102 protein-coding genes and 14 pseudogenes (1 of these 116 cut by a window edge) are annotated in these 112,525 nt (G+C 69.3%); 54 read left to right on the forward strand and 62 right to left on the reverse strand.

The features are described from left to right. The first annotated feature begins 181 nt into the window (after positions 1-181). The 5 genes and pseudogenes from ACWDR4_RS05170 to ACWDR4_RS05190 form a co-directional block, all read left to right on the forward strand. A protein-coding gene (locus ACWDR4_RS05170) for an IS5 family transposase (protein ID WP_450404633.1) occupies positions 182-992 on the forward strand; the annotation gives its coding sequence in 2 pieces (ribosomal slippage) (positions 182-528 and positions 527-992; 813 coding nt in all). Between the two features lie 118 nt (positions 993-1,110). Further along, a pseudogene (locus ACWDR4_RS05175) lies at positions 1,111-1,979 on the forward strand (IS5 family transposase). Next, on the forward strand, positions 1,976-2,392 hold the full coding sequence (locus ACWDR4_RS05180) for a hypothetical protein (RefSeq protein ID WP_450404065.1): 417 nt from the start codon (positions 1,976-1,978) through the stop codon (positions 2,390-2,392). Before ACWDR4_RS05175 ends, ACWDR4_RS05180 begins: the two are co-directional and overlap by 4 nt. A 615-nt stretch (positions 2,393-3,007) precedes the next feature. After that, positions 3,008-3,262, forward strand: coding sequence for a hypothetical protein (locus tag ACWDR4_RS05185; RefSeq protein ID WP_450404067.1), 255 nt, complete (start codon positions 3,008-3,010; stop codon positions 3,260-3,262). 124 nt (positions 3,263-3,386) lie between these two features. Beyond that, positions 3,387-3,854, forward strand: a pseudogene (locus ACWDR4_RS05190) (IS5 family transposase); the annotation flags it as partial. Positions 3,855-3,919: 65 nt separating this feature from the next. Here the strand turns inward: ACWDR4_RS05190 and ACWDR4_RS05195 are convergent. Beyond that, the gene (locus tag ACWDR4_RS05195; RefSeq protein ID WP_450404070.1) at positions 3,920-4,435 is read right to left on the reverse strand and encodes a nuclear transport factor 2 family protein; all 516 of its coding nucleotides are present in this window, start codon (positions 4,433-4,435) and stop codon (positions 3,920-3,922) included. Between the two features lie 235 nt (positions 4,436-4,670). On the opposite strand from ACWDR4_RS05195, the gene ACWDR4_RS05200 reads away from it, so the two are divergent. After that, positions 4,671-5,255 (forward strand): LLM class flavin-dependent oxidoreductase, encoded by a 585-nt coding sequence (locus ACWDR4_RS05200; RefSeq protein WP_450404634.1) that lies wholly within the window; start codon positions 4,671-4,673, stop codon positions 5,253-5,255. Positions 5,256-5,489: 234 nt separating this feature from the next. Here ACWDR4_RS05200 and ACWDR4_RS05205 read toward each other — a convergent pair whose 3' ends face one another. After that, the gene (locus tag ACWDR4_RS05205) at positions 5,490-6,383 is read right to left on the reverse strand and encodes a helix-turn-helix transcriptional regulator (protein WP_450404073.1); all 894 of its coding nucleotides are present in this window, start codon (positions 6,381-6,383) and stop codon (positions 5,490-5,492) included. 223 nt (positions 6,384-6,606) lie between these two features. Here ACWDR4_RS05205 and ACWDR4_RS05210 point away from each other — a divergent pair, with 223 nt between their 5' ends. The 3 genes from ACWDR4_RS05210 (at position 6,607) to ACWDR4_RS05220 (ending at position 8,530) form a co-directional block, all read left to right on the forward strand. Further along, positions 6,607-6,927: a carboxymuconolactone decarboxylase family protein gene (locus ACWDR4_RS05210; RefSeq protein ID WP_450404074.1), complete on the forward strand. Its 321-nt coding sequence runs from the start codon at positions 6,607-6,609 to the stop codon at positions 6,925-6,927. Between the two features lie 61 nt (positions 6,928-6,988). After that, positions 6,989-7,402 carry a (R)-mandelonitrile lyase gene (locus ACWDR4_RS05215; protein WP_450404077.1) on the forward strand — a complete coding sequence of 138 codons (414 nt, stop codon included), beginning with the start codon at positions 6,989-6,991 and terminating at the stop codon, positions 7,400-7,402. A gap of 90 nt (positions 7,403-7,492) precedes the next feature. Next, positions 7,493-8,530 (forward strand): alcohol dehydrogenase catalytic domain-containing protein, encoded by a 1,038-nt coding sequence (locus tag ACWDR4_RS05220; RefSeq protein WP_450404078.1) that lies wholly within the window; start codon positions 7,493-7,495, stop codon positions 8,528-8,530. Between the two features lie 132 nt (positions 8,531-8,662). Here ACWDR4_RS05220 and ACWDR4_RS05225 read toward each other — a convergent pair whose 3' ends face one another. From ACWDR4_RS05225 to ACWDR4_RS05240, 4 genes are all read right to left on the reverse strand, one after another. Further along, on the reverse strand, positions 8,663-10,024 hold the full coding sequence (locus ACWDR4_RS05225) for a glycine cleavage T C-terminal barrel domain-containing protein (RefSeq protein WP_450404081.1): 1,362 nt from the start codon (positions 10,022-10,024) through the stop codon (positions 8,663-8,665). Between the two features lie 630 nt (positions 10,025-10,654). Beyond that, on the reverse strand, positions 10,655-11,566 hold the full coding sequence (locus ACWDR4_RS05230; RefSeq protein WP_450404084.1) for a LysR family transcriptional regulator: 912 nt from the start codon (positions 11,564-11,566) through the stop codon (positions 10,655-10,657). Between the two features lie 271 nt (positions 11,567-11,837). Beyond that, positions 11,838-12,302 (reverse strand): hypothetical protein, encoded by a 465-nt coding sequence (locus tag ACWDR4_RS05235; protein ID WP_450404086.1) that lies wholly within the window; start codon positions 12,300-12,302, stop codon positions 11,838-11,840. Between the two features lie 209 nt (positions 12,303-12,511). Beyond that, positions 12,512-13,855, reverse strand: coding sequence for an aminomethyl transferase family protein (locus ACWDR4_RS05240; RefSeq protein WP_450404088.1), 1,344 nt, complete (start codon positions 13,853-13,855; stop codon positions 12,512-12,514). Positions 13,856-13,992: 137 nt separating this feature from the next. Here ACWDR4_RS05240 and ACWDR4_RS05245 point away from each other — a divergent pair, with 137 nt between their 5' ends. Then, positions 13,993-14,490, forward strand: a complete 498-nt coding sequence (locus tag ACWDR4_RS05245) for a MarR family winged helix-turn-helix transcriptional regulator (RefSeq protein ID WP_450404091.1) — start codon at positions 13,993-13,995, stop codon at positions 14,488-14,490. Positions 14,491-14,833: 343 nt separating this feature from the next. Here ACWDR4_RS05245 and ACWDR4_RS05250 read toward each other — a convergent pair whose 3' ends face one another. The 8 genes from ACWDR4_RS05250 to ACWDR4_RS05285 form a co-directional block, all read right to left on the reverse strand. Beyond that, positions 14,834-15,760 (reverse strand): LacI family DNA-binding transcriptional regulator, encoded by a 927-nt coding sequence (locus ACWDR4_RS05250; protein ID WP_450404094.1) that lies wholly within the window; start codon positions 15,758-15,760, stop codon positions 14,834-14,836. Positions 15,761-16,007: 247 nt separating this feature from the next. Next, positions 16,008-17,036, reverse strand: a complete 1,029-nt coding sequence (locus ACWDR4_RS05255) for a chorismate-binding protein (protein ID WP_450404097.1) — start codon at positions 17,034-17,036, stop codon at positions 16,008-16,010. A 44-nt stretch (positions 17,037-17,080) separates the two neighbouring features. Continuing rightward, positions 17,081-17,944: a bifunctional 5,10-methylenetetrahydrofolate dehydrogenase/5,10-methenyltetrahydrofolate cyclohydrolase gene (locus ACWDR4_RS05260; RefSeq protein WP_450404099.1), complete on the reverse strand. Its 864-nt coding sequence runs from the start codon at positions 17,942-17,944 to the stop codon at positions 17,081-17,083. A 159-nt stretch (positions 17,945-18,103) separates the two neighbouring features. After that, positions 18,104-19,009, reverse strand: coding sequence for a formyltetrahydrofolate deformylase (gene purU / locus ACWDR4_RS05265; protein ID WP_450404102.1), 906 nt, complete (start codon positions 19,007-19,009; stop codon positions 18,104-18,106). Further along, on the reverse strand, positions 19,006-19,878 hold the full coding sequence (locus tag ACWDR4_RS05270; RefSeq protein WP_450404104.1) for a methylenetetrahydrofolate reductase: 873 nt from the start codon (positions 19,876-19,878) through the stop codon (positions 19,006-19,008). Before ACWDR4_RS05270 ends, purU begins: the two co-directional genes overlap by 4 nt. A 136-nt stretch (positions 19,879-20,014) precedes the next feature. Beyond that, positions 20,015-21,358: an aminomethyl transferase family protein gene (locus ACWDR4_RS05275; protein ID WP_450404107.1), complete on the reverse strand. Its 1,344-nt coding sequence runs from the start codon at positions 21,356-21,358 to the stop codon at positions 20,015-20,017. Between the two features lie 120 nt (positions 21,359-21,478). Beyond that, positions 21,479-22,420: a dihydropteroate synthase gene (gene folP / locus ACWDR4_RS05280; RefSeq protein ID WP_450404110.1), complete on the reverse strand. Its 942-nt coding sequence runs from the start codon at positions 22,418-22,420 to the stop codon at positions 21,479-21,481. Positions 22,421-22,646: 226 nt separating this feature from the next. Further along, positions 22,647-23,237, reverse strand: coding sequence for a rhodanese-like domain-containing protein (locus ACWDR4_RS05285; RefSeq protein WP_450404112.1), 591 nt, complete (start codon positions 23,235-23,237; stop codon positions 22,647-22,649). Positions 23,238-23,318: 81 nt separating this feature from the next. Between ACWDR4_RS05285 and ACWDR4_RS05290 the strand changes: the two genes are divergently transcribed. Then, positions 23,319-23,606 carry a metal-sensitive transcriptional regulator gene (locus ACWDR4_RS05290; RefSeq protein WP_450404115.1) on the forward strand — a complete coding sequence of 96 codons (288 nt, stop codon included), beginning with the start codon at positions 23,319-23,321 and terminating at the stop codon, positions 23,604-23,606. 54 nt (positions 23,607-23,660) lie between these two features. Here ACWDR4_RS05290 and ACWDR4_RS05295 read toward each other — a convergent pair whose 3' ends face one another. From ACWDR4_RS05295 to ACWDR4_RS05335, 9 genes and pseudogenes are all read right to left on the reverse strand, one after another. Further along, the gene (locus ACWDR4_RS05295) at positions 23,661-24,404 is read right to left on the reverse strand and encodes a sulfite exporter TauE/SafE family protein (protein WP_450404117.1); all 744 of its coding nucleotides are present in this window, start codon (positions 24,402-24,404) and stop codon (positions 23,661-23,663) included. Continuing rightward, positions 24,401-24,778, reverse strand: coding sequence for a rhodanese-like domain-containing protein (locus tag ACWDR4_RS05300; protein WP_450404119.1), 378 nt, complete (start codon positions 24,776-24,778; stop codon positions 24,401-24,403). Before ACWDR4_RS05300 ends, ACWDR4_RS05295 begins: the two co-directional genes overlap by 4 nt. A gap of 56 nt (positions 24,779-24,834) precedes the next feature. After that, the gene (locus tag ACWDR4_RS05305; RefSeq protein WP_450404122.1) at positions 24,835-26,202 is read right to left on the reverse strand and encodes a rhodanese-like domain-containing protein; all 1,368 of its coding nucleotides are present in this window, start codon (positions 26,200-26,202) and stop codon (positions 24,835-24,837) included. 295 nt (positions 26,203-26,497) lie between these two features. Continuing rightward, on the reverse strand, positions 26,498-27,730 hold the full coding sequence (locus ACWDR4_RS05310) for an FAD-dependent oxidoreductase (protein WP_450404123.1): 1,233 nt from the start codon (positions 27,728-27,730) through the stop codon (positions 26,498-26,500). Between the two features lie 475 nt (positions 27,731-28,205). After that, a pseudogene (locus ACWDR4_RS05315) lies at positions 28,206-29,044 on the reverse strand (SDR family NAD(P)-dependent oxidoreductase). Between the two features lie 285 nt (positions 29,045-29,329). Then, positions 29,330-30,525: pseudogene (locus ACWDR4_RS05320) on the reverse strand (cytochrome P450). Positions 30,526-30,704: 179 nt separating this feature from the next. Next, complete coding sequence (locus tag ACWDR4_RS05325) at positions 30,705-30,902, reverse strand: ferredoxin (protein WP_450404126.1); 198 nt, start codon at positions 30,900-30,902, stop codon at positions 30,705-30,707. A gap of 77 nt (positions 30,903-30,979) precedes the next feature. Next, positions 30,980-31,693: an alpha/beta fold hydrolase gene (locus ACWDR4_RS05330; protein WP_450404128.1), complete on the reverse strand. Its 714-nt coding sequence runs from the start codon at positions 31,691-31,693 to the stop codon at positions 30,980-30,982. 134 nt (positions 31,694-31,827) lie between these two features. Continuing rightward, positions 31,828-32,460 (reverse strand): annotated as a pseudogene (locus ACWDR4_RS05335) (MFS transporter); the annotation flags it as partial. Between ACWDR4_RS05335 and ACWDR4_RS05340 the strand changes: the two are divergent. Together ACWDR4_RS05340 and ACWDR4_RS05345 are read left to right on the forward strand one after the other, a co-directional pair. Then, the gene (locus tag ACWDR4_RS05340; protein WP_450404131.1) at positions 32,417-32,671 is read left to right on the forward strand and encodes a pentapeptide repeat-containing protein; all 255 of its coding nucleotides are present in this window, start codon (positions 32,417-32,419) and stop codon (positions 32,669-32,671) included. The pseudogene ACWDR4_RS05335 and the gene ACWDR4_RS05340 overlap by 44 nt on opposite strands. Positions 32,672-32,761: 90 nt before the next feature. Then, the gene (locus ACWDR4_RS05345) at positions 32,762-33,082 is read left to right on the forward strand and encodes a GNAT family N-acetyltransferase (protein ID WP_450404133.1); all 321 of its coding nucleotides are present in this window, start codon (positions 32,762-32,764) and stop codon (positions 33,080-33,082) included. 952 nt (positions 33,083-34,034) lie between these two features. Here ACWDR4_RS05345 and ACWDR4_RS05350 read toward each other — a convergent pair. From ACWDR4_RS05350 to ACWDR4_RS05360, 3 genes are all read right to left on the reverse strand, one after another. Next, positions 34,035-35,018 carry a hypothetical protein gene (locus ACWDR4_RS05350; protein WP_450404135.1) on the reverse strand — a complete coding sequence of 328 codons (984 nt, stop codon included), beginning with the start codon at positions 35,016-35,018 and terminating at the stop codon, positions 34,035-34,037. 117 nt (positions 35,019-35,135) lie between these two features. Further along, complete coding sequence (locus ACWDR4_RS05355; RefSeq protein ID WP_450404665.1) at positions 35,136-35,342, reverse strand: hypothetical protein; 207 nt, start codon at positions 35,340-35,342, stop codon at positions 35,136-35,138. 408 nt (positions 35,343-35,750) lie between these two features. Next, on the reverse strand, positions 35,751-38,147 hold the full coding sequence (locus ACWDR4_RS05360; RefSeq protein WP_450404637.1) for a lamin tail domain-containing protein: 2,397 nt from the start codon (positions 38,145-38,147) through the stop codon (positions 35,751-35,753). Positions 38,148-38,576: 429 nt separating this feature from the next. Here ACWDR4_RS05360 and ACWDR4_RS05365 point away from each other — a divergent pair, with 429 nt between their 5' ends. The 3 genes and pseudogenes from ACWDR4_RS05365 to ACWDR4_RS05375 all read left to right on the forward strand — a co-directional run. Further along, complete coding sequence (locus ACWDR4_RS05365; protein ID WP_450404137.1) at positions 38,577-39,212, forward strand: hypothetical protein; 636 nt, start codon at positions 38,577-38,579, stop codon at positions 39,210-39,212. A 277-nt stretch (positions 39,213-39,489) separates the two neighbouring features. Then, positions 39,490-40,005 carry a DUF4232 domain-containing protein gene (locus ACWDR4_RS05370; RefSeq protein WP_450404139.1) on the forward strand — a complete coding sequence of 172 codons (516 nt, stop codon included), beginning with the start codon at positions 39,490-39,492 and terminating at the stop codon, positions 40,003-40,005. Between the two features lie 149 nt (positions 40,006-40,154). Then, a pseudogene (locus ACWDR4_RS05375) lies at positions 40,155-40,265 on the forward strand (hypothetical protein); the annotation flags it as partial. Between the two features lie 149 nt (positions 40,266-40,414). Here ACWDR4_RS05375 and ACWDR4_RS05380 read toward each other — a convergent pair. From ACWDR4_RS05380 to ACWDR4_RS05390, 3 genes and pseudogenes are all read right to left on the reverse strand, one after another. Continuing rightward, positions 40,415-41,419: pseudogene (locus ACWDR4_RS05380) on the reverse strand (transposase); the annotation flags it as partial. 136 nt (positions 41,420-41,555) lie between these two features. Further along, positions 41,556-41,963, reverse strand: a complete 408-nt coding sequence (locus tag ACWDR4_RS05385; protein WP_450404142.1) for a hypothetical protein — start codon at positions 41,961-41,963, stop codon at positions 41,556-41,558. A 209-nt stretch (positions 41,964-42,172) separates the two neighbouring features. Beyond that, entirely contained in the window at positions 42,173-42,829 is a 657-nt protein-coding gene (locus ACWDR4_RS05390) for a TetR/AcrR family transcriptional regulator (protein ID WP_450404145.1), read from the reverse strand. Between the two features lie 123 nt (positions 42,830-42,952). Between ACWDR4_RS05390 and ACWDR4_RS05395 the strand changes: the two genes are divergently transcribed. From ACWDR4_RS05395 to ACWDR4_RS05435, 9 genes and pseudogenes are all read left to right on the forward strand, one after another. Continuing rightward, positions 42,953-44,155: an FAD-dependent oxidoreductase gene (locus ACWDR4_RS05395; RefSeq protein ID WP_450404148.1), complete on the forward strand. Its 1,203-nt coding sequence runs from the start codon at positions 42,953-42,955 to the stop codon at positions 44,153-44,155. Positions 44,156-44,487: 332 nt separating this feature from the next. Beyond that, positions 44,488-44,781, forward strand: a complete 294-nt coding sequence (locus ACWDR4_RS05400; protein ID WP_450404150.1) for a transposase — start codon at positions 44,488-44,490, stop codon at positions 44,779-44,781. Then, positions 44,781-45,845: pseudogene (locus tag ACWDR4_RS05405) on the forward strand (LLM class flavin-dependent oxidoreductase). Before ACWDR4_RS05400 ends, ACWDR4_RS05405 begins: the two are co-directional and overlap by 1 nt. Before the next feature lie 410 nt (positions 45,846-46,255). Next, a complete protein-coding gene (locus ACWDR4_RS05410) occupies positions 46,256-46,840 on the forward strand; it encodes an RNA polymerase sigma factor (RefSeq protein WP_450404151.1) in 585 nt (194 codons plus the stop codon). Further along, positions 46,837-47,469 carry a DUF6227 family protein gene (locus tag ACWDR4_RS05415; RefSeq protein WP_450404153.1) on the forward strand — a complete coding sequence of 211 codons (633 nt, stop codon included), beginning with the start codon at positions 46,837-46,839 and terminating at the stop codon, positions 47,467-47,469. Before ACWDR4_RS05410 ends, ACWDR4_RS05415 begins: the two co-directional genes overlap by 4 nt. Positions 47,470-47,672: 203 nt before the next feature. After that, positions 47,673-48,047, forward strand: a pseudogene (locus ACWDR4_RS05420) (transposase); the annotation flags it as partial. Positions 48,048-48,089: 42 nt separating this feature from the next. Further along, on the forward strand, positions 48,090-49,073 hold the full coding sequence (locus ACWDR4_RS05425; RefSeq protein WP_450404156.1) for a GNAT family N-acetyltransferase: 984 nt from the start codon (positions 48,090-48,092) through the stop codon (positions 49,071-49,073). A 53-nt stretch (positions 49,074-49,126) separates the two neighbouring features. Beyond that, positions 49,127-49,366 (forward strand): annotated as a pseudogene (locus tag ACWDR4_RS05430) (IS5/IS1182 family transposase); the annotation flags it as partial. Positions 49,367-49,397: 31 nt separating this feature from the next. Further along, positions 49,398-49,676, forward strand: a complete 279-nt coding sequence (locus ACWDR4_RS05435; RefSeq protein WP_450404159.1) for a hypothetical protein — start codon at positions 49,398-49,400, stop codon at positions 49,674-49,676. Positions 49,677-49,919: 243 nt separating this feature from the next. On the opposite strand, the gene ACWDR4_RS05440 is transcribed toward ACWDR4_RS05435, so the two are convergent. Then, positions 49,920-50,423: a hypothetical protein gene (locus ACWDR4_RS05440; RefSeq protein WP_450404161.1), complete on the reverse strand. Its 504-nt coding sequence runs from the start codon at positions 50,421-50,423 to the stop codon at positions 49,920-49,922. Between the two features lie 329 nt (positions 50,424-50,752). Between ACWDR4_RS05440 and ACWDR4_RS05445 the strand changes: the two are divergent. Continuing rightward, a pseudogene (locus ACWDR4_RS05445) lies at positions 50,753-51,274 on the forward strand (IS5 family transposase); the annotation flags it as partial. A 316-nt stretch (positions 51,275-51,590) separates the two neighbouring features. On the opposite strand, the gene ACWDR4_RS05450 reads toward ACWDR4_RS05445, so the two are convergent. Further along, positions 51,591-52,250, reverse strand: a complete 660-nt coding sequence (locus ACWDR4_RS05450) for a response regulator (RefSeq protein WP_450404164.1) — start codon at positions 52,248-52,250, stop codon at positions 51,591-51,593. Between the two features lie 199 nt (positions 52,251-52,449). On the opposite strand from ACWDR4_RS05450, the gene ACWDR4_RS05455 reads away from it, so the two are divergent. Then, positions 52,450-54,126, forward strand: a complete 1,677-nt coding sequence (locus ACWDR4_RS05455) for a RecQ family ATP-dependent DNA helicase (protein WP_450404639.1) — start codon at positions 52,450-52,452, stop codon at positions 54,124-54,126. 1,785 nt (positions 54,127-55,911) lie between these two features. On the opposite strand, the gene ACWDR4_RS05460 is transcribed toward ACWDR4_RS05455, so the two are convergent. Beyond that, on the reverse strand, positions 55,912-56,601 hold the full coding sequence (locus ACWDR4_RS05460) for a hemerythrin domain-containing protein (protein WP_450404167.1): 690 nt from the start codon (positions 56,599-56,601) through the stop codon (positions 55,912-55,914). A gap of 51 nt (positions 56,602-56,652) precedes the next feature. Here ACWDR4_RS05460 and ACWDR4_RS05465 point away from each other — a divergent pair, with 51 nt between their 5' ends. After that, complete coding sequence (locus ACWDR4_RS05465; protein ID WP_450404170.1) at positions 56,653-57,279, forward strand: TetR/AcrR family transcriptional regulator; 627 nt, start codon at positions 56,653-56,655, stop codon at positions 57,277-57,279. A 495-nt stretch (positions 57,280-57,774) separates the two neighbouring features. Here the strand turns inward: ACWDR4_RS05465 and ACWDR4_RS05470 are convergent, their stop codons facing one another. The 3 genes from ACWDR4_RS05470 to ACWDR4_RS05480 are packed head-to-tail and all read right to left on the reverse strand — an operon-like array spanning position 57,775 to position 60,976. Next, complete coding sequence (locus tag ACWDR4_RS05470) at positions 57,775-59,460, reverse strand: CotH kinase family protein (protein ID WP_450404172.1); 1,686 nt, start codon at positions 59,458-59,460, stop codon at positions 57,775-57,777. Beyond that, a complete protein-coding gene (locus ACWDR4_RS05475) occupies positions 59,460-60,137 on the reverse strand; it encodes a DUF4956 domain-containing protein (RefSeq protein ID WP_450404176.1) in 678 nt (225 codons plus the stop codon). The genes ACWDR4_RS05470 and ACWDR4_RS05475 overlap by 1 nt, the downstream gene beginning before the upstream one ends. After that, complete coding sequence (locus ACWDR4_RS05480) at positions 60,134-60,976, reverse strand: VTC domain-containing protein (protein WP_450404642.1); 843 nt, start codon at positions 60,974-60,976, stop codon at positions 60,134-60,136. The genes ACWDR4_RS05475 and ACWDR4_RS05480 overlap by 4 nt, the downstream gene beginning before the upstream one ends. Positions 60,977-61,524: 548 nt before the next feature. On the opposite strand from ACWDR4_RS05480, the pseudogene ACWDR4_RS05485 reads away from it, so the two are divergent. The 4 genes and pseudogenes from ACWDR4_RS05485 to ACWDR4_RS05500 form a co-directional block, all read left to right on the forward strand. Then, positions 61,525-61,848 (forward strand): annotated as a pseudogene (locus ACWDR4_RS05485) (TetR/AcrR family transcriptional regulator); the annotation flags it as partial. A gap of 52 nt (positions 61,849-61,900) precedes the next feature. Further along, positions 61,901-62,254 carry a hypothetical protein gene (locus ACWDR4_RS05490; RefSeq protein WP_450404177.1) on the forward strand — a complete coding sequence of 118 codons (354 nt, stop codon included), beginning with the start codon at positions 61,901-61,903 and terminating at the stop codon, positions 62,252-62,254. A gap of 342 nt (positions 62,255-62,596) precedes the next feature. Continuing rightward, complete coding sequence (locus ACWDR4_RS05495) at positions 62,597-63,430, forward strand: PIG-L family deacetylase (RefSeq protein ID WP_450404178.1); 834 nt, start codon at positions 62,597-62,599, stop codon at positions 63,428-63,430. Between the two features lie 637 nt (positions 63,431-64,067). Continuing rightward, positions 64,068-64,731, forward strand: a pseudogene (locus ACWDR4_RS05500) (IS5 family transposase). 182 nt (positions 64,732-64,913) lie between these two features. On the opposite strand, the gene ACWDR4_RS05505 reads toward ACWDR4_RS05500, so the two are convergent. Then, on the reverse strand, positions 64,914-65,522 hold the full coding sequence (locus tag ACWDR4_RS05505) for a TetR/AcrR family transcriptional regulator (RefSeq protein WP_450404181.1): 609 nt from the start codon (positions 65,520-65,522) through the stop codon (positions 64,914-64,916). Between the two features lie 57 nt (positions 65,523-65,579). On the opposite strand from ACWDR4_RS05505, the gene ACWDR4_RS05510 reads away from it, so the two are divergent. Then, positions 65,580-66,524: an alpha/beta fold hydrolase gene (locus ACWDR4_RS05510; RefSeq protein WP_450404184.1), complete on the forward strand. Its 945-nt coding sequence runs from the start codon at positions 65,580-65,582 to the stop codon at positions 66,522-66,524. 300 nt (positions 66,525-66,824) lie between these two features. Here the strand turns inward: ACWDR4_RS05510 and ACWDR4_RS05515 are convergent, their stop codons facing one another. Both ACWDR4_RS05515 and ACWDR4_RS05520 read right to left on the reverse strand, forming a co-directional pair. Further along, entirely contained in the window at positions 66,825-67,763 is a 939-nt protein-coding gene (locus ACWDR4_RS05515) for an alpha/beta hydrolase (protein ID WP_450404185.1), read from the reverse strand. 50 nt (positions 67,764-67,813) lie between these two features. Further along, entirely contained in the window at positions 67,814-68,656 is an 843-nt protein-coding gene (locus ACWDR4_RS05520) for an SDR family oxidoreductase (protein WP_450404188.1), read from the reverse strand. A gap of 84 nt (positions 68,657-68,740) precedes the next feature. On the opposite strand from ACWDR4_RS05520, the gene ACWDR4_RS05525 reads away from it, so the two are divergent. After that, a complete protein-coding gene (locus ACWDR4_RS05525) occupies positions 68,741-69,673 on the forward strand; it encodes an AraC family transcriptional regulator (protein WP_450404190.1) in 933 nt (310 codons plus the stop codon). A gap of 263 nt (positions 69,674-69,936) precedes the next feature. Here ACWDR4_RS05525 and ACWDR4_RS05530 read toward each other — a convergent pair whose 3' ends face one another. Next, positions 69,937-70,869, reverse strand: a complete 933-nt coding sequence (locus ACWDR4_RS05530; protein ID WP_450404192.1) for an NADP-dependent oxidoreductase — start codon at positions 70,867-70,869, stop codon at positions 69,937-69,939. Between the two features lie 84 nt (positions 70,870-70,953). On the opposite strand from ACWDR4_RS05530, the gene ACWDR4_RS05535 reads away from it, so the two are divergent. The 5 genes from ACWDR4_RS05535 (at position 70,954) to ACWDR4_RS05555 (ending at position 75,503) form a co-directional block, all read left to right on the forward strand. Continuing rightward, complete coding sequence (locus ACWDR4_RS05535; RefSeq protein ID WP_450404195.1) at positions 70,954-71,334, forward strand: winged helix-turn-helix transcriptional regulator; 381 nt, start codon at positions 70,954-70,956, stop codon at positions 71,332-71,334. Between the two features lie 77 nt (positions 71,335-71,411). Beyond that, positions 71,412-71,882: an SDR family oxidoreductase gene (locus tag ACWDR4_RS05540; RefSeq protein ID WP_450404197.1), complete on the forward strand. Its 471-nt coding sequence runs from the start codon at positions 71,412-71,414 to the stop codon at positions 71,880-71,882. A gap of 109 nt (positions 71,883-71,991) precedes the next feature. After that, positions 71,992-72,921, forward strand: a complete 930-nt coding sequence (locus tag ACWDR4_RS05545) for an MBL fold metallo-hydrolase (protein ID WP_450404199.1) — start codon at positions 71,992-71,994, stop codon at positions 72,919-72,921. Between the two features lie 42 nt (positions 72,922-72,963). Continuing rightward, on the forward strand, positions 72,964-74,565 hold the full coding sequence (locus ACWDR4_RS05550; RefSeq protein WP_450404201.1) for an MFS transporter: 1,602 nt from the start codon (positions 72,964-72,966) through the stop codon (positions 74,563-74,565). Further along, positions 74,562-75,503: a fumarylacetoacetate hydrolase family protein gene (locus tag ACWDR4_RS05555; RefSeq protein ID WP_450404202.1), complete on the forward strand. Its 942-nt coding sequence runs from the start codon at positions 74,562-74,564 to the stop codon at positions 75,501-75,503. Before ACWDR4_RS05550 ends, ACWDR4_RS05555 begins: the two co-directional genes overlap by 4 nt. 337 nt (positions 75,504-75,840) lie before the next feature. Here ACWDR4_RS05555 and ACWDR4_RS05560 read toward each other — a convergent pair whose 3' ends face one another. After that, complete coding sequence (locus ACWDR4_RS05560; RefSeq protein WP_450404205.1) at positions 75,841-76,791, reverse strand: NAD(P)-dependent alcohol dehydrogenase; 951 nt, start codon at positions 76,789-76,791, stop codon at positions 75,841-75,843. 130 nt (positions 76,792-76,921) lie between these two features. Here ACWDR4_RS05560 and ACWDR4_RS05565 point away from each other — a divergent pair, with 130 nt between their 5' ends. Then, a complete protein-coding gene (locus ACWDR4_RS05565) occupies positions 76,922-77,794 on the forward strand; it encodes a helix-turn-helix transcriptional regulator (protein WP_450404207.1) in 873 nt (290 codons plus the stop codon). A gap of 191 nt (positions 77,795-77,985) precedes the next feature. Here ACWDR4_RS05565 and ACWDR4_RS05570 read toward each other — a convergent pair whose 3' ends face one another. After that, positions 77,986-78,429, reverse strand: coding sequence for an acyl-CoA-like ligand-binding transcription factor (locus ACWDR4_RS05570; protein ID WP_450404210.1), 444 nt, complete (start codon positions 78,427-78,429; stop codon positions 77,986-77,988). A 440-nt stretch (positions 78,430-78,869) separates the two neighbouring features. On the opposite strand from ACWDR4_RS05570, the gene ACWDR4_RS05575 reads away from it, so the two are divergent. Continuing rightward, positions 78,870-79,496, forward strand: coding sequence for an NAD(P)-dependent oxidoreductase (locus ACWDR4_RS05575; RefSeq protein ID WP_450404213.1), 627 nt, complete (start codon positions 78,870-78,872; stop codon positions 79,494-79,496). A gap of 212 nt (positions 79,497-79,708) precedes the next feature. Here the strand turns inward: ACWDR4_RS05575 and ACWDR4_RS05580 are convergent, their stop codons facing one another. Together ACWDR4_RS05580 and ACWDR4_RS05585 are read right to left on the reverse strand one after the other, a co-directional pair. Then, positions 79,709-79,942, reverse strand: coding sequence for a hypothetical protein (locus tag ACWDR4_RS05580; protein WP_450404214.1), 234 nt, complete (start codon positions 79,940-79,942; stop codon positions 79,709-79,711). Positions 79,943-80,077: 135 nt separating this feature from the next. After that, positions 80,078-80,923, reverse strand: a complete 846-nt coding sequence (locus tag ACWDR4_RS05585; RefSeq protein ID WP_450404216.1) for an SDR family NAD(P)-dependent oxidoreductase — start codon at positions 80,921-80,923, stop codon at positions 80,078-80,080. A gap of 134 nt (positions 80,924-81,057) precedes the next feature. Between ACWDR4_RS05585 and ACWDR4_RS05590 the strand changes: the two genes are divergently transcribed. Continuing rightward, positions 81,058-81,615 carry a TetR family transcriptional regulator gene (locus ACWDR4_RS05590; protein ID WP_450404219.1) on the forward strand — a complete coding sequence of 186 codons (558 nt, stop codon included), beginning with the start codon at positions 81,058-81,060 and terminating at the stop codon, positions 81,613-81,615. A 508-nt stretch (positions 81,616-82,123) separates the two neighbouring features. On the opposite strand, the gene ACWDR4_RS05595 is transcribed toward ACWDR4_RS05590, so the two are convergent. After that, on the reverse strand, positions 82,124-82,519 hold the full coding sequence (locus tag ACWDR4_RS05595) for a MerR family transcriptional regulator (protein WP_450404221.1): 396 nt from the start codon (positions 82,517-82,519) through the stop codon (positions 82,124-82,126). A gap of 55 nt (positions 82,520-82,574) precedes the next feature. Between ACWDR4_RS05595 and ACWDR4_RS05600 the strand changes: the two genes are divergently transcribed. Then, complete coding sequence (locus ACWDR4_RS05600) at positions 82,575-83,726, forward strand: serine hydrolase domain-containing protein (protein WP_450404223.1); 1,152 nt, start codon at positions 82,575-82,577, stop codon at positions 83,724-83,726. Positions 83,727-83,795: 69 nt separating this feature from the next. On the opposite strand, the pseudogene ACWDR4_RS05605 reads toward ACWDR4_RS05600, so the two are convergent. Both ACWDR4_RS05605 and ACWDR4_RS05610 read right to left on the reverse strand, forming a co-directional pair. Continuing rightward, a pseudogene (locus ACWDR4_RS05605) lies at positions 83,796-83,954 on the reverse strand (PQQ-dependent sugar dehydrogenase); the annotation flags it as partial. A 169-nt stretch (positions 83,955-84,123) separates the two neighbouring features. Beyond that, positions 84,124-84,615 carry a CGNR zinc finger domain-containing protein gene (locus tag ACWDR4_RS05610; RefSeq protein WP_450404226.1) on the reverse strand — a complete coding sequence of 164 codons (492 nt, stop codon included), beginning with the start codon at positions 84,613-84,615 and terminating at the stop codon, positions 84,124-84,126. A gap of 64 nt (positions 84,616-84,679) precedes the next feature. Here ACWDR4_RS05610 and ACWDR4_RS05615 point away from each other — a divergent pair, with 64 nt between their 5' ends. Beyond that, positions 84,680-85,261: a hypothetical protein gene (locus ACWDR4_RS05615; protein ID WP_450404229.1), complete on the forward strand. Its 582-nt coding sequence runs from the start codon at positions 84,680-84,682 to the stop codon at positions 85,259-85,261. A 207-nt stretch (positions 85,262-85,468) separates the two neighbouring features. Here ACWDR4_RS05615 and ACWDR4_RS05620 read toward each other — a convergent pair whose 3' ends face one another. The 4 genes from ACWDR4_RS05620 to ACWDR4_RS05635 form a co-directional block, all read right to left on the reverse strand. After that, on the reverse strand, positions 85,469-86,317 hold the full coding sequence (locus tag ACWDR4_RS05620) for an SDR family oxidoreductase (protein ID WP_450404232.1): 849 nt from the start codon (positions 86,315-86,317) through the stop codon (positions 85,469-85,471). 101 nt (positions 86,318-86,418) lie between these two features. Then, complete coding sequence (locus ACWDR4_RS05625) at positions 86,419-87,429, reverse strand: hypothetical protein (protein ID WP_450404234.1); 1,011 nt, start codon at positions 87,427-87,429, stop codon at positions 86,419-86,421. A gap of 422 nt (positions 87,430-87,851) precedes the next feature. Further along, the gene (locus tag ACWDR4_RS05630; protein ID WP_450404237.1) at positions 87,852-88,538 is read right to left on the reverse strand and encodes a response regulator; all 687 of its coding nucleotides are present in this window, start codon (positions 88,536-88,538) and stop codon (positions 87,852-87,854) included. Continuing rightward, complete coding sequence (locus ACWDR4_RS05635) at positions 88,535-89,710, reverse strand: sensor histidine kinase (protein WP_450404240.1); 1,176 nt, start codon at positions 89,708-89,710, stop codon at positions 88,535-88,537. Before ACWDR4_RS05635 ends, ACWDR4_RS05630 begins: the two co-directional genes overlap by 4 nt. Before the next feature lie 181 nt (positions 89,711-89,891). Between ACWDR4_RS05635 and ACWDR4_RS05640 the strand changes: the two genes are divergently transcribed. From ACWDR4_RS05640 to ACWDR4_RS05660, 5 genes are all read left to right on the forward strand, one after another. Then, entirely contained in the window at positions 89,892-90,467 is a 576-nt protein-coding gene (locus ACWDR4_RS05640; protein ID WP_450404243.1) for a class I SAM-dependent methyltransferase, read from the forward strand. A 100-nt stretch (positions 90,468-90,567) separates the two neighbouring features. Beyond that, positions 90,568-92,793, forward strand: a complete 2,226-nt coding sequence (locus ACWDR4_RS05645) for an MMPL family transporter (RefSeq protein WP_450404246.1) — start codon at positions 90,568-90,570, stop codon at positions 92,791-92,793. Positions 92,794-92,983: 190 nt separating this feature from the next. Then, the gene (locus tag ACWDR4_RS05650; RefSeq protein ID WP_450404249.1) at positions 92,984-94,036 is read left to right on the forward strand and encodes an NAD-dependent epimerase/dehydratase family protein; all 1,053 of its coding nucleotides are present in this window, start codon (positions 92,984-92,986) and stop codon (positions 94,034-94,036) included. Positions 94,037-94,271: 235 nt separating this feature from the next. After that, on the forward strand, positions 94,272-95,414 hold the full coding sequence (locus ACWDR4_RS05655; protein ID WP_450404252.1) for a DMT family transporter: 1,143 nt from the start codon (positions 94,272-94,274) through the stop codon (positions 95,412-95,414). A 228-nt stretch (positions 95,415-95,642) separates the two neighbouring features. Further along, positions 95,643-96,437, forward strand: a complete 795-nt coding sequence (locus ACWDR4_RS05660) for an LppX_LprAFG lipoprotein (protein ID WP_450404255.1) — start codon at positions 95,643-95,645, stop codon at positions 96,435-96,437. A gap of 86 nt (positions 96,438-96,523) precedes the next feature. On the opposite strand, the gene ACWDR4_RS05665 is transcribed toward ACWDR4_RS05660, so the two are convergent. Together ACWDR4_RS05665 and ACWDR4_RS05670 are read right to left on the reverse strand one after the other, a co-directional pair. Further along, positions 96,524-97,663, reverse strand: coding sequence for a hypothetical protein (locus tag ACWDR4_RS05665; protein ID WP_450404258.1), 1,140 nt, complete (start codon positions 97,661-97,663; stop codon positions 96,524-96,526). A 169-nt stretch (positions 97,664-97,832) separates the two neighbouring features. Beyond that, positions 97,833-98,750 (reverse strand): LysR family transcriptional regulator, encoded by a 918-nt coding sequence (locus tag ACWDR4_RS05670; protein ID WP_450404261.1) that lies wholly within the window; start codon positions 98,748-98,750, stop codon positions 97,833-97,835. Positions 98,751-98,834: 84 nt separating this feature from the next. On the opposite strand from ACWDR4_RS05670, the gene ACWDR4_RS05675 reads away from it, so the two are divergent. Together ACWDR4_RS05675 and ACWDR4_RS05680 are read left to right on the forward strand one after the other, a co-directional pair. Then, positions 98,835-99,584, forward strand: coding sequence for a CTP synthase C-terminal region-related (seleno)protein (locus ACWDR4_RS05675; RefSeq protein WP_450404644.1), 750 nt, complete (start codon positions 98,835-98,837; stop codon positions 99,582-99,584). A 4-nt stretch (positions 99,585-99,588) separates the two neighbouring features. Next, positions 99,589-100,521 carry a PLP-dependent cysteine synthase family protein gene (locus ACWDR4_RS05680; protein WP_450404263.1) on the forward strand — a complete coding sequence of 311 codons (933 nt, stop codon included), beginning with the start codon at positions 99,589-99,591 and terminating at the stop codon, positions 100,519-100,521. An 85-nt stretch (positions 100,522-100,606) separates the two neighbouring features. Here ACWDR4_RS05680 and ACWDR4_RS05685 read toward each other — a convergent pair whose 3' ends face one another. Further along, positions 100,607-100,954: a hypothetical protein gene (locus tag ACWDR4_RS05685; protein ID WP_450404266.1), complete on the reverse strand. Its 348-nt coding sequence runs from the start codon at positions 100,952-100,954 to the stop codon at positions 100,607-100,609. On the opposite strand from ACWDR4_RS05685, the gene ACWDR4_RS05690 reads away from it, so the two are divergent. The 3 genes from ACWDR4_RS05690 to ACWDR4_RS05700 all read left to right on the forward strand — a co-directional run bounded on the left by ACWDR4_RS05690 (position 100,932) and on the right by ACWDR4_RS05700 (position 102,921). Further along, entirely contained in the window at positions 100,932-101,534 is a 603-nt protein-coding gene (locus ACWDR4_RS05690; RefSeq protein WP_450404269.1) for an isochorismatase family protein, read from the forward strand. The genes ACWDR4_RS05685 and ACWDR4_RS05690 overlap by 23 nt on opposite strands. Positions 101,535-101,544: 10 nt before the next feature. Further along, positions 101,545-102,459 carry a GlxA family transcriptional regulator gene (locus tag ACWDR4_RS05695; RefSeq protein ID WP_450404272.1) on the forward strand — a complete coding sequence of 305 codons (915 nt, stop codon included), beginning with the start codon at positions 101,545-101,547 and terminating at the stop codon, positions 102,457-102,459. A gap of 153 nt (positions 102,460-102,612) precedes the next feature. Continuing rightward, positions 102,613-102,921: a hypothetical protein gene (locus tag ACWDR4_RS05700; RefSeq protein ID WP_450404275.1), complete on the forward strand. Its 309-nt coding sequence runs from the start codon at positions 102,613-102,615 to the stop codon at positions 102,919-102,921. 355 nt (positions 102,922-103,276) lie between these two features. Here the strand turns inward: ACWDR4_RS05700 and ACWDR4_RS05705 are convergent, their stop codons facing one another. From ACWDR4_RS05705 to ACWDR4_RS05745, 9 genes are all read right to left on the reverse strand, one after another. Then, positions 103,277-103,621 carry a DUF2267 domain-containing protein gene (locus tag ACWDR4_RS05705; RefSeq protein WP_450404278.1) on the reverse strand — a complete coding sequence of 115 codons (345 nt, stop codon included), beginning with the start codon at positions 103,619-103,621 and terminating at the stop codon, positions 103,277-103,279. Between the two features lie 117 nt (positions 103,622-103,738). Beyond that, a complete protein-coding gene (locus ACWDR4_RS05710) occupies positions 103,739-104,131 on the reverse strand; it encodes a DUF2267 domain-containing protein (RefSeq protein WP_450404281.1) in 393 nt (130 codons plus the stop codon). Between the two features lie 21 nt (positions 104,132-104,152). Further along, complete coding sequence (locus tag ACWDR4_RS05715; RefSeq protein ID WP_450404284.1) at positions 104,153-106,084, reverse strand: MFS transporter; 1,932 nt, start codon at positions 106,082-106,084, stop codon at positions 104,153-104,155. A 474-nt stretch (positions 106,085-106,558) separates the two neighbouring features. After that, the gene (locus ACWDR4_RS05720) at positions 106,559-107,053 is read right to left on the reverse strand and encodes an Hsp20/alpha crystallin family protein (RefSeq protein WP_450404287.1); all 495 of its coding nucleotides are present in this window, start codon (positions 107,051-107,053) and stop codon (positions 106,559-106,561) included. 47 nt (positions 107,054-107,100) lie between these two features. Next, on the reverse strand, positions 107,101-108,882 hold the full coding sequence (locus ACWDR4_RS05725; RefSeq protein ID WP_450404289.1) for an FAD-dependent oxidoreductase: 1,782 nt from the start codon (positions 108,880-108,882) through the stop codon (positions 107,101-107,103). Beyond that, entirely contained in the window at positions 108,882-109,142 is a 261-nt protein-coding gene (locus ACWDR4_RS05730; RefSeq protein ID WP_450404292.1) for a UBP-type zinc finger domain-containing protein, read from the reverse strand. The genes ACWDR4_RS05725 and ACWDR4_RS05730 overlap by 1 nt, the downstream gene beginning before the upstream one ends. Positions 109,143-109,148: 6 nt before the next feature. Continuing rightward, complete coding sequence (trxA, locus tag ACWDR4_RS05735; RefSeq protein ID WP_389615994.1) at positions 109,149-109,607, reverse strand: thioredoxin; 459 nt, start codon at positions 109,605-109,607, stop codon at positions 109,149-109,151. Then, positions 109,604-112,243, reverse strand: a complete 2,640-nt coding sequence (clpB, locus tag ACWDR4_RS05740; protein ID WP_450404295.1) for an ATP-dependent chaperone ClpB — start codon at positions 112,241-112,243, stop codon at positions 109,604-109,606. The genes trxA and clpB overlap by 4 nt, the downstream gene beginning before the upstream one ends. Next, positions 112,234-112,525, reverse strand: the 3' portion of a protein-coding gene (locus ACWDR4_RS05745; protein ID WP_389616000.1) for a chaperone modulator CbpM. Its footprint extends 77 nt past the window's final position; the window shows 292 of its 369 coding nt (coding positions 78-369); its start codon lies beyond the right edge, outside the window; it ends in the stop codon at positions 112,234-112,236. The genes clpB and ACWDR4_RS05745 overlap by 10 nt, the downstream gene beginning before the upstream one ends.

Consider the following 112,525-nt stretch of genomic DNA (forward strand, 5'->3'; position numbering starts at 1 on the left):
TGGAGTCATTTCTCACCTACAAAATCAGGTCCCCCAGGCGCCGGGTGGAGTCAGAACTGACCTACAAGTGGAGTCCACCGTCACCTACGAAGCCAGTGGCAGGCCTTACAACGGCTGACACAATGAGGTGGGTTGGCGCTGATGGCCGTGTCCGGGGCGGGAGTTGAGCGTTCGGCTGGACGTGGGGACATCGCCGTGGATCGTGTCGGATGAGCTGTGGGACCGTCTGGAGCCGTTGCTGCCGCAGCGTGAGCGCAGGTTCCGGTATCCGGGGCGCAAGGCGTTGCCCGACCGGGAGGTGCTGTGCGGGATCTTGTACGTGCTGCACACCGGAATCCAGTGGGAGTACCTGCCCCAGGAGTTGGGGTTCGGGTCGGGCATGACGTGCTGGCGCCGTCCGCGGGACTGGAACGAGGCAGGGGTCTGGCAGCGGCTGCACGAGGTCCTGCTTGCTGAGTTGAACGCGGCCTCGCGGCTGGACTGGTCCCGCTGCGTGGTCGACTCCTCCCACGTCAGGGCGTTAAAAGGGGCAGCACACGGGCCCGTCGCCGGTCGACCGGGGCCGGGCCGGCTCGAAACACCACCTGATCACCGACGGCCACGGGACCCCGCTCGCCGTCCTGCTGACCGGCGGCAACCGCAACGACGTCACCCAGCTGATCCCGCTGCTCGACGCGATCCCGCCCGTCCGCGGCCGAGTTGGCCGGCCCCGCCGCAAGCCTGACTCGCTCTTCGCCGACCGGGGCTACGACCACGACATCTACCGCGGCCAGGTCCGCGATCGCGGCATCGTGCCCGCCATCGCCAGACGCGGCACCCGGCACAGCACTGGGCTGGGTACTTACCGGTGGGTGGTCGAGCGCACCTTCGCCTGGCTGCACGGCTTCCGCCGCTTGCGCATCCGCTGGGAACGAAGAGCCGACATCCACGAAGCGTTCCTCAAACTCGCCTGCTGCCTCATCACCCACCGACAACTCAGCTCATTGTGTTAGCCGTTGTTACTCTCAGTGGGCGGTTCGTGATTATATGCGCCGTTCTGGTGTCGCCTGATGGTGTGGACGGAGGCGGAACGTGCCTGTCCGATGCTGGTGGCCTGCTGGGATCGGTGGGGTGAGTGAACGCAAGCCGTACCAGAGCGACTTGACGGACGAGCAATGGGCGTTGATCGAGCCGGTGCTCACGGCCTGGAAGAACCAGCACCGTTCCGTCAGCGGCCACCGGGGCCGCTACTCGATGCGGGAGATCGTGAACTCGATCCTCTACCAGTCCCGGACCGGCTGTCAGTGGGCTCTCCTGCCGAACGACCTGCCGCCGAAGAGTGCGACGTACTACTACTTCGCCGCCTGGCGGGACGACGGCACCGACCAGCAGATCCATGAACTTCTGCGCTGCCAGGTGCGGGAGAGGAACCGGCGATTAGAGGACCCGACCCTGGTGATCCTGGACACCCAGAGTGTCCGGGCGGCCACCGGGGTCCCCGCGGTCACGACGGGCAAAGACGCCGCGAAACGAGTGCCGGGCCGCAAGCGGGGCCTGGCCGTGGACGTCCTCGGCCTGGTCATCGCCGTCACCGTGCTGGCCGCGAGTGTCCACGACAACGCCGCCGGCATCGCGCTGCTCGACCAGGTCGCCGTCGCGGCCGGCGGCTCGGTCAGCAAGGCCCTGGTCGACCAGGGCTTCAAAAACCAGGTCGTCACGCACGGGGCCGCCCTCGGCATCACGGGGCCGCCCTCGGCATCGACGTCGAGATCGTCCAGCGGAACCCTGAGGAGCGGGGATTCGTTCCGCAGCCCAAACGGTGGCGGGTGGAGCAGACGTTCGGGATCTTGATACTGCACCGGCGCCTGGTCCGCGACTACGAACACCGCCCGGCCTCCTCCACCTCACGCGCCTACTGGGCCATGACCCACGTAATAGCCCGTCGGCTCACCGACACGAACACGCTCACCTGGCGCGATCCGCGGGTGATCAGCGCGTGAACCTGAACCCTCTCCTCCAGGCACTCGACCTTCAGGAAGACGCCGCCCGGGCCCTGGCCGACGATCTCCGCACCCAGATCGACGCCCTGCAGACCCAACTCCGTGAGGCCGAACTACGTCTGGAACACCTCGCCATCACCCGCACGACCATCACCGGCCTCGCCGACCGAATCCCGGCCCAGACGGTCGCCCCAGCAGGAAGTCTGGAGCTGCCCGAGCACCCGGACTACCCGCGCATCCTCGCCGTCTTCAACGACACCACCGGTCCGCTGAGGGCCCGAGACATCTGCCAGGCCCTCGACTTCGAGCTGCTGCCGAAACACGTCGAACGCACCCGCGCCAAGATGAAACGCCTGGTCACACTAGGAATCCTCACCGAGGCCGAGCCCGGCACCTTCAGCAAGAAGCAGTAACCAAGTCCGGAACGGACATCAACTCACGAACCGCCCACTGACAACACCCCCGGAACAGGCAACTTGTACGGTGGAGCCATGACCACGCGCTATCCTGCGGCCAATTTGGCAATGACTACGCAAAGCCGCCGCTAAGCAGCAGGTCAGGAAGTGTCCGTCCCGCCAACGCGGGGGTGTTCCGCAGAGGCAGCACATGACGCGGCCGTCGGTGAGGTCCGTCCCGCCAACGCGGAGGTGTTCCGTGGCCCGAGGCTCTCGCCATGCTCGTTGCGCAGTCCGCCCCGCCGACGCGGGGGTGATCTGTCCTCTACCACCAACCGCCGACGCGGGGGTGTTCCGGCGCCGACCTCGGTCTGCGCGGCCATCAACTCGTCCGTCCCGCCAACGCGGGAGTGATCCGGGGGTGTCGCGCTGCTGGTACCACTCCTGTTGGTCCGTCCCGCCAAGGCGCGGGTGATCCGGCTCGTAGCTCAGTTGGCTGGAGCGCTCTCCTGTCCGTCCCGCCGACGCGGGGTGTTTCGCCGTCGGCATCCGGAGAGCTGAATGCCGACAGGTCCGTCCTGCCAACGCGGGGGTGTTCCGTGGCCCGCCTCCGTCGGCCGAAAGGGCCGCTGGGTGACGTATGACCCGGCCGACATCGACCAGTGGCTCGCCGACCACATCGAGCGCCAGGCCGTCACCCTCAAACCCGCCCGTCTGTACACCGCCCACGAGCTGGAGGAGGCGGGCATCGGCATCACGGCCGGGACCATCCGCGCCGACCGCCGCTGGCCCGCCCCCGACAACACCGCCGATGGCATGAACCGTTGGTTCGGCTCCACTGAGCGCTCACTGCCTTCCCCGGTCCGGGTTCGGCGCTCGAGCCTTTAATCAGCGGTCTGCCAATGCCTTCGATCCCGGTGACACCACTTTTTCGATCATCGTCGACGAGGGGGCGAAGTCATGCCGGGGCCGAAGGCCGGGAGCCTCATCGCGAGGCCACGAAGAAGGTAACGGGGGCGAACACACAGGTCCGAGTCCCGTGGACAGAGGTAAGCCAGGTTCCAAGATGCACGTCTTGTCGGACGCGAACGGACTGCCCCTACGCGTCGGCCTCTCCGCCGCCAACACCCACGACAGTCACGGGCTGAAGCCGATGGTGGCCCATCTCCACGTAGGACACGAATCCCACAGCGCCGATTCCAAGCCTCAGCGGTTGCACGCAGACAAAGCCTACGACCTTCCTGACCTGCGGCGATGACTGCACGACAAGCGGATCGGCGTGCGTATTGCCCGCAAAGGCATCGAGTCGAGCGAACGGTTGGGCCGTCGCAGGTGGGTGATCGAGCGCACGATGTCGTGGCTGTCCGGCTACCGCAGACTCAGCCCCCGCTACGAGCGCCATCCCCGCAACTACCTGGCCTTTCTCGGACTCGCCGCAGCCCTCTGCCGCCACAAGCGACTCCTCAAACTGACCATGTAGGACACGGTCTTAGCGCGGCGACCCTGTCCGGCGCCTTCCGCAGCCAGCCCCTGATCCCCGTCGTTTCAGCTCCGGAACGGCTGCTTGACCCACCCCTGGTCCCAGTTCGAGACCTGGTGGGTGCTGCCGCGCAGCTCCTGGAAGTACCACTGTCCGTCGTGCTTCACGAACAAGTCCCGGTAGTCGACATTGAGGATCACCGCGTCCTTCTCCCTGGAGCCGTCGCCCTGCACGATGGTGCAGAGGCACAGCAGGCGGAAGTGTCCCGTGGCTGTCTGCCCGTCCTCGGCGAGCTCGACCTGCGGGTTGATGACGTAGTGGAGCGCCCAGGGGATGTGCTCGGAGAGCTTGGCGAAGTGGGCCTCGATCTGCTCCCGGCCGTCGTTGCTGCCGCCCTCGCCGTCGACGATCCAGCGGCCGTCCGGCCGGAAAAGGCCAGCGATGCCCTTCGCGTCGTAGCCGTCGTCGCAGTACTGCGCGTACCGGAACTTGAGCTGCTCGATGGCGCGCACGTCCTCGATCCGCTCCAGGCGGCGGGCCAGCCCCTCCAGGCTGCGGGGGGATTCGGCATCGTGCGGCATGTGGCTCTCCGTTTCTCGCTTCACATTCGTGCTTCGGAATCCGGGAAGGCGTCGCGTCCTCGGCTTCGGTCGCCAACATAGACCTTCACGTCAACGTGAAGGTCAATCACCGCCCCGGGCTACTGGAGCTTGACATTAACGCCAATGCCAAGGTTTACCTTCGAGGCATCCGGCGCGGGGCCCCCATCAGGGCCCGCCGGTCGAACCCGTTCCCCTCCCATACCGGAAACAGCGAATCAGCGCACATGGCCACCACTCGCACCTCCAGCCCACCCCCGCGGCTCTCGCTCCTCGACCTCGCCCCCGTCCGCCGGGGCCACACCGTAGGCGACGCCCTGCGGCGCACCGTCGCGCTCGCCGCCCACGCCGAACGCCTGGGCTTTCACCGCTACCGGCTCGCCGAGCACCACAACATGACGCCGTCGCCGAGCAGATCGGCACCCTCGATGCGATGCACCCCGGCCGCTTCGACCTCGGCCTGGGCCGCGCCCCCGGCGGCGACGCCTGGACCACCAGCGCGATCCGCCGCCGCTCTGACGGCCGGGACTTCGCCGCGCAACTGGCCGAACTCCTCTCCTACCGGCATGGCACCGACCGGCAGGTGCGCGCCGGACCGGGTGAGGGTGCCCGCGTCCCGATCCACCTGCTGGGCTCCGGCGTCCGCAGTGCCGCGCTCGCCGCGCACCTGGGCCTGCCCTGCACCTTTGCCGCGCACTTCGCGCCGGCCCGCCTCGATGAGGCGATGGACCTGAAATCTGGGGCGGGGCCCATCTTTTACAGGCGCGACATCTCAGGCCGGCGCCTGACAGGTGTGCGTTGATGAGGGCGGCTGCGAGCAAGGGGCCAGCCTCGGCCCACCAGAACGCAGTGCCGACGGTGCCGCCGACCTGTCGGGCAACGTCAACCGTGGCGGAGGCCACGTCCATATTGGCTGGCCGGACAGCGTGGTACCCATCTTGTGGCTGCGCCGATGACAAGCGGGAGCAGGTCGGGCAGGACGTGAGTGACCTATCCGCTACCGGTGTCGGACAGGGCCAAGAACGTGAGCCACTGGTCAGCCCTGCTGATGGGTGGCAGCAGGGTCGCTGATGGACTGCGCGTCTTCTGTGGCGGCCCAGGCGGCGAGGAGCTGGAGGGCGTCGTGATCGGGTGTGCCGGGGGCGGCGGTGTATGCGGTCAAGGTCAGACCGGGCTGCGCGGGCAAGTCCATGGCGTCGAAGTCCAGGGTGACGACGCCGACGGAGGGGTGGCGGAAGGACTTGCGACCGGTGTGGTGCAGGCGCACGTTGTGCTTGGCCCAGGCGGTGCGGAATTCCTCGCTGCGGGTGACGAGTTCGCCGATGAGTCCGGTCAGATCGGTGTCGTGCGGGGCGCGGCCGGCTTCGGTGCGCAGCAGGGAGACGGTGGTGTTCAGGGACTCGTCCCAGTCGGGGAAGAAGTCGCGGCCGCGTGGGTCGAGGAACTGGAACCGGGCGATGTTGGCCGTCTCGGTCGCGCGGTCGGGAAACAGGGGTGCGTAGAGGGCGCGGCCGAGACGGTTGGTGGCGAGGATGTCCAGACGGCCGTTGCGGATGAACGCCGGGGAGTCGCTCATGGATTCCAGAACACGCCGGACGCTGTCCGGTAGCGGTCCGCTGGTGCGTTTGGCGCGGCGGACGGGGCGCTTGGCGGAGGCGCGGGCCAGGTCATAGAGGTGGGTACGTTCGGCGTCATCGAGCTGGAGGGCGTTCGCCACGGCGGTGAGGACCTCCTCCGAGGCGCCGGCGAGGCGACCGCGCTCGAGGCGGACGTAGTAGTCGATGCTGACGCCGGCAAGCAGGGCGACTTCTTCACGGCGCAGGCCCGGCACCCGCCGGTTGCCGCCGTAGGCGGGCAGTCCGGCCTGCTGGGGGGTGATCTTGGCGCGGCGGGAGGCCAGAAACTCGCGGATGTCGCTCTCGGTACTCACGCATTCCAGGCTAGGTCGGACGGCGCGCATGTGAGGGGTCCTGTCAGTACCTGTATTGGCAGGCCCTTCCCGACTCCTTTGACCTGCGGTTTCCTCGATATCGGCGGCGGTTGAACCCCCCGCAACAGGCCGGGACACGGGGCTGTGACGGCTGTCGGAAGACGGCCCCCGCTCCACAGTGGTATCGGCCGGTCCACCCCGTTTTGATCAAGGAGTCACCCTCATGCCGAAGCAGTCCGCACCCCAGGAGCTGGCCGGAATCGCGCCCAAGCTCGTCGAGGTCACCAACGAGGTCCTGTTCGGTGACGTCTGGGAGCGCCCCGGGCTGTCCCCACGGGACCGAAGCCTGGTCACCGTAAGCGTGCTGGCCGCGCTGTACCGCGGCGAGCAGCTCGGCTACCACCTGAGCGTGGCCCTGGACAACGGCCTGAGCGTCGAGGAGCTGTCCGAGGCGATCACGCACCTGGCCTTCTACGCGGGCTGGCCCAACGCCATGACCGCGATCACCAGGCTCAAGAAGATCGCCGACGAGCGCGGCGTCTGAGAAGCACTGCTGCCGCCCCGACACCGCTTCCGCCCACCAAATTCGACCAAGGACTCCAGCCGTGGAACACGTCACTGACACCCCCACCCTCAGGGCCCCCGCCGAGCGCTTCACCGGCGACGTCCACCTCAACATGATCGAGGTTCCCGCCGAGCCGACCCGTCTGGCCGCCGCACTGGTGCGCTTCACCCCCGGCGCCCGCACCAACTGGCACTCCCACGCCCTGGGCCAGGTCCTGCACATCACCGACGGCGTGGGCCTGGTCGGCACCCGCGACGGCAAAGTCGTCCGCATCAGCGCAGGCGAAACCGTCAAGTGCCCGGCCGGCGAGGAGCACTGGCACGGCGCCACCGACACCAACCTCATGGCCCACATCGCCATGGTCGTCGGCGACGGCAACGGCGACGGCACCACCTGGCTGGAGCCGGTCACCGACGAGCAGTACGCCGCCGCCCACGCCGCCACCGGCCGCTGACGGCGGGAACTCGCCAGAGCAACACCCCCTCCCGCCGTCCCGTGCCGCCGGGACGCTAGACCCCACGATGATCAGAAAGAGCGATGTCCCATGCGGGCAGCATTCATGTACGAGGCCGGCGACGTCCGTGTCCAGGACGCCCCCGAGGCCACCATCCAGCAGCCCACGGACGCCATCGTGCGGATCGTCCGCTCCTGCGTGTGCGGCAGCGACCTGCACCCCTACCACTCACTGACCTCCGCCGACGGGCCCGTCCCCATGGGGCACGAGTTCCTCGGCATCGTCGAGGAAACGGGATCCGAGGTCAGCGGGCTGCGCCGCGGCGATCTGGTCGTCTCCCCCTTCGCCTACGCCGACAACACCTGCGAGTTCTGCCGCCAGGGCCTGCACACCTCCTGCCCCCACGGCGGGTTCTACGCCGTCGGCGGCATCGGCGGCGCCCAGGCCGAGGCCATCCGCGTCCCACAGGCCGAAGGCACCCTGTTCAAGCTGCCGAAGGACGTCGACGAAAAGCTGCTCCCCTCCCTGCTCACCCTGGCCGACGTGTACGGCACCGGCTACCACGCGGCCAAGCAGGCCCGCGTGCGGCCCGGCGACTCCGTCACCGTCATCGGCGACGGAGCCGTCGGCCTGCTCGCCGTGCTGTCCGCCAAGCGGCTGGGCGCCGAACGCGTCATCCTCATGGGCCGGCACAAGACGCGCACCGACCTCGGCCTCGCGTTCGGCGCCACCGACGTCATCGCCGAACGTGGCGACGAAGGCATCGCCAAGGTCCGCGAGCTGACCGGCGGCCACGGCACCCGCGCCGTCCTGGAGGCAGTCGGCCACCGGCCCGCCTACGACATGGCCATCGGCGCCGTGCGCCCCGGCGGCGTGATCAGCCGTGTCGGTGTGCCCCAGTACGAGGACGCGCCCGTCGGCTTCACCAGCCTCTTCGGCCCCAACGTCACGCTCACTGGTGGCCCCGCCCCCGTGCGTGCCTACATCGACGAACTCCTGCCTGCCGTCCTGGCCGGCAGCGTCGATCCCGGCCGTGTCCTCGACCGCACCCTGTCGCTGGAGCAGGTGCCGGACGCCTGCCGGGCTATGGACCAGCGCGAAGCCCTCAAGGTCCTCATCACCCCCTGACCAGGGGAATGGCAAGTGGCGGCGCTGGACGCTCACAGGCATGTCCGGCGCCTTCATCCGGCGAGGAGGGCCGCGGACTCCCGTCAACCGGTGGTCACTTGGCCGGTCGGCGAGGAGTCGTGAGGGGGACCGTCACAGCTTGGCGACGTCGGTTCGCCGGTTGTCCGGCTTGAACGGCATCGCGGTGACCGTCGCCCGGATCTCCCGCTGTGGGGTGCCCGGACGACCCCAGAGGACGACGACCTCCGTGCCGGGTGTCGCGTGCTCAGGGGCGATCACGCAGAGCGAGATCATCGCCCGCAGGGTCGGGCTCACAGTTCGGCCCGTGGCCACGCCCACCGGGTTGCCCGACACCAGCACCTGGTCGAAGTGGGGACCGCGCGAGCGAGGGATCTCCATCTGGTCGGGCAGTTCGGCGTCGTTCAGGAGCGAGGTGACGACGCCGGTGACATCCTGTTCGTTCCACCGCAGGCCGACCAACTGGCGTGGGGGGACACCGCTTTCGGCGTCCTTGGCGAGGGCGTCCCGGCCGATGAAGTCTCGGTCGGGGACGCCCTTGCGGAACCCCCAGCCCAGTTCGCCCGGCTTGCGGAAGTAGTCGGTCACCCCGCCCACCGGGACGAAACTGCCCATGGGCGCGCCCTTGCGGAACTGCCTCGGCGCACCCGGCGTGAGGATCGACGCCGGCAGATAGTCGAGCCCGTTGGTCGCGATACCCGCCTCTATGTGCTGAACGGGCTGGGCCCGGAAGCCGAGTTGACGGATGCCGACGTCCTGCCCGCTCGCCACGGCTGCCGCCCAGATCTCGTTGGCGTGTTCGGTCGGCCCGTGCAGCTCGTAGCCGAGCTCACCCGAGATGCCGGTGCGCAGGACCCGTACCGGGACCCCACCGACCGTCGACATCCTGCTGCGGCTGAAGCCGATGTCGCGCAGATCGTCCCCGGTCAGCTTCTCCAGCGCGGCCAGGGACGCCGGCCCCTGAACACCGAAGATGAACACCTCGGGGCTGATGTCGGTCGCTGCCGCGTCCCATCCGCCCTGACCCAGTTGCCACAGCAGCCAGTCGCAGCTGCCCGCGGTGTAGACGAACTCCTCAGGGCCGAGCCGGCACAGCACGCCCTCGGACGCGATCCAGCCGCTCTCGTCGAGCTGCACATGGTGCTTGATCTGCCCGGTCTCGAAACGCGAGAGATCCCGCATCCCGAGCCTGCCGAGAAACTCGAGCGCCTGCGGGCCGTGCACCTTCACCTTGTGCAGCGAGGTCCAGTCGCCGATGTAGCACGACCCGACGTGGGCGGCGCTCTCCTCCACCCAGTCCGAGTACTCCTCGGGGAGCAGGATCTGCGCGAAGCGGCCGAACGTGCCCCGCGTGTTGCCCTCGTCCTGGGCAGCTGCGGCCGGGCTGAACATCGCCGGCCGCTCGGTGATGAACGGCGCCTCGTTCTGTCGGAGGACCGCTTCGTAGGTACTGCGCTGCTGTGCGACCAAATCCATTTCGTACTCCCACTCTGCGACGCGAGCAACTCGTAGCCATCCCGTTGACCACGGACACGCTTCGCGGGCGCCGCAACACCGATGACACGAAGCGTCGACGACACTGTCGGTACGAGCCTGTTCCCGTCAGTACCGCGGAGGCATGGCGACGGATTCTCGTGTCGCCCTTCTACTGTTCGTCGGCGAAGCGAACTAGATCGATTCAGTGGACGTTAACAGATGGTACCGACCGCAGCGAGAGGCGTGCTGCACCGCTGTTGGTGCGCACTACGCAAGCAAAGAAGAACTTCCCGTGCGGCTCCGCTGCCGGACCAGAACGTAGACGATCAGACGTGACTACGGATCGTCTGAGCAGCGCAGCGAGACCGTCGAATGTGGCCTGGAGCCGATGGGTTGGCTGTCGGAGAACCAGCCAGAACCTCTTGGCCTTCTGGCCGACAGACGTGGCACCAATCCCTCTTCGGGCGATTCAGTACGACTGTCCATCGTGCGGGTATGGGAACGCTCCGCACCCCGAGCCGAGTTAGCAGTGACAGGCCCGGTCCCAATGACGCGGTGTTCGCCGCCGCGGCCGGCTCGGCGCCGAGCAGCCGTACGGCGACGGTTTCGCCGAGCAAGTGTCAGCGGATGTCAACAGCCGATCGTGGGAATCGGGTTCTCCGCGAACCACTGGGCGAGGAAGTCCAGGAAGACGCTGATCTTGCGCTGGGTGCCCGGACCGGGGCCGTGGATCGCGTAGAGGGGCCGGTCGGGCGCCGCCAGTTCGGGTAGCTGGACCTGCAGCGCCCCGGAGACGAGATCGTCGTAGGCGGACCGCTGCGGCAGCAGGGCGATGCCGCGACCGTGCACGGCCGCTTTCTGCAGGGCGATGTACGAGTTGGACGAGAAGGCCACGTTGCGGATCTTGTGCAGCGTGGAGGTGTGACCGTGCCCGATGCGCCAGACGGGGTCGTTGACGTGCACCAGGCAGTCGTGGGTGGCCAGGTCGTCGGGGCGCGTCAGGGGGCCGCGTTCGTCGATGTACGTCTTCGACGCGCACAGGACGAAGGGGAGCGAGGCGATCTTCTTCAGCCGAACGTTGGAGTCCCTAAGGTCCCGGGTGTGGAACGCCAGGTCGAAACCACCGTCCAGGAAGTCGTACGTCCGGTCGGACACGCCTCCCAGCTCGAACCGGATCTGGATCTTCGGATACGCGGCGGAGAACGCGGCGATGGCGTCCCCGAGGTCCAGGCTCCCGATCCACTTGGGACAGATGATGCTGAGCATGCCCTCCGCCCTGTCGTGCAGATGCGCGATGTTGGAATCCTCCGCTTCGATCTCCTTGAGCACGCGCGAGGAGAACTCGGCATACCGCAGGCCCGGTTCCGTGAGGCTCACCGAGCGGGCCGTGCGGTTGACAAGACGCACGCCGATTCGCCGCTCCAATTCCTGGACATGACGTGAGACGAGTGATCCCGACGACCCCAGCACCTTGGCCGCGCCGCTGAAACTGCCGATGTCGGCGACGATGACGAAACTGCGCATGAGCAGCAGACGGTCCATGGGGTTCCTCCGGTCGTCCACGGCTCCGGTGTCCCTCCGGGCCGCGTCGAACATAGGGCGGTGCAACTGGGCAGAGCCACCTTTCAGTGACGAACCTGGAAGGCGGGCGGTGGCGAAGCGGAAGATCATCCGGGTCAAGTCGATCGACACACTTAGCGTTACTAGATCGATCTAGTAACGCTAACAGAAACCACCCACGACCGCGAGACCTGGGAACAGATAACTCGATTCGGCACAGTGCGGGCCTGCAGACCTCGGCTGAACGTCCGCCTCACGGGGCGGGGTGCGGGTTACCGCACCGCACCAGAGTTTGAGGGCAAGGCCAGAGGCTGTTCGTCGACCACGAGGCGAATGGCGCCCGCGTTGCACCCGCACGCACCCGCCAGAACTCGTTGCCCCAGCAGTAGCGGGCGAGGATATCCAGGTGGACCAGCTTTCGCCTCTGAGCATCGGCGTTCAGCAGCGGGTGGGCGGCCGAGTCGGCGAAGCCCCGCGAGGGCGAGATGGCCATGTCCTCCAGGTCCTTGACCTCGGCGGCGGCGTCCATGCGGGCCATCACCGTGTCGATGTCCTCAAGGTCTCGCAGGGCCGGGTCGAGGACGCCCAGACACACGTCCCGGTCCTCGGGCAGGGCCTTGATCAGCTCGAGCTCGGCGCCGGTGCCCTTGTCGTACGGCAGGATCCACCGGTCCGCCGGGATCTCGCCGTACAGGCGCTCGGCCCTGGCTCGGTCCACCGCCGCGGGGACCTCCCAACCGGGGCAGATGCCCACCCGCAGGCCCTCAGGGCGTGAGCCTGGCCGTACGGCCAGGGCCTCCACAGCCAGCGCGTCCTCGAAGGACAGTGCGCCGGGGGCGGCCGGGTCGGCTCGACCGGTGAACCCGCCTGGATGATCCCGTCCTGCAGGGTCAGAGCGTCCATTGTGTTGCTCCGTCCGCAGGCTCGTCAGTGCTTCTTCGTCGCGAACGGACGCGCCATGACCGTTCCGCGCACGCGCGTCTGGGCGTGGCGCTCGACGGCCGGGTTCGGCGAGCCGCCGTTCGGCTCGCCCCAGACGATCTCCACCTGGTCGCCGGCAGCGGCCGCCGGGTCGATCGTGCCGATCGAGATCCAGCCGCGTACGTTCGCGGAGTACGAGGTGAGCATCGCCGCTCCGACGAGCTCGCCGTCCTTCTCCACCCGGTCGAACTGGCAGGCGGTGTAGAACGCCGCCGGCATCTCCATGTACTTGAAGCGCTGGTCGCCCTTCTCGTACATGCTCGCGAAGATCTTCGCGACGTCGTCGCGGTCCCAGAGCACCCAGGCCTTGCGGCGGTGCGGCTGGTCCTTGATCGCCTCAAGTCCCGTGCGTCCGACGAAGTCGTGGTCGAACTTGATGACGTGGCCGTAGCCGAGGTCCCACGGGGTCGTGTAGTAGTCCTCGATCCGGTCTGCGACGTAACTGCCGCCGAGCGCGAGGTTGCCCTCGAACGAGCGCGCCGAGTGCCACTGGCGGAACGCCTTCATGTCCTCGCCGGAGTAGGTCGCCGGCAGGGTGTTGGCGATCCAGCCCGACTCGGTGGCGACCGACGCGTAGGCGCGGGCACCGACCTGGCGCAGTCCGTACTCGGCACCGGCCTCCACGATGATGTCGCGCACCGACTCGATGTCCGCGTACGGCCCGGTGAACTCGTAGCCCGGGAAGCCGGACATGCGGTGGTTGAGCGCGGTGACCTCGTGCGGGCCGACGTTGAAGCGGCCCATGGTGAAGAACGGGATGTCGGGCATCGGGCCGCCGTTGACCTTCTCGAAGATCGCCGCGGCGTGCGGGCCCTGCAACTGGAGCCGGAACAGGTCCCGGCCCTTCGGGTTGTTCACGGTGCGCTCGTCCCGGCGGACGGTGACATCCCAGTCACCGGTGTCCGCGTTGAACTGGACCCAGTTGAGGGCCGGGGGACGGCCGACGATGCGGACGTGGTGGTCACCGACGCAGAACAGGATGCAGTCGCCGATCATGTAGCCGTCGGGACGGACCGTGATGAGCTGCTTGGCGCTGCCGGGGCCGAAGCCCTTGAAACTGTTCGCCCCGAGGTGCTCCAGCAGCTTGTACGTGTCGGGCCCCTGCACGACGAGGTCCGTCATGTGGTGCGACAGATCCATCAGTGCCGCGCTGTTGCGCCACGCCTCCTGCTCGTCACGCCAGTTGGTGAACTCGGCCTTGATCGGGAACGGGTACGCCCCGGAGCGCCCCTGCCGAAGCAGGGCGAGCGCCCCTCCAGCCTTGTTGATCTCTTCTTCGAGACTCGGCATGGGATTCCTCTCGGTCACCGGCGCACAGCCTCGTCGCCGCGCCCCGGGAGCGCATAACAGACACCTTCAAAGTTTTAAGATGTCTGAAACAATCTTCTCGGGCAGATACTGGTGTCCCGCACGAACGGAGGGTGCCGATGTCTTCGGCGAAGGACACGACGGGTCCCGCATGGCAGGACGGGCTGCCCCACGTGCTGTGGCGGACGCAGCAGGCCGTGCACGGCCGGCTTCAGGGCGCGCTCGACGGACTCGACGTCACGGTGACCCAGCTCGGTCTCGCCGTTCACCTCGACGAACTCGGCCTGATGTCGGCCTCGGACCTGTCACGGCTCTTTCACATCACGCCGCAGAGCGTGACGACGGCGCTCTCGCAGCTCGAACGCCTCGGGTGGGTCCGCCGGTTGCCGCATCCCGTGCACAAGCGCGTCGTCCTCCACGAACTCACCGAATCAGGCCTCGCCGGCGTCGCGGACGGCCGGGCACGCATCGCCGCCATCGACGCCACCCTCGCCGAGATCCTGGGTGACGGGGGGAAGGACGAGATGATCGGACAGCTCCGGAAGCTGCTCGTCGCGCTGGACGGGGAGGACCCCGCGTACGCGGGGATGTGGCCGGTTATCCGCACCACAACGTGAGCGACGGCCACGGACCGCGCTTCGGCGCGGGTCCCGGCCGTGCCGCCGAGACGAGGCGATGCCGATCCATCGGCGGTCCGTCGACGTCATCAAGTGCACCCATGCCAAACCGGAACGGCTCGTCAGCCGTGGCATCCTCCCCGAACCCGACCCCGGGCTCTTCATACGCGAACGTCGTGTGCGGCGCGGCTGTCCTCCGCAAAGGCGGCGCCGGCTCCCACTCACGGCAGAATCCCGGCGACACAGGCAGCGACAGACCTGTCGACGACGCACAGGCGTGCGACTACATGCCCCTGACAGCGCCGCCCTGTCGGTCCGCCCACTTTTCACGGGCTTGTGGCGATCACGCCGACGCGCGCACCACGATCCGGCCGGACGCCGGCGCCAGCGCCCCGGTGTCGATGCCCAGGGCGTTGCGGGCGGCGATGCGGCCGAGGACTTCGGCGTCGATGTGGACGGTGGTGAGCGCGGGGGTGGACAGGGAGCCGTACTCGGTCTCGTCAAAGCCGATCACGGCCACGTCCTCGGGGACCCGGCGCCCGAGGTCGCGCAGGGCCGTGAGGCTGCGCAGCGCGATGTCGTCGTCGAAGGCGGCCAGGGCGGTGATGTCGGCGTGGGCTGCCAGGAACGTCTCGACGGCGGCCGCGCCGGCCTCCCTGGGCCCCGGCACGACGAAGCGCTCCAGGGGCGGAAGGTCCAGGCGCCGGGCGGCCTCCTGGGCGAAGCCGAGCCGGGCCTCGGTGAGCGGGAAGTCGTGGTCGGGCATGGCCATCGCGATCCGGGTGTGTCCCTGTTCGGCGAGGTAGCCGATCTGCATCGCGGCGTTGGCGGCGAAGCCGTTCTCCCAGTCCTGCTCGAGTGGTTCGTGGCCCTGCATGTAGACCTCGCCGAGCCGCAGCACCGCCCGCGGCGCGATGGTGTCCAGGACCTTCTGGGTGGCCTCCGGGATCGAGTGGCCGTGCCGGACCAGAAGGATGTGGTCGTGTTCGGCCAACTCCTCGTCCAGACCCCGGACATAGCTCCGGGAGAAGTTGCCCTCCATGCCCCAGTCGACGTTGAGGACGACGATGCGCGAAGACCCCTCGCGCAGCGCGCGGGCGATGCCGTGCACGACGTATCCCAGTTCATGGGCGGCCTCCTGGACCCGCTCCCGGGTGGCCGCGGAGATCGTCTGCCGTGGGTCGTCGTTCAGCACGAAGCTCACCGTCGCCCGCGACACACCGGACGCCTTGGCCACGTCGCTCAACGTCACCCGGCCCGAACGGCCCATGCCGGCACACTCCCATCCGTCAGCCCTGCACGCTCCACGCCCGCGAGCCGGCATCGCCGAAAGTGGCTGCCAGCTTGTAGAACGTCCAAGCGCGTGGAGTTCACTCTACGCGCTAGATCGTTTCAGCACTCCAGACGAGGATGCGCCTCAAACGGCCCGCGGAATCCCGTACGGCCTGCGAGCCTTCGCGGCACTCACATGGCGTGCGTTTCGCACGCTCCGACGCGACGACAGGACGTTCCTCTCTCTACCAGCATGCCGAGCCTCCGCTCGCGATGGCCAGCAGTCGGCCTGCCTTCAGTTCGGTCTCCTCCCATTCCCGCTCGGGATCCGAGCCCCAGGTGATGCCCGCGCCCGTGCCGAACCTCAGGAGCCCTGCGGCACGGTCGATCCAGAAGGTGCGGATGCCGACCGCCAGTTCACCGCGTCCGCGGTCGGCGTCGACCCAGCCGATTCCGCCGCAGTAGGGGCCGCGGGGTGAGGTCTCCAACGCCTCGATGATCCGTAGGGCGCTCTCCTTGGGCGCCCCGGTGACCGATCCCGGCGGGAACGTCGCCGCCAGCAGCTCGGGCCAGCCCAGGCCGGCGCGCAGCCGCCCCGACACCGTGGAGACGAGGTGGACGAGCCCCGGATGCTTCTCCACGGCGCACAGGTCGGGCACGGTCACGGAACCGGGAACGCAGACGCGGCCGAGGTCGTTGCGGACCAGGTCGACGATCATCACGTTCTCCGCGTGGTCCTTCTCCAGCAGGTCCGCCTCGGTGCGGCCGGTTCCCTTGATGGGGCCCGATGTCACGTCCCTGCCGTCGCGCCGCAGGAAGAGTTCCGGCGAGGCGGTGGCCACCTCCACCCCGTGCCGTGGGAGGCGGATAACGCCTGCGTACGGCGCCGGGTTGTGCCGTGCCAGCAGCCCGCCGAGCGCCATGACGTCGGCTTCCGGCGCGACGGGAGCGGACAGTACCCGGCAGAGGTTGGCCTGGTAGACCTCGCCGGCGGCGATGTGCTCGCGGATGCGTGTCACTCCGTTCGTGTAAGCGGTGCGGTCGAGCGAGGTCGTCCACTCGTCGGTTCGCGGGCCGCGCCATGGCGTCGTAGGGACGCGGCGGTCCTCGATCCGTCGTACGTCGCGGAAGCGGGCGCATGTCAGGTGTCCCTCGAAGTCGGCTGCCACGGCCCAGAAGCCCTCGGAGTCCAGCGCCGAGGGGGCGCTGGTGACGTCGGCGAGGCCGGTGGCGAGGTGTCCGCCGAGCAGCGCCGTGGGCGGGAACTGGTCCATTTCCTACCTCCGTTGGCGCGAGCGGCTCCCCGTCCGTCGGGTCCTCAGGCCGCGACGACCTCGAGTTCGGCACTCCACTGGGCGGCGCGCAGGGTGTTGACCAGCAGCATCGCGATGGTCATGGGGCCCACCCCGCCGGGCACGGGGGTGATACGAGCGGCGATGCCGTCGAGTTCGTCGGAACGGACGTCGCCGGCCAGGCCCGAGGGCGTGCGGTGGATGCCGACGTCGATGACGACGGCCCCCGGCCGGACGTGTTCGGGGCCGATGAGCCCGCAGACTCCGGTGGCGACCACGACGATGTCGGCGGGACGGGTGACCGCCCCGAGGTCGGTGGTGAACTCGTGGGCCACGGACACGGTCGCCCCGCGCCGCAGCAGCAGCTGGGTCAGGGGTTTGCCAACGAGTTCGCCCCAGCCGACCACCGCGACGTTCGCTCCCTTGAGTGGAACGCCCTCGGCGTCGAGCAGTTCGATGACGCCGCTGGGCGTGCAGGGGCGCAGGCCCCGCCCCCCACGGGCGAGGAGGCCGAGGCTGGCGGTGGTGAGGCCGTCGACGTCCTTGGTGACCGGGATGCGGTCGATCAGCGTGGCCGCGTCGAGCTGCCCGGGCAGCGGGAGTTGGAGCAGGATGCCGGACACCCTCGGATCGGCGACCAGTTCGTCGATGACGGCGGCCACGTCGTCCTGGGTCGCATGCTCGGGCAGATGGCGGTGGAAGTCGCACATGCCGGCTTCCTTGATGGCGCGCCGTTTCGCCGCGACGTACACGGCGCCGGCCGGGTCGTCGCCGACGAGGACGGTTGCCAGCCCGGGAGTGCTCCCCGAGCCCGCGGCCGCGGCGACCTCCTCGGCGACCTGTGAGCGGATCCGCCGGGCGATCCCGGTACCGTCGATCCTGGTTGTCATGGTGGCGAACCGCTTTCTTGTGCCTGTCGGTGGGAGTCGAAGAGCCGTCCATGTCTGTCCGGCGGATCCTGTCGGAGACGCGGGGCTCGGCACGCACCTCTGCGCCGATCGGGCTCCACGGATGTCCTCCGGCCTGATCCGCCGGACAGGCCCTGGCCGTCAGGCGAAGACGATGGTGTGGTTGCCGTCGCGGATGACGCGGTCCTCGGCGTGCCACAGCACGGCGCGGGAGAGCACCGCGCGCTCCACGTCGGCACCCCGGCGGGTGAGGTCGGTGGCGGTGTGGGCGTGGGTGACGCGGACGACGTCCTGCTCGATGATCGGGCCCTCGTCGAGGTCCTCGGTGACGTAGTGGGCGGTTGCGCCGACCAGTTTCACGCCGCGCTCCTTGGCCTTGGCGTAGGGGCCGGCGCCGATGAAGGCGGGCAGGAAGGAGTGGTGGATGTTGATGATCGGGACGCCGACGTCCGCGATGAAGTCGCCCGAGATGATCTGCATGTAGCGGGCCAGGACGACGAAGTCGACGTTGCCCTTCAGCAGTCGCAGGTGTTCCGCCTCCGCGGCGGACTTGTCCGCGCCCTGGCACGGGACGTGGAAGAAGGGGATGCCGAAGCCGCGTACCTCCTCCGCCACATCGGGATGGTTGGAGATCACCATGGCGACGGTGACGGGGAGTTGGCCCTGCCGGTGGCGCCAGAGCAGGTCGAGCAGGCAGTGGTCGGACTTCGAGGCGAAGATCGCGACCCGCTTGGGTACAGAGAGGTCGCGGAGTGTGTAGCGCAGCCCGAACCCGTCCACCAGGTGCTTGTCCAGGTCGGCCCGCAGGGCGGGCAGCGCGGCCTGGAGGCTGTCCAGTCCGAAGACGGTGCGCTGGAAGAAGGCGCCGCCCTGCGGGTTGTCGGAGTACTGGTCGAGGGAGACGATGTTCGCTCCGTGGCCGCCGAGGACCGACGTCACGGCGGCGACGATGCCCGTGGCGTCGGCGCCCTGCACGATGAGCGAGGCCTGTGGGGCGGGCGGCCCGCTCCTGGCGGTGTGCGCCGGGGCGTCTTGCGTGAGGGTCATGCCAGGCTCTCCTTGCGGAAGCGGGCGGCCCACTCGGAGGTGGCCTTGAGCCCGCCGAACGTATAGAAGTGGATCTTCAAGTCGCCGTGCCGGGCCGGGTCATGGGCCGCGGCGAGGTCACGCAGGAAGCGGTCAGGGCCTGCGGTGCCCATGAGACTGGTCAGCGAGAACCCGTATTTCTTGACGACGGAGGCGCTGGTACCGACGCCGAACCGGGCGGCGTACGACATGAGCCGGCGCACCCCGGCAGGCCCGGGCACCCCGATCCTGATCGGGAGCCCGATGCCCCGGCGCCGTACCTCTTCCACCCAGGCGAGCACCGGGTCGACGTCGAACCCGAACTGCGTGATGATGCCGCCCTCCAGGGGCTGGGCGGCGAGGGATGTGTGCTTGTCCTGGAGTGCTGACCACAGAGTGGTGCCGTCGATCGTGGGGTGGCCCTCCGGGTAGCCGCTGATGCCGACGTGCCGGACGCCGTACTCCTGCAGCAGTCCCGTGTCGATCAGGGACAGGGAGTCGGCATAGGGACCTTCGGGATGTACTGGATCCCCGCCGACGACGAACACGTCGCCGGAGGTGCCGTCGGCGTGCAGGCCGGCCAGGAACCGTTCGAAGTCGTCGCGCGACCCGAGGCGGCGGGCGGATATGTGCGGTACGGGCACGAAGCCGAGCCGCTTGACCGCACGGGCCGCATCCAGCCGCATCCGCAGGTCCTCGTTGCCGAGGAAGGTGACGTTGATGCGGGTGCCCTGCGGAATGCTGTCGCGGGCCTCCTCGAGCCTGGGGACGTCCTTCCCGGTCATCTCCAGGGAGAAGTCCTCAAGCAGCGAGGTACCGACCGCTGTTCGTACCGTGCTCGCGGGGTTCATCGTCTTGCGTCTCGCTTTCTCGTCTGCGGGGACCGAGTGCTGGGGCGCGCCCGCGGCACCGCCGAGGGAGCGACGGCCCGGCGGCATGACGTCGCGTCAAGAGATCGGCCGGGAGGCGGCGTGCAGGGCACCTGCGTCAGCGGTCGCGGCGGTACAGGGTGCGCGCGTGCTGGTTGAACGGCGCGGGCTGGACGGTGGCGCGGATGCGCGGGAGCCCGAGGTCGGCCTCGGGGCCGGTGCCGGCACCGGGGTGCTCGCCCCACACCACCCAGACCTCGGTGCCGGGCTCCGCGCACTCCTTGTCGATCAATGTCAGCGACAGGAGCGCACCGACGGGGTCGATGGACGCCGTCTGCATGGTCATGCCGACCAGGCCGGTCACGTTCTCCACCCGGTGACGGGCGTAGGAGAGGACGAAGCCGGGGTCCTCGCCCCGCCCGATGGCGGTGCGGACGTCGTCCGGGTCGAGGACCAGGGTGACCTTGGTCCGCAGCGGCCCGTCCTTGGCCTTCGCCAGGGCGTCCCGGCCCACGAAGTCATGACCGAAGTGGATCAGCTTCCCGTAGCCCAGCTCGTACGGGGAGACGTAGTAGTCCTCGATGTCCTCCGAGAAGTAGCTGCCGTTCAGGGGGCGCTTGCCCTCGACGCCGAAGACGGGCAGGTACCTGCGGTATTCCAGGAGGTCCGGGTCGGTGTAGATGCCGGGCACCGGCGAGGGGATCCAGCCGCTCTCCACGCTGGGCGTGGCGTACGCGAGGGCGCCGACCTGGACGAGGCCGAGCGGCTCGCCCGCCTTCAGGAACGCCTCGTGGACGTACCCGGCGTGCTCCCACGGGCCGATGAACTCGAAGCCCGCCTGGCCGGCCATGCCGTGGCGCAGGGCACGGAAGGCGCGGCCGTCGAGGGACACGGCGCTGGAGTGGAAGAACTTCGTCTCCGGCAGCGGCCCGCCGAAGGCCCGCTCGACGAGCTCCACCGCCAGCGGGCCCTGGATCTGGTACCGGAACAGCTTCGGATCGCCGCCGCCAGGGCGGAACGCGGACGACGGGTCGGTGGCGAAACCGACGTCGTACCCGCCCTTCTCCGCGTGGTACTGCACCCAGTGCTGGGCGGCCGGGATCCCGCTGAGCAGGTACTTGTTCTCACCCTCGCGGGCGAGGATCCCGTCGGTGACGATGTGACCGTGGCGGGTGACCGGCACGTACTGCTTGGCCTGCCCGATCGCGAACTTCTCGAAGTTGTTGACGCCGTGGTCGGCCAACACCCGGGTGGCGTCCGGGCCTTCGATCCACATGTCGTACATGTGGTGCGAGAGGTTGAGGAGGGCCACGCCCTCGTGCCACGCGGCCTGTTCCCGGCTCCAGCCGGCGTACTCGCGCTCCACGACCTCGGGGGTCCACGGCTCGGCACCCGGCCGCCACAGCAGCTCGATCGGCGACCCGGCCTTGTCGATGCCGTCCTGGAGGGAGGGGGTTGCCATTGCGGCTCCTTACTCGTAGCGATCTGTCCCGTGAAAGCTAGATCGATCTAGTTACTAGAACGATCTAGCGCAAGCTGGCAGAGTGGTCTCATCCCGGGCGAGTCCCGGGTTGCGGATTCCTTACCGGTGCGACCCACGCCCCGCGCCGACCGGGGTCTCGCGGACCGGGTCGACGTCACGGTCGTAGAAATCGAGATACGCGGACGCCATGCGCACCGCGTCGAGCGAGGCGGGGACGTCGTGGACGCGCACACAGTACGCGCCGCTCACAGCGGCGAGCGCGGAGACGGCGGCCGTGGCCACGTCCCGCTCCCCGGGCGGCACTTCACCGGCGCCCCCGGCCGCGAGGGCCGCACCGATGAACCGCTTCCTCGACGCACCGACGAGCAGAGGCCCGAGTTGCCGCAGAGACCCCAGACCGGCCAGGAGCATCCAGTCGTGCTCGGGACGCTTGGAGAAGCCCAGCCCCGGATCGAGGATGATGCGGGCCGGGTCGACTCCCCGTTCCGTCAACTCCCACAGACGTCTGCCGAGTTCGTCCCTCACCTCGGCGACGACGTCACGGTAGTCCACATGACGGTCCATCTCCAGGCTCGGCGCACGCCAGTGCATGGCAACGTACGGAACACCGGCCGCGGCGACGGTCGACACCATCGCCGGGTCGGCCAGGCCGCCGCTGACGTCGTTGACCAGAGACGCTCCCGCCTCGACGGCGGCTCGGGCCACGGGCGCGCGCATGGTGTCGATGCTCGTGCACACACCGGCCCGGGCCAGTTCACGCACCACCGGCACGGTCCGGGCCAGCTCCTCCGCCAGGCCCACGGGCCGCGCCCCCGGTCTGGTGGACTCGCCGCCCACGTCCACGATGTCCGCGCCCTGAGCGGCGAGTTCCAGTCCCCGGTCGATCGCGGCCCGGTTGTCCACGTACAGGCCGCCGTCGGAGAAGGAGTCGGGCGTGACGTTGAGGATCCCCATGACCAGACATCGGCCCGGCCGTGGCAATCCCTCCAGCCCCGCGGGTGTTCTCGACCGCCTTACGGCGGCGTCCTGCATGGTCGACATCTGCGGCAACCTCCTTGATCCCGCGTCCCATCGCGGAAAAGGAATGCTAAATCGATTAGGCCGTGATGTTACAGGAGGAGTACTAAATCGTTCTAGTCATCCCGCGTGATTATCTTCGACATCGTCGGCACCGCCGCCGACGGGTTCGCCGACAGGCGCTCGCAGCGGGCCTGAGAACACCGACGCCCCTGCTTCGCCGTCCGAGGTTGGCCGACGTCCGGGCGTCTCAGCGGTCGCGCAGGGCCGTCAGGGTGGCGTCCAGGTCAGTCGCGCGGGGCCGGTTGTGGGGCAGCTTGGCAAGCATGGCCGCCATGCCGCAGGTGTTGGTGAGGGCGGAGAAGACCAGGCCGCCCGCGATGCCCGCGGAGACGAGCTGGAAGGCCGGGTGCACGAGCAGGCCGAAGGCGAGTCCGAGAAGTACCACGGCGCCGGCGGTGAAGCGGACCTGGCGTTCCATGCTCCAGGTGGCGCGGGGTATGTCGCAGACCGCGGGCTGGTGCAGGTCGTGGCCGGCGGCAGCCCAGGCGGTGGTGCCGCCGGTCAGGGTGGCGGTGGGGATGCCGTGCTCGGCCAGGAGCTTGCAGGCGTTCTCGGAGCGGGCACCGGAGGCGCATACGACGAGGACGTCGCCACGCTCGGTGGCCTTCCGGATCTCGGGCAGTGCGCGCCGCAGGTGGTCCACGGGGATGTTGAGGGCGCCGGGCAGGTGCCCCGAGGCGTACTCGCCCGGTGTCCGTACGTCGATGACGGTCAGCTCGTGCAGTCGGTCGCCGGCCTGGCCGGTGTCGAGGGCAACGGGTGTGCGGGGAGCGGTCATGGCTGGTGTGATCCTTGTCTTCGATGATTCCCCGAAACCGGGGCGTACAGTACCCCTAGGGGTATTGATGGAGGAGTGGTCGTGGAACTGGATCTCGCGGGTGCGGAGCTCAAGTCCGTACTGAACCGGCTGCGTCGGGCACAGGGTCAGATCGCCGGTGTGATCCGGATGATCGAGGAGGGGCGTGACTGCGAGGACGTCGTCACCCAGCTCGCCGCCGCCTCCAAGGCCTTGGACCGGGCGGGCTTCGCGATCATCGCCACCGGTCTGCAGCAGTGCCTGACCGACACCGAGAAGGCGCAGCACAACGGCGAGTCGGCGGAGCAGATGCGCGCCCGGCTGGAGAAGCTCTTCCTGTCGCTGGCGTGAGACGCGGGGGCGTGGGCCGCCTGCCGTGTGCCGCCGCCGTATGGCCGGTGCGCATCACACCACCGCGTCGATCAGCATGAAAGCGGCCACCGCCAGCAGTACCACCGCGAAGATCCGCTGAAGCATGCCCCCGGAGACCTTGGCGGCGAGGCGTTTGCCGTCCCATGCGCCGAGGACCGCGGCCCCGACGAACGGGCCGATGACAGCCCAGTCCAGCCCGTCGGCCGTGCCGGCGCGCATCGCGAGAGCTGCCACCGAGTTGACGGAGATGACGAGCAGGCTGGTGCCCACCGCCTCCCGCATCCGCAGCCCCAGCACCCCGACCAGGGCCGGTACGGCCAGGAAGCCGCCGCCGACGCCCAGCACGCCGGTGACCGCGCCCAGACCCCCTCCGGCGCCGGCCGCGCGGACCGGCCGCACGTGACCAGAACCGGCCGTATGCCCCGGGCGGAGCATCCGCACCGCGGCCACCGCCGCGACGGCAGCGAACGCGCAGGTCAGGACGGACTGGGAAAGGCGCCCGGCGACAGCGCCGCCGAGGACGGCCGGGCCGACGCCGGCTGCCGCGAACAGCAGCCCGGTACGCCAGCGCACGTTGCCGTCGCGGGCGTGTGCGGGCAGGGCGGTGGCCGAGGTGACGGCGACGATGACGAGGCTGGCCGTGGTGGCCGCGACCGGGGTGAAGTCGAGCAGGTAGATCAGGGCGGGGACGGCCAGGACACTGCCACCGCCCCCGAGTGCCCCGAGCGCCAGGCCTATGACGGCCCCGGCGACCAGGGCGAGTATCAGAGCACTCACGCGATCGTGCCGTCCTCGCCCAGCGCGGTCACCACAGGCAGTCCGATGTGAGCCCAGTCCTGCATCCCGCCGATCACGTCGACGGCGTCCGCGCCCCGCGCCGTCAGCAGCTCGGCGGCCCGCCGGGAACGGTTGCCGGAGCGGCAGATGACGACCAGCGGTCGCCCCTGGACCGCGGCGGGGAGACCGGCTCCGTCCGCCAGCGCCGACAGGGGCAGGTGGACGGCGCGGGGAGCGTGCCCCGCCTGCCACTCGTCCGGTTCACGCACATCCAGCAGTACGGCGTCACCGTCATCCGCGGCATCACCGCCGCCGGTGCGGGCGACCGCCTGCTGAACGGTGACCCGGCCCGGGCCACGTAGGAACACACTCATCGGAACCTTCCGCTTCTCATCACGTCCGACACCCACTGGTCGGGCATCCGTCGCCGTCAGGCGGTCCGGACGGCCAGCCCCGCCGCCTGGGCGTTGTCGTAGGCGTCGTCCACGGCGACGACGGTGCGGCCCGCCGCGTCCAGCAGGGAGGCGGCGATGGCCGCGCGCATTCCGCCGGCGCAGTGCACCCACACCTCGCCCGGAGGAATCTCGGCGAGCCGGCGGTGCAGCAGGTGAAGGGGGAGGTGGACCGAGCTCTCGACGAAGCCGCCGACGCGTTCGGACGCACGCCGGACGTCCAGGACGACGACGTCCTCGCTCCCGCGCCGCTCGGCGAGGCCGGCGAAGGTGGCGCGCGGGAACGACCCCAGGGTCTCGCCCGCCCGCACCCAGCCCGACGGCTCACCCGCGGCCGCGGCGGCCGGCCGGTCGATGCCGACCCGGACGAGTTCCCGCTGGGCGGCGGCCAGCTGTTCGGCCGACTCCGCAAGCAGGGTCACGGGCTTGCCCCACGGGATCAGCCAGGCCAGATAGGTGCCGAGTTGCCCCTCGGCCTCGAAGTTGAACGAACCCGAGACATGCCCCGCCGCGAACGCGACACGGTTGCGCAGGTCCACCACCCACTCCCCCGCGGCCAGCCGGGCGGCGATCTCCTCGGCGTCGGCCGGGGCGGGCGGGGTGAGGTCGACCGGCGCGGGCCCGGCGGCGTTGGCGGGGCCCATGTGCGTGTAGTACGCGGGGACCTCGTCCAGTCCGTCGAGCAGGTCGGCGACGAAGGTGTCGACATCCCGGGTGAGCGCCTCGTTGGCCGCCTTCTCCTTGCCGATGGTCGTGTCGCTTCCGTCGGCCTGGCCGGCAGAGCAGAAGCTGCCGAAACCGTGGGTGGGCAACACGGCCGTCTCGTCCGGCAGTTCGGCCGCTAGCCGGTGCGCCGAGGCATGCTGGGCGCGGGCCAGACGTTCGGTCAGGCGCGGCTCGACAAGGTCGGGGCGGCCGACCGTGCCTATGAGCAGCGAACCGCCGGTGAACACCGCGACCGCCACCCCGTCCTCCTCCAGGACGTACGAGGTGTGGTGCGGAGTGTGACCGGGGGTGGCCATGGCCCGCAGGGTCAAGCCGGCCTCGCTGTCCACATCCGTGACCTCCCCGTCCCGCACGGGTGTCCGCGCGAACGAGACCCGGGCAGCGGCGGGGACCAGATAGGCGGCACCGGTGATCCGTGCCAGCTCCAGGCCGCCGGTGACGTAGTCGTTGTGGATGTGCGTCTCGACGACGTGGGATATCCGCACCCCGCGCCGGGCCGCCGCGGCCAGGACCTGGTCGAAGTCGCGCGGCGGGTCCACCGCCACCGCTGTGCGCTCACCGCCTGCGAGGTAACTGCGGTTGCCGAGGCCTGCCAGCTCAATGGTGTCGACGAAGAACACGCGGATGATCCCTTCCAGTGGAGATTTACCCCCGGGGGTATACAGACGACAGTAGCACGGGTACCCCAGGGGGTATTTTTCGGCAGAGGCGAGACCCTTCCCGGACACAACCCGGGACGACACGAGTACCGACCACACGCCGAGACGCCCCGCCCCGGCCCGCCGGGCCAGAAGACCCACCGCCATGCGCGACGACCGCACCACGCTTCTCGGCACCAAATTCGCCACCACAGTGAGCCGCGTCCACGACGCGCTCGCCGAGCAGGGGTTCGGCGCCCCGCACTCGGATCTGCGGTCAGGCACGACCTTTGAGCATGCCGTGCCAGTACAGGGCGGGCAGGCCGTAGCGCTTGAGCAGCCACATGTCATGGCGCTCCTTGGTGGTGTCGAGCAGGGGGATGCTGGGGGCGGGGTTCTGGTCGTAGTCGAATTCGGCGAGCAGCATCCTGTTGCGCGCGGTGACCAGCGGGCACGAGGTGTAGCCGTCGTAGCGGCGCTGCCCGTCGCGGCGCTCACCCTTCATCTCGGCGAGCAGGTTGGCGGCCACGACGGGAGCCTGCTTTCGGACGGCGGCGCCGGTCTTGGAGGTGGGCAGGTTGGCGACGTCGCCAAGGGCGAACACATTGCGGTGGCTCGGGTGTTGAAGGGTGTACTTGTCGGCTTCGACGTAGCCGTAGGGGCTCGCAGGGTCGGCCAGCGGGCTGCGCTTGACCCAGTCGGGGGCGCTCTGTGGCGGTACAGCGTGGAGCAGGTCGAAGGTCAGGTCCTCTTCGATGCCGGCGGCGTGGTCGGCAATGGTCAGTTCACGGGCCGCGCCGTCGACGGCGGTCATCTCGGAGTTCAGCCGGACCTCGATGCCGTAGCGGTCGGCGACCTGCTCCAGGGCCCGGCGCCAGACCGGTACCCCGAACATGGAGTCGGCGGGCAGGACGAGGATCACCCTGATACGGTCCAGGACTCCTTGCCTGCGCCAGTGGTCGGCAGCCAGGTAGGCGATTTTCTGCGGGGCGCCGCCGCACTTGACCGGGCCGGTGGGCTGGGTGAAGACCGCGGTGCCCGAGCGCAGGCCGCGGATCAACTCCCAGGTGTAGGGAGCGTGCTCGAAGGAGTAGTTGCTGGAGACTCCGCCGTGTCCGACCGCGGTGTCCAGGCCGGGGACCTTGCCCCAGTCCAGCTGTAGGCCAGGAGCCATCACCAGGTAGTCATAACCGACCCTGCGGTCCGCGGTGGTGGTGACGGTCCCCGCCTCAGGGTCGACGGCGGTGGCGGCCTCGCGGATCCAGCGCACCTGCCGGGGCATGACGGAGGCTTCGGGGCGGCGGGTGATGCCGAGCGGGGCCCGGCCGCCGCCGACCAGGGTCCACAGCGGCTGATACCAGTGGACGTCGGCCGGTTCGAGCACCGCGATGTCGGTGACACCCGCGCGGCGCAGCCGGGCCGCGGCCGTGATCCCGGCGGTGCCACCTCCCACGATCAGCACCCGGTGGTGGTCACGGGCGGAACTGGAGGCGGAGGACATGGATGACATGAAGGGCGCTCCTCACTGTCTGCGCTTTATACCCCCTGGGGTATCTGCGCAGATGGTAGGTCGCATTCCACGCGGGGGCCAATGACGGCGCGGACAATTGCCCGACAGACAAGGAGAGTTGACAGGTTCGACGTGGGCATGCGCGGGGTGTTCCGGAGTGCGGCAGGCCCCCTGCGCGCCTGCCGCGCCGACCGCACACGAGAGCATGACGAGTGAGCATCGGCTCGGCGCCGAGCTGGGCCCCGTCCTGCCTGCCGGACCCCGGGCCCCCGAGGAGGCCGGCCTCAGGGGGCGCCGACCAGCGCCGCGCCCGGGCTGCACCCCCAGGAGCACGCCATTCCGGCCGGCATCAGCATCGACTGCTACGTCCGTCTGGAACAAGGGCAGCGAGCCCGAGCGGCTGCGCAACCTGGCCACGCTCGCACCGACCAGCTGACTACGATGCCGCTCGGCCTCCACCACGGTCTGCCACAAGTCACACTGCGGACCAGCCGTCGTCGACGGGCAGGACAGCGCCGTTGATGTTGCTTGCCGCGTCGGAGGCGAGGAAGACGATGGCGGCGGCCTGCTCCTCAGGAGTGGACCGCTTGCCGGGGTTGGTGCGGAGAAGTTCACGTAGGACCGCTGCCCCGTGGGGGCCTTCCCCCGTGTCGGCCTGGGTCGGACCGGCGCCCAAGGCCTGTGCGAGGGCGGCGAGTTTGGCGGGGTCGGCAGCCATGGAGTTGGCCAGGATGTTGGTCTGCGTCCCTCCGGGGGCGATGGCGTTGGCGCGGATGCCCTGCCCGCGGTACATGACGGCGAGGTTCTTCACCAGGCCGACGATGCCGTGCTTGGAGGCGGTGTAGGCAGCACCGGCCGCGCTGCCGCGCAGGGCTGCCTCGGACGCGGTGAAGACGATCGCGCCACGGCCCGCGATCAGCATGTACGGAAGGACAGCACGGGTCAGCAGGAAGGGCGCAGTGAGGTTGATCCGTATGACCCGCTCCCATTCCGCGTCGTCGGTGTCGAGAACGGCTGACATGCTGTCCGTGATGCCGGCATTGTTCACCAGCACGTCCAGGCTCCCGAAGGTCTGCACAGCCGTGGCAACCACGTCGTTCACCACCTGAGGATCGCTGAGGTCGCCGGCGACCGCGCGGGCGGTTCCTCCCGCTCTCCCGATCTCCTCCACGGTCTGCTCGGCGCCGTCCTTGTTCAGATCCGCGACGAGGACCTTTGCGCCCCCTCGGCGAAACTCACAGCCGTGGCCCGGCCGATGCCCGCCGCCGCTCCGGTGACGATGACGCTGCGGCCTTCAAAACCCGTGTTGCCCATGGGGTGTTCCTCGTTTCTGTATGCGTTCTCCGTGCTGGTCGTGTCTGAGTGCGAGACGGGGGCGTTGCCCTGTCCGAGGTCCAACCCTTCGATGGCTTGCAGTCGTACTGCGGCCCGGCGGCCCGGTGTGGTGAGCCACAGCCCGCCGGTGTCCGCAGGCCCGGCGGCGGATCCCGAGGGGGGTCCCACCGCCGGGCCCGGGGGTGCGCCGTACCCCCGTCCCACGGGGTCGACGCGACGGGGCCGCTTCCGCTCAGAGCGACCCCGGCCGAAGGGCCCCGGTCGTCACCAGGCGACGGGCAGTTCGTGGACGCCGTAGGTGGCCATGTCGTACCGGAACCTCACCTGCTCCAGCGGCACCGCCAGGCGGAGATCCGGCAGCCTGCGCAGCAGGGTGGGCAGGGCGACCTGTAACTCCACGCGGGCCAGTGACTGGCCGAGGCACTGGTGGACGCCATAGCCGAAGGCGACGTGACCGCGGGCGTTGCGGTCGATGTCGAAGGTGTCGGGCCGGTCGAGGAAGGCCGCGTCACGATTGGCCGCGGACAGGTTCATGACGAGGGCCTCCCCCGCCCGCACGAGTTGCCCGCCGATGGTGAGGTCCTCGGTGGCCACGCGCAGAATGTTGTTCTGAACAATCGTCAGGTAGCGCAGCAGTTCCTCTACCGCGCTCGCAAGGACGGCGGGGTCGTCGGTGTCTCGGATCCGGGCCAGTTGGTCCGGGTTCTGCAGGAGGGTCAGGGTGCCCAGGGCGATCATGTTGGACGTGGTCTCGTGTCCGGCGATCAGGAGGATGATGCCGTTCATCGCCAGTGCCTCGCGGCTGATTTCACCTGCGGCGACCCGCTCGCCGAGGAGTCGGCTGATGAGGTCGTCCTTCGGTTCGCGTTCCTTGCGTCCCACGAGTTCGAGCAGGTAGCCGTAGAGGGCGCGCCACGGGCCACGTTCTTCTCCTCGTCCGTGGCGCTCGCCTCGTGCAGGGTGGCGCTGTGCTCCTGGAAGAAGGCGTGGTCGGAGTAGGGCACCCCCAGCATCAAGGAGATCACCAGGGACGGGATGGGCAACGCGTAGTCGTGAACGAGGTCCGCGGGCTGTCCCTTTCCGATCATCCGCTCGAGGAAGTCGTCTGCCAGCTGCTGGATGTGCGGGCGCATCTGCTCGACGCGTTTGACCATGAAATCCTTGGTGAGCATGCGGCGCAGACGCCCGTGCTCGGGGTCGTCCATCCGCGGGAACATCGGGGGCTCGCCCTCGGCGATCATGTCCGAACCCGGGAATTCCGGACGCGTGATGTCCGCGCTGACGCGCTGATCGCTCATGGCCGCCCGGATGTCCTCGTACCGGCTGACCACCCACACGGGGTGGCCGTACCAGTGCGCCCGCTGCAGCCCTTCCTCCCGGCGCCAGTCGGAGTACTGCGGGGGCGGGTCGAAGGGACAGCGCTCGGCGCGAGTGGCGGGGAAGGCGGGGACGCCGTTCATGTCGGGCGTGGTACTTGTGCTCATGGATTGCTCCTGTGGGGGGATGCGGAGGATGCGACACCGCTCACGAGACGCGGTGTCCGTCGAGTCGAAGGCGTGTGACGATCAGGCGGCAGATGCGCCGGGAGGGCGATGGTCATGCCGTGTGCCGTCCTGTGCACCGGTAATCACGATCCGGTTCATGACTCCGCCATGTGGATGGCTGCCGCCGGGCAGACCACGGCCGATTCGCGGACCGCGTCGTGCAGGTCCGGCGCCGGCGTCTCGTCGAGGAGCACCACTAGGCCGTCTTCTTCGCGCTGGTCGAATACCTCGGGCGCGAGCATCACGCACTGCCCGGAGGCGACGCACTTGGGGACGTCGACTTGTACTTTCATCGGGACCTCCGTGTTGAACTGTGTGGGGGCAATGGGGTGTTGGAGGGTGGTGGGGAACGTCAAGCACTCTGTGAACGTCAGGCACTCGGCACCCGCAGGAGGAGATCGGCAACGGCCTCGGGTTCGCTGATCATCAGGTCGTGGCCGGTGTCGACGTCCCACAGGCGGCCGGCCGCACGCGCCGGCTCCATCCGGGCCGGATCGCGATGGGGCAGCGTCGATGTGCACACGATCTGGGTCTGCGGGATCGCCCACAGCGCGGACTCATTGTTCAGCCGCAACGGCTGCTCGAAGCACCTGTAGGGGTGAGGGGTGAGTTTCGGCGTCATCCAGGCGATGGCGTCGGGGTCGGTCACGCCGTAGTGCGGGATCGGCTCGGTGCCGGGGAACATCACCAGCTCGACGCCCTCGACCACCTTGCCCTTGCTGCGGACGGTCGCCTTCGGAGACAGGTCGCTGAGGGACTGACCGTCGACGGGGGTGGCGGCGTCCAGGTAGACGAGGTGGCCGATCCGGTCGGCGGCGCGGTCGGCGACGCCGGTGACGACCATCCCGCCGTAGCTGTGGCCCACCAGGATCACGTCGCGCAGATCCTCGTACTCCAACACCTGGACGACGTCCTTGATGTGGAAGTCGAGATCGATGTCCGGGCGGAGCAGATGCGACCGCTCGCCGACGCCGGTCAGGGTCGGGGCGTACACCTCGCGTCCGGCCTCCCGCAGGAGCCGCGCGGCGGGCTGATAACACCATCCGCCGTGGGCGCCGCCGTGTACAAGGACGTATGTGGCCATGGCAGTTCTCCTCGTGGTCCGGGTTCCCGGGAGTTCCGGGTCCCTTGTGGGGGGACCAGAGCGTTGGTCCGAGCGGTGGGGACGGAGACGTGCCGCGTACGTAGGGGGTGTGGGAGAGGGACGAAACGCGGGCGCTACGCCTTGGTGGCGGCGTTCGCGGGGGTGGACGGTTCGGCGGCCGTGGTCGCTGTCGCCTGTGTGCCGGCGAGCGGACGTTGACGCGGGAGGAGAGCAGCGAGGGCGAGGAGGGCCGCGCCGGAGCCGATGGCCATGATCGCCTTGAAGGCGTTTTCGGAAGGCAGGGCTGTGGTGCCGAAGGTGGTGGTCATCTGGGCGAGGATCACACCCGCCAGGGCGCTGGAGACGGAAGTGCCAACGGCCCGCATCAAGGTGTTGAGGCTGTTGGCGGCAGCGGTCTCGGACACCGGCACCGCGCTCATGATGAGCGAGGGCAGGGCCCCGTAGGCGAAGCCGACGCCGGCGCCGATGATGCAGGAGATCAGCACCAGGTGCCAGACCTCGGACATCAGCACGGTGTTCAGGGCGTAGCCGCCTGCGACGATGACGGCACCGATCATCAGTGTCACCTTCGGGCCCCTGGCCTTGGAGACGCCCGCCCACACGCCTGCCGCAGCCATCATCACCAGACCCTGGGGTGCCATGACCAGGCCGACGGCCAGCAGCGACTTGCCCAGCCCGTAGCCGGTGGCCGTCGGCAGCTGCATGAGCTGCGGAACGATCAGGGACATCGCGAACATCGAGAAGCCTCACCGCTCCTGGCAGGGCTGCGACCTCGACCTCACCGGCGTCACCATCGATGGCAACATGGACTTCACCGGCGCGACGTTCTCCGGCGGCGCGGTGAACTTCGGTGGTGCGGTGTTCTCCGACGGCATGGTCGCCTTCGGCGACGCGACGTTCTCCGGCGGCGCGGTGTCCTTCGACCGCGCGACGGGTTCGATACCTCAGCTCCGATGATTCGGGGGGCGCAATCGGTCCTTTATGCCCCCTGATCTGATCGGCGACCAACAACACTCGTTCTCGACCCGAATTCGAAGGGAGAGGCCGGTGACACCGCCTGTCCCCGAGTGCCTCTCGCCGCTGCGGTGGCGGTGGATTCTGCTGATCACTCAGCGCAGGGAGGTGCGGTTCCTGTACTGGCCGCCGCGACGTCCGACCGGGCACCGGGACCTTCGGATGTTCGACCGGGACGGGTACGACGTCGGGCGGCTGGTGTGGGTGGTGTGCGATGCCTGCCGCGTCGGCAGTATCAACAAGATCTCCATCGACCCCGACTATCAGCGCCAGGGCCTCGGGCGGCGCCTGGTCCTCCGGGCGCTTACCGACGGCCCCGGCTACACCTGGCAGACCACGGGGCAGTCCCCGTAGGCCAAGCAGTTCTTCCCCGCTCTGGAGAGAGAGCTGGGGGTCGCGTTTCCCCAGTACGGCGAAGTATGCGAGCATCTCGCCTCGCCGCCCGGCTACAGGCCGCCCCCGACCGGCCGTCACCCGCGGCGCGTCCTGATACGCAACATCTCACGAAGAGGCACCCGGCTGTGCCCGCAGAACGCGAACGGCCCGCCGCTTCGGGGGAAAACGGCGGGCCGCACTGACCCTCACGGTGCCACACCCCCGGGTACGGCGCACGCCGGAACAGCGAACACCGCAGCCGCCCAGGTACTGACTCCGGGCAACGAACGGGGCCCGTCCGGCGTACGGACGGGCCCCGTGTATCGAGCGCCGGGCAGGCCTTGCACCTGCATTTCCCCGCAGGAAGCGGGGTGTCTTTCCTTGGACCACCAACGCACCACCAGCTGCCCCGAATTGCGGCGACCAGCTCAAGATCAAGTTTAGCGCATGTGGCTGGCCCTTGTGGTCTAACTTCTCTCCGTCCTCGAGAGGCGCGCTCGTGGCCTGGCCGGTGCTTGCCCGAGGGAGGAGGCGCAGGCCATCGGTCATCACGGGCTCGAAGAGGAGACGGAAGACCTAGGCGTAGTCGAGTCCGGCGCCGCTGGGTCGGCCGCTGCGGGATCGGTGGGGAGTGCCAGCACTGTGGCGAGCAGAGCGCCGACGGCACCCGCGACGCCGCCCTCCTGCCACCCGACCACTACCAGGACCACGCGCTACACCGCCGTGACGACGGCCACCATCCACCGGAACCCGGGGGATGATGCTGCTTCCTCATACCTGACAGCCTCACAGGGCGACGCGTCTACCTGAGAAGACGGGGTGTGAGGCTCACAATCGGGCCTGCCCGACTTCGTCGATGTGAAGTGAGCTCGGACCGGTGAAGTGACCGTCCCCTGCCCGCGACACCGGCGGGCAGGGGACCTCCTCGTACCTACGGTTCCGTGAGCACGTTGGTGGACTCCGCGTCCAGGGAGACTCCCGAGGGCCGGTCCGGGTCGGAGGGCCACCAAGGGGCCGTGACCGCTGCGGCGAGCATGGCGCCGACCTGGTCGGAACCCTTCGCAGTGGTGCCGGCCGGCAGGGCGAGCCGGATCCGGACGGTCCGTGACGCACCGGGCTTGAGCGTGAACACCTCTGTCTCGATGTGCGTCCGGCCCATCAGATCGGTCCACCAGCCCCGGCGGTCGATCGACCAGTGCAGCTGCCGCACGGACTCGTCGGCCGACCCTGGGAGCAGGGAGATCGCGACGCGCAGGCCGGAGCGGGTCAGACCGCCCGCCGCGTTGCGCACTCTCACCTCCCACTCCACCGCAGGGCCGCCCGCGGTCGCCCTGAGCAACTGCGGGACCTCGATGGTGAGGTGGGTGGCATCGACGGACAGATCCATCCGCACCGCGGACGCCGCCGCATGGGCAGCCGGAATCCGGCCTTCCTGGTCCGTCTGCGCGGCGATGGTGTTGCGTACGGCGGGAACCTGGCCGTCTACGTAGTCGATCTGCTGGTCGGCGGTGAACAGCCGGAACTCGATCTCCGTGCGTGCCTCGCCGCGGTGGGAGAGCGGCACCACGGCGACGAACTCCCCGTTGTCGTCCTGCTCGTTGCTCCACTGGAGCGCCACATCGTGCCACGACCCGGCTTCGCGGATCTGGAGTCGATCGGGGACGGTATCGATGTAGAGCGTCAGTTGCCGCCGGCCGGCCTGTCCGGCGGTGAGGCCCGCGACGGCGACACGGAAGGCGAGCGGCGGGCCACCGGGGACCAGCACGCGACTGTCCGCGCTGAGGCTGACGACCGGGTGAGGCGCGGACCCGCCGGCGGACGGGCTCCTGGCCGGCGCCGGCCCGCCGCATCCGGCGACGGCCGTCATGACGGCAACCAGGACGAGCGCAATGGCGAGGCCGGATGTTCGGGTCACAGGGATCCCTCCGCGAGGGACCCTACCGGCGGCGGCAACCGATGGGCGAGCCATACGTCGGGCCCGCCCCGCGCGGCCGGTGTCCTGGTGCCGGCCTCGGGGTACGGCCGTACGAGCTCAGGCCGCGACCGTCGCCAGACGGTGGAACGCCTCGGCGGTGCGGGGATGCGCGATCTCATCCAGGAGGTGCCGCCACCCGGGGTCGGCGACGGTGGGGTGTGCCTGGTCCCAGGCCGTGAACAGCGGGGCGAGGTCGCTCTCGCCGGGGATCAGGGTCAGGTCGTCCATCGTGGTGATCGTCTTGGAGGACTGCGTCGACTTCACGGGATCGTCCTTCCGGGCGGGGCCTGTGAACCTCTGGGATCGGCTGGGTTCAACGATGCCGTCGCCTGCCTTCCGGGACCATGGGTCGCCGGTGTCACGGCAAGGGCCGACGGTTCGGCGGTGATCTCGCGGATCGCGACCGAGACGAGGAAGTCGATCGCGCAGGTCGCGGAGGATCTCGGGATCAAAGAGACCACCCTGGGCAGGTGGGTGGCGCGGGCCTGGAGGGCCGCCGGGGACGGGACGTTGGGCGAGCCCGCAGGCTTCCCAGGCGGCACGCCTGATCCGGCACAACGGCTGACCGGTCAGAGGTCTGCGCAGATCTTCCATGACTCAGGGAAGCGAGGAACCCCCAGGTCACAGACGGACCTGGGGGTTCCTTGTCGGGGTCGGGCCGGGCCGGCGGGGTCAGTTCCGGCGGCACCTGCCGACGTCGATCCGGACGATCTGCGGGTCGTGGTCGCTCGCCTGGTCGGCGAACTCGGCGTTGATGTGCACGACGTCGTAGTCGAAGTGCGTGACGGCCGGGCTGGTCAGGATGTGGTCCAGAGTCTGCGAGTTGCCGTCGTAGACGTACGTGTAGCGCTCGGCGGCCGGGAGGGTCTTGATCAGCGGGTTCAGGACCTTGCCGTCGGTGAGGGCGGTCATGGTCTGCGAGAACTCGAAGTCGTTGAGGTCGCCGAGGACGACGGCCTTGGCGTTCTTGTCCGCCTTGAGCAGGGACTTGACGAAGGTGTTGACCTCGGCGGCCTGCTGCTGACGCTTGGTCTCCGAGCTGCGGGTCGGCTCCTGGTTGCGGCCGTGCAGGGGCTGGTCGCCGCCCTTGGACCCGAAGTGGTTGGCGATCACGAAGACCTGCTCGCCGTGGAAGACGAACTCGCCGACCAGCGGCTTGCGGCTGCTGCCCCAGGCGTCGCTGGTGGGGTTGATCCGGCCCGGGGAGTACGTGAGCTGGGCGCCCTTGCGCGTCTTCACGACGCCCGTGGCCGTGGTGGGCGTGGCGGCGTCGGCGCCGGCCCGGTCGGTGAAGGAGACCCGCTTGGCGTTGAACAGGAAGACCTGGCGGATGTTGCCGCCGGGCTCGCCGCCGTCCTGGTTGTTCTCGGGGGCGACGTAACGCCACTGGTAGCGGGGGCCGCCTGCCGCGCGGATGGCGTTGGTGAACCGGGTCAGGGTGGCCTCGGAGGTCACCGTCCCGTCGTTCGTCGCGCCGTTGTCGTCCTGGATCTCCTCCAGCGCGACGATGTCGGGCGAGCTGAGGCTGACCGCGACCCCCTCGGCGAGCCGGTCGAACTTCTCCTGGCTGTCGAGCGCGTCCAGGTTCTCCACGTTGTAGGTGGCGACCGCCAGCTCGTCGCCCTTCTGGCGCCGGGTCTTCTCGGCCTTCAGCCCGTTGTCGACGTACGTCCCCAGCTGGGTGGCCTGGAGCGTGTAGCCGCCGAAGGACGCGTAGTCGAGCGGCCCACTCGTCGTGCCGGACAGTTCGTCGCCGACGTTCGCCTTCGGGAGGGCGTTCGCCGTGTCGAGCGACATCACCTTCATCCGGCCGGTGTTGGGCTGGTCGTAGGCGGAGTAGAGCGTGCCGCCGCGCACGGTCGGGCTCTCCTCCGGCTTCACCGTCACCCACACCTCGTCGTACTCCGTGGTCGCGCCGACCACCCGGACGTCGGCGGCCCGCACCCGCGAGCCCTCCAGCGCCTCGTAGAAGTCCAGGGCGTAGACCGCCGGTTCGAGCGGCAGCGCGTCGATGCTGCCACCGCCGGCGGTCGGCACGTACGCGTCCGGGACACTCGACGCGTCCAGCGTGACGGCCTCGGGCAGCGCGTTACCGCCGGACAGCACGGTCGCGGTCGGCCCGGTGATCTCCGTGACCGACTGGCTGGTGCTGCTCGGGTAGTACTCGGTGACCTTGCCCGTGACGAGGACGGAGTCCCCGACCGCCACGGTGGGGTTCGCCGACCCGGTGTACACGAAGACGCCCTCGCCGGTGCGGGGGTCGCTGTCGGCCTGCGGGTCCTGGATCCAGTACCCCTTCGAGCCGGAGGTCCGTACACCGGTGACGATGCCGGGAACCCGTGTGACCGTCTGCCCGGTGAGCGGGGAGAGACGGGTGGTGCCCTGGATGTCGTGGACGCGGAGGGCGCCGGGCTCGGTCGGTTCCTCACCGCCGCCGTCGTCGTCCCCGCCGTCGCCCGAATCGGGGCTCTCGCCCGCCGAGTTGACCGGGGACGGCGTACCGGAGGAGAGGTCGGTCGCGTTGTCGTCGGTGTCCGCGAGTGGCGCGGCGCGGGCGACGGAGGCGGTGTTGGAGGCGCCGGTGGCCGGGCCGCTGCCCTCCCGGACGAGGGCGCTGCCGTAGCCCACCAGATCGACGACGTTCGGGTCCGCCGCGCAGTCGGCGGCCGTCTTGCAGGCCAGCGCGGTGGTGCCGGCGACCAGGGCGAGGGTGCCGCTGGTCGCGCTCATCGCGATGGAGCCGGTCGCGTCGGCGGTCGGCAGCGCCGTCGTACCGCCGCTGCCCGCCCCCTCGGCGACCAGATAACGGCCGCCGGGCGCGACCGAACCGCTCAGCGCGGTCACCTGCCACTGCGAGGACGCCGACGGCGAACCGGGCAGATACTGCACGCTGTAGCCCGACAGGTCGTAGGCGGCCGAACCGGCGTTCCCGAGTTCGACGAAGTCCCGGACCAGGGTCGCCCCCGAGTTGCCCCCACCGCCGTACACCTCGGCGATCACCGCGGTCGCGGACGGCGCGGCGAACGCGGCGGGTATCGCGGTGAGGGCCAGCGCGCCGGCCGCCCCCACGGATATGAGCGGGTAGGCGGCACGCCGCGCGCGGGGTCTGCTTCCTGCGGATCTGTCGGATCTGTCGGATCTGGCCACGCTGGCGTCTCCTCGTGCTTCGGGCATGTCGAAGTGAAGGTGTGGGGGAGACGGCTCAAGTTACGCGCGTAGAAGAGGAGTCGCCAAGAGGCCGCGGGTTAATTTCCGGGAACGAAGGGGTGGGGAGCCGACCGCTCGGAATCCCTTCGGCAGACCGGGCGGTGGGTACGGCGGCCCTCTGACGCGCAACGACTTCCACGGCGACTGGAATTGCACCCGGCCCCGGCGCCGCGCCGGCCGCATGACATCATCGCCCCGCCCGGCGGCCGCGCCACGGGCCGCATCCCGAGAAAGGGGCCAAAAGCCCGCGCGAAGTGGCTCACCGCTTCCGTCGAACACGACGCGGACCAGGTGATTGCCGCCGCGTTCGACGAGGCAGAAGCCCGTGACCCGCAGCACCAGCGATGCTGGGTGGTGCTGGTCGACGGCGCCGCCCACCAGCTGGAGTTGATCCAGAAGGAAGCCGACCGCCGAGCGGTCACGATCCATATCGTCCTCGACATCGTGCACGTCATCGAGAAGCTGTGGGCGAGCGCACGGTGTTTCCACACCGCCACCGATCCCGCCGCCGAGACCTGGGTCGGCTTCAAAGCCGCCAGGATCCTGGCCGGCGACGCCTCGGGCGCCGTCCGTGACCTGCGCAGCGAAGCCGCACGCGGCCACCTCACCGACGAACAACGCGCCACGATCGACAAGACCTGCCACTACCTGGAGAACAACGCCGCCTTCGTGCACTACGACCAGGCCCTCGAAGCCGGCTGGCCCATCGCCAGCGGCATCGTCGAAGGAGCCGCACGCCACCTGGTGGCCGACCGCCTCGACATCACCGGCAGCAGATGGAGCGTTCCCGGCGCCGAAGCCGTTCTCACCCTCCGTGCCCTCATCAGCAACGGCGACTTCCCGCAATATTGGATCTTCCACACCCAGCAGGAACGCGAACGCCTCCATCCCCACCCCGACCAGCACCACTACGAACTCAGAGCCTGACCCTCAAGCTCACTTCAGAAGAGCCGCACCCGAACAGGATTGTCCCGTGGCTGGAGGAGAACGCCCCGGACATCGGTGGGGCCAGGTGATGATCCACCCTGCCCGTCCCGGCCACCCGTTCCAGGCCGCCAGCGTTTCTGCTGGTCAGCGCCCGTTCCAGCGTTCCAGCGTCCCAACATGATCGCTTTTTGTGGCGGGCGGAACAGATCACGGAACAAGCTGTGGCCGTCCAAGCAGTCCGCTGGACGACCCATCTTCCGCACCATGGAGATCTTCGATGCGTTCGCGACTTGCCGCCCGCTCCACCCGCCTCGCCCTGGCCGTGGCCGCCGCGGCTGCCCTCGCTGCCACCGCAACCCCGGCCGCCACCGCCGACAGCGGAAGCACCGCCGCGCGGGCCTGTGCCACCAACGACCTGACCTTCAAGATCACCTCGAAGACGCAGGCAGGTGGCTACCTCCTCGTCACCGCCAAGGCCAAGTCCGGCATCACCTGCTACCTGGAGGGCGTCTTCCCCTCCGCGTCCTTCGGCTCCGCCGCCGACACCGAGGTGCAGCCCGTCCAGCACAGCGTCAGCGACGACGTCGTCCTCTCCGGCGCCGCCGCCTACGCCGGCATCAACCCCAAGTCCACCAACAACGAGAACGGCAGGCTGTTCGAGAAGCTCCACCTCTCCGTCACAGGCGACGAGGACAACTTCGTCACCCTCGACCTCCCCCACACCGTCCAGGTCGACCGCCCCCTCGCCACCAACTGGCACGCCGACCCCGCCGACGCCGTCCCCTACAGCTGACCCCCGCGACGGACGCCTCCACAGCGCCCGTCGACAACAGCGTCGCCCGCCTCCTGTCCTGGTGGCGGGCGACAGACGGCTGACCAAGGAGTTTCCGTCCGGCGGAAGTCCTCTTGCCGGGGTGGAGGATCCTCTTCGTCTTGAACGGTGTGCGTCTCGGCTGGGCAGCCGCGTATGAGGTCCTGATCGGTATTACCTCACCAGCCAAGGTCGACCCACAATGGATGGCGTGGCGGTTGTCCCTGACAGGTTGGGCCGCAATCCCCGCCTTCATCGGCGGCACCGTCGGCTACCTCATCACCGTTCAGATCCAAACGCACCAAGCCCGCGACTTCCTCCGCCACGACCGGGCGCTCGCCCGGGGCTGGCCGATCGGCAGCGGCGTGATCGAGGGCGCGGCCAGGCATCTGGTCGCCGACCGCCACAGCCAGAGGGGGACTGGATCGTGGCCGCCGGGCAGGCCGTCGACCTCCAGACGGATCAACGTGCCCTCGATGACGGGGAGTTCGCTGGTGTGGTCGATCCACGCGGAGCGGGTGGTCAGACGAGGATGGATGCGGTCCCAGGCGGTCGCGCGAACCGTGCCATAGCGGTCGGTGACCTGCACCGTCGCGGCATCGGGCTCGCCCCAGGTGCCAGGCTTGGCGAAGCGGAACTCCTTGCCGTGCTTCGGCGGGCGCCCGCCCTGTGGCGGTGAGATCCACGGCACCGGGACGGGCTTGCGCATCACGCGGTCCGCGCGCATCCGCCCGAGGACCTCCACCGGCAGTCCTTCCAGCAGATAGGCCATGCGCGGAGCGTCGTAGCCTGCGTCGAAGACGATCAGGATGTCGTGGTCGCCCTGCTGCCACTGCCCCATGTCGATGAGGTTCTCGACCACGCGTCGGACCTGGGCCGCGGTGACCTCGGCGACATCATCGGTCGGCCCCATCCTCAGCGCGTCCAGGATCTGGCACCACGAGGTCCGGCCAGACTCCAGCGCGGCGACGAACGAGTAGGGCCAGCCGGGCACGAACTGGTCCGACGAGCGTCCGCTGCGGCCATAGACGTGGCAGAAGAGGCGGTCCGCACTGGTCGGTGCGTCCGGCCGGAGCCAGTGGGTGACGTCCACTGCCAGGACCAGGCGCCGGTCGGCGGCCTCGGGCTGCGGCAGCCCGGCCAGGACCTGCCGCAGCCGTGGCACATCGACGTTCCCGCTGTTCAGCGCGTCGTACATCGCGCCGTGCCCGCGACGGTGCTCCGCCGTCAACGTGAGGTCCACCGGTGTGGTCACCGGTCCGTCCGCGCACAGCAACACGTCGGTCAGCTCCAACAGCGTGTCCCCGCGTACGGGCAGGCAGTCGAAGAAGTCGTCCCGGAAGTGTGACGCCACCGCGAACGCTTCCCGCCGGACGCCAGGTTGCAGCAGACTCATTCCCCCACGGCCTTCGTACTGGTCAAGTGCCTCTTTGGTCGGAGCACAGGATCAGACGGAGGCCGTGTTCACGTCCCCGGAATCCTCGTACGAGCGAGCGCGTTCGGGACATCGTTCGAGCCGATAGGCGGCTCCGTCACACCATCTCGGCGCTGATGACTATGTCAACAGCGCGGGCCCATCCCTGCGGGTCGTCGACAGAAACCTGTACCCGCCGCCTGCCCGGTTTCCCAAGCAGGGAAGTGGTGAACCGGCTCTCACCGACGACATCCCCCACGACGAACCGTCCATCGTTCAGCAGGAGATGCCCGTCGAACACCGTGGTCAGAGTCCCCACATCCCGTCCCCGGTCATCCGCCTCACCGTGATCAACGAAGATTCGGACCTTGACCAGCGCCACCTGGGCCCGCACCCGAACGATGACGTGTGTGTCGCAGGCTGCCGCAGGCTCGTTGTTGAGAGCCAGTGTCGTGGGGATCCACTCGGTCGAACCGAGCGCCATCACCGGGTGATTCACATACAGGTCAATCCCTGCGATCTTCACAGCAACGACTCCTATTCCATCCGTGACGCTCCCGGAGGATAGGGCCCCGCACTGACAGAGGCATCAGCGCCAGAGGTTAAAGAACAAGCTGAGAGCCTGTTTCTGAACCGGGTGCTTCGGTCGTGCGTGTCAGCGCTTGGTCCCGTCACTGTGTGGTCATGCTGGGGGACAGTGATGCCGGAGATGACAGAGGTTCGGGCAGAAAGCCGTCAGGCAGACAGCAGGTAGCGCACCGCCGTCTCTGCCAGATCGGCGATGAAGGCGTCGTCCTCGACAGGCACCGGCCGGGCGAATCCCGGGCCGTAGGCGACACGGATGACCGACGCGGCGAAGACAGTGCTGAAGCAGGAGTGCACCGCAGTTTCGACATCGGGGAGCGTGATGGCGTCCGCCACCCGAAGGACCACCCTGGCGAATCCGTTCCCGAGCTCCTGGCTGTAGCGGGAACCTCGGCGCCGGATCTCAGGATGTGACGCGGAGGTCAGGACGACGGCCCGCAGGAACCGTTCGTGGCGCAGGAACATGCCGACCGTTTCGGCCACTGCCGCGCGGACGAGTTCGGCAGCGGACAGGTCTGCCCAGCGGCTGTTGTCGGAGAAGACCTGCTGCTCCGCGCGCAGGCTCTGGATGCCGTGTTCGTAGACGGCGAGGAATAGAGCGTCCTTGCTGGCGGTGCGGGCATAGATGGCCGGCGGCGCGACCGCGGCCCGCTCGCATACGGCGGCGATGGTGAACGCCTCGTACCCGCCGTCCTCCAGGATCGACACTCCGGCATCGAGCACCCGGTTCCACGCCTCGCGACTGCGACGCTGCCTGGGCGGCCGGATCTCCAAATCGGCAGCTTGCGCCGCTTGGGCCTCGCCCATGACCTCAGCCTCTCGTTCCCCGGGGTGCGTGCACAGGTCTTGACTGAACCGTAGTCCACACTACAGTCTGCGGCTAACAGTAGCGCTCGCTATTGTTTCCTCTCGATGACGCGAGGTGTCCCCATGCTCATGCCGAACAACCCCGGCGGCCGCGTCGCCGTCCTCGGCGCCGGTCCGGCCGGTATGGCCGCGGCCCTGTCCATAGCCCAGGCCGGTCACGAGGTCGTTGTCTACGAGCGCTACCGCGAGGCGCGGCCGGCCGGCAACATCCTCAACCTGTGGCCGCCGCCCCTGAAGGCGCTCCGCATCCTCGGAGTGGACACCGAAGACCTCGGCTCCCCCACGGATTCCGAGTTCCGCAACCTCCGGGGCCACGTGCGCGCGCACGTCAAGCAGGACCCGGAGACCAAGCGCGCATACGGCGGCGGATTCATCGGACTGCTACGGCCCGAACTGTACGAGCGGATGCTCGCCGCCATCCCGCCGGGCACCCTCCGGTTCAACCAGCAGGTGACCCGGATCGAGCAGAACGACCACGCGGCCACTCTGCACTTCTCCGACGGCACCACAGCCGAGCACGACGTACTGGTCGGCGCCGACGGCATCGACTCGCTGGTACGGCGCACGCTGTGGGGGGATGCGCCCAAGCGCGAGCACCGACTGCACATCTTCGGCGGATTCACCTTCACCGACGTCGACGGCACCGAACCGAACAAGTCCGTCCTGACGCACAGCAGGACAGTGCAGGGAAGCTGGACATCGATCCGACACAAGGGCCGCGACGGCTTCCAATGGTGGGTACTCACCGCCACCGACCCCGACGCCCCGGCACCGTCCGACCTCAAGGCCGCGGCCACCGCCACCGCCGCGGAGTTCCCCGCGCCCCTGCCCGGGCTGATCGCCCAGACAGAGCCGGACAACGTCCAACGCTGGGTGCTGCGCGACCGGCCCCGCCTGAAGCAGTGGTCCAAGGGACGGTCCACCCTCGTGGGCGACGCGGCACACCCGACCTCCCCCTACGCCGCCTACGGCGCAGGCATGTCCATCGAGGACGGCTACTTCCTCGGCCGGGCCCTGCGCGGCATCGACCTCACCGACCTCACCGCCGTACAGCGTGCGCTGCAAAGCTACGAGGACCCGCGCAAGCCCCACACCGCCCGGCAGGTCCAGCAGGCATACGTTCTCGGCCAGGTCTTCCACCACGCGCCGACACCACTGCGGCCGGTCCGCGACTTCATCCTCGACCACACCCCGCTTCTGCAGAAGGTCGCCGGCGACACCAACCCCCGCGAAATCCAGAAGCAACTGGCCCTCATCCAGGACTGACGTACCGCTGGAGCGGAGCTGGTCGATCCTACGACGAGGGGTCCTGGTCAACGTCGCCTTCACTGAGAAGCCACTCAACGGATCACGGAACGTGCAGATCAAACAGGGTTCCTGGTCGGGTGATCTTCCGGCGGTACGCGCATGAAGACAGGGCCTCTCGGTAGCTCGGGGATGCGAATCCAACCGAGCAGTGCCGGAAGGCCCTAGTGTCGTTGCTATACGCGTCCGAACCTGTTCAGTTCAACTCGGCTGCTCCATCGTGTGACTGTCTCGCACATGTGTACGGCAACGCGGCCGACCATCCGGACCGGGAGCGCCGGTATCCCTCCGACATGTCGGACGCGGAATGGGCGGCTGTGCGGCCGTTGCTGCCGGTGCCGGCCTGGCTTCAGGGCAGAGGCGGGCAGCCCGAGGGCTACTGCCACCGCCAGCTGCTGGACGCGATCCGCTACCTGGTCGCGGGCGGGATCTCCTGGCGGGCGATGCCCGCGGACTTCCCCGGCTGGGGCCGGGTCTACGCCTTCTTCCACCGCTGGCGCGAGCACGGGCTGATCACAGAGTTCCACGACCGGCTGCGCGGACGGGTTGTGGTCCGACGAACTGGCCTCATGTTTTGGAGGTTTTGATGCGTGCAGGTGTCGTTGTCGCTGCACAGCCCGGTGTGAAGGATCTCGCCGTGCGGGCCAAGGAGTTGGGCTAGCACAGCTTCTGGGTCAACGACACCCCGATGGTCCACGCTGCCCCCTTCGTTGCCTTGGGTCTGTGTGCGAAGGCCACCAGCCGCATCAGGCTCGGTATCGGCGTGACCTCACCGGCGCTGCGCTCGGCCCCGGCCGCCGCGAGCGGGCTTGCCAGCCTCAACGCCCTGGCGCCGGGCCGGATCATCTGCGGGGTCGGCACCGGGAACACCGCCCGGCGCACCCTGGGCATGGCGCCGGCCGCGGTGGCCGGGCTGGAGAACTTCACCGTCGCACTGCAGGACCTGTGCGCCGGACGTTCGACCGAGTACCGCGAAGGTGACCGGGTCCGTGACGTCCGCTTCCTGCACGCAGGGGCGCACGTGAACACCGTCGACCCGATCGAGTTCGTCGTGGCCGCGCTCGGCCCGCAGGCCGCCGCCGTCGCCGGCCGCTGCGGCACCGGCCTCATCTCCTTCGGTCTGCTGGACCCCACCGCCTGGCACGCGCTGCACGACACCCGCCGTCACGCCGCCTTGGGCGCACCCCGCGCCTCTGACTCCCACGCGGGTTCCTACGCGGTCACCTCGCTCCACCTGCTCGACGAGGACGAGGACCCCCACGGTGACGCGGCCCGGGACGCGACGGGCCACCTCGTCCTGTCGCTGCTGGCGTTCGCCGCCGATACAGCCGCTGGCACACCCGCCTTCGCCGAGCAGCTTGGCCCCGAGGAAGGCGAGGCGGTGCGGCGCCTCCTCGTCCGGCGAGGCACTACCGCCACCGCGCCGGATCGGCACACCAAGCTCTACCCCAACTACCTCGGACGCATCGCACCGCAGGACCGGGACCTGGTTCTGCCCTCGCTGATGAACACCCTGGCCCTGGTCGGCATCCGCGACGACTTCCTTGCCTGCATCATCGCCCTGGAACAGGCCGGCGTCGACGAACTCCTCATCCAGTCGGTGATCGACCCACCCAGCGAGATGGCCCAGCTCGCGAAACTCCTCACCTGAACTGACCCGCCGCACGCGGCAGAGCCCGGGAAGTGGACCAGAGCCGGTTCTCGTGGGCATGGCCAGGGTGGGTAAGCGCGGCGGGAGAATAGTGCGTTCGGAAGGCAGCGTTCTGCCAGGCTCGTTCGACTTCATGGTGTGAACGATGCGTGGGGAAGCTGGACGGGTTGGGCGGGTTGGCTGTGTTCGATGGCTCGGGCGCCCGGATTGTGGTGGGGAATGTGTCTGGTGCCCGCTCTTGTAGCCGCTGGCCGTCTGCTGGCGGAGTGGCAGCGGAGAACCACGTTGGTGGCGTTGGTTCGGCAGGCCCCGGCAGGGACCGTGGTGGTCCAGGAACGGGGCAGGGGTGGGCCGGCGATGGAGGTCCGTGTCGGTTGCGAGTCGATGGCGGACCAGGGCGGGAGGAGCGCGTGACGCAGCGGCGTATCCCGCAGGAGACGGCCGAGCGGGTCGCGGAATTATGGGATCGGGAGGCGGCAGGGCTGATGAGATACGCCATGGTGCTGACCGGCGGCCGGGAAGCGGAGGCCGGGGACCTGGTGCAGCAGGCGTTCATGGCCGCCGCCAGGGACTGGGAGACCCTCGGCCGGCGGGGTCCGGACGGCCATTGCGCCTGGTTGCGTGTGGTCTGCCGCCGGAGGTGGATCGACGGCATCCGCCGTGCGAAGCGGCTGGAGGAGGCGCTTCCGGAGCTCTCCGAGCGGTACTCGACTGATCAACCGGATCCGGCGGATGTCGTTGTCTCGCGCGCTGCGGTGGCCCGTTGCTGGGAGGTGATCTGCGCACTGTCGCACAGACGCAGACAGGTCGCGGTGTTGCACTTCTACGAGGGATATTCGGCGGTGATGATCGCTGAGCTGCTGGATATCCGACCATCGGGCGTTCGCAAGCACATCACCCGAGCCCGAGAGGTACTGCGGCGTGAGGTGGGTCCACTCCTCAGTGCGCAGAGAGCGGGGCACACGCTCAAGGCACGAGAGGGGGCGCGTTCATGACACACAACCCCGGCAGCGACCGGCCGGTCAGCCGGAGCACGTCGATTCCCGCCGTGCTCCGGCAGGCTGAAGCTGAACTCGCCGTCAACAACACGGACTTGGCTCAGCGCCGACAGCAACTGCTCGACTGGATGGCGGAAGAGGTGGAGGCCGCCCCTGACTCCGGCAGCGATTCCTCCGCACCGGCCATGCTCGTACCGGATCCGGCGACGGGAGAGGAGAGAAGGCTGGCCCTTTCGGAGGCCGCCGAGGTGATGGGCCTCTCTCAGACGGCGGCCGGCTCGCTCACGACCAGGCAATACGTCCCGGACGATTCCGCGGACCATGCCCGACGGGTGCTGCGGCGCGCCAAGAACGAGGACCGACCCGGACAGGAGACACACCGGCTGCTCCAAACCGCGCTCGCCCACAACATCACCCAGTGCTTGATCCGCCGGTACCGCATCGATGGCCGTGACGCCGGGGGCACGGCGATGTACGAGCATGCCTTCCTGCTGATCGACGGCAGCGAGGTCAGCCTCTGGGAGGTCGAACGCACGGCCGCACCCGATGGGTCGTACGTGTGTGAGGTGTACGAGAGCGAGGACGCCGCCCGGAAGGCGATGGAACGGCAGGTACAGGTCCGCTGACCACTGGGCGCTGGGGGCAAGGGTTGGCTCCTGGGCACTTCGGAGCACGGCAAGGGCGGCACCTCTCCCGTTGCAAGGAGTGAGGGGCCAGGCGCTGTTGCGCTGTGCCGTGCCGGTCGCAGACGTGGAGGTGCATGTGTGAGCGCGTGGTTGCGCGGGCTGTTCGCCGGGTTCTACGTCGTGGCGTTCACTCTCTGTGAACGGACCGCGAACACGCGCTCAAGGCCGTGGCCGCGTTCGCCAAGACCTATGGAGCGAAGTTCCCCAAGGCCGTCAAGAAGATCACCGACGACGTGGGCGAGCTGCTGGCGTTCTACGACTTCCCCGCCGAGCACTGGATCCACCTGCACACCACGAACCCGATTGAGTCGACCTTTGCCACCGTCCGGCTGCGGACCAAGGTCACCCGAGGCGCCGGCAGCGCGCCCGCTGCCCTGGCCATGGTCTTCAAGCTCGTCGAGTCCGCCCAACAGCGGTGGCGGGCCGTGAACGCACCCCACCTCGTCGCCCTCGTCCGCGCCGGGGCCCGTTTCGAACGCGGCCAGCTCGTTGAACGGCCACAGCCGACCGCGGCGTGAACAGGGTGGCGGACCTGCGTCGAAGTTCGAGATCATCCGGCCATGTCGGATGGCACGCCAGGACAGGACCTTCCGGTCGGCTTCGGGTTCCGGCCGTATCGCGGCGACGAAGACCACGGCGCCATGGCCGCGGTGCGGCTGGGTTGTGCTGAACGGGACCAGGCCGATGCCCACTCGGTTGTGGAAGGGCTCCCGACAGCGGCCGAGATCGCCGAAGCCTCTGCCACGCTGAAGGAGCCGTCCAAGAACCAGATCCTGATAGTGCGCAACGGAAGCGTCGTCGGCTACTCGACGATCCGGTGGTGGCAAGAGCGGGACGATACGTGGCTCTACCTGCACCGCGGCTACCTCTTGCCCGAGCATCGCCACCAGGGCATCGGCTCAGCCATGCTGAGCTGGGCCGAGGAGCGGATCCGCCAGCTCGTCAAACAGCATGGAACGGCGCGGACGGCAGTGATCGGAGCGAACGCCATGGCCTCCGAGCAGGAAGCCACGGCGCTTCTGCTCGCAGCCGGCTACCGACGTGTCTTCAGCCTGGTCGAGCTGGAGCTGGGCAATCTGCAGCAGTTGCCCGAGCAGGACAGCGAACTGCCGGCCGGGATACGGACAGGGCCGATCGGGGCAAGCCACTACCGCGCAGCCTGGAGGACGGTCCTCGATTCGTACGCGGACACCGGTTTCACTCAGAAATGGCCTTTCCAGGACTTCGTCGACACCGCCGACCCGGCATGCTGGCGGGCTGCATGGAACGGGCAGGACATGGTCGGCGTCGCCCTCTGCTCCATCCGCCGTCACGACCACACCGTCGGCGAGGTGGAAGAGCTGAGTATCCGCACGGACCAGCGACGCCTCGGAATCGGCCGGGCCCTGCTGCTGGACGGGCTGCGGAGCCTTCGCGAGCAGGGTGCAACGACCGCCCGGCTGTTCACGGACACGGCAAATCCGCACCGGTCCTACGACCTTTACGAGAGTGTGGGGTTCCGACGGCAGAACGAGTACGTCCGTTACCGCAAGCCACTTGCTTGACCGACCGGCCATTGCGCTGTCCGGCCAGTCCACAAGATTTGACAATGCCTCGTGAGATCGCCCGCAAGGGCGTGCCCGCCCCGATCCAGGCCGGCAAGCGGTGGGTCGTGGAACGAACGCACTCGTGGATGAACGGCTACGGCAAGCTACGACGCTGCACCGAGAAGAACAGCACCGTCGTCGAGTTCTACCTCCACCTGGCCGCAGCACTCGTCACCCTCCGCATGCTGATCCGCCACGCCACCATTCACTACCGCTGGGATCAGCGTCCCACCACACGCCGCCTCAAGTGATCCGTTTGCCGGTCGGTCTTACTCTCTCTGCGTGCCTTCTCTCCTGGACCTTCTGCAGTCCCTTGAAGAACAACCTGCCGAAGCGGTCATCTACGCGGCCAAGCCATGGACGGCCGCCTCAGACGCGGTCGCCGCAGCATTCGACGCGCCGCCGCACGGCCTTGCCTATCTACTCGAAGTCGTACTGGCTCAGGACGTCCTCGAAGTGTGGTCGTCCTGGCGGCACGGAGCCCGGCCCAGCCCCCTGGAGAAATGCCAGGCAGTCATCCACTACGCCGAGCACGACGCGTACCTGGATCCGCCTCGCTGAACACCACCACACAGCAACAGAGGCTTCGACTGCCGTTGATAAAGAACAAGCTAAGGACCTGCTTCCGAACCCTGACTGCCCAGGTCAGTGCGCGATGGGAGAGAGCGGCGAAAGGATCCGCCGTTCGCGGAACGGTCACCGTTGTGGGAAGTCGAACGGATCGCCTGGGACCGCTGGTGCCATTGAGGCAGCGAGCACGTTGCCGAGCGGCAACTTGGGGTGGCTGGAAGAAACGGACACGACTCAGTCGCCGCCGCTACCGAAGTCCGTGTCACCGCCGTAATCGGCGGGTCCGGCACCCGCCGTGCCCTTCCCGTCGCGGCTGGAGAGGAACGTTCCGATGATCAGCCCCGCTGTGCACGCCAACATGAGGGCGGATCCGGCCATTAACACGGCCGCCATCGGGGGGCCGTCCACATTGGCCGTAAGCATCAGCACCATGAGGCCCGGGCCTATACCGAAGATCCCTATGCCGCACACCACGGCCAGCGTCGCGTTGTGGTGGAGGTCAGGGACCTCGTCCCACACCGCCGGTACCAGGGTCACGGCCTGGCATAGCAGACAAGCCGCCTGCAGCACGGCGTACCCCGCGAGCGTCATCTCCTGCTGCCAGAAGTACACGACCCCTGTTACACCACAGAGCAGCAGTGCCGCAGTGCCCACCAGCACGAACGTCGTAGGCGCGTCAAGGTAGTACCCGAACGCGTCCGTTCCTCGTCTGAGGTTGCGCCTGAGCCTGCCGTTCACGTCTTTCCCCCGTTCGTCGGCGCTGCCCCGCGTGGTCGCATCATGCCCACATCAACCGATCGTCACCCGGTCGGGCCGCCCAGGCCGAGCCGACGGCCGGCGGGGATGGTTCACCGCTGCCTGACCGCCAGGAACAGGCACTGCCTTTGGACACTGCGGCCTTCGCAAGCAGATACTAACCGTGGCTTCGGGCGGGGCACCATCGGAGCCACGGTGAAGACGACGTCGCCCAGAACTGGCTTCTGGGACCAACGGTGCAGCCGGAGGCTGGCTTCCGTGACCGGGGGAACGGCATCGGACTCGGGGCGTCAGTCCAGAATCTGGAGTCCGAGAAGGAGCCGCCTGGCGGCGTCAGCGTCGAGCCGGACGACCACGGGCTCGGGCGCTCGCGCGGCGGCCTGACCACCAAGCTGCACCTGGCCGTCGAACAAGGCCAGAAGCCCATGTCCATCGTGATCACGGCCTGCCAGCGGGGCGACTCCCCGCAGTTCGAGCCTGTCCTGAACAAGGTCCGCGTCCCGCGTCTTGGACCGGGCAGGCCGCGTGCCCGGCCCGATCGCGTGCGCGCCGACAAGGCGTATGCCTCCCGGAAGAACCGCGCTTACCTGCGGCGACGCGGGATCAGCTGCACCGTCCCGGACAAGGCCGACCAGGCCCGCAACCGCAAGAAACGCGGCTCTCGAGGCGGCCGACCGCCGAAGTGCGACCCGCAGGACTACAAGGCTCGGCATGCGGTCGAGTGCGGCATCAACCGCCTCAAAAGGCACCGGGCAGTGGCCACGAGATACGACAAGCTCGCCGTCCGCTACGAGGCCACCGTCCTCGTAGCAGCCATAAACGAATGGCTATGAGCCCAGGGTCGGTTACGTCGTTCAGGGAATGGTGAACTGCAACTCCGCTCGCGGTGGCAATGATGCTGAGCACATCGTCGTCCAGGTACTGCGTGTCCCGGATCCATGCCGAGTCGCCCGAGGAACTCGGCCTCGCCGGTACTGCTGTTCGAGCCACGCTCCGGGAGAGCCAGGAAGAATGCCGGAGCTTGCTGATCAGCACCGGTTTGCCAGCACCGCCCGGACATCGCCGGTCGCACCGAGAGACGGCCGGCTGCACATGAGCGGCCTGTGTATCCAGTCGCCTGGGCAGGACCGGGTCAGTAGAGGGTCGGCCTCACGGCAGGCCCAGGCCTGCGTCCCGGGCCAGGGCTACCGCTTCCGCGCGGGTACGGGCGCGGAGTTTGGCCAGAACGTCACTGACCCGGTTGCGTACCGTCTTTTCGGAGAGGGAGAGGCGGCGGGCGATGGAGGCGTTGTCCAGGCCGCGGGAGAGCAGGTCGAGGATCTGCCGCTCCCGGTCAGTGAGGTGAGGGAAAGGCAGCGTGTCCCGGGCCGCGTGCGGCGAGGCGAAATGGGCGAGCACCCGCTGGGCGATGCGGGGGCCGAAGACGGCCTCGCCGCGTGCGGCGCCCAGCAGGGCCCGGTGAACGTCCGCGCCGTCCGCCTCCTTCAGTAGATAGCCGCACGCCCCTGCGCGCAGCGCTGCGAAGACCGAGTCGTCGTCCTCGTCCATGGTGAGGACGACGACCGCGACCTCGGGATGGACGGTGGTGATCCGGGCGGTCGCCTCGAGACCGCCGACCCCGGGCATGCGCAGATCCATGAGCACGATGTGCGGTAGCAGCCGCGCGGTGGCGGCAATGGCTTCGGCTCCGTCGGAGGCCTCCCCGACGACGGTGACGCCAGGCAGGTCGCCGAGTACCGTCGCCATCCCGGCCCGGAAGATGGGGTGGTCGTCGACGACGAGGACGGTCACAGGCTGCGGCTGGCTCATCTCGCCCCCTCCTGTATCGGCGTTCCCCACGGGGCGCTCGCGGGTCGGTCAGGCAGTGGCATGTGTCTCCTCTTGGGGGAGCGGCATCCATCCGCGCCTGGCGATCGGACTGCTTCGGGCCGGGGCGGGCACTAGACCCACCACCGCCCGTCCGGTTCCGCCCCGGTCGCGCGCAACCGCTTCGGGAGTCCCTTTGCCGATCAGCCTGTTCGTCGCCCGCCGTCTCCGCAGAGCCGCGCGGGTGGCCTTCGGATGGGACGAGTTGCGTCCCGGTCAGCTCACCGCGATGAAAGCGGTCATGCGCCGCAGGGACGCCATGGTGGTGATGCCGACCGGTTCGGGCAAGTCGGCGGTGTACCAGGTGCCGGGCATGCTGCTCCCCGGTCCGACGCTCGTCGTGTCACCGTTGATCGCTCTCCAGCGGGACCAGATCGCCGGACTGCTGCGGAACAGCGGCCAGACCGCCGTCGCCGTCAACTCGTCGATGTCCAGGGCGCAGAACGAGCAGGCATGGGAGGGCGTGAGCGACGGAACGGCCCGGTTTCTCTTCCTCGCCCCGGAACAGCTCGCCAAGCAGGACGTGCTGGAGCGGCTGGCCGCGCTGAGACCGTCCCTCTTCGTCGTGGACGAGGCGCAGTGCGTGTCCTCCTGGGGCCACGACTTCCGGCCGGACTACCTCAGGCTCCGGCAGGCCGCCGAGAGTATCGGGCGCCCTCCCATCCTCGCCCTCACCGCGAGCGCCGCCGCACCGGTGCGAGCCGACATCGTCGAGCAGCTCGGCATGCGCAAGGCCCACGAGGTGGTGGCCGGGTTCGACCGGCCCAACATCCGCCTGGAGGTCACCCACTTCCTGGACAACGCGGCCAAGCGGCGCGCCGTGGTGGAGCGGGCGGCGGCCGAGCCCAAGCCGGGCATCGTCTACGTCGCCACCCGCAAGGATGCCGATGCGTACGCCGCCGAGCTGAGCGAACTCGGCCTGAGCGCCGCCGCCTACCACGCGGGCAGCCGGCCGGCCGACCGCAGCGCGGTCCACGACCACTTCCTCGGCGGCGAGTTGGACGTGGTGGTGGCCACCTCGGCATTCGGCATGGGCATCGACAAGCCCGACGTACGGTTCGTGCTGCACGCCTCGGTGCCCGGGTCCCTCGACGCCTACTACCAGGAGATAGGCCGGGCGGGCAGGGACGGCGAGCCGTCCCGGGCCATCCTGCACTACCGCGTCGAGGACCTGGGCCTGCAGAAGTTCTTCTCCACCGGCCGCCCGGACGCGGACACCATCGCCGACGTCTCCCGCCTCGTACGGGACCGTGCGACCCCGGTGACACCGACGGAACTCCAGGAGGAGACCGGCCTGTCCGCCGGCCGGCTGACCGCCGTCCTCAACCTCCTGGAGAGTGCCGGAGCCCTCACCACGGAACGCGGAAAGGTGGCCCCGGTCCCCGGGGCCGATGCGGAGGAAACCGCCACGCGGGCCGTGGAGTTGGGCACCGCGCACGAGAGCATGGAACGCTCCCGGGTCGACATGATGCGCGGCCTGGCCGAGACCACCGGCTGCCGACGGCGTTTCCTGCTCGGCTACTTCGGCGAGCGCCTCAACTCCCCCTGCGGCAACTGCGACCGATGCGAACAGCGGCCCACCGGCGCCGAAGCCGCAGCCGGCGCCGTCCCCGGCCTGTCCCGCCCCCGGACCGCCTCACCCACGCGCCACGACCACCCGTTCCCGCCCGGCACCGCGGTCCACCACCCGCAGTGGGGTGACGGCGAGGTCCTCAGCGAGGAGGAGAACCGGATCACCGTCCTGTTCGCCTCGGTCGGCTACCGAACCCTGTCACTGCCGGTGATCCTGGAGAAGAACCTGCTCACAGCCGCTTCCTAGTGCTGTGACCGGGAAGGCTCGCCGGGGTCAGCTCGATCAGTCCGATCGTGCTGCTTCCCACCTCCATGAGGTTTGGCGAGGGAGGCCGTCGAGTTCGCCGCGACCGGTGCACCAGAGAATTACCTGGGTGGGATCTCCGGGCGGGGCGGCGGGGAAGAGTCGTATTGAGTACTGCTGCGCTCAGCGGTACTGGTGGTAGCCAGTCCACGGACAGTCCCCGCGTGATGTCGAGGGTGTGCAGCAGGGTTTCGGCGACGCCCATCGCCGCGAACCCCTCGGGGTCGCACGAACCCCAGTGCCAGGCCCGCAAGGTCGGGCTGGCCGTGGCCAACGCACTGCTGAGCAGCCCGCCGCAGGCGGTGACGGCCTGGAGCACCTCAGACGGTGACGCGGTGGGGCGGACGTTCAGGTCGATGGGAAGGTAGTCGTCGGCGGGCTGCCCGCAGCCACCCCCGCTCACACGAGGCCACGGGACAGTCAAGATCCGGACCATACGCGGACCAACCGAGCCGCATAGGCCACCTACTACACCATCACCGCAGTTCAGGGGCTCGCAAGCGCTGGACCACCAGCAGACGAAGAATCTGCTGGTGTCGTACTCGCCGAAGAAGCTGGGCTTCTTCCAGGGGCACGAGAAAAGGCGCCTGAACTGGACTTTTGCCCGTCAGGCGCCTTCCTCTCGACTCGTACGGGGCAAGGACCGGCTTACCTCGTCGTAACCGCCGCCACGCAGCCCCTCGCCGAGGCCGGGTGGAAGCACACCGTGGACGGGCGATGGATCGGCCGGACATCACCCGCCGGGACGCGGGGGTCCAGTTCGATGCCTCGCCAGGCGCACACGACGCGCCGCGACCGCAGGACGAACCTGGGCACCCCGCCGTCGGCCATCCCGGCACTCACAGTCGGCCACGCAGCCGCCGTACACGCTGGCCATCGGCATATCAAAGCGGGGCAACATAGAGCGGAATCACCGGTTAGCCAAACCGGCTATCCCGCGCATCACTGACAGTCCACCGCCACGACCTGCCCCTACGTCGAAAGGCCATAGCCGACGACCACAGACCAAGCACGAAACGCTCATGATCACGGTGCCGTCAAGCAATCACGCCGCTGCATTGCCCGCCCGGAACAAAATATCCAGGCCTCTTCATGTAGCAGATGCCGGTGGACGAGGGTGATCAAAGGTTCGAGGCCGTCCTCGGGGAAACACCGTGGTCTCCAGCCCCATTTGCGTGACCTGCGAAAACGCTTAACGAACAACCGGAGACGCTGGAAGCATGCAAGGGCGCAACGGGTCCTGCGCCAGGCGAGGGCCAGGGGCATTTCACAGATGATCGTCAGGCATCGACGTACATCTCGGTACTGGAACGCCGCAAGGGGATCGGCCTTCGCGCCGTGCGCTCGGCGCGAACCGTGGGCAGATCAGGGGGCAGATCCTCACCGAGTCGGTGGTGCTGGCCCTTCTCGGCGGGTCGCGGCCACGATGACCGGGGTACCGGCCACCGCCGGATACGCCGTCTTCGAGGACCCGCTCACGGTGCTCGGCGCGGGTGTGGGCGGCGCCGTGGTCATCGAGATGGTGGCGGCTGTGTGCCGTCGATCCGTGCGGCGCTGCTCACCCCGACCGAGGCACTCGCCACGACATGACACGACTCCCGCAGAATGCCGGTGCGGCTGACGCGGAGGGTGGCATTGACGATCTCCTGCCGCGCCGACCGTCGATGACCACGCCCTCACGCGGCTGGACGTCCTCCTCCTCGTAGCGCAGGCCCCACGCAAGAGCACTCAGCTCGGGCTCGATGCGCCGATCCGTATCAGCCGCACATGCGCGTCGTATTGGCGAGCACCCATCAGCCGCCACAGCAGCCTGGCCGGGGCAGGCATCTCGCCGAGGAACCAAGCGCGTTCGCGCGGCGTGGCATCCTCCAGGACCATACCGGCCAGGGTCAGCTTGCCGGTCAGCGTCTTGGGGCCGTGCTTCATGGCGTGCTTCTGCGGCGCCAGCCATTCCGGCACGGTGAGGTGATCGTGGATGAGCGGAAGTACTGAGTCCTCTTCCAGGTCCAGATGCTCGGTCAGGGCCGGGCCGAGATCACGTAGGGCGTCGACAAGCCGGTCGCGGGCCGGGGCCTTCGCATCGGCGGTCCAGGCGGGCAACGCGGCCTCGACTGTGCCGACGGCGTCGCCAATCGCCTGGTGCTGCCCTTCCATGACGCCGATCAAGTCCTTCTCGATCGGCACGCGTTCCACGAGGACCGGCCAGAGCAGTTCGTCTTCGGCATGGTGGTGGTCGTGCAGCATCCCCAGAACCAGGGAGAGGTGATTGCCGAGCAGACGGGCGCGGGCGGTATCGCCCACGGACACCCCGGCGATGAGAGCGGGAAGCTGAGTGAACTCCCGCCTCATCACACGGTGGATGACCTTCATCTGCTGGATCTCGGGCTTATCGGCAGGAGCATCGGGGTTAATCAACATACATTGATAGTAACACCCTTAATATCAATGTGTTCCTGCCATAATGATGGGATGGCGAAGCGCACCTACCGTTCGAAGGTCCGGACCGTCGCGGCGGAACAGACGCATACCGCCATCCTCCGAGCCGCAGAAGAACTGTTCGTCGAGTCGGGGTACGCCAGGGCCACGGTCTCCGCCATCGCGGACCGGGCGGGGGTCGCGCTGAACACCGTGTACACGAGCGTCGGAGGCAAGCCCGCACTGGTGGAGGCACTGGCAACGGAAGGCACGGAGGACCAGGAGATCCAGACCGCGCTCGCCGCCCTGCTGGCCACAACGGATGGCTCGGAAGTCCTGCGTCTGACGGCCGAGAGCACCGGCGAGATCACACGCCGCCATGAAGGCGTCCTGAACTTCCTGCGCGACAACGCGACCGCCGATCCCGCGGTCGCCGCTGCGGCCGAACACGCCGTCAAGCGTTACCGCGAGCGGCTGGCCATCATCGCCGACCACCTGGTGGCCCTGCGGGCGGTCCGCCTGGACGCGGTCCGAACCGAGCAGATCCTCTGGTTCTACTTCGGCCAGGGGGCCTGGAGGACCGTCCGCGAGTTCGGCTGGACCTGGGCGGACGGCAGCGTCTGGCTGGCCGCACAGGCAGCCGACGCTCTGCTGCGCACACCCACGGGTGACGGCGGCTGACCACTCGCAGTTCGTGACCAGGAGAAGACCGCGCCTCTGACTGCCTCGCTTCGTGATCTCATCCTGGTCTCATTCATCAGCGTTCATCGCCGTCCGAATGCCGGTCCGCCGACCGTTGCGCCGCAGGTCAGAACATCCCCGCTCACCCACGGACCGTGCCGTGATCGCTGCTGGACCACTCGGCGGGACACCCTCCGTTGCGCCTGGTCGCCAAGCGCTTCGCCGAGCCAGGTGGCGAGGCGGTCCGCGCCGAGGCCGACGAGGACACCCCTCTGGGGCGCTGCACAGGTGCCCCAGACAAACGATGATCAGACGGCGGGGACGACGCCGCTCTCGTAACACCCGCCCCACCGGGCCTCACATGATCACGAACTGGACATCACGCGACTACGCCGAAGCCCTGGGCCGGTAACGGACGGACGTCTCACGGATACCCGAAGGGCCGACCCCGATGGGGGTCGGCCGCCGGCGTGGTGTCGATCTGCCGCGCTGTCGTCAGCCCGTGATCACCTTGTTCTTCGCGAGGTTCTTGGTTCGTGAAGTGACGGTGTCGCTCAGGGACTTCGCGGTGTCGGAGACGCCGGACGCGTCGGCGCCCGCCTTCTTCGCCTGCGCGGTGAGGGAGTCAAGGGCGTCGAGCGCGTACCCCGAGGCGAAGAACTCCTGGTACAGCTTCTTGTAGGCCTCGTGGTAAATGTCGTCGAAGGCGTCCGTCTCCAAGAACCGCTCCTTGAGGATGTTGCCGCTCATGCCGCCGCCCCCGCGGCCACCCCCGCCCGCGCCGCCGGCATCTGCTGTGTCGCCGCCCTGCGGAGCGTCGTTCTGACCGTTCCCCGGAGCCTGCGGCATCCCGGACGGCATGCCCGCCGGTGCGCCCGAGGGCGCACCGGCGCCTTCCGGTGTCCCTTGCGCCGCTCCGTCCTGTGCGGTGGCACCCGACATCATGCCGCCTCCGCCGCCTCCGCCCATGCTTGTACTGTCATCGGGCCCGGTGTCGGTGGCTCCACTGAAAGTCAGGTTGAAGTCCCAGCCGATGACGGAGAACTTCTTGGTGCCGAGGTCGTACCAGAGCACGTAGTTCTTGCCCGGCCCGGCCATGTCGTCGAAGTTCATGATCAGGTTCTGCGTCGCCACGTACTCGGAGAAGGAGTCCACATCGACGTACTGGTCGAGGTTCTCGGCGAACTCCTCGTCCGACGCCCGGTTGACCCACTTCAGGAGCTTCATCACCGGCGAGAGGTCCTGGCTGCCCTTGAGGTTGAGCTGCTTGAAGGACTCCTCGTAGTCGGTGGGGTCGTCTCCCACGTAGTCGAAGCTGCTGCCCGCCCGGGCCTTGTACGCCACACCCGTGGTGCCGAGCTCCGAGTCGACAAAGTCCTTGCTCGGGTTCTCGACCATGAGCCGGGTCGCGGCCGGACGGTTGTTGACCTTCACCGCGGTGAAGGCGAACTTCTCGGCCGTCTGACCGGTTTTCCTCATCAGGGACAGTGACAGGGCCTCGTTCAGCGGCAGGGACTCGTCGACTCCGGGGCGCAGCGAGAGCTCGCGGTGGCCGTCGTAGGCGCGGCCCTCGACGTACTCGTCGATGCTGATGAGCCAGGGCAGTTCCTCAGGCTTGGAGGCGGAGAGGTTGAACTGCGTCATACCGCCGCCACCGGCACCGCCTTCCATACCACCGGCTGCCGTGCCACCGCCGTCCTGCGGAGCCTGCTGCTGACCGCCGTCCTGCTCGCCGGCGTTCTGTCCCGGAGGTCCGCCCTGGCCGCCTCCCATGCCTCCGCCCTGGCCGCCACCGCGCAGACTCATGAGCGTGGAGTTGCCCTTGAGGCGGATACCGACGTCGTTCAGGTACACGCCGTCGATGGTGAGGTCGGCCTTGATGTACTCCTTCTCGCCCTCGTCCTGGAACGTCTCCATCATCTCGTCGAAGTCGGTCTCGCTGTACTCGAGTTGGATCGAGTGCGTCCGCGAGTCGTCGAACAGGTCGGCCGATCCCGTGACGTTGTCCGTGATCTCGTCCCCGTCCGCCGTGGAGGCACTGGTGACGAAGGGGGTGACGCGCACGTCCCCGAAGAAGATCAGCAGAACCGAGAGCCCCATGGCGAGGAACCCGGCCGGCTTCCAGTGCTGGCGCAGCCGCAACGGGACGCGGTGCACAAGCCGCTTGCGGTGGGCGGTCATCAGAGGTCCGTCTGGTCGTAACCGGTCAGCACGGTCACGCGCTGCCCCATGGCGATCTGCTGGAGAGCCGCGACCAGCTCACCGGGCTCATGGCCCTTCTTGATGCGCACCGTGTAGAACACCTCGGTCAGCGTGCCGCCACGGATCGACTCCGTGCTCACCAGCTCGAACTCGTCGGTGTGGCGCAGCAGGACGTCCTGGATCGCGTGGGTGTGGTCCTCGCCCGTCGGGACCTGGACCTTGACGACCTGACGCTGGACGTTGAGGGCGAACCAGTCGAACTTGCTCATCGCCAGGATGATCAGGGCGATCACGGTGCCGCCGACCGCGGCCAGAGTGTAGAAGCGGGCACCGCACGCCATGCCGACGGCCATCGCCAGGAAGATGAAGCCGACGTCCCTGGTCTCCTTGACCGCGTTGCGGAAGCGGACCACCGACAACGCGCCGACCAGGGAGAAGGCGCGGGCCAGGTTGGAACCGACGACCAGCATGATCAGGGCGACGATCATGCCGACGATGACCAGTGTCTGCACGTAGGACTGGCTGTAGGAGACGTTCTTGTGCGTTGCCCGGTAGACGTAGCCGATCATCGTGGAGAGCACGAAGGACAGCGTCATGGCGAGCACGATGTCGGTGACGCTGAACGTGCCGCTCAGGTCCTGGAGATTGAGATTCACGAGTGGGATGCCTCCGTGGGGCGATGCGTCGTGGGGGACGCCTGTGCGGGGACAGTGGGGGTGAGCGCGGGCGCCGGCAGGAAGTCTTCCTCCCGGACGTGGAAGACGGACCTGGGGGCGAGTCCGAACGCCTCGATGCTCTGGACGTACTTGGAGACGCGGACCAGGTTCAGGTTGCGCTTCGCCGCCAGGTCGGTGATCCAGTACGGGGTGCGCTCGTTGACCTTGATCTCCATCACCGCCATGTGCGGCGGGACGGTGAACCGGTTCTCGGGGTTCGGTGTGCCGAAGTGGAAGTCCCGGTCACGGCCGCGGATGCGGCGGTCGAAAGTGACGCGCAGTCCCGTGTCCTGATCGCGGCCGACCAGCGCCTCTCGCTGATAGCCGGTGATGGCGGTGGGCTGGAGATTGAGCCGGACCACGAGTTCGAGGACCTCGTTGACGAAGGCGTTCTCCTTCGCGGAGTGCTCGATCATCTCCCGCTCGTCGCACAGCTTCCGGGCCGTGGCGTACGGCAGGGTGATGCGGCGTTTCTGGGTGACCCGGTTGACCCGCTGCTTGATCTCCACGCAGACCGAGGACTCGTCGGTGACGCCGCCCAGGTCGCCGTAGTGGCGGATACGTAGCTTGCGGCGGAACTTCAGGCCTTCGATCTTCTCCCAGTAGAAGCGGAGTTGAGGTGTGTCGTAGTACAGGCTCCACACGCCATAGCCGCCCACGGGGCTGTGCAGGTCCCGGTCCATCCGCTCGCCGAGTTCGTCCCGGATGCGCGCCGCCTGCTCCACCGGCACCAGGTACTTGAGCTCGTACCGGTTGAAGGCGTGCAGTCTGCTGGCCACCCGCAGAGCCTCTTCGTCCGCGAGCTGCGGCGGTGATCCCCCGGTCCTCACGCGCTTTTCCTCACCGGGCCCGCCGTCGCCTCGGTGGCGACGCTTCAACCAGCCAGTCATGACTCCCCTTCAAGTGGTCGGCGATCAGCTCCCTCCACGTAAGAAACAGGTAAGAGATGAAAAGCCAATGAGGGGCGTCTCTGAACATCGTTAGTACGAAGACTGAATTCCAAGTGAATGCAGGGCTGATTTCAGAAATTTGGTTCGAGGCCACGCATGACGCTGACGGTTGGTCAGGCGCGCGGTGCGAGAACGGTGTCCCATGGGGTGGCCGCAGTCACACCCGTCGGCCCGTAACCGATCATCGCCACGTCACAGGCAAAGCCTTAGGCACCGTCCTCGGCTCTGCCTTGGGCGCTGTTCTCACTCACTGGACCACCTCGCTGTCGCCCCTGCCGCACGGTCTTGCTGTAGCGTTTACTCCAATTGGAATAGACGCTACGGTAAGGTCGGTGCTGTAGACGGTCAAGTGCCGGTACGGCAGAAAGGGCACCCCCATGAGCAGGCCGCAGGCGTCGCGCAGGAAGCGGGCGAACGGGGTGGAGTCGCGGCAGCGCGTCCTCGACGCCGCCGTGGAGATCGCGGGCGAGCGGGGCTACGACGGCACGTCCATCGCGGCGGTCAGCGCCAAGTGCGGCCTGCCCGCCAGCTCGATCTACTGGCACTTCGAGGACAAGGACGACCTGATCGCCGCGGTCATCGAGCGCAGCTTCGAAACCTGGCTCACGGCCGTCGAACTCCCCGGCGAGGAGACCGGCACCCCGCTGGAACGGGTCACGACCAGGGCGGCGAACGTGGCGAAGTCCCTGGACCGACGGCCACAACCCCGGCGTCGGCCACCGCACCGTCCTGCTGCTGCGCCGGCGCCGCGGATTGAGCCGCCGCGCGTTCCGCAGATACGTCCACGACTGCATCGGCCCCGCACTCCATGAGGCCGGCGCGCACGACCTGCGCACGTACACCTTCCTGCCCTGGACCTCGCTTCCCCACCCCACGCCCGGCATCTCGCACGACAATCCGGCCTTCCGCCGCTACCACGGATGTGTCGTCCTCGGAGCAGACAGCCGCACCGCCATCGACGAGATCCTGGCGTCCAAGCAGGTCTCCGACCTCGTCGCCGATCAGCACACAGTCATGACCGCCGTGCACGCGTTCACCGTCGAGCACACGGCCCTGTCATCAGGACAGGCTCTCCGGCCCGGCCCTGACAGACCTTCCCGGCGCTGAGTCCCTCGCTTTCGCCTGGCAGTCCTCGGTCCCGGGCTGCCGGGGTCTGTCGGAATCTCACGGCTGGTGCCGGATGGAAGTCGGATCCGACGTGGTGCTGAGACATGCAGGTCGCGCCTGTACCGCGTTCGCGTCGAACGCCGGCGTCTGGAAGGCCAAGCGGCCACGCCGGGAACAGCCGGCCCGGCTGGTGCGGTTGCATCGACCGAGGGACCGGCGCCGCACGGGCGGGGAACACGGAGACCGCAAGGTCGCCCGCCCCACCAGGATCCGGGCCCCAGGATCGCGGTACGCCCGCCGCGCTACTTGGACCAAGACGTATTTCTGCTGGAGGACTGTTTCATGACTGACCGGCCCTTGACGCTCATGGCAGTACACGCCCACCCCGACGACGAGGCCACCGGAACCGGAGGGGTCCTCGCGCGGTACGCGGCGGAAGGCATCCGCACGGTTCTCGTGACGTGTACCGACGGCGGTTGCGGTGACGGACCGGGAGGTGTCAAGCCCGGTGATCCCGGGCACGATCCGGCGGCGGTCGCCTTGATGCGCCGTCAAGAACTCGAGGCGAGCTGTGACGTCCTCAAGGTCAGCGATCTGGAGATGCTGGACTATGCCGACTCCGGGATGATGGGCTGGCCGAGCAACGACGCCCCCGGATCCTTCTGGCAGACCCCCGTGGAGGAAGGCGCGGCCCGACTCGCGGAACTCATGCGGCACTACCGACCCGATGTGGTCGTCACCTACGACGAGAACGGCTTCTACGGCCACCCCGACCACATCCAGGCCCACCGCATCACGATGGCGGCCTTGGAGATGACCGCGCTGACACCGAAGGTGTACTGGACCACGATGCCCCGCTCGATGATGCAGCGGTTCGGCGAGATCATGCGCGAGTTCGGAGAGGACATGCCGGAGCCGGATCCTGCCGAGGCCGCCGCGCTGGCCGAGATCGGCCTCCCCGACGATGAGATCACCACGTGGGTGGACACCACCGCATTCAGCGGTCAGAAGTTCGACGCGTTGGCCGCGCACGCCAGTCAGGGCGAGAACATCTTCTTCCTCAAGATGGGCAAGGAGAGGTTCGGCGAGTTGATGGGCATGGAGACCTTCGTACGGGTCCAGGACGCCACCGGCGCGGCCATACCCGAGAACGATCTCTTCGCCGGACTGCGCTGATCCACTCGCCCGACCGGCCAGCGGATCGACCGCACAGCGCGATCGAGCGGGTCACCCCCGGAGGCTTGTCCACGCGAGTTCCCCTCCGGCACCCACGTCCAGGCCCTCGCCGACGGCGTCGACGCGTGCCCGCACTGCCGACCCGACACCGTGCTCGTCCCCAAACCGCCTGGCAACCGCACAGATGGGAGACCTGCGGGCTGCTGACTCGGAAGGTGCGCGACAGCCCAGATCACAAGCCCGGCGGTCTGCTCCGATCAAGACAGGCCGCCGGGTAAGCGACACGACGCTGAGGCTCCGATGTCCGACACGCCGGGAGGCAACGGAGGGAGCAGCAGGTCACGAGGGCGGTCTCCGACACCAACCGCGAGACCCCGCACATCCTGAGAGCCTCAGTTTTCGCCGCACAATCTCAGAGCTGACTGCACATCAACAGCACTTATGCAGCGTTGCTGAGACTCGCTGTTCAGCACATTCACCCTTTCGGGTAACGGCTGCCGGGGCGCGCCCGCCCTATGTTCCGAAGGCTGGCTTCTTGCCCTTAGAGCTCGTAACACGATTTTGTTGAACGGTCCTGGTCGGGCGTGACTGTTGTGACGGTCTGATCGTCCGGGTGGGTGTGACGACTCGGCCGTGGATCGTGGACGACGACTTGTGGGCGCTGATCGAGCCGTTGCTGCCGCCTTGGCCCGAGCGGTCTCCGGGGCCGAAGCCGGTGGCGGACCGGCTGTGTCTGCAGGGCATTGTGTATGTCCTGCACCAGGACGTCGCTTGGCAGCTCCTGCCCCTGGAGCTGGGGTTCGGCTCGGGGCAGACCTGCTGGCGGCGCCTGGACCGCTGACAGCAGGCAGGCGTCTTCGGCAGGTTGCACCGCATCCTGCTCGCGGAGCTGAACGCGGCCGGCGAACTCGACTGGACCCGCGCGTGCGTGGACGGCTCCCACGTCCGCGCCAAAAAAAGGGGAGACGCGACCGGTCCGTCGCCGGTCGACCGGCGGAAGACTGGCAGCAAGCACCATCTGATCTGCGACGGGAAGGGCACTCCGCTCCACGTCATCACGACTGCGGCGAACGTCAACGACATCACGCAGGCTCTCGCCCCCGTCGACGGAATCCCGCTGGTGGCCGGGCGTCCGGGCCGTCCCCGCCGACGCCCCGCGTCCGTCCTGGGCAACAAGGCGTACGACTCCGTTCAAACGCCTCGCCATCCGATGGGAACGACGCCTCGAACTCCACGACGCCTTCGCCTCCCTGGCATGCAGCCTCATCTGCTGGCGACGCCTCAAGAAGGCCAACCCATGACCCTGTTACGAGCTTCAAGTGCCCGAAGACCGAGGCGGCTCAGGTCAGCTTCTCCCCCGGTGGGGCGTTCTCGTCGACAGGGTCGGCTCAGCCCCTATGAGGGCTGGGCCGAGTCGCTTCCTGCCGAGCCGCCGGCTGCCCCAAGGTCTCTGCAGATCCATTGGCGACGGAGTCGTTCCCGCCTATCGCAGCCCCGACGGTTCGGCCGGTCGATCCGGCGGAGCCTTGGCATTCTTGGCGGCGGCTGCCGCGACGGTTGCCAGGTCTTCGCCCGAGAAACCGGCGCGGCTCAGCACCGCCAGAGATTTGTTCGTCGCCAGCGTGCACAACGCCAGCTCTGCCGCCTCCTGATCATCGGCCCCCGCCGCCAGCAACGCCTGCTCCAGCATCGCCCGCAAACCGTCGATCATGGCGCGGACCATCGCCCGGCCCTCCGCGTCGAGGGCCGGGAACTGCGTTGCCGACACCGTGAGCAGACAACCGTCCGGGACCGTCGGATCGGCGATGCGGTTCAGGGCAACCTGCAGGTAGGCGGCCACAACGGCGCTCGGGCTCGGGTGGGGGCCGGACAGTGCCTGCTCGTACAGCGGGTGGTAGGTCTGCGCGTACCGTTGGAGGCTTTTCCGGAAGAGGGCGCTCTTGTCGCCGAAGGTGCCGTAGAGCGAGCTCCGGCCCAGGCCCGTGCCCTCGGTCAGGCGGTCGATCGAGGCCTCCGAATAGCCCCAGCGCCAGAAGACGTGCATCGCGCGTCGTAGCGCCTCGTCCACGTCGAATTGCTTGCGGCCTGCCATGGTTCGTCAGCCTACACATCTTGCACCGATCGTTTCAAGATGCGTAGGGTCGTCGGCATGACAAGTTGCACTGATCGTTCCATGATGAGTACGGCCGACGGCACGACAAGCTTGAGTTCGCTGCGGCTGCCCGACGGGTTCACCGACGCCTTCACCAGTCGGCTCGTCGAGGTGAACGGGCTGCGGCTGCACGCGGTCACCGGTGGGGACGGCCCGGCGCTGCTGCTGATCGGCGGGTGGCCCCAGACCTGGTACGCCTGGCGGGAGGTGATGCCCGCGCTCGCCCGCCGGCACACCGTCGTCGCCGTCGACTCGCGCGGGGCCGGGCTCTCCGACAAGCCCGACGACGGATACGACGCCGGCACGCTGGCCGCCGATCTGGTCGCGTTGATGGCCGCGCTCGGGCACGACCGGTTCGACGTGGTCGGCCACGACATCGGTACGTGGACCGGATACGCCCTTGCCGCCGATGACCCCGAGCGGGTGGGCCGGCTCGCCATCCTCGAAGCAGTGATCCCCGGTCTCACGCCGTCCCCGCCGTTCTTCGGCCCGGCCGCGGTCAACCTGAAGCTCTGGCAGTTCGGCTTCAACCGGCTCACCGACCTCAACGAGGAACTGGTCCGGGGACGGGAGCGGCTCTTCTTCGGCTACCAGTTCGCCACCAAGGCCGCCACGCGGACCGCGATCCCCGCGTACGCCGTCGACGTCTACGTCGACGCGATCACCGCGGATCCTCGCGCGCTGCGGGCGAGCTTCGCGTACTACCGGGCGCTGGACGAGACGATCGCGCAGAACGAGCAGCGCAGCAAGACCCGGCTGACGCTGCCGGTGCTCGCCCTCGGCGGCGCGCTGTGGAGCGGCGCGAGTGCCGCCCAGACGATGCGGCTGGCGGCCGACGACGTCACGGGGGTCGTCCTCGACGACTGCGGCCACTACCCGGCCGAGGAGCAGCCGGCGCGGTTTGTCGAGATCCTGGAGGACTTCCTCGCGGCCAACCGGTAGCAGGCACGCCACACAGCTGAACTTCGCGAACGACAGGCGGAGCTTCACAAACTCCGCTGCGTCGTCGAACAGGCCTCCGCCCTCCTCCACCAGTTCAAACACCTCGCCATCCGATGGGAACGACGCCTCGAACTCCACGACGCCTTCGTCTCCCTGGCATGCAGCCTCATCTGCCGGCGACGCCTCAAGAAGGCCAACCCATGTCCCTGTTACGAGCTCTTAGAGGTTCGTTGGAGGGGAGCCGGAGCCGGGTCTCTGCCGGCTGGGAACATGGCATGCCGACCCGGCCGGGGCCGGGAGCTACCCGGCGGTGGCCGGGGCCGCTTCGGGCATGAGATGCGTGGCGAACCAGCGGGTGCCGGCCTCCATCGACTCCTCGAATCCCCTGCCGGGCATGTAGAGACTGTGGTGTTCCGCGTCGATGACGGTGAGCTGCTTGGGCCCGTTCACCAGGTCGTAGAACTCCTGCACCAGCTCGGCCGGGATCAGGCTGTCGCGGGAACCGGTGATCATCAGTAGTGGGGTCGTGCCGATCCGCCCGGCGTAGGGACGCACGTCGAACTCGACCGCGTGCTCCAGCGAGCGGGTCGTGAACGAGTTCATCCAAGCCTTCGGCAGCCCGGCCGGTCCGCTGATCATGTAGTCGTAGCCTTCCTGGGTGTCGACGAGCGCGAACCCGCCTTCCGTCGCATCGGGGTGGCGCACGACGGGAGACAGCGACGGCCTTCCTCCTCCGAGCAGGTTCCGGCGCTCGACGTTGAACACCTCCCGGAAGGCGGCCAGGCCCTCCGAACCCAGGATGTGACGGGCGATCTCGGACCCCGCGATCCAGGGAGCCTGCGAGACGACAGCTCTGACGCGGGTGTCGATGCCGGCGACGGCCAGCACGTGGCCACCGCTGAAACTCGTCCCCCACAGCGCCACGCGGTCGGCATCGAAGGCGCTGCAGGACTGCGCGAACGTGATGGCCATCTGCATGTCCCGGCACTGGGTGACCGGGTCGAACTCCTGGCGCGGCTGACCGTCGCTGGGCCCGAAGCCGCGGTGGTCGTACAGGATCACCCCGAAACCGTGGTCGGCCAGCCACTGGGCCGCCGGGGCCAGGCGATCGGCGGAGTCGGCCATCCCGTGGGTCATGATCACCACGGGCACCGGGCCGCTCGTCCGGTCAGGTACGTAGGCGGTGCCTCGCAGCGTGAGGGCACCCTCGTACGAAGGAAACTCGATCTCTGTGTTCATGGCTTCTCTCCTGATTGATCAGGGGGTGAGAGGGCGGGCGACGGGCGACCTCACTGAGCGCCGGCGCGGGCCAGGGCCCAGTCGTTGTAGTCCTTCTCGGAGGTCTCGCGCCGCATCCGGGCGGAGGTCTCGACGTCCTCGCCGACCAGGTACCGAAGCTGCGTGCTGTCGTCGCCGGCCGCAGTGACGACGACTTCGGCCACCGTCTGGGCGGTCGCGAGCCGGTAGGGCCACTCCTGCTCGAACGCGCCCATCACCTGCTGTACGAGCGTTTCGTAGCCGGCGGCGACGGGGACGGCCTGAGAACTCTCGGCGGTGTGGGCCAGAAAGTTGGTTCCCCGCACCATCCCGGGCTCGACGAGCTTGACCGAGACCCCGCGCGCGGCTGCCTCGTACCGCAGGGATTCAGTGAAGCCTTCGACGGCGAACTTGGTGGCGCTGTAAATCGACAGCAGCGGCTCAGGGACGATCGCGGCCCCGGAACTGATCGCGATCAGGCACCCGCTGCCCTGGGCCGCGAGGATCGGCAGGGCGGCCTGCGTCACCTGCATCATCCCGAAGACGTTGGTCTCGAACAGCGCCCGGACGGTGGCCATCGGGGTGGACTCGAAGACGGAGAACAGCCCGGCGCCGGCGTTGTTGACGACGCAGTCGAGCCGGCCGAAGCGGGACAGGGCATCCCGGAGGGCGGCCTGGATCGAATCGGGGTCGGTGATGTCCAGCGCGCAGGTCAGCAGGCGCTCGGTGTCCGGGCCGAGGGGGCCCTCCGACGCCGGGCGGCGGGCCGTCGTGACGACGTTCCACCCCCGGTCCAGGAAGAGCGCGGCCGTGGCCTTGCCGAACCCCGACGAGCTGCCGGTGATCAGGACGGTCTTGCGGGTCTGTGTGCTCATGCATTGAGTCTCGACGCCACCCGCCCGGACTGTCTATCATCAATACTCCTACATTAGTTAGCGAGCGTCCGAATGACCGATCCCGTGGCCGATATGATCGGCCTGCTGCACCCGCGCGTCGTCCTCTGGAAACAGATCGAGGGCTCCGGGCGGTGGGCGCTGCGATTCGAGGCCAACCCCGACGTCAACTTCGGTGTGGTCACCACCGGCCACTGCTGGCTGCAGTGCGAGGGAGGCCCGGTCGGGCTCGCGAAGGGAGACTTCCTGCTGCTGTCGGGCCCGCCTGCCTTCACCTTCAGCAGTGACATCGGCGAGGACACCGGCCGGGACGTCGTCGACGGGGACCGGACACTGGCAGGCACCCAGGACAACCACCTGAGACTGGGCAGCGAAGGAGGGCCGGCAGTGCAGTTGCTCGCCGGGCACTTCGCGATCGAACCGGAAAACGCCGATCTCCTGCTGGACCTGCTGCCGACCGTGGTCCACCTGCGGGCGGCCACCGACGGCGCCGGACGGATCGCGAGCCTGCTCGAACTGATCGGCGACGAGGCCGGCGCCGACCGGCCCGGTGCGTCACTGGTACTGACCCGGCTCGTCGAAGTGATGCTGGTGGAGGCGCTGCGCAACGCCCCGGCGACGCCGGCGCAACCCCCGGCCGGCCTTCTGACAGGCCTGGGCGACCCCCCGGTAGCGGCTGCCCTGCACGCGATCCACGCGAACGCCGCCCAGCCCTGGACAGTGGCGACCCTGGCGGCCGAGGCACGGATCTCACGATCGGTCCTGGCCGAGCGGTTCGCCCGGCGCGTGGGCCTGACACCGATCGAGTACCTGCTGTCCTGGCGGATGGCCATGGCCAAACACGCTCTGCGACAAGGGGATCAGCCGATCGCCGAGATCGCCCGGATGGTTGGCTACGGCTCGACCAGTGCCTTCAGCACCGCGTTTTCCCGCGTTACCGGATCGGCTCCCGGCCGGTACGCCCGCCAGGGCTCGCCCCACGTGACCTCTGACCGGTAGTCGACGTAGGCGACTTCGTCCGGAACCTCACGGGCATTGCGCCTGAAGACATCGGCGAGCGTTGTGTCCGTCCAGTAGCCGGTGGCGGTGTATCTCTCGATCAACTCTTGTGTGAGGAGCGTGTCGTCCTGAGTGATGGCCATGAGGATCCCCTCGGTGAATGCTTGTGCGTCATCGGCTCGATCGAGCCCCTGAGGACACTTCGAGCACGTGGGTCTGCAACTCGGCGTGGGGCCTCGCTCACCTGAGGCCCCACGACGGGATCAGACGGTGAGGACGACCTTGCCCTGGAGGTGACCGCCGTCGAGCAGCCGGTGCGCGTCGGCGACGCGCTCGAACGGGAACGTCTCCTGCACGTGGACCCGGAGCCTGCCCTGTTCGACGAGTTCGACAAGACCCCGCAGGCCGACCGGATCGGGGTCGACCCCGATGCCACTGAAGCGCATGCCGACCGCCTCGTACCTGGCGACGAGCTCCGAATCCCCCTCGGCGACCGCCGTCACCAAGTGACCGCCCGGGCGGAGCACTTGCAGCGACCGCTCGACGGTGTCGCCACCGATCGTGTCGAGCACGACATCGATGTCGCGGACCGCCTCGGTGAAGTCGACCGCCGTGTAGTCGATCACCTCGTCGGCGCCGAACCCCTCGACGAACTTCCGCTTGCTCCCGCTTGCGGTCGCGATCACGTACGCGCCGAGCGCTTTCGCGATCTGGACCGCGACATGGCCGACCCCGCCGCCACCGCCGTGGACCAGGACGCGGTCGCCTTCGCGCACACCGGCAAGGTCGACGAGGCCCTGCCACGCCGTCAGCCCGACGACCGGCAGCGCCGCCGCCTCGACGTGCGAGAGCGACGCCGGCTTGCGTACCAGGTGCAACGCCGGCGCCGACACGACCTCGGCGTACGCGTTCGCCGCCCGCGGGAACAGCGGCATCCCGAACACCTCGTCGCCGGGCCTGAACCGATAGGTCAGCGACCCCTCCTCGACCACGCCGCTGATGTCCCAGCCGAGGACGAACGGCGGCCGGCCGAGCAGCGGGGGGAACTCGCCGGAGCGCAGGAGTGCCTCTATCGGGTTCAGCCCGATCGCCTTGACACGGACGAGGACCTCGGTCGGGAGGGGCTGGGGCTCGGGCTCGTCCACGATGGTGAGCACCTCGGGACCGCCGAGCGACTGCTGGGTGACAACTCGCATGACTCTCCTGTGCTTTGGAGCTTTGGAAGGGGGAGAGATCCCAGGCTATGTTTCCGACAGGAACCGGCAGGTACCTTAGGCGCCATGAGCGGTTACGGTCCCGGTGCTCCTTTTCTCGCCGACTGTCCGGGGCGTCTGACGGTCGAGCTCATCGCCGACAAGTGGACGGCGGTCGTGCTCTACGGCCTCAGCGAGGGACCGGTGCGCCATGGCGAGCTGATCGAGCTGATCGGCGGCATCTCCCGCAAGGTGCTCACCCAGACGCTCCGCCGGCTTGAGGCGCACGGACTCGTCCACCGTCACGCCTACGCCGAGGTGCCGCCCCGCGTCGAGTACGAGCTCACCCCGCTCGGGGCGACTCTGATCGATCCGATCCACATGCTGACCGAGTGGGCGAGGGAGAACGGCGACGCGGTGCTCGATGCGCTGGACGCCGATCCCGAGCCGATCGCCCATAGCGACTGAGGCCCCCGCCAGGGCAGCGACCTGCTGACGGATCCTAGGCGGGGGCCGGTCATGGGCTGGCCACTCTCGCCCAGCTCGTGGAGTACGCCGAACTCCACGGCATCCTCACCGCGCCGTACGTCGGCTCCGGAAGCTACCGCCGGCCCTGGGACACACTTACGCCCCAACCCGACGCCCCGGACACACCCGTACACCTGGCCCGGCCCGCCGCCCTGCCCACCCCAGAGAGTCTCCACCGGGTCGTCGTCACCGGCTCGGCCGGCTTCATCAGTACGCACCGGCGCCGGGCACTCCTGGAGACCGGGGCCACGGTGATCGACGTCGACACCGTCTTCCACCTCGCCCCACTGCCAGGAGAACACCCTTCCTGGGGAGCCGAGTTCGACGCCTTCATCGCCGCGAACATCCAGACGGTGCAGCGGATCATGGCTGCGGCGACGCGCCTCCGCGTCCGGCGCGTGGTCCTGGCGTCCTCGTCCAGCGTGTACGGCGCGACCGACGGATCCCCGAGCAAGGAAACGGACCGCACAGGGCCGCACGGGTATTGACGCCACCCCATCATCTTCTTAGATTGACAGCCATTGATGGACTCCAGTCCAAATATGCACCCAGGTCTCGCTATCTGTGCGGGACGAGACAGGAGGCAACGTGGCTTCCGTGGCATCCCGGACAGGCTGTGTCGAACTCGGACACGGCTGTCACGCCTGGATCGCGGGCGATGTCGGATGGGGCATGAGCAACGCCGGGCTGATCACCGGCCGGGGCGAGTCACTGCTCGTCGACACCCTCTACGACCTGCGGCTGACCCAGACCATGCTCGACGCGCTGACGCCGCTAACCGCCGTCGCACCGATCTCCACCGTGGTCAACACCCACGGCAACGGTGACCACTGGTTCGGCAACCAGCTCGTGGCCCACGCCGAGATCATCGCGGCCCGCGGGTCCGTGGCGGACATGCGTCAGGTGGGTCCGGCCGAGATGTTGGCGCTGACCGGCATGGACAGCCCCGCCGGACACTTCGCGCGACGGATCTTCGGCCGCTTCGACTACAGCGGCATCGAACCCGCCCTCCCGAACCGGACCTTCGACGGCGAGACCGTTCTGGACATCGGCGGCACCGAGGTCCGCCTCATCGACGTGGGTCCCGCGCACAGCGCCGGGGACACGATCGTGTACGTGCCGCGGGCCCGGACCGTCTACACCGGCGACATCGTCTTCGCCGGGGCGGCGCCGGTCGTCTGGCACGGCCCCTTCGCCCGCTGGCTCGCCGCCTGCGATCTGCTGCTGGGCCTCGACGCGGACATCGTCGTACCCGGCCACGGCCCCGTCACCACCAATCAGACCGTCCGCGAGATCCGCGACTACCTCGTATACGTCCATGAGCAGGCCACCGCCCGCTTCACCGCCGGAATGCCGGCCATGGACGCGGCCCGCGACATCTGCCTCGGCCGCTTCGCCGACCTGGACGAGAGCGAACGCCTCGCCGTCAACGTCCACACCGTCTACCGGGAACTCGACCCCGCACTGCCCCCGCTCGACGGCCCCGGTCTGTTCGGCCGCATGGCCGAACTCTGCCCCCGCGTCTGACGACGCCCCACCTGGTCTGCCCTGACCCCGCAAGGAGGAGACATGGTCTCCACTCCCGCCTACGACCCACCCGCCGCCCCGCCATCCGATGCCGCACCGGCCGCCACTGCGCGCCACACCGGCACGATCGTCGCCGGCTGTCTGGCCGTCTGCCTGGCCCAGATCGGACTGGTCCTGCCCGCCGCGATCAACGGCGTCATGCAGCGCACCCTCCAGACGTCCGGCGGCGAACTGACCTGGATCAGCGACGCCTTCCTGGTGCCCGCCGCCGTCCTCGCGCTCACCTTCGGCGTCGTGGGCGACCTGTACGGCCGTAAGAAACTGGTGGTCGGCGCGGCGCTGCTGTCCGCCGTCGGCTATCTGGTGTCGGCCACCTCCGACTCGGCGGCCCAGCTGATCACCGGCCAGGCGATCTCCGGCATCGGAGCCGCCGCGCTCTTCCCCGCCTCCCTGGCGATGGTCATCGCCGGCACGCCGACACCGGCCGCGCGCGCCAAGGGCCTGGCCTCCTGGACCACGGCCCTGTCCCTGGGTGCCCTGATCGCCCCGCTGATGTCCGGCGGAATCGTCGAACACGCCTCCTTCCAGTGGGCATTCGGCGTGACCGGAGTGCTCGCCGTGATCACCGCGGTGGGTGCCTGGCTGCTGGCCGCCGAGTCCAGCGCCCCCGAGGGCCGCTCGCTCGACTGGCCGGGACAGATCGCCATCGCCGTGGCCATGCTCACTCTCCTGTACGGCATCATCCAGGGCCCCTCCGACGGCTGGGGCTCGGCACCCGTCGTCGCGTGCTTCGTCGCCTTCGCCGTGTTCCTCGCCGTGTTCGTGCTGGTGGAGAACCGCAGCGCGGCCCCGATGCTACGCCTGGAGCTGTTCCGCATCCCGGCCTTCGCCGCGTCGGCCGCGATGGCGGTGATCGGCATGTTCGGCTTCCTCGGCGGCGCGTACGACCTGAGCATCCGCCTCGGCGTCATCCAGCACCAGAGCCCCTTCCAGGCCGCGGTGCCCTTCGTGGTCGTCCAGGGCATCACCCCGTTCATCTGGCCGCTGCTGGTCCGTCTGCTGCACCGCGTCGGCCCCGGCCCCATGCTGGTCACCGGGTTCGTCTCGCTGGCCGTCGCCCAACTGTGGCTGCGGGCGGTGCCGATCGACGAGACCGGACTGGTGCCCCTGCTCGGGCCGCTGGTGCTCAACGGTGTCGGCTTCGGTCTGGTCGTCGCGGCCCTCACCGCCGCCGCCGTCAACGTCGTACCGCCCACCCTGACCGGCATGGCCAGCGCCACCACCAGCCTGGTCCGCGACCTCGGCCAGACCCTCGGCCCGGCGGTCGTCGGCGCCGTCGCCCTCGGCCTGGCCACGAGTCAACTCACCGGCAGCCTCGCCGACTTGGGCCTCACCCCCAAGGAGCACGGCATCGCCTCCGCCGTCCTGCACGAGGGCGGCCCGCTCGCCCTGCACACCGCCGACCTCGGCCCGCTCAGCACCAAGCTCGCCCCGTACACCACCGACGCCCTGGCCCACGGCTACAACAACGGACTGATCCTCACCGCCGTCGCCTGTCTGGCAGCCGCCGCGATCGCCGCCGTATTCGTCGGCATCCGGCCCGGCGGCACACGGCCGGCCGAGGCGGAGGGGAGCACGGCATGAGGTTCGCGACCTTCGTCCACGACGGGAAACGGCGGTCGGGAGCCGTCGCCGACGACCAGGTCCACCCGTTCGAGCACCCCGTCGACCTACTGGACCTGATCGTGGAGGGCGAGCAGTCCCTACGCGGGGCGGGCGAACACGCCCTGACCGGCAGCCTGCCGCTGCCCCTGGCCGACGTACGCCTGCTGCCACCGTTCCAACCGCCCACCGTGCGCGACTACATGACCTTCGAGAGCCATGTCGAAGGCATCGCCCAGGGATACGGCGACACCGTCCCCGAGGAGTGGTACGCCGCGCCCGCGTTCTACTTCACCAACCCGTACGCGATGATCGGCGCCCACGACGACGTGCCCCTGCCGCCGGGCTGTCTCCGCTTCGACTACGAACTCGAAGTGGCCGCCGTCATCGGCAGGGCCGGCCGGGATCTGACCCCCGAGCAGGCACGCGACCACATCCTCGGCTACACGATTCTCAACGACTGGTCCGCCCGCGACCTTCAGGGCCGCGAGATGAAGGTGAAACTCGGCCCGGCCAAGGCCAAGGACACCGCCACCACCCTCGGCCCCTGGCTCGTCACCGCCGACGAACTGGAACCCCACCGCAACCCGGAAGGCTTCCTCGACCTCGCCCTGACCGTCCAGGTCAACGGCGAGAACGTCGGTCAGGATCAACTGGCCAACATGGCCTGGACGTTCGAGGAGATGACGGCGTACGCCTCCCGTGGCACCTGGATCCGGCCCGGTGACGTCCTGGGCTCCGGCACCTGCGGCAACGGCGGCTGCCTGGCCGAACTCTGGGGCCGCGCCGGCACCTTCGAACCCCCACCACTGGCCCCCGGCGACACCGTCACCATGACCGTCGAGGGCATCGGCACCATCAGCAACACCGTCGTCGAAGGCGTCGCTCCGGTGCCCCTGCCACCCGCCCGGCGCAGGTGATGACCCGACCCGATACAGCGTCCGGCACCGGGAGAAGGCATGAACAACGTGGACAAGGGCATGGCCTCGGCCGCCGATGCGGTCTCCGACTTACCGGGAGGGGGCCCCGCCAGCGGTAGGCGGCTTCGGGCTGTGCGGCATACCTGCCGTGCTCATCGGCACCCTGCCTGCGCAGGGCGCCGGCGGTCTGCGCATGCTCTCCAAGCGAAAGCGATCAATCCACCAGGCCAGTCTCGAACCGACCGCGAATCGCCCGCAGTTGACGTCCGTGTCGGAGGTGTGCGCTTCACCGTTCGACGAGTGCACCCCTGGGCGCTCGCCATCCCCCACGACGGAGTTACGCGGACACCGCGACCACGTGCTTGCCCACGACGCCGCCACGCTCGAACGCCTCGTGCGCCGCGGCGATGTCCGCGAGCGGGTAGACGCTGTCGACCACCGGGCGCAGCGCCCCTGACGTGACACGGTCGGCCAGGTCGCGCAGCACGGTGGTGCCGGGGTTGGCGCTGAAGGTGCGGATGCGGCGGGAGCCGTACACGCTCGACGCGGCGATCGCGGCCAGGGCGGACGCGGAGAGTCCGACGGTGACCATCCGGCCGCCCGCCGCCAACCGGCTCCGGTAGCAGTTCAGTTCCGTACCGACGGTGTCGACGATGACGTCGAAGGGGCCGATCGCGTCCGAGGTCGTCGAGCCGTAGTCGAGGACCTCGTCGGCGCCGAGGCTGGTGAGGACCGGTGCGTGGCGGTCGCGGGCAAGGGCCGTCACATGGCAGCCCAGCGTGTGGGCCAGTTGGACGACGGCCGTGCCGACCCCGCCCGCCGCGCCCCGGACGAGGACCCGCTCCCCCTTCGCCGCGTGCACGGAGTCCCGCAGCGCGAGAAGCGCCGTCGCACCCGTGACGACCAGGGAGGCCGCGTCGACCGACGAGACCCCGGCGGGAGCGAGCGAGATGCGGTCCGCGGAGACCACGACGTACTCGGCCGCTCCGGCGGTCACGTGCCGCTTGCGGGGATGCACCATGCCCCACACGCGGTCCCCGGCCCGGTAACCCTCGACATCCGCGCCTGTCTCGACGACGACGCCCGCGAAGTCCAGCCCCGCGCCGAGCGGGAAGCGGCGCCCGGAGACCATCTTCAACTCCCCCGCGCGGCCGAGTACGTCGTGCCCGTTCACGCTGGACGCCTCGACCGACACCAGGACCTCGCCCGCACCGGGAACAGGGTGGGCGACCTCGTTGACCCGCAGGACATCCGCTGCACCGTAACTCGTGATCTGGGCGGCCTTCATGGCGGTGTTCCTTCCGTGGTGGCTGGTGTGCATCCGATCCTGCCTCCGGCCGCCCGCATCACGGTCGTTCGCCTTTTCCTGGGACTGGCAGACCCACCCTCCCCGGCCGGACCCGCGCCATACTGACCCCGTGACCGACGACTCCCCCGACGCCCTCGCCGTGACCGGCGATCCCCGACGCGAACTCGCCGAGTTCCTGCGGACCCGCCGAACTCGCGTACGTCCACAGGACGTCGGCCTGGAACCGGGCCCGAGGCGGCGCGTCGCCGGGCTGCGGCGCGAGGAGTTGGCCCTGCTGGCCGGGGTCAGCTCGGACTACTACCAGCGCATGGAGCAGGGACGCGACGTACGCCCCTCCGAGCAGGTCCTGGACGCCCTGGCGCGCGCCCTGAACTTCACCGCCGAGGAGTCCCGGCACCTGCACGGCCTCGCCTCCGCCGCGCGCACGCCCGCCCGCCGCCCGCGCGAACACGCGCCGGAGGAAGTGCCGCCCACCACGCTGCGGCTGCTGCACACCATGCCCGCGCCCGCGTTGGTCGTCGGCCGCTTCCTGGACGTGCTGTCTTGGAGCCCGCTCGCCGGTGCCCTGCTGGGCGAGTTCACCCAGCAGCCCCAGGAGCAGCGCAACCTGCTGTCGCTGCTCCTGCACCCCGAGGCCGACCAGACCTGCCCGGAGCGGGCGGCCACCGTCGCCGAGCTGACCGCGATGCTCCGCGCGCAGGTCGCCGCCCATCCAGGGCACCCGCGCGCCGCGGAACTTGTCGGTGAACTCGCGGTCCACAGCGACGAGTTCGCCACTCTGTGGGCCCGCCACGACGTGGAGGAGACGACCCGCGGACAGATGCGCGTCAACCACCCACTGGTCGGAGAACTGAACCTGGACTGGGACGCCTACCCACTGCCCGGCGATCCCGGCCCGATGCTCATCGTCTACACCGCCGAGGACGGCGGGCCCGACGCCGAGCGACTCCAGCTCCTCGCCGGCCTGCTGAACGCCCGCTGATCCGAAAACCCCGGGCCCTGCGTCCGTTGACACAGCTCAGGCGGCCTGTTCCCCGGCCCCGGGCAGCGCATGCCCCGGCCTGGCCCAGCATGGCCTTCCGCTGGAGATTGCCGTGACGAGTGCAGCGGGCGGGCTGTCGGCCGGCCGACCCAGGACTTGTAGACAACTCTGTCACCGCAGGTCAGCGCCGATTATCGCGGTTGTCGCGGTGTGAAGACGCGGAATGCTTCGTCGACGAGGGGTTCGAGGTCGAGGACGCCGTCACTGTCGGTCCATCGGCTGACCGCGATATTGAGGCAGTCGAGAGCGACTGCCGCAAGGACCATGGCGCGCAGGCCGGGATCGTCGGTAGCTCCGTGACGTTCCGCGAGGGTGGCTACGAGCAGGGGTTGCCAGCCGGACTGCTTCTCCAGCCGCCGGGCGCAGAGCACGGGGGTGTCCTGGACGAGACGGGCCATCGCGAGAGAGCCGACCGGGTCCTGGCGGTCGATCGCGATGAGAGTGTCCAGAGCTCGTCGCAGGGCGGTCCAGTCGTCCTCGTCCACGGGGCGAGCACGCAGGGCGCCGGCGACCTGTCGGCCCTGGTCCGGCCGCGGCGGCGAGGTCGTTGACGGTGACCCGGTCGAAGCCTTCACGACCGAACAGGACGAGCCCGATCTGGGCGACTTCGGCCCTGATCGCGGCTCGTGCGATGTCTCTGGTGCTGGTACGCGGTGATTCGGCCACCTGGCAACCTACCCACATTCAACACCTACCATGAATATCGACCTCAAGACTCTAACTTGCGACTGAGTTTCACTTTTACTATCGTGTAGCACGATTGATTGAGTGAATCCATGAGAGGCCGCGTCGCCGGTTAACCAGCAAGGAGCGGCAACACAAGGGATCGGTACGTACGTCGACAGTCCGGAGCCGACCGGAGAGAGTCGGTCCGCGTTGCTCCTTCGGATGCGACCCGCGATGAGCCGCCGGCGACCCTGCCCGCGCCGAGCTGCGCCTGCCCGGCGCGATAAACGCCACATTTGTGCATGTTTGCGAACGAGAGCCGTCGAGGCTTCTGAAAGGACCACCCGCGATGAGATTTCTCCTCCTGGGCGCCACCGGCGCGACCGGCGGCCTGTTCACCGCCGCCGCCACCGCCGCCGGACACGAGGTGGTCGCCTTCGTACGCGACCCGGCCAAACTCGCCCCGCGCGAGCGGGTGACCGCCGCCGCCGGTGACGTCCGCGACGCCGATGCGCTGGCCCAGGCCATGCGCGGTGTGGACGCGGTGGTCAGCACCCTTGGGATCGGCAAGGCGAAGGACCCGGCGAACCTGATCACCGACAGCACGCGCGCACTCGTCCAGGCCGCCGAGGCCAGCGGTACCAAGCGAGTGGTGGTCATGTCGGCGTTCGGCGTCGGCGAGTCCCTGGCCAAGGCTTCCGGCGTCCTGCGGTTCCTCTACAAGGGCGGCCGGGCCACCTTCGCCGACAAGGCCGCCGGCGAGCGCATCCTCACCGCCTCCGCCCTGGACTGGACGCTCGTCTACCCGGTGCTGCTGACCAACAAGCCGGCCACGGCCGTCCAGGCCATCGACCTGAAGCAGCTCGACCGCCTGCCCGGCGTACCCAGGATCTCCCGGGCCGATGTCGCCGAGTTCCTGCTCAACACCGCCACCGAGGGCACATGGTCCCGGCGCACCGCGGTGCTCACGAAGTAGAGCCGTCTCCCCTGTCCAACTCGCCGGGAGCACTTACGGCTTCCATCCCCGCCCCCCGCCTGCACCCCTCCTCGCGTCTCGCGTATCACTCGGAAGACCGGCCTTGACGTCTTGCCGGCCAGAACGGTCGCGGCAAGCCGGTCGTATGCGGGTCCACAAGCAGATCGAGGACGCGCTCCGCGTTCCGGTGGCCGACGTCCGTGCAGGTCAGGTCACCGGCGGCGACCCGACCCCGTTCCGGATGTCGGGCCCATGCCGGGCCGGGACTCGATGATCGCCGCCTGCGGACGACTGCGAAAGGTCAAGTGGATCTGCTTGTTCATGCGTTTGAGCCGGTCCTCCAGGGCCAGGATCGTTTCCGCCGGGTCAGCGATGATCCGGGCGACGACGTCCTCTCCGGGCAGCGCGGCCACCCAGGCCTGCGTGGCCTCCAGCGCGGTGGCCACGACCGTGTCGGCGCCGGTGGCCCCGCCGGCCTGGGTGACCGGGACGGTTTCGATGATGGAGGGAGTTGGTCGTCGCCGTGAACGCCATGCCCTGCCGGCGCCGGTGAGCGCTCCGGAGACCAGCAGGAGCGAGAGTCAGGTCGTGGCGGGCAGGTCGAGAATTTTGGCAGTCGTCTCCCACAGTTGGGTGGCCAGTGCTTCGTCCTGGGCCTGCTTCGACGTTCGGGCGTTCGGCTTCAGCCGGTTGACGTACTGGCCGTTGACCTTCTGGGGGTCGGACAGGGCGGCGAGCATGACCAGAGGGCGGGCGCCCTCCTCGTTGTCCTTGGTGAACAGCCGGCGTCCGAGGCGGGTGCGGTAGATGAGCCTGCCGATGGACTTGGCCTCACGGCCGAAGTCCGAGTCGATCGTTCCCGGGTGGAACGCCACCGAGGTGATGTTCGTCCGTGACGCCCGCCGTGCGATCTCGCGGCTGAACAGCACGTTGGCGAGCTTCGCCGCTGAGTACGCCGTGCTGTAGGAGCGTTTTTCGAACTCCAGGTCGTCCAGCTGGATCCGGCCGGACCAGTGCGCGGCGCTGCTGGTGACGATGACGTTGGCCCGCGAGGCGGACAGTCGATCGTGCAGGAGTGCCTGGAGCAGGTACGGCGCGAGATGGTTCGTCTGGAACGTGATGTCGTGGCCGTCCTCGGAGAGCCGGCGCTCGGCGATCATGGCGCCGGCGTTGTGGGCCAGGACGTCGATGGTGGGACAGCGGTCGAGGATGCGGGCGGCCAGCTCCCGTACGTCGGAGAGCCGCGCGAAGTCGGCGACGAGGGTCTGCGTGCCGAGCTCCGCGGACAGCGCGGCCGCGCGCTGCGGCGACCGGCCGACAGGGACCACCGTCGCGCCGCGTGCCGCGAGTGTTCTCGCGGCGGATGCTCCGATGCCCGAGGTGGCACCAGTGATCACAATGGTTTTGCCCGTCAGGTCTCCGGTCATGACTGCGCCTCTCCTGGGCCCCGCCCGCTGCCCAACCCTGTCCAGCCCCATCTAACAAACAAACTAGTTCGTAAGATGGAAGCAGCAGGAGTGGCGCAAGTCAAACGAACTGTTTCGTCTGTAGACTGTCCGGCATGCGAAGGACGGGTGCGGAAGCCAGGCAGCGGATTCTCGAGGCGGCCATGGAGGAGTTCACCCGCCATGGAGCGGACGGTGCTCGCATCGACCGGATCGCGCGGAACGCCGGCGCCAGCAAGGAGCGTCTCTACGCGTACTTCGGTGACAAGCAGAGCCTGTTCGACGAGGTTGTGCGCAGTGCCGTGGAACGCAGCTCGATGGCGGTCGACCTCGAGGCCGACGATCTCGTGGCCTACGCCCTGAGGCTGGCGAGGCACTTCTTCCGGCACCCCGACGATCTGCGGATGCTGGCCTGGATGCGGCTGGAGGAGCAGTGCGAACAGGTCCTGGCCATCGACTCCCTCGTCTCCCATCACGAGCGGAAACTCGCCGCCGTCCGGCGAGCACAGGACGCGGGCACCGTCGACACCGTCTGGGACCCCGCGGAACTCCTCCAGGTCGTGCTCGCCACCGCCACGTACTGGGCGCGCGCGTCCGGCACCGGCGGACTGTCCGAGGAACGCTGCCTGGCGGTCGTAGAAGAGGCGGTCCGGCGTCTCATCGCGCCGCGATGACCGCCCGCCGGGGCAGCCGACAGGGAGCGAGCTGATCAGTGACGGGCGTCCCGTCACTGCCGCATGACACGGCCGAAGTGCCCGTCCGGGCAGACCTGGGCAGCTCCACACGGCCCTGCCCAGGGCTGGGCCGAGGAGAAGCGGCAAGCTGTTGCTTGGTACCGGTCTGGCAGACGGGCAGGTTGACGCGCCGGGGAAGAACGCGTCCGGTGCTCCGTGACGCCTCGCCCGCCGAGCTGCCCGGTGTCGGAACCATCGGGAGCATGAGGAGGAGCCAGGTCAGGCGGGCCGTTACGGTCGAAGTCCTGAGGCAGCCGCGCTGGGGCCAGTCGGTGGCCACGCCGGTGAGCGAACCGGCGAGGAATGAGACGGGCACGTCGCACGCCAAGTCGTCCGACAAGACGGCTGTTGCCGAGGGCAGACACGACACGCCGACGGATTCCCGATTGCTGAGCCGGGGAGGCGTGGGCGGCCCGGCCGGCGCACGTCTGCGGTCATCCGGAGGAGTTCAGGCGTCCGAGTCGTCGCTCGTGGATCGGCGTGCCCGCTGTTGGAGCTCCCCCAGATAGGCGGCGACGGCGTCCCGGTTGCGGGTGAGGATGTCGATGCGCTCGGTCAGCCGGTCGCGTTCGGCTTCCAGTGCCGTCACCGTCTCGGGGAGGACGCCGCCGAAGACGATCGGGTCGCGGGGCGATTCCATGCAGGGCAGGATGGCGCGGATCACGTCCGTCGACAGGCCGGCTCCCAGCAACTCGCGGATCTGCCGGACTCGGCCCAGGGTCGTCTCGCTGTAGTCCCGGTAGTTGTTGGCCTCGCGCGTCGAGGTGATCAGACCCTTCGCCTCGTAGAACCGCACCTGCCGTGGGGTGGCGTCCGCCCGTGCGGCCAACTCGCCGATGCGCATGGCCGCAGACTACTCCTTGACCTTGACACCGGCGTCAAGGTTCGAGGCTGGGGGCATGACCGAACTGAGCGGAACCGTCAGCGCACCTTTCGAGCCCGTCCGCGACGCCGTCCTCGACCAGCTGCGGAATGGTGCCGAGGTGGGCCTGTCCCTCGGAGTCGACGTGGACGGCGAGAAGGTGGTGGACCTGTGGGGCGGCCACCGGGACGCGGCCCGCACACAGCCCTGGCAGCGCGACACGATCACCAACGTGTGGTCGATCACCAAGACCGTGACCAGCCTCGCCGCCCTGTTGCTCGTCGACGCCGGCGAGTTGGACGTATACGCCCCGGCGGCCCGCTACTGGCCCGAGTTCGCCGCGAACGGCAAACAGGACATCGAGGTGCGGCACCTGCTGTCCCACACCTCGGGAGTGTCAGGCCTGGACCACCCGGCCCGGCTCGAGGATCTTTACGACGTCCGCGAGGCGGCGGCCCGGATGGCTTCCCAGGCGCCCTGGTGGCGGCCCGGCGCGGCCTCCGGCTACCACGTCCTGGACTACGGCCACCTCGTCGGCGAACTGGTGCATCGTCTGACCGGTCTTCCGCTGCGCGACTTCGTGCGCCGGCACATCGTCGAGCCGCTCGGTGCCGATTTCCGCATCGGGCTGGCCGAGGCGGACCTCGGGCGGGTCGCCGACATCATTCCTCCCGCACTCGACTTCGACGCGTCGGTACTCGACCACGACACCGTGGCGTACAAGACCTTCACGGGCCCTTCCTTCCGTGCGTCGGCGGCCAACTCCGCGGCCTGGCGCGCCGCGGACCTGGGCGCGGCCAACGGGCACGGCAACGCCCTGTCCGTGGCCGACATCCTCGCGCCGGTGTCCCGCGAAGGCGCCACCGCCCACGGCAGACTCCTGCGACCCGACACCGTCAAGCTCATCTTCGACGAGCAGTCCCGCGGTGCCGATCTCGTCAACGGCCTCCACCTCAGGTGGGGCATCGGATACGCGCTGCCCGACCGGCGCACCCTGCCCTGGATCCCCGACGGGCGCATCGCGTTCTGGGGCGGCTGGGGAGGCTCCATGGCCGTCATGGACCTCGACCGGCGCATGACGATCAGCTACGTCATGAACAACATGGGACCCGACATCCTGGGCTCCCCACGAGCCGCCGCCTACGTCACCGCCGTCTACAGCGCCCTCGGAATCACCCCTTCGGCCTGACAGCCAGTAGCCTGCCCGTCCCCGCCCGAGCGGGCGCGAGCAGTCAGGGGCGGCGCAGGAGCTGCGGCCTCAGGACACCTGGAGCAGCAGGATGCGGTCGCCGCCGTCCTCCGGGGAGCCCTTGCCTTCCGTGTTGCTGGTGACCAGCCACAGCCTGTCGCCGCCCGCCGCCACCACCGTGCGCAGCCTGCCGTACGAACCCTCCAGCGCGGCCGACGGCTCGCCCGCGGCTCCGGCCTGGGCGTCTGCCGCTGGGTCGTGGAGGGTGCCATCGTGCTTCTCTGCTGCGCTGGTTCCGCCGTCTGCGCATTCGCCGGGAGATCCGCGACGACATCCACCTGGCCTTCGTCGCCCTTGGCTGCGCGACCTGCTGACGGTGACTCCGTAACGGGCTCTGCTAGGAGTTTTTCGCCGCTCGGGCGCGATGGGCCGCGACCGTCGTCCGGCTCGCGCACGGGTTGGAGCAGAACCGGCGCGTCCGGTTGCGTGACTGGTCCACGAAGTAGTTTCCGCACCCGGCCGCGGCGCACCGCCCCAGCGTCACCGCGGGATCCCCGGCCGCGACGAGGGCGAGCTTGGCGGCGAGCAGCTGGCCGACCCAGCGCTTGGCCGGGGTGCCGTTGCGGCTGAAGTGGATGTGCCAGCCGTCGTGGCCGTCGTGGTCGGACAGGTGCATCTCCGGCGGATAGTCGCGCAGCAGGCGGTGCACGGCGTCGGGGGCGGCGCCGTCGACCGACTGCGCCAGGGCCGTGCGCACGAGGTCCGGCAGCTCGCCGTAGTCACCGCCCGGCGGCGGAGTGACCTCGTGTTCTGCGAAGAACGCGGCGACCAGTTCGCCGTGCTGGTCGAGGGTCCCGGTATTGGCCAGCTCGACGGCCAGCCGCGTCACGTTCCCAATGTAGTCACCGTATTGCACTTGACCGCCTACATCGCCGCTTCTTCATGTAGGTGTCATGTTACCCGATGACGCCTACGTGGCCCGTCGCCTGCAACTGCTCGGGGAGTGGGACGCCGCGCTGGCCGCCTTGGGTCCGGACGCCGAGCCCGAGCTGCGGGCGGAGATCGCCGTCGACTGCTGGTTCTTCCGGATCGAGGGTCATGAGGAGGCCGAGAAGGCGGTCGCGGCACTCGATCCCGCATCGCCGACCGCGCACCTGCTCACGGCGCGACTGTCCTACAGCCGCCTGTTGTTCCAGCGCGATCCCCGCGCCGACGACCGTGCCGTGGCCGAGGCCGGCGCCCTCCCGCGCTACGAGACAGCTCTCGAAAACGCGACGAAGTACGGCGACGGCTACTTCGAGTCCTACATCGTCCGGCACCTCGCACCGCACAAGGAGCCCACCGAGCGGATCGCGATGCTGCGCCGTTCACTCCACCTGCGCGCCGCGCTCGGCGCCCGGCCCCAGACAGTCGCAGCGCAGGCCCTCTTCGCCGACAACCTCCCCGAAAACGACCCCGAACGCGCCGAGCTGATGCGGACGTTCCGCCCGGGTGCGGAAGAACTGCACATCGGCTGGCTCCTGTACGAGGACTGATCCGCCGAGCGCCCCGGCCGCGAGCAAAGATCGGCGGGGCCGGCCATCCCAGGCCTCTCCCGCATCCCCCGGCCCCGGGACTGAAGTGATGCGGGCGTCCCGGACACCTGCGGTCACCCATGACCTGCGCAGCAGTGGTGTGGTCCCGTCCCATGGACCGTCCTCGATCCCTCACAGCCTTCACGTGTTCGCCTTCGCCTCGGCTCCCTACGGCATGGTCAATTCGCCGGCGCGCAGGGCCGCGGTGACGCCGCCGTCCATGAGGAGGTCGGCTCCGGTGATGAAGCCGGCTTCGCGGCCGAGCAGGAAGGCGGCGGCAGCGGCGACCTCCTCGGAGGTGCCGAAGCGCTTGGCGGCCGAAGCCTCGCGCACCTTCTCGAACCACTCGCGGCGCGGGCCGGAGAGTTCATCGAGGGCCAGCGGGGTGATGATCACGCCGGGGCTGACGGCGTTGACGCGGGCTCCGCGCCTGCCCCACGCCGCGGCGGCGGTCTGCACGCGCAGCGAGTTGGCCCGCTTGGACATCGCGTAGGCGTGGACGGAGGTGCCGATCCGGTCGGGCTGCAGGAACGGCAGCGCGAGCAGCTGGGAGGTCTCGGTGGTCGCGAGGGCGTGCTCGATCTCGGGCGGGTAGGGGCTCTCCCGGTGTCCGGCCATGCTGGCGACCACGATGCCGGCCCCGCCGGGTGCGATCACGCGGGCGAAGGCGTCGAGGACGTACGCCGTGCCGAGCAGGTCGACGTGCAGCAGCCGCTCGATGCTCGCCTGGGTGGGTGAGACACCGGCGGCCTGGATCACCTGGGTGACCGCACCCATCCCGGCGGCCGTGGCGGCCAGCGCCTCGACCTGGGCCAGGTCGGAGATGTCGGAGGCCTGGACGGCCACCTCGTAGCCCTCGCCGCGCAGCTGGTCGGCGGCGGCCTGCGAGGCCTTGTCGTCATGGGCGGCCAGCAGCAGGGTGCGGCCGGTGCCGACCCGGCGGGCGATGGCCAGGCCGATGCTGCCGGGGCCGATGACGACGACGATCTCCTTGACGGCCTGGTGTTCGTTGCTCATGTCTCGGACTTCTTTCTTGCTGCGTTCTCGGGGTGGTCGGGTGCTCAGGACGTAACCGACTGATCGGTCAGCTGCTCGTTGCCCGGGCCCCGACCGACCGGCTAGGACGCGGAGGCGGCGAACAGGGCAGAGAAGCTGATCTTCCCTTGTTGCAGTTTCGCGTCGCGGGACTCGGCGAACCCGCCGTCGGTGACGTACAGCTTCTGTCCGCGCACCACGGTGGCGGTCGGCGAGGCGAGCCCGTCCGCGCCGGTCAGGACGGTCTTCCTGGCGCCGTTCGGGTAGATCACCGCGACCTCGTCGGCGCTGTTCAGCGCGGCGAACACCACGTCGGACCGGCCGCTCAGGAAGTTGAAGTCGTCGATGCCCACGACGCCGCTGGTCACGACGTGGACCCGGCCGGCCGAACCGGTGGCGGTGACCGGCACGCGCAGCAGCGTGCCCTTGCTGAAGTTGGAGACCCACACGGCGCCGTTGTGGAAGCGGAGCCCGTTCGCGCCCAACGGCAGCGGGGCCTGGGCCGGCGCGAGGGAGGCGTCGGCCAGCCACTGGGTCGCCGTACCGCCCGAGACCGGAACGGTCCAGACGGCGCCCTTGAAGCTTTCGGCGACGTACAGGGTGCGTCCGGCCGGGTCGATGGCCAGGCCGTTGGGTAGTTCACCCGCGGGCAGGGCGGCGATACGCCGGGGGCTTTTGCCCAGGGGCAGTTTCCACACGCCGGACCGTGCAGCGTCGGTGGAGGACACGTTGTAGTAGACGCTGCCGTCGTGGCCGCGCGTGTTGCCGGTGATCATGTCACCCGGCTGACCGGCGACGAGCACCTCACGGTGGCCGGACACATCGACGCGCACGAGCGCCGGACGCCTGCCCGCCGAACCGCCCAGCATCGAGACGGTCAGCGAGCCGTCCGGGTTCAGGGTGACGTTCTCGGGCGCGTCACCGACGGCGAAGTCGAACGCGGCGAGGGTCTTCACCTGGGTGACGACCGGCTTCGGCTTGGCCTGGCTGTTCGCGGCGGACGCGTACGGCGCCGAGACGAGCACGGCCGACGTCGCGGCAACCGCCGTCGCGAGTCTGAACCGCTTCTTCAAGAGGATTCCTCTGTGGTTCATCGCATTCTCTTCGTGTTGCGGCCGTGGCCTCACCCCCCGGCCCTGGGCAGCCCTCGGCAGGGTGCGGCAGAGCTGGAGGAGAAACAGCGGCTCCAGTAGCGACTGCCCCACGAGAGTGGGCAGTTCGTCGGGCTCTGAGGGGCCATGCGTGGCTGCTCGGCCCAATGCCAAGCTAGGGGCCTGGCCCGGTGGGTGACAGGTCGGGCCGTACCGGGGAGCGGCGTTCCAGGCTGTGGCACGGCCCCCCACCCGCCGAACAGCCCGCCGCCACGCACCGTGGGGGAACGGTGTTCGCGGCGGTCACCGTATGGGGATTCCGGCCGCCGGGGGCTCGTGTTCCGAACAGCGGCAGCAGGCGCACGCCGACGTCGAGACGAGGGCCGACTCCCCCGCCTCTTGGCCGCCCGGAGTGCCGCGCGGTGTTATCCGAGGCCCTCGGCGAGGCGGAAGTCGTCGTCGACCAGGCCCAGTCGGTGGGCCACGACCGCGGCCTGGACGCGGTTGCGCAGTCGCAGTTTGTCCGTGACGGAGGCGACGTGGGTCTTGACCGTGGTCACGCCGAGGTGGAGGGTCTCGGCGATCTCGGCGTTGGACTGTCCGACGCCGACGAGGGCGAGTACGTCTCGTTCGCGGGGTGTGAGGGTTGCCAGAATCGCCGGGTCGGCCGTGTCGCCGGTGACGTCCTGGTGGTGTGACTGGACGGCGCGCCGGACGACGCGCGCCATGACCGCGGGCGCGAGAAGCGACTCGCCCTGCGCGGCTCGCCGTACGGCGGACAGCATCGCGTCGGGCTCGCCGTCCTTCAGCAGATAGCCGACCGCCCCGGCGCGCAGGGCACCGTAGACCTCGGCGTCGTCGTCGAAGGTCGTGAGCATCACGACGCGCGTTGCCGGGAGGGTCTTGAGGATGCGGCGGGTCGCCTCGATTCCGTCGACCCGTGGCATGCGCAGGTCCATGAGGATCACGTCCGGGCGCAGGCGCTCGGCCAGCCGTACGGCTTCGAGTCCGTCCGTGGCCTCGCCGATCACGTCTTCCCCGGCTGTACGCAGGAGGAGCGTGACTCCGGCCCGTACGAGGGTCTGGTCGTCGACGACGAGTACGCGGATCATGAGCGGGCTCCCAGGGGCAGCGTGACGCGCAGTCGCCAGCCGCCGGTGCGGGTGGGGCCGGCGGCGAGGGTGCCACCGAGGATCTCGACGCGTTCGCGCATGCCGGCGAGGCCGTGTCCCGACGCGGGCAGAGTCGGATGCGGGCCGACCGGGCCGGAGTTGGCCACTTCCACCGACAGCTGGGTGTCGTCGACGTCCACAGTGGTCTCGACCTCGGCGCCCGGTCCGGCGTGCTTGAGCGCGTTGGTGAGTGCCTCCTGCACCACGCGGGCGGCCGTCACCCGGAGCGTGAGCGGTGCCTCGACCGTGCCGTCGTCCAGGTGGGCGACCACGTGCAGTCCGGCGGTACGGCTGCGCTGGACCGCGTCGGCGATCATCTGCTCGGGGTCGACCAGGGATTCCTGCTCGGAGGGGTTCCGAAGCACGCGCAGCAGGCTGCGCAGGTCGACGAGGGCCTCGCCCGCGCTCGTGTGGATCGCGCCCAACGAGTCGACGGCCACCCTCAGGCGCTGTTCGGGATCGGGTGCGTGGGTCGCGGCGTACTGGGCCGTTCCCGCTTGGAGCGCGATCGCGGACACGTGGTGTGCCACCAGGTCGTGCAGATCGCCTGCGATCCGGGCGCGCTCGGCCAGCCGAACGGCCTGCGTCTCGGCGTCCCGCCGCTGCTCGGCGTCGCGGACCCGTTCCTCGGCGACGGCCGCGGCCAGGCGGACGCCGGCGAGGTAACGCCCGAAGGCGACCGGCGCCGCCACCGTCAACGCCAGCGTGACGATCCGCACCAGCCCGTCGACGCCCGTCAGCAACCCGCCGTCGTCACTGCCGAACGCCACGAGGATGGTCGCGTACCCGACGAGGTACGCGGCGGCGGTGGCGAGCCAGCGATGCCGGTACGCCACCGCTCCCAGCGCCACCACCCCGGCCAGCGGGGCGACATGGCTGCCCGCGGGGAGGGCGGCGTCGCCGACGAGGGTCAGGACCACCTCGACCGCGAAGACGATCAGGGGCACATGGCGTACGAGGCCGAGCGCCACGGCCGCCGTCCCGACCAGGATCCACTCCGTGGCCCCGCCGCTGGACGGTGGGCCCAGGACGATGCTCACCGCCCCGAACCCGCCCGCGACGCCCACGATCGCGGCGTCGAGCCAGGACCATCGAGCACGGAATCTCTCCACCTGGCCAGACTACGGCGCGATCGCCGACGGGCCCCTCCTCCGATCGGCCACCCCGTCTCCTCCTTCTGGCCGCGGATGCGGCCCCTGGCACGAAGCCGGCGGGCGTGCATCTCCCTAGCGTCGATGCCCTGACCACCGTCGCCGCGTGTCCCGCGGCGGCCGTTCACGAAGGGCACGTGACGTGACGTTTTTCGGGGAGTTCCTGCGCAGTCCACTGACCGTGGGGGCGGTCGCGCCGAGCAGCGGCGCGCTCGCTCGGGTGGTCACGGCGCCGGTGCCGGGGAGCGGCGATCCGGTGGTGGTCGAACTGGGCCCGGGTACGGGCGCGTTCACGGGTGCCATTCAGCGCCGTCTCGGCGGCCGGGGCCGGCACATCGCCGTGGAGATCAACGAGCGGTTCGCATCGCGGCTGGCGGCCCGGCATCCGGGGGTGGACGTGGCGCTGGCCGACGCCGGGGGCCTCGCCGGAGTGCTCGGCGAGCGTGGCATCGAACGGGCCGACGTGATCGTCAGCGGCCTGCCGTGGGTGGCGTTCGGCGAGAACGAGCGCCGTGAGGTTCTCGCGGCGGTGGTGGGCGGGCTGTCGGAGTCCGGGGCCTTCACGACGTTCGCGTACGTGCATGCCCGCTGGGCGAGTCCGGCGCGGCGGCTGCTGCGGTCGCTGGAGGCGCGCTTCGACGAGGTCGTGGTGGGCCGGACGGTGTGGGGCAACCTGCCGCCGGCCCTGGTCTACCACTGCCGTCGACCGGCCTGGTGATCCGAGTTGCCGATGATCCACGTTGCTGGTGCTCCGCGTTGCTGATGCGAAGTCCAGATGGCACGTCAATCCAGATGGCACGTCAAGGAGAGGGATTGTGATGGCAGACATCGACGACCGGAGCCCGGTGGTGGGTCCGTTGGGCCGGCTGGGCCGGTTCGCGTACCGGCGTCGTGGCCGGGTGGTGCTGTTGTGGCTGGCCGGGCTGGTGGCGGCCGTGGCGCTGTCGGCGGCGTTCGCGGGTGAGTTCACCGCGGACTACTCGGCACCCGGGTCGGACTCGAAGAAGGCCCAACAGGTGCTGGAGCAGCGGTTCCCGAGCCAGTCCAACGCGGTCGTCACGGTCGTGGTGCGGGCGGACGCCGGCGTGCGGGACGCGGGTGTCCGGCGCGAGGTGACCGAGGTGCTGGACGAGCTGACGACGGTGCCGCACGTAGCCGGGGTCGACGATCCGTACGCGACCCCGGGCGCGGTGTCCGCCGACGGGCGCACCCTGCTGGCGAACCTGCGCCTCGACGTGGTGAACGCGACGGACATGCCGGTCGAGGACAGCACCCGGCTGATCGACGTCGCGGAGGAGAGCAGTACGGCCGGAATGCGGGTGGCACTCGGCGGGCAGGCGATCTTCCTGGCCGAGGGCGGCTCGGTCGGGTCGGAGGCGATCGGGCTGGCGGTCGCCGCCCTGATCCTGCTGCTGACCTTCGGCAGCGTGGTCGCGGCCGGGCTGCCGCTGCTCGTCGCGGTGGCGGGGCTGGTGGTCAGCGGCGCGTTGACCGGTGTGGTGATCCGGTTCGTCGACGCGCCCGAGTGGTCGACGTCGCTCGCGGCCATGCTGGGCATTGGCATCGGTATCGACTACGTCCTGTTGATGGTGACCCGGTTCCGTGAGTGGCGGGCGGCCGGGCTGGACCCGGAGGCGGCCACGGTGGCGACCCTCGACACGGCCGGACGCTCGGTCGTGGTCGCCGGTGTCACGGTCGTCGTCAGCCTGCTCGGCCTGTTCGCCATGGGTCTGTCGTACATGCGTGGTGCCGCGCTGGTGGCGATCGTCGGGGTTCTGGTCGTGCTGGCCGCGAGCGTGACGCTGTTCCCGGCGCTGCTCGGCTACCTGGGTCGTCACGTCGACCGGTTGCGGCTGCCAGGTCGCCGCCGCACGGCCGTGGTGAGCGCCGACGGGCACGTCAAGCCCAGTCGGGCCTGGCTGCGGTGGAGCGGGCTCGTCCAGCGCCACCGGTACGTGACGGGGGCGGTCGGCCTGGCCGCGATGCTCGCGCTGGCCGTGCCTTTCCTGAACGTCCAGTTCGGTTTCCCGGATGCGGGCAACAACCAGGCCGAGACGACGACCCGGCAGTCGTACGACCTCATCTCCGACGGGTTCGGGATCGGCGCCAACGGGCCCGTCCGCCTGGCCGTCCGACTCCCCGACGGCGACGACGCGATCCTGACCCGGCTGAGTGCCGCAGCCACCGACACACCCGGCGTCGCGTCGGTCTCGCCACCGCTGCTCAACCAGGCCGGTGACACCGCCGTCCTGACCCTCACGCCGACCACCGGCCCCCAGGACCAGGCCACGCAGGATCTGGTGCACCGCCTGCGGGACACCACCGTCCCGTCGGCCGTCGACGGTACGGACGCGACGGTCCTGGTCGGCGGGACCGCGGCGACGTCGATCGACAGCACCACCGATCTGGCCGGCCGCATCCCGTATCTGATCGCCGGGGTCGTCCTGCTGTCGATGCTGTTGCTGCTCGTCGCGTTCCGCAGCGTCGCCGTGGCGGTCAAGGCCGCCGTGATGAACCTGCTGTCCGTCGCGGCCTCGTACGGGGTGGTCGCCCTGGTCCTGCAAGGCGGCTGGGCAGGGCAGTTGATCGGGATCGACACCCCCACACCGTTGCCGCCGTTCGTCACCGTCCTCATGTTCGCGGTGCTGTTCGGGCTGTCCATGGACTACGAGGTGTTCCTCCTCAGCCGGGTGCGCGAGTCGTGGATCCGGACCGGCGACAACGCCCGGGCGGTGACGGAGGGGCTCGCCGGCACCGGCCGGGTCATCACCGCCGCTGCCGCGATCATGATCGCGGTGTTCGTGGCGTTCGTGCCGAGCCCGGACGTGGTCCTGAAGCTCATCGGCGTCGGCATGGCCGCCGCCATCCTCCTCGACGCGACTGTCGTACGGCTCCTGCTGGTCCCGGCGGCGATGCACATGCTCGGCCGGTTCAACTGGTGGATCCCGCGCCGACTCGACCGCAGGTTGCCGCAGTTGCACGTCGAGGGCCACCCGGAGCACCACGCCAAGGCCCCGTCCGGCCCAGCGCCCGTACGCGTCTGACCCTCCCCCGCGGCGATGGGACACCCGGTCGGCCATCACACGTCTGGTGGCCGACCGTTCAGCAAGAGCAGGAGAGGACCGAAATCATGACAGTGCAGAGAGCCAGGCAGGTCGCCAGGCAGGCCGCCATGTCGCCGGCTGCGGCGGGAACCAGGTTCGGCCGCCTCGGCCGGCTGAGGAAGGAGGAGCAGTGACGGAGACAGTACTGGTCACGGGCGGCACGGGGTACGTAGCCGGCTGGGTCGTCGTCGGGCTGCTCGAGCGCGGCTACGAGGTCCGCACGACGGTGCGCAGCCCCGAAAGGGAGAGGGCGGTCCGCGACGCGGTGGCGGCCGTAACGGCTCCGGGCGACCGGCTGAGCTTCGCCGTCGCCGACCTCACCGCCGATGAGGGGTGGGATGCCGCGATGGCGGGCGTCGACCACGTACTGCACGTGGCCTCTCCGCTCGGGGACGAGAACACGCGCGACGCCGAGGCGCTCATCGTCCCGGCCAGGGACGGCACTCTGCGCGTGCTGCGGGCGGCGACGGCGGCCGGCGTGAAGCGCGTCGTGATGACGTCCGCGGCGAACGCCGCCAGTCCGTCCTCCTACACGGAGGAGGGCGTGACCGACGAGACGTTGTGGACCGACCCGGACGATCCGACGTTGATCCCCTACCGCAGGTCCAAGACGGTTGCCGAGAAGGCAGCCTGGGACTTCATCGCCGGCCACGAGGGCCCGACCACGCTGACGACGATTCTGCCCGGCGCCGTGTTCGGCCCGATCCTCACCACCCGCAACCTCGGCTCGGTCCGGATCATCGAGCGCATGGTGGCAGGCAAGATGCCGGGCACTCCACGGATCGGGCTGGAGATCGTCGACGTCCGCGACCTCGCGGACGTCCACATCCGTGCGATGACATCGCCGGAAGCCGCGGGACAACGGTTCCTGGCCACGGGAGAGTTCACCTGGATGCGGGAGGTGGCTCAGGCACTCCGGGCCGGGCTCGGTCCGGCCGGGGCCAAGGTGCCCACGCGTCAACTCCCCGATGTCGTGGTCCGTTTCGCCTCGCTGTTCGACCGGCAGCTTCGGGCGATCACTGTCTCGCTCGGGCGCCGCAACCGCCACAGCACCGAGAAGGCGAAGCGGGTTCTGGGCTGGCAGCCCCGGCCTGCGGCCGAGACCGTTGTCGACTGTGCGAGGAGCCTCATCGACCGGAGGGTCGTCCAGGTCAGGGGTAGCTCCGTTCCAGGCAGCCTTTGAGCTGGGCCGTTGCCGATCGGGATGGTCTTGAAAGAGCAGGTCCGCCGGCTCACCGTTGCAGGGTGTCCGTCTTCGGGGGCAGCGCCACCGTCCTGGCGGGCATGATCACTGTCCTGCGGGGCTCTTCAACCGCTCAAACCTTGCCCGACTCCGGTACGGGCCGGTGGAGTGGGGCCAATTCCCCACAGCGCAACGGCGGTATCAGCACGTGAAATCCAGGTTCGACCCGCTGTCCATGGCGGCCATGACTGTCACCATCGTCTCCATCTCGGCCACCGCCCCACTCACCGCCTACGCGACCGCCTCACCGCTCGCCATGGCCTTCTGGCGCAACTGCCTGGGCTTCGCCGTACTCGGGCCGTTCCTGCTGTTGCTGCGCCGCCGCGAGGTGGTACGGGTCGCGCGCGGTGAGCGCGGCATCCTGCGCCGCGAGCAGTGGCGGCCCCTGGTGTTCGGCTTCCTCGCAGCCACCTCCCTCGCCCTCCACTTCGCCTCCTTCATGACTAGCACCCGGCTGACCTCGGTCGCCATGTCGACAGCGCTGGTGGCCACGCAGCCCGTCTGGCAGGCGCTCATCGCCGCGGGTCAGGGTGTGCGGACGTCCCGCAGGACCTGGGCAGGGCTCGCGCTGTCCGTGGTGGGCGCGGCCGTGGCCGCCGGTGTCGACATACAGGCCGGCGGTACGGCGCTGGTGGGTGACCTGCTCGCTCTCCTCGGGGCGATCGCCCAGGCCGGGTACACCGCGCTGAGCGAGAAGGCCCGCGCGGATGTGAGCACTCCGCTGTATTCGACGTTCACGTCGCTGGTCTGTGGTCTGCAACTCCTGGCCGTCTGCTGGCTGGCCGGCATCTCGCTGACAGGTTTCGACCGGTCCACCCAGCTGTCGCTGCTCGGGCTGCTGATCCTTCCTCAGATCCTGGGGCTCGGTTCGCTGAACTTCGTCCTCGGCAGGACATCGGCGACGACGGCGAGCGTTCTGCTCCTGCTGGAGACCCCCGTGGCCGCGCTCGCCGCGTGGTGGCTGATGGACCAGAACATCAAGGCGGCGACCGTACCGGGGCTCGCGCTGATCATCATCGGCGTCACGGTCGTCGTGACGAGCGGCAGCGGGGAGCAGCGAGACGACCGCGTCATGGCCGTACCGCCGTATCCGGACTACGCCCCGCACATCCCCCAGCCGCACACCTCACCGCAGACCCTGACACTGCGGCGTATCACCCGACGAGACCCCAGAGTGGAATGGGCAGAACAGCCCACGAACGAATCTCCCACCCTCACGCTCGCCTACCACGGTGCCGGAGCCTTCGACACGCTCACCCTCCGTTGGCAGAAACCACCCGCGAAGGAGCAAGAGCCCATGCAGCCCACGACCGGATAGCCGGCAGGACCGATCGGTGCGTAGCCTCATGCCCCTGGGTAAAACGCCGACGGCCCATGCTGACCGGCGTGTTGGAGGTAGCTTCGTCGGACGGACCGGCCATCACCCAGATCGAGTTCAAGGTGCCGTAGGCCGCGCAGCGTGCGGGCCCCGTGATCAGCTTCGTGCGAAGATCTGCAGGCCTTTTTAGGCTCCAGCCTGCCGCAGTAACGATTTCCCGGAGAGCCCATGCGCCGCGCCCACCTCCTACCCTCCGCTGTCCTCCTGCTCTGCACCGCCTGTTCCGGCGGTGCGGACAGCGACTCGGAGGAGAGCGCGGAGAAGGCCATGGATCACGGGGCGGCCGTGCGCGCCGCGATCGAGAGGACGAGCGCGGAAAGCGCCCGCCTGGACGAGAGGATCGAGCTGCGGTCCGGCGACAGCCCCACGACGTACGTGTTCTCGATCGCCGGTGCCTTCGACCTGGCGGGTGACAGGGGCCGGCTCACGGTGGAGCTCGAGGACAGCGGCATGGATCCCGTCGAGGAGGTCTTCGTCGGCGACACCGTTTATGTTCTTGGCTCACGGGCGGTGGACGCGGGCAAGTGGGCCGCGGCCGACCGGAGCGAGGCCCTGTCCCGCTATTTCCTGCGGGCGCCGCTGAACGACCCCGAGCACCTGCTCAGCCAGATGAAGGCGATGCGGCAGGTGTCGAACGAGGGCGAGGAGAAGGTGAACGGCGCCTCCGCGGTGCACTACCGGGGCACGATCGACCACGCCACCGCGACGCTCCGGATGACGACACAGACGAAGCAGGGGCTGAACAAGCTGCGCGAGAAGCTGGGCGAGGACGTGCCCGTCTACGCGGACGTGTGGGTCGACGGGAAGGGGCGTGCCGTCCAGACCCGGCTGTCCTACTTCGGCGGTACGAGGGCCATGACGACGATGACGCTGTCGGACTTCGGGACGCCGGTGAAGGCCGAGGCGCCGTCGGCCGAGCAGGTCGTCCCCGTGACGGCGGGCGAGGACGTCCTGCTGGCCTGAGGCGGGGGGGCCAACCCGGCGTGAGCCCCCTGGGCGACGGGGAGACGACGTCAGCGGCCTGCGGATCCCCACCTCAGGGGGCGGGTTCAGCGGGTCGAGCGCTGGATCAGCTCGTACTGGGCGGAGGTGGACTCTCCGGTGATCAGTCCATACGTGCCGACGGACCAGAACTGTCCGGTGCGGCCGGTGGGTGCGAGGGCCTCGATGTCGTACGCCTGGGTGTGGCCGCCGGGGACGGCGTCACCCTCCACGGAGGTCCATTTGCCGCCGCGCAGGCGCCAGTAGAGGGCGGTGCCCTCGTAGCCGTAGGGGTCGCCCGAGACCCAGACGGTGCCCTTGCCGTCGCCGGTGATAGCAGTGGCCCACAGCCCGTCGACCGGCCCGGTGACATCGCGCCAGGTGCGGCCGTTCCAGTGCAGCACCTTGCTCTGCTGCGGCTCGTCTTCCGAGTACGGGGTGAGAGCGGTGACCCAGACGCTGCGGGCGGACTCCTGGTACACCGCCGAGAGCGTGAGATTGCTGCCGGCCGGCGCGGTCTCGGTCCACGAACGGCCGTCCCAGTGCAGGAGTACGGATCGGCTCGGCTGGCCGACGTAACCGAACTGCCCGACCGCCCAGGCGTCGTGGGCGGTCCGCGCTTCGATGGCGCTGATCCTGACGCCGGTCGGGAGAGGGGTGCTCTGCCAGACGCCGTGGGAGTAGGAGTTGATCGCGGTGTCGCTCACCAGCCAGGTCTTGCCGGGGACGGCGGCGAGCTTCGCGAAGCCGTAGCCCTGCTCCGCGGGCAGTGGTGTCTCCGTCCACCGCTTGCCGTCGTAGTGGCCCAGGGTCTCGCCTTGCTGGTCCCAGCCGTACGCCCAGACGTCGCGCGCGGACACCGCGTCCACAGCGTGCCACACGCCGGTCTCCGGTACGGCGGGGGTGGTCTGCTGCTGCCAGGCTCTGCCGTTCCAGCGCAGGATGACGCCCTGGCTGACGCCGTCGACGTACTGGGCTCCCACGGCCCAGGCGGCGTCCGGACCGACCGACACGATGTCGAAGAGCGCGGAGTTGTTCGAGAGCGTCCCCGCCAGAGACGTACGCCAGGCAGGGGCCGGGGTCTTGCCCGCGGCCGACGCGGCGGGAGCCGCACCGTCCGCCGCCGAGACCGCGGCCGGGGCGACGGTCACGGTGGCGGCCGTGAGCGCCGTGATGATCGCGATCCTGAGGTACATGCCTGTCTTCATGACTGCTCCCCCTTGTCCACGGGGGTGCTGCGTGGTCCCACACGTTCGCCCCCGTATTTGTTTGCCACTTATGAGACCGTTCGCCCCGCCGGATGGTTGTGCCGGCAGCCGCGCGAAACACGGACAACGCCCGGAGAGAGACCAGCCGGGGCCGAACACGACGGCCGTGTCAGTGCCGGCCTGTTGCGGCGTGGCGGTGGATCGCCGCCGTGAGCGTCGTGGCGGGACCCGTCAGGCTGCCGTGGACGAGCTCGGTGCGGTGGACGAGGCGCGGAGTCGAGAGTGGAACACCGGTCACAGTCACATCGAGGTCGCCCTCTCGACGGTGTTGTACGGCGGACGCGGGAAGCAGGGCGAGCCCGGCGCCGGCCGCGACAAGGGCCAGGAGGCTGCGCACATCGGTGCCGTCGTAGTGCAGGCTGGAGCGGAATCCGTCGGTGCGTGCGAGGGCCCGCAGCCGGTCCAGCGGTGTCGCGACGTCGGGTGCGTCGATCCAGACAGCGTCGACGAGGTCCTCCAGACGGAGCCGGCTACGGCTTGCCAGCGGGTGCGTGCCGGGCAGGGCCACGGCGACGGATTCCTCGGTCAGGCCGACCGTGGTGAGCGGACCGCTGTCGAGCAGGCGGAGCGGGTCGCTGGCGGCGGTGACTCCGTCGACGAGACCGAGGTCCGCGTCGCCGTTGGCGACGGCCTCCAGGACACCATCACGGCCCATGGTTCTCACGTCGATCGTCAATCGCGGCATCGAGCGCTGCAGTTCGGTGAGTACGGCGATGGTGTGCCGGACGTCGGCGAGCGGCGACGCCCCGAGGGTCAGCCGGGCCGGCGGTTCGCCCGACAGGCGCTGGACGTCGGTCCGGGCGGCGTTGAGGCGCAGCAGGATCGGCGTGGCGTGCTCCAGCAGTCGTTGCCCGGCCTCGGTCGGGATGACCGGGCGACGGTGCAGCAGTTGCACCCCGAGGTCCTTCTCCAGTGCGGCGACCTGCTGGGAAACCGCGGACTGGGTGTAGCCGAGGTTGCCTGCGGCGGCGGAGAAGGACCCTTCACGGGCTACCGCCACGAAGGCGCGCAGGAGATTGACGTCCATGACTATAAGTATCTCTGATACTTCAACGACGATCTCTCGTTGGACTAATAACCACTGGCTGCGCACGATGAGCCCATGGAGAGCATGGAGAGCAGCGACGAGACGCATACGGCGAAGGTGGCACTCGTGGGCGACCGGTCGCCGCACGTGCGGTCCCACACGCGGATACCCCTCCTGTTGGAAGCCCTGCGGCAGCGGGACGGAATCGCCCTGGACGCGTACTGGGTACCGACCGACGAGGCGCACGCCACCAGGCTGGACCGGTTCGACGGCATCTGGCTGCTGCCCGGCAGCCCGTACCGCAGCGAGGCCGGCGCGCTCCAGGCAGCCCGTACCGCCCGGGAGAACGGCATCCCCTACCTCGGCACCTGCGGTGGGTTCCAACACACACTGCTGGAGTTCGCGCGCAACGTCTGCGGGCTCACCACCGCCAACCACGCCGAGAACACTCCGGACGCGGAGAGCCCGCTGATCGCACCCCTGGCCTGCTCCCTCATCGGGCACGAGGGTATGGTCAGCGTCACCCCGGGCTCGGCGGCCGAACGCATCCTCGGCGTGGACCGGACCGTGGAGCGCTACCACTGCGGGTACGGGCTCAATCCCCAGTACGAGGATGTCCTGTCGGCGCACGGCATGCGGTTCACCGGGCACGACGGCCCAGACGTACGCATCGCCGAACTGCCAGGACATCCCTTCTTCCTGAGCACGCTCTTCCAGCCCGAACTCGCCATTGACGACGGGCGGCGTCATCCGATCGTGCGCGCTTTCGCCCACGCCGCCGTCGCACACGCTGCGGGCCGTGCCACCGTGCCCGTCTCGACCGGCAGAGGGTAGGGCGATGCGACCAGGAACGCTGGCAGCGATCGGCAACACACCGCTCGTGGAACTGCGGCAGCTCGCGCCCTCGACCGGTGCCCGGGTGCTGGTGAAGCTCGAATACCTCAACCCGACCGGCGCCATGAAGGACCGGCTGGCGTTGGCGATGGTCGAGGGAGCCGAACGTGACGGCAGGCTCATGCCGGGGATGACGATCGTCGAGTACACCGGCGGCAGCACCGGCCCGGGGCTCGCGCTGGTCTGCGCGGTCAAGGGATACCGGCTCAAAATCGTCACGTCGGCCTGCTTCAGCGACGAGCCGCGGCGGCTGATGCGGGCACTCGGCGCCGACGTGGAAGTGCTCGACGCCGCCATCGCACCCGGCACGGTCGCGCCGACCGACATCGACGCGATGCGCGCCCGCGCGGCCGACCTCGCCCGACAACCGGGCCACTACTTCACCGACCAGTTCAACAACCCGTATGCGGTCGCCGGTCTGCGCGACGGACTCGGCATGGAGATCCTGAACCAGAGCGCACACCTGCCGGTGACAGCGTTCTGCACCGGTATCGGCAGTAGTGCGTCCCTGCTCGGTGTGGCGGCAGCGCTCCGCCGGCGCGACCCGCGCCCCCGCATCGTCGGCCTGGAGCCGGCCGGATCGCCAGGTATCACCGCCGGCACCCGGGGCGTCTTCGCGATGCAGGGCTGGAGCGGCTTCGCCCCACCGCTGTTCGACCTTGCCGCCGTCGACGCGGTCGACACCGTCAGCGACGCCGACGCGGTCGCGACAACGTCCCGTCTGGCCGAGGAGGAAGGCATCTTCACCGGTGTCTCGGGCGGTGCCAACGTCTATGGGGCGGTCCGCCTCGCGGCCCGGCTGCCGCGAGAGACGGCCGTCGTCACGCTGGCACCCGACTCCGGCTACAAGTACCTGGGCAGCGGCCTGTTCGGATAAGGCATTTCGGATAAGGCATAAGGCATTCGTCGACGGGTGCGGTTTCTTGGCTCTTCTTGGGTGCTCTGCGGCAGCCCTGGCGTCCTCAGGGCTGGGTTCGGGGCTGGACCAGTGCGGTTACGGCGGATACGACTGCGGCCTTGTGGTCGGCGCTGGTCCTTCGACGGTTCTCCGGTTGCAGTGCCTCCAGTGACCAGGTGGCGGTGTTCCAGCTGATGGCCAGTGAGATCACCATGGCCATCAGTTCAGGAGCCGGGATGTCGGTACGGATCCGGCCCGCGCGGCGCCTCGAAAACCACGACCCGGCCAAGTTAGACGCGGCGCGCACGCTCTGGTGATGACTGGATCGGTCCGCTTCGGGACCCGATGCGGCCTGTCGGCGCCCCGGCCGTACGGCGGAGGCTTGGGGCATGACCCGAGCACTGATCGTCATCGATGTCCAGGAATCCTTCCGCGCCACTCCCCTGTGGGAGACGATCTCCGACCCGAAGATCGCCGACAAGGTGAGCCGACTGGTCCGGCATGCCCGCCGGGCCGGGGACCTGGTGGTGTGGGTACTGCACTCCGAACCCGGGAGCGGCGGTGCCTTCGACCCGGCCCTCGGCCACGTCCGGCTGATGGAGGAGCTGGAGCGGCGGGAGGATGCCGAGCCGCTGATCCAGAAGACCTCGCACAACTCCTTCACCACCACCAACCTGCAGCAACTCCTCACCGAGCACGGGGTCCGCGAAATCAGCGTCTGCGGCATCCGCACCGAGCAGTGCGTGGAGACCACCGCCCGCGTCGCGAGCGACCTCGGCTACCAGGTCACCTTCGTCGTCGACGCGACCGCCACCAACCCGATCCCGCACCGCGACGCCCCCGCCGACCAGAGCGTCGCCGAACTGCTCGCCGACCCCCGTACCCTGCCCGCCGACGAGGTCGTCCGGCGCACCGAGTACGCCCTCGCCGGCCGCTTCGCCACCATCGCGACGGTCGACGAGGTGGAGTCCACGGCCGTTCTTCCGGCATGATGACCGAATCGTGAGCCACGTCGTCTTCTTCCTGGTGCCCGGAGTCCATCTGCTGGACCTGGCCGGTCCCGCGCAGGTCTTCTCCACCGCGGCCGACTTCGGGCACCCCTACACCCTCACCTACGTCGCCGAGCGGCCGCAGGTCCCCACCGCCCAGGGCCTGCCCCTGGTGGCCGAACTCGACTGGCCCGCGCTCGGGCCCGAGGACCTGATCGTGGTCCCCGGCTGGCGGGCCGTCACTCTGGCCGACTCGCCCGCGATCACCGACCCCTCCCTGAAGGTCCTGCGGGACCACCACACCAGGGGCGGATCGGTGGCGAGCGTCTGCGCCGGGGCGGAGGCACTCGGGCGGGCCGGCCTGCTCAAGGGCCGCCGCTGCACCACCCACCACGACGTGCAGGACGAGTTGGCGCTGCGCCACCCCGGGGCGGTCGTCGTCCGCGACGTCCTGTTCACCACCGACGACCGGGTGATCACCTCGGCCGGTATCGCCAGCGGCATCGACCTGGCCCTGCACCTCGTCGCCGGCCGGCACGGGCCCGCCGTCGCCGCCCAGGTCGCCCGGGACATGGTCGTCTACGCCCGCCGGAACGGCCACGAACCGCAGTCCAGCGCGATGTTCCGGCACCGGTCCCACCTCGACGACACCGTGCACCGCGCCCAGGACCTCATCGACACCCGCTTCGACCGACCGCTGCCGCTGCCCCGCCTGGCCTCGGCCGTCGGCGTCAGCGAACGCACCCTCACCCGGCTCTTCAGCCGCGCCACCGGCCTCACCCCGCTGCGCTACCAGCAGACCCTGCGCCTGGAACGCGCCGAGCACCTCATCAGCCACGGCGCCACGGTCGACGCCGCCGCCCACTCGGTCGGCTTCGAGGACGCCCGCATGCTGCGGCGGCTCCGCCTTCGCGCCCGAACGGCCTGACTGCGTCGGGCAGGTGAACGCCGCTGAGCGGTGGTACGGGACTCCGCGTCGCGTAGCCTCGCCTCGCCTCGCCTCGGACGGATCGTGTACCCCCTCCGCCTGCTTGCTTGCCACGAGGTGACGGGGACGCGCAATACCGCTGAAGGAGCGCACATGGCAACGGTGAGCGGTGGAGGGCCGAAGGCGTCGAGACGGCGCGGGGCCGCGCTGGAGTCGGCCATCCTCAGGACCGCCTGGGCCGAGGTGAACGCCGTGGGCATGGCCGGGCTGACCATGGAGCGCAACGCCCGACGCGCGCTTGGCGGACAGCCCTCGGGGCGGCTGACGGACATGGTCGGAGAGCCGGCAGACACCGCGGCGGGCACCCGTCGGCTGCTGGAGCAGCCCGCTGTGCGGCTGCGGGGATCGGCACGATCCCCGACCTGCTGGTGTTCTCGGAGACGGTCGAATTCTGACCTCTGAGGGCCCGGATGTCTCGTCTCCGCTTCGATCTTCGCGGTTCAGCCGGATGAGCACCCGCTCCGCGCAGCCGAGTCCCTCCCTTCAGCCCGGACCGCTTCCAGTTCCTCGGCCAGCCGGTCCTGTGCCGCATCGCGTTTCCGCCCGCCGTGCGGGGAGCCGCTCCAGCACGTCATCCACGGCCACCCTTGCGGAAGATCCGGAAGAGCGTTTTGAAGCCGTCGCACACTCCGGCAGCAGGACCACGAAATCCATCCCACGGGACTGTCCGACAAGCATCACGCCCGGTAACCGGCCGCGCCCTGGAAGCCGGCGCCGCAGGCCCGCTGGGCCGCGCTCATAGCCTCCTCCGTCCGGGTCACGGCGGGAGCGCGGCAAGCGAGTTCGGGACCCGGGATTTGAGGTGCTGCCATTCGCCGGCGCTCACATGGCGCTCCAGAGATTTCAGTACGGTGCGTACCTGCTTCTCGCTGCCGCCCTCGACCGCATAGGGGAATTCGCTCCGGACCCGTGCGAAGAACTCCTCGTTGCTCATCTTCACGGGCGTTACGCCCGGTTTGCGGCCGTCGTAATAGATGCCTCTGACGATGGTCGGCAGCTGGGCGCCGAACTGTACGGCCGTTTCGACCGGGAGACGATACCGGAGCGGGTGCAGCACGGCCCGAAGTGCCGCGTACGACTGCTTGCGCCGTTCCTGGGCCATTCGAAGGCCTCTTCGACGTCCTTGAGGAGCCGATTGGCCTTGTCCACCATGGTGTCGAACGAGGAGAGACCTGTCTCCACCATTTTTCGTGGGCCCTTCGTTCTGGGCGCCTCGGGATCAGTCCGCGAGGTCGGCCTTGCCGAACAGGACCGCGTAACTGGAGGGGAGTTGGCTGATGATCTGATTCAGTTCTCCGCCGGTGACAGCGTCGGCAACGGTGGTCAGGACCGCGCTGGCGTCCCACTGCGCCGTACGCGGCCCGGCATGGGTGCGCTCGGCGACCCGGCGGTAGAACTCTTCGATTCCGAAGCTCTGCGCCTGCTGCGGCGTGGCCTTGTCCAGAACTTGTCCCAGCGGGCCGGGCAGCTGGGATGCGAGGTCTTTGACCTCTCCCGGGCTGATCCGTTGGGCCAGCACTTCCAACACGGCGTTGGTGACGTCTGCGGCTTCGTCCTGGTCGTTGTATTCGCCTCGCTCGCGTACACGGGCGAGGAATCCGTCGTATTTCATCGCTGACTCCTTCTGCCTCGGTCACTGCTGGTCATGGGGGTCGTCCGGTGCGCTGTCGAGCCGGCCGGATCCGTCCGTCGGCGCGTAGCTGCCGTTCGCAAGGCTCTTGGCCCGGGACTCCCGCTCGGACTCACGCAGGGCACGGCGGAAGCGACCGGGGCCCCAGGAACGGCCGCCCACGGCCTGTTCGAGTCGGTCGCGGCTCGTCGGACCGGCTTCCTGAAGGGCGTGGGTGATCTGTTCGATCTCGTCGTCGAGGCGTTGTTCGGCCATGGCGGACGTACGGCTTGCCGTGCCCGCGGTGCCGGCCATCCCCGGCGAGTACAAGGTGCTGCCCGGTCCGGTGCCCGGGCGGTAGCGGCGGGCTCCGGCGCGCTCCCGCTCCCGGCGGCGGGCGGTGCGGTCGGCGATCCGCAGTTCCCGCTCGTGCTCGGCCTGCCGGACGTGTGTGGGCCGGAGGCGGTCTCGTGCGTCCTGTGGCGCGGGCTCGTTGCGCCAGGCTGCCTCGGTTTCCTCAGCGGTGAGCGGTCGGGCGATGTTCTCCAGGGACTGTTGTTCGGCCCGGACACCGAAGAAGACCTCGGCCAGGCCGCCCAGTGCCATGGCTGCCGCTCCGACGAGGAAGCCGATGGCCACCAGGTCGGCATCGCCACTGTGAATCAAGTGGCCGAACAGCAGGGGGCCGGTGATTCCGCCCACGGCCGTGCCGATCGCGAAGAACAGCGAGATGGACAGGGCTCGGGTCTCCATGGGGAAGACCTCGCTCACCGTCAGGTAGGCCGAGCTCGCTCCCGCGGACGCCACGAAGAAGGTCAGCGAGACCAGCAGGAAGAACCCCCATGTCGTCAGGGAGCCGTTGATCAGCAGGACTGCGAGGACGGCTGCCACGACGGCCGAGCCGAAGTAGGTGCCCGCGATCATCGGCTTTCTGCCGACGGTGTCGAACAGTCGGCCGAGAAGGAGTGGTCCGAGGAAGTTGGCGATCGCGAAGAGGGCAAGGAAGTAGGGGATCGAGCCGGAGCCGATGTCGAAGAAGCCGTTCAGGATCGTGCCCAGGTCGAAGACGATCGCGTTGTACAGGAACGCCTGTCCGACGAAGAGCGCCAGACCGAGAACGGCGCGACGCGGGTACCGCCGCAGAGCCACGCCGGCGATCTCCGTGAACGGGATGATGTCGCGCTGTCGTACGGTGACCGCCTCGCCCGGTTCCGGCAGCTCGCGGCCGGTCTCCTGGCGCACCTCGGCCTCGATCCGGTCGACGATGCGTTCAGCCTCGGCTTGATGCCCGTGGATGAACAGCCAGCGCGGACTCTCCGGAACGTGGCGGCGTACCAGCATGATGCCCAGGCCCAGAATGCCGCCCAGGCCGAAGGCCAGCCGCCAGCCGAGGTCGGCTGCCAGCAGCCCCTCGTTGAGAAGCAGCACGGCGACCAGGCTGCCGACCGCCGCACCGACCCAGTAGCTGCCGTTGATGGCCAGATCCACCTGCCCGCGGTTGCGGGCCGGAATCAGCTCGTCGATGGCCGAGTTGATCGCGGCATACTCTCCGCCGATGCCCATGCCGGTGATGAAACGGGCGAGGTAGAGGTACCAGGCGTCGTGGGCGAACGCGGTCGCGACGGTGGCGAGGATGTAGATGCCGAGCGTGAGCATGAACAGCTTCTTGCGCCCGTAGCGGTCGGTGAGTCTCCCGAACAGGAGAGCGCCCGCACATGCGCCTGCCACGTAGATGGCGGCGGCAGTGCCTATGTCGGCACTGGTCAGGTTGATGCCGCTGCCCGGCTCGGTCATACGGGCGGCAACCGCCCCGACGATCGTCACTTCGAGTCCGTCCAGAATCCAGACAGTTCCCAGACCGACGACGATCCGCCAATGGAATCGGGACCACGGCAGCCGGTCGAGCCGGGCGGGGACCTTGGTGGTGACGACACCGAGCTCGGCGGTGGTGGTCATGCCATGCCTCCTCGATCAGGGCCATGGGCCGTTGCCTGGAGATGGACAGAACAGGCCGGAATGAACCGGTCCACATAGGGTGGTCTTCTGTGCTGCGCTGCCACCTTCTGGGACACCGTTTTCGCTTTCTCCATGAGGGCGACACGATGCTCTGGCGCTGCGCGCGTGGGTGCGGAGCGGAGGGAAGCAAGCGGTATCCGACGGCTCAGGACGCCGAGCGTTACGCACGGGCATTCGACCGCGAGGACCAGGCGGACATGGGCCGGCGAGTTCCGCTGGGTCTGCTCCCCCTTCGGCTGCTGCGTGCCTGGCGTCTGCGGCGCCGAAAGGAAGCCGGTGGGGAGCCGCGTGCCGAGTCTCCGCCGCCGTGAGGGGTTGTGACAGGGGACGTCGTTCATGAGCCACCTCGGGTGTCGAGCCTCGCCGGCCCGGCCGTGGTGCCGGATGGGTGTCCGGAACCGCGGCGTTCGCGTCTCAGCCGCTGCTCTCGCTTTCACTCGTCTCGCTGATCTCGATGTGCAGGGGCTTTGCCACCTCGGCCTTGGGGACGGTGACGGTGAGCACTCCGTCCGAGATCTGCGCATTGATCTTTTCGGTGTCGACCTCTCCGGGCAGCCGCAGCCGGTACTCGAAGGCTCCGGTGCGGCGGGCGCTCCGGCGCAGGACGCCTTTGCGTTCCTTCTCCTTGATCTCTCCGGTGACCACCAGCTCCTGGCCGTTGGCTTCGACGTTGATGTCCTTGCTCTTGACGCCGGGGACTTCGATCTCGACGTGGAAGGCGTCGTCGGACTCCGTGACATCCGCCAGGGGTGTCCACGCGACTGCGGGCGCAGCGCCTCCCACCGTGGATTCGATCAGTCCGCTCATCTCGCTGAGCAGTTGGTCGAACTCCGTCAGCGGATTGCGTGCCCAGCCAAGAGGCCTGTCCTGCATTGCGCCACCGCGGTGGCGCCGGACGGGCGCGGTCATTTCCATCGCCTCCTTCTCCTTCTCGTGATCTCGCCGCCCGCTGGGTGTCATGCGAGCCAAGCGGACTCTTTCGGACGGGTGTGCGGGGAGCTGTCGGTGCCGCCGGGCGCGGCCGTGTGGTCCAGGTAGCGGTGCACGAAGTGGATGCTCATCGCGCCTTCGCCGACCGCGGAGGCCACGCGCTTCACCGAGCCGCTGCGGACGTCGCCGGCGGCGAAGACGCCAGGCAGGCTGGTCTCCAACGTCAGGCAGTCGCGGCCCTGGCTCTGCCACAGTTCGGGAACGGAGCAGGCTTGTGCCTCCGCGCCGGTGAGCACGTAGCCGCGTGCGTCGAGGGCGAGCGCGCCGGACAGCCACTCGGTGTGAGGGTCGGCGCCGGTGAAGACGAACAGGGCCCGCACCTTGAGGCGGCGGTGCTCGCCCGTACGGTGGTCGACCACGTTGACCGCCTCCAGCGCCTTGTCGCCGAGTGCCTCCGTCACCTCGGTGTGCAGCAGGACGCGCACCCGCGGGTGGCGCTCGATCTGATCGATCAGGTAGCGGGACATGTGCGCCTCCAGGCTCGGCGCACGGACGAGCAGATACACCTGCGGTGCGTACCCGGCCAGGAAGAGCACGGCCTGGCCCGCGGAGTTGCCGCCGCCGACCACCGCCACCGGGTCGGTACGGCACTGCTGGGCCTCGTAGACGGTCGCCGAGTAGTGGACGCCCGTGCCCTCCAACGGCTCGATGCCGGGCACATGGAGGCGGCGGTAGCGGGCGCCGGTGGCCAGGACGACGGTACGGGCGGTGATCTCGCTGCCGTCGGCGAACCCGACGGCGTAGTGGCCGTCCCGCCGTTCGAGCCGGGCCGCCTCCGCCGGGACGCTGATCCGGGCGCCGAACTTGCCCGCCTGGAGCACCCCGCGCTCGGTGAGTTCGGCGCCGGAGATGCCGGAGGGGAAGCCGAAGCAGTTGTCGATGCGGGACGACGTCCCGGCCTGGCCGCCGGTCGCCATCGCCTCGACCACGGTCGTGCCGAGGCCCTCCGAGGCGGCGTTCACCGCGGCGGCGAGCCCGGCCGGACCGGAGCCGACGATCAGGAGATCGTCGCGGCCGTTGCCCGACGGCAGGGGCGACAAGCCGATCAACCGGGCCAGTTCGGCGTTGCTCGGATTGCGCAGCAGGGTCGTGTCCCGCCAGATCACCAGCGGCGTCTGCTCCGGACCGACCGCGAAGCGGCGCAGCAGCGCCTCGGCCTCCTCGTCCGTCTCCAGATCGATCCAGCGGTGCGGCAGCCGGTTGCGGGCGGCGAACTCGCGCAGCCGCCGGGTGTCGGGCGAGTAGCGCGAGCCGATGATGCGGAAACCGGCGCCCTGTCCGACGAGCAGGGCACGGCGGCCCAGGCAGGCGCGCAGCACCACATCACCGAGGAGGGAGTCCCGGGTCACCAGGTCACGCAGCTGATCCATGGACAGGGCGAGGACCTCGCCGGGGTCCCTGACCACGGCGGTGTAGAAGGCCACCTGTCCGTTCAGGAGGCCGAGTTCGCCGATGAAGCGGCCAGGGCCGTGCACCCGCAGCAGGTGTTCATCGGGTGTGCCGTAGCCCTCGACGATGGCGATCGAGCCGCCGAGGACGACGTAGAACGTCTCGCACCGCTCCCCCTCCCGGATCAGCACGTCACCGGCGTCAACCGCGCGCCGTCGGCCGTGCTGCGCCAGGCGGGCCATCTGATCGTCCGACAGGCGGGGGTAGGCGCCGTAGATGTCGGGGGTCTCGAAGGGGACGCTCTCCCCCGCCTCGTCCGGCATCGGCGCTGCGCCCGGCCGCGTCTCGTCGCCGGGCATCACACAAGCGCCTCGTGGACGAAGCACCACCGCCAGTCCTCGCCGGGCTCCAGCGACGCCACGATCGGATGGCCGTCGGCGGCGGCGTGACGGCGGGCGTGCCGGTTCGGCGAGGAATCGCAGCAGCCGACGTGGCCGCAGGTCAGGCAGAGCCTGAGGTGGACCCAGGGGGAGTGCGTGGCCAGGCATTCCTCGCATCCCGGGGCGCGCGGGGTGACGGGGCGTACGAGGGCGAGGTGGGGGTCGGTCCGTACGGTCATGGCCGATCATCCTTTCCCGGCCGGTTCGCGGCCGGCGATCGACTGCTCCACCCACCGCCGCAGGGCAGGGGCAGGTGCGGCACCCGCCTGCCGGGCGATGGTCTGTCCTTTGTCGAGGACCAGCAGCGTCGGTACGGCCTGGACCTCGAACCGCCGCGCCAGGCGCGGGTTCTTGTCGATGTCGACCTTGACCAGCTTGATCGTTCCCGCGAGATCGGCGGCGACCTTCTCCAGCGCGGGGCTCACCATGCGACAGGGGCCGCACCAGGTGGCCCACAGGTCCACGACGACGGGCACGGTGGCCTGCTCGACGACCTCGGTGAAGTCGTCGTCGCCCGCGTCGGCCATCCACGGCAGAGGCTGCTTGCAGTTGCCGCACCTGGGACGGCCCTCGGCGGCCACGGGTACCCGGTTGGTGCGCCCGCAGTGCGGGCAGGTGACGGTGGTGGCCTGCACGGTACTCATGCCGCCCTCGCTCCCTTCACGTCCTTGGGCTGGTCGTAGGTGACCACCAGTTCTCCGTGCTCGGCGTCGACGCGCACCGTCGCGCCGTCCTGGACGTCGCCGCGCAGCAGGGCGCGTCCGACCAGTGTCTCGACCTCGTGGGAGATGTAACGCCGCAGCGGCCGGGCCCCGTACACCGGGTCGTAGCCCTGGTGGGCGATCAACTCCCGAGCCGCATCGGTGAGTTCGACGGTGATGCGGCGTTCGGCGAGCCGCTGCCGCAGCTCGTCGAACTGCAGCTCCACGATCCGCTCGATCTGCCGCTCACCGAGCGGCTTGAACAGCACGATGTCGTCGACGCGGTTGAGGAACTCCGGGCGGAAGTGCCCGCGCAGCTCGCCCATCACCAGGGCGCGGGCGTCCGGCTTGATCTCCCCCTCGGCGGTGGCGCCGTCGAGGAGGTGCTCGGAGCCGATGTTGGACGTCATGATGATCACGGTGTTGCGGAAGTCGACCGTGCGGCCCTGTGCGTCGGTGATGCGGCCGTCGTCGAGGAGCTGCAGCAGGGTGTTGAAGACATCGGTGTGCGCCTTCTCGATCTCGTCGAACAGCACGACCGAGTACGGCTTGCGGCGCACGGCCTCGGTGAGCTGGCCGCCCTCCTCGTAGCCGACGTATCCGGGCGGTGCGCCCATGAGCCGGCTGACGGTGTGCCGCTCCTGGTACTCACTCATGTCGAGGCGGACCATGTTCTCCTCGGAGTCGAACAGGGTCCGGGCGAGGGTCTTGGCCAGCTCGGTCTTCCCGACGCCGGTGGGGCCGAGGAAGATGAACGAGCCGATGGGGCGGCGAGGGTCGCGGATGCCGGAGCGGGCGCGGATGATGGCGTCGGCGACGAGCTTGACGGCCTCGTCCTGGCCGATGACGCGCTCGCGCAGGATGTCGTCGAGGCGCAGCAGTTTCTCGCGTTCGCCCTCCTGGAGGCGGGAGACGGGGATGCCGGTCCAGGCGGCGACGATCTCGGCGATCTCCTCCTCGGTGACGACCTCGCGCAGCAGCCGGTTCTGCCCTTGTTTGGCGGCCAGTTGCTCCTCCTCTGCGGCGAGTCGGCGCTCCAGGCCCTGGAGGCGGCCGTAGCGGAGTTCGGCGGCGCGGTTGAGGTCGTAGGCGCGTTCGGCCTCCTCCGCCTCGTGGCGGACCTGCTCCAGTTCCTGACGCAGCTCCTGCACGCGGCGGATCGCCTGCCGTTCGGCCTCCCACTGGGCGTGTTTGGCGTCAGCCTCGCCGCGCAGGTCGGCCAGTTCCCTGCGCAGTTCCTCCAGGCGGGCCTTGCTGGCGGGGTCGGTCTCCTTGGACAGGGCCGCGTCCTCGATCTCCAGGCGGGTCACCCGGCGGGTGATCTCGTCGAGTTCGGCGGGCATGGAGTCGATCTCCGTACGCAGCCGGGCACAGGCCTCGTCGACGAGGTCGATGGCCTTGTCGGGCAGGAAACGGTCGGTGATGTAGCGGTGGGAGAGCGTCGCTGCCGCGACCAGCGAGGTGTCCTGGATCTTGACACCGTGGAAGACCTCAAGGCGTTCGCGCAGGCCGCGCAGAATGGAGATGGTGTCCTCCACGCTGGGCTCGTCGACCACGACCTGCTGGAAGCGGCGTTCGAGGGCGGCGTCCTTCTCGATGTGCTTGCGGTACTCGTCCAGGGTGGTCGCGCCGATCATGTGCAGTTCGCCGCGTGCCAGCATGGGCTTGAGCATGTTGCCCGCGTCCATGGCTCCTTCGGCGGCGCCCGCGCCGACGACCGTGTGCAACTCGTCGACGAAGAGCAGGATCCGCCCCCCGGCGGCCTTGACCTCGCTCAGCACGGCCTTGAGGCGTTCCTCGAACTCGCCGCGGTACTTGGCGCCCGCCACGAGCGAGCCCATGTCGAGGGCGAACACCGTCTTGTCGCGCAGGCCCTCGGGCACGTCACCGCGCACGATGCGCTGGGCCAGACCCTCGACGATGGCGGTCTTGCCGACGCCGGGGTCGCCGATCAGGACGGGGTTGTTCTTGCTCTTGCGGCTGAGGATCTGGGTGACGCGGCGGATCTCGGCATCCCGGCCGATGACGGGGTCGAGCCTGCCGGTCCTGGCCTCGGCGACCAGGTCACGGCCGTATTTCTCCAGGGCCTCGTAGGCCACCTCGGGGTTGGCGGAGGTCACGCGCTGGTTGCCGCGGACCTGGGTGAGCGCGCCGAGGAAGGACTCCCGGGTCACGCCGTGCTCCTTCAGCAGATGCCCGGCGGCGGTCGCCGAACCTTCCTCGGCCAGGGCCAGCAGCAGGTGTTCCACGGACACGTACTCGTCCTTGAGGCGTTTGGCCTCCCGCTCGGCCGAGTCCAGCAACCGGGCGAGGCGCTGGGTGACGAAGACCTGGCCCGGCGTCGCGCCCGGGCCGGTCACCTTGGGCCGGCGGGAGAGCTCCTCGCGTACGGCCGCACGCAACTCCTTGGGCTCGGTGCCCGTCTGCTGCAGCAGACGCGGGATCAGGCCCTCCTCCTGGTCGAGGAGGGCGAGCAGCAGATGCTCGCCGTCGACCTCGGTGTGCCCCAGGCGGCCGGCGGCGCTCTGGGCCTCCTGCAGGGCTTCCTGGGACTTCTGGGTCAGGCGATTCATGTCCATGGTGGTAGATCACTCCTCATGCCTGCACGCCGCAGCGCGGCTTCGAGCAAGCTGATGTGGTCGAGCAGGTCGAGCACCAGACCGATGGATGCGTAGTTCAGGCACAGCCCTGTGCGCAACCGCTGGACGCGGGCCAGGGCGGCCGGAGCCGTGGGAGCGAACACCATCCGTCCGGAGGCGTCGAGGCCGGCGTCCACCAGTCCGAGGGCGACGAACCGACGGATCAGGTCGGGATGGAGGCCTGAGCGGCGGGCCACGGTCTCCAGGGAGAGCCTGGGCACG

This window comes from Streptomyces sp. NPDC000878 (assembly GCF_053599695.1).

What these genes read in the sequence shown, in the direction of transcription:
- ACWDR4_RS05620 (WP_450404232.1), bottom strand. Translation starts at nt 86,317, where the DNA reads ATGAGCAACGAACACCAGGCCGTCAAGGAGATCGTCGTCGTCATCGGC.
- clpB (WP_450404295.1), bottom strand. Translation starts at nt 112,243, where the DNA reads ATGGACATGAATCGCCTGACCCAGAAGTCCCAGGAAGCCCTGCAGGAG.
- ACWDR4_RS05730 (WP_450404292.1), bottom strand. Translation starts at nt 109,142, where the DNA reads ATGACCGTACGGACCGACCCCCACCTCGCCCTCGTACGCCCCGTCACC.
- ACWDR4_RS05725 (WP_450404289.1), bottom strand. Translation starts at nt 108,882, where the DNA reads ATGCCCGGCGACGAGACGCGGCCGGGCGCAGCGCCGATGCCGGACGAG.
- ACWDR4_RS05245 (WP_450404091.1), top strand. Translation starts at nt 13,993, where the DNA reads ATGTCTTCGGCGAAGGACACGACGGGTCCCGCATGGCAGGACGGGCTG.
- ACWDR4_RS05340 (WP_450404131.1), top strand. Translation starts at nt 32,417, where the DNA reads ATGAGCTGCGGAACGATCAGGGACATCGCGAACATCGAGAAGCCTCAC.
- ACWDR4_RS05370 (WP_450404139.1), top strand. Translation starts at nt 39,490, where the DNA reads ATGCGTTCGCGACTTGCCGCCCGCTCCACCCGCCTCGCCCTGGCCGTG.
- ACWDR4_RS05585 (WP_450404216.1), bottom strand. Translation starts at nt 80,923, where the DNA reads ATGACCGGAGACCTGACGGGCAAAACCATTGTGATCACTGGTGCCACC.
- ACWDR4_RS05465 (WP_450404170.1), top strand. Translation starts at nt 56,653, where the DNA reads ATGGCGAAGCGCACCTACCGTTCGAAGGTCCGGACCGTCGCGGCGGAA.
- ACWDR4_RS05325 (WP_450404126.1), bottom strand. Translation starts at nt 30,902, where the DNA reads ATGAAAGTACAAGTCGACGTCCCCAAGTGCGTCGCCTCCGGGCAGTGC.
- ACWDR4_RS05310 (WP_450404123.1), bottom strand. Translation starts at nt 27,730, where the DNA reads ATGTCATCCATGTCCTCCGCCTCCAGTTCCGCCCGTGACCACCACCGG.
- ACWDR4_RS05690 (WP_450404269.1), top strand. Translation starts at nt 100,932, where the DNA reads ATGACCCGAGCACTGATCGTCATCGATGTCCAGGAATCCTTCCGCGCC.
- ACWDR4_RS05510 (WP_450404184.1), top strand. Translation starts at nt 65,580, where the DNA reads ATGACAAGTTGCACTGATCGTTCCATGATGAGTACGGCCGACGGCACG.
- ACWDR4_RS05655 (WP_450404252.1), top strand. Translation starts at nt 94,272, where the DNA reads ATGGCGGCCATGACTGTCACCATCGTCTCCATCTCGGCCACCGCCCCA.
- ACWDR4_RS05210 (WP_450404074.1), top strand. Translation starts at nt 6,607, where the DNA reads ATGCCGAAGCAGTCCGCACCCCAGGAGCTGGCCGGAATCGCGCCCAAG.
- ACWDR4_RS05270 (WP_450404104.1), bottom strand. Translation starts at nt 19,878, where the DNA reads ATGAACCCCGCGAGCACGGTACGAACAGCGGTCGGTACCTCGCTGCTT.
- ACWDR4_RS05700 (WP_450404275.1), top strand. Translation starts at nt 102,613, where the DNA reads ATGGCAACGGTGAGCGGTGGAGGGCCGAAGGCGTCGAGACGGCGCGGG.
- ACWDR4_RS05285 (WP_450404112.1), bottom strand. Translation starts at nt 23,237, where the DNA reads ATGACCGCTCCCCGCACACCCGTTGCCCTCGACACCGGCCAGGCCGGC.
- ACWDR4_RS05520 (WP_450404188.1), bottom strand. Translation starts at nt 68,656, where the DNA reads ATGAGCACACAGACCCGCAAGACCGTCCTGATCACCGGCAGCTCGTCG.
- ACWDR4_RS05260 (WP_450404099.1), bottom strand. Translation starts at nt 17,944, where the DNA reads ATGACAACCAGGATCGACGGTACCGGGATCGCCCGGCGGATCCGCTCA.
- ACWDR4_RS05425 (WP_450404156.1), top strand. Translation starts at nt 48,090, where the DNA reads ATGTCGGATGGCACGCCAGGACAGGACCTTCCGGTCGGCTTCGGGTTC.
- ACWDR4_RS05415 (WP_450404153.1), top strand. Translation starts at nt 46,837, where the DNA reads ATGACACACAACCCCGGCAGCGACCGGCCGGTCAGCCGGAGCACGTCG.
- ACWDR4_RS05630 (WP_450404237.1), bottom strand. Translation starts at nt 88,538, where the DNA reads ATGATCCGCGTACTCGTCGTCGACGACCAGACCCTCGTACGGGCCGGA.
- ACWDR4_RS05300 (WP_450404119.1), bottom strand. Translation starts at nt 24,778, where the DNA reads ATGAGTGTGTTCCTACGTGGCCCGGGCCGGGTCACCGTTCAGCAGGCG.
- ACWDR4_RS05495 (WP_450404178.1), top strand. Translation starts at nt 62,597, where the DNA reads ATGACTGACCGGCCCTTGACGCTCATGGCAGTACACGCCCACCCCGAC.
- ACWDR4_RS05595 (WP_450404221.1), bottom strand. Translation starts at nt 82,519, where the DNA reads ATGCGCATCGGCGAGTTGGCCGCACGGGCGGACGCCACCCCACGGCAG.
- ACWDR4_RS05715 (WP_450404284.1), bottom strand. Translation starts at nt 106,084, where the DNA reads ATGACCACCACCGCCGAGCTCGGTGTCGTCACCACCAAGGTCCCCGCC.
- ACWDR4_RS05515 (WP_450404185.1), bottom strand. Translation starts at nt 67,763, where the DNA reads ATGAACACAGAGATCGAGTTTCCTTCGTACGAGGGTGCCCTCACGCTG.
- ACWDR4_RS05670 (WP_450404261.1), bottom strand. Translation starts at nt 98,750, where the DNA reads ATGGACGTCAATCTCCTGCGCGCCTTCGTGGCGGTAGCCCGTGAAGGG.
- ACWDR4_RS05275 (WP_450404107.1), bottom strand. Translation starts at nt 21,358, where the DNA reads ATGGCAACCCCCTCCCTCCAGGACGGCATCGACAAGGCCGGGTCGCCG.
- ACWDR4_RS05240 (WP_450404088.1), bottom strand. Translation starts at nt 13,855, where the DNA reads ATGCCGAGTCTCGAAGAAGAGATCAACAAGGCTGGAGGGGCGCTCGCC.
- ACWDR4_RS05710 (WP_450404281.1), bottom strand. Translation starts at nt 104,131, where the DNA reads ATGAAATACGACGGATTCCTCGCCCGTGTACGCGAGCGAGGCGAATAC.
- ACWDR4_RS05590 (WP_450404219.1), top strand. Translation starts at nt 81,058, where the DNA reads ATGCGAAGGACGGGTGCGGAAGCCAGGCAGCGGATTCTCGAGGCGGCC.
- folP (WP_450404110.1), bottom strand. Translation starts at nt 22,420, where the DNA reads ATGTCGACCATGCAGGACGCCGCCGTAAGGCGGTCGAGAACACCCGCG.
- ACWDR4_RS05665 (WP_450404258.1), bottom strand. Translation starts at nt 97,663, where the DNA reads ATGAAGACAGGCATGTACCTCAGGATCGCGATCATCACGGCGCTCACG.
- ACWDR4_RS05600 (WP_450404223.1), top strand. Translation starts at nt 82,575, where the DNA reads ATGACCGAACTGAGCGGAACCGTCAGCGCACCTTTCGAGCCCGTCCGC.
- ACWDR4_RS05550 (WP_450404201.1), top strand. Translation starts at nt 72,964, where the DNA reads ATGGTCTCCACTCCCGCCTACGACCCACCCGCCGCCCCGCCATCCGAT.
- ACWDR4_RS05460 (WP_450404167.1), bottom strand. Translation starts at nt 56,601, where the DNA reads ATGTTGATTAACCCCGATGCTCCTGCCGATAAGCCCGAGATCCAGCAG.
- ACWDR4_RS05680 (WP_450404263.1), top strand. Translation starts at nt 99,589, where the DNA reads ATGCGACCAGGAACGCTGGCAGCGATCGGCAACACACCGCTCGTGGAA.
- ACWDR4_RS05685 (WP_450404266.1), bottom strand. Translation starts at nt 100,954, where the DNA reads ATGACGATCAGTGCTCGGGTCATGCCCCAAGCCTCCGCCGTACGGCCG.
- ACWDR4_RS05450 (WP_450404164.1), bottom strand. Translation starts at nt 52,250, where the DNA reads ATGAGCCAGCCGCAGCCTGTGACCGTCCTCGTCGTCGACGACCACCCC.
- ACWDR4_RS05470 (WP_450404172.1), bottom strand. Translation starts at nt 59,460, where the DNA reads ATGACCGCCCACCGCAAGCGGCTTGTGCACCGCGTCCCGTTGCGGCTG.
- ACWDR4_RS05195 (WP_450404070.1), bottom strand. Translation starts at nt 4,435, where the DNA reads ATGCCGCACGATGCCGAATCCCCCCGCAGCCTGGAGGGGCTGGCCCGC.
- ACWDR4_RS05555 (WP_450404202.1), top strand. Translation starts at nt 74,562, where the DNA reads ATGAGGTTCGCGACCTTCGTCCACGACGGGAAACGGCGGTCGGGAGCC.
- ACWDR4_RS05230 (WP_450404084.1), bottom strand. Translation starts at nt 11,566, where the DNA reads ATGGACCGTCTGCTGCTCATGCGCAGTTTCGTCATCGTCGCCGACATC.
- ACWDR4_RS05660 (WP_450404255.1), top strand. Translation starts at nt 95,643, where the DNA reads ATGCGCCGCGCCCACCTCCTACCCTCCGCTGTCCTCCTGCTCTGCACC.
- trxA (WP_389615994.1), bottom strand. Translation starts at nt 109,607, where the DNA reads ATGAGTACCGTGCAGGCCACCACCGTCACCTGCCCGCACTGCGGGCGC.
- ACWDR4_RS05225 (WP_450404081.1), bottom strand. Translation starts at nt 10,024, where the DNA reads ATGGATTTGGTCGCACAGCAGCGCAGTACCTACGAAGCGGTCCTCCGA.
- ACWDR4_RS05560 (WP_450404205.1), bottom strand. Translation starts at nt 76,791, where the DNA reads ATGAAGGCCGCCCAGATCACGAGTTACGGTGCAGCGGATGTCCTGCGG.
- ACWDR4_RS05220 (WP_450404078.1), top strand. Translation starts at nt 7,493, where the DNA reads ATGCGGGCAGCATTCATGTACGAGGCCGGCGACGTCCGTGTCCAGGAC.
- ACWDR4_RS05250 (WP_450404094.1), bottom strand. Translation starts at nt 15,760, where the DNA reads ATGGGCCGTTCGGGCCGGGTGACGTTGAGCGACGTGGCCAAGGCGTCC.
- ACWDR4_RS05530 (WP_450404192.1), bottom strand. Translation starts at nt 70,869, where the DNA reads ATGCGAGTTGTCACCCAGCAGTCGCTCGGCGGTCCCGAGGTGCTCACC.
- ACWDR4_RS05615 (WP_450404229.1), top strand. Translation starts at nt 84,680, where the DNA reads ATGTTACCCGATGACGCCTACGTGGCCCGTCGCCTGCAACTGCTCGGG.
- ACWDR4_RS05645 (WP_450404246.1), top strand. Translation starts at nt 90,568, where the DNA reads ATGGCAGACATCGACGACCGGAGCCCGGTGGTGGGTCCGTTGGGCCGG.
- ACWDR4_RS05720 (WP_450404287.1), bottom strand. Translation starts at nt 107,053, where the DNA reads ATGACCGCGCCCGTCCGGCGCCACCGCGGTGGCGCAATGCAGGACAGG.
- ACWDR4_RS05675 (WP_450404644.1), top strand. Translation starts at nt 98,835, where the DNA reads ATGGAGAGCAGCGACGAGACGCATACGGCGAAGGTGGCACTCGTGGGC.
- ACWDR4_RS05625 (WP_450404234.1), bottom strand. Translation starts at nt 87,429, where the DNA reads ATGAACCACAGAGGAATCCTCTTGAAGAAGCGGTTCAGACTCGCGACG.
- ACWDR4_RS05395 (WP_450404148.1), top strand. Translation starts at nt 42,953, where the DNA reads ATGCTCATGCCGAACAACCCCGGCGGCCGCGTCGCCGTCCTCGGCGCC.
- ACWDR4_RS05390 (WP_450404145.1), bottom strand. Translation starts at nt 42,829, where the DNA reads ATGGGCGAGGCCCAAGCGGCGCAAGCTGCCGATTTGGAGATCCGGCCG.
- ACWDR4_RS05255 (WP_450404097.1), bottom strand. Translation starts at nt 17,036, where the DNA reads ATGGACCAGTTCCCGCCCACGGCGCTGCTCGGCGGACACCTCGCCACC.
- ACWDR4_RS05330 (WP_450404128.1), bottom strand. Translation starts at nt 31,693, where the DNA reads ATGGCCACATACGTCCTTGTACACGGCGGCGCCCACGGCGGATGGTGT.
- ACWDR4_RS05705 (WP_450404278.1), bottom strand. Translation starts at nt 103,621, where the DNA reads ATGGCCCAGGAACGGCGCAAGCAGTCGTACGCGGCACTTCGGGCCGTG.
- ACWDR4_RS05505 (WP_450404181.1), bottom strand. Translation starts at nt 65,522, where the DNA reads ATGGCAGGCCGCAAGCAATTCGACGTGGACGAGGCGCTACGACGCGCG.
- ACWDR4_RS05575 (WP_450404213.1), top strand. Translation starts at nt 78,870, where the DNA reads ATGAGATTTCTCCTCCTGGGCGCCACCGGCGCGACCGGCGGCCTGTTC.
- ACWDR4_RS05400 (WP_450404150.1), top strand. Translation starts at nt 44,488, where the DNA reads ATGTCGGACGCGGAATGGGCGGCTGTGCGGCCGTTGCTGCCGGTGCCG.
- ACWDR4_RS05535 (WP_450404195.1), top strand. Translation starts at nt 70,954, where the DNA reads ATGAGCGGTTACGGTCCCGGTGCTCCTTTTCTCGCCGACTGTCCGGGG.
- purU (WP_450404102.1), bottom strand. Translation starts at nt 19,009, where the DNA reads ATGACCCTCACGCAAGACGCCCCGGCGCACACCGCCAGGAGCGGGCCG.